The 81,173-nt window shown below is 70.0% G+C and carries 70 protein-coding genes and 2 pseudogenes (1 of these 72 running past the window's edge); 43 read left to right on the top strand and 29 right to left on the bottom strand.

Annotation, left to right across the window (positions count from 1 at the left end):
• Positions 1-202: 202 nt before the first annotated feature.
• Positions 203-1,162, top strand: coding sequence for a TAXI family TRAP transporter solute-binding subunit (locus tag ACFQGL_RS13100; RefSeq protein ID WP_377510645.1), 960 nt, complete (start codon positions 203-205; stop codon positions 1,160-1,162).
• A 38-nt stretch (positions 1,163-1,200) separates the two neighbouring features.
• On the opposite strand, the gene ACFQGL_RS13095 is transcribed toward ACFQGL_RS13100, so the two are convergent.
• Positions 1,201-2,682, bottom strand: coding sequence for a sensor histidine kinase (locus ACFQGL_RS13095; RefSeq protein WP_377510642.1), 1,482 nt, complete (start codon positions 2,680-2,682; stop codon positions 1,201-1,203).
• Positions 2,683-2,688: 6 nt separating this feature from the next.
• Positions 2,689-3,372: a response regulator transcription factor gene (locus ACFQGL_RS13090; RefSeq protein ID WP_377510639.1), complete on the bottom strand. Its 684-nt coding sequence runs from the start codon at positions 3,370-3,372 to the stop codon at positions 2,689-2,691.
• Positions 3,373-3,545: 173 nt separating this feature from the next.
• Between ACFQGL_RS13090 and ACFQGL_RS13085 the strand changes: the two genes are divergently transcribed.
• The 3 genes from ACFQGL_RS13085 to ACFQGL_RS13075 are packed head-to-tail and all read left to right on the top strand — an operon-like array spanning position 3,546 to position 6,557.
• The gene (locus ACFQGL_RS13085) at positions 3,546-4,568 is read left to right on the top strand and encodes a tripartite tricarboxylate transporter substrate-binding protein (protein ID WP_377510636.1); all 1,023 of its coding nucleotides are present in this window, start codon (positions 3,546-3,548) and stop codon (positions 4,566-4,568) included.
• A 4-nt stretch (positions 4,569-4,572) separates the two neighbouring features.
• Positions 4,573-5,031: a tripartite tricarboxylate transporter TctB family protein gene (locus ACFQGL_RS13080; protein ID WP_377510633.1), complete on the top strand. Its 459-nt coding sequence runs from the start codon at positions 4,573-4,575 to the stop codon at positions 5,029-5,031.
• Between the two features lie 20 nt (positions 5,032-5,051).
• A complete protein-coding gene (locus tag ACFQGL_RS13075; protein WP_377510630.1) occupies positions 5,052-6,557 on the top strand; it encodes a tripartite tricarboxylate transporter permease in 1,506 nt (501 codons plus the stop codon).
• Positions 6,558-6,587: 30 nt separating this feature from the next.
• Here ACFQGL_RS13075 and ACFQGL_RS13070 read toward each other — a convergent pair whose 3' ends face one another.
• Both ACFQGL_RS13070 and ACFQGL_RS13065 read right to left on the bottom strand, forming a co-directional pair.
• Positions 6,588-7,247 carry an MSMEG_1061 family FMN-dependent PPOX-type flavoprotein gene (locus ACFQGL_RS13070; RefSeq protein ID WP_377510627.1) on the bottom strand — a complete coding sequence of 220 codons (660 nt, stop codon included), beginning with the start codon at positions 7,245-7,247 and terminating at the stop codon, positions 6,588-6,590.
• A 197-nt stretch (positions 7,248-7,444) separates the two neighbouring features.
• The gene (locus ACFQGL_RS13065; protein WP_377510624.1) at positions 7,445-8,032 is read right to left on the bottom strand and encodes a TetR/AcrR family transcriptional regulator; all 588 of its coding nucleotides are present in this window, start codon (positions 8,030-8,032) and stop codon (positions 7,445-7,447) included.
• Positions 8,033-8,109: 77 nt separating this feature from the next.
• On the opposite strand from ACFQGL_RS13065, the pseudogene ACFQGL_RS13060 reads away from it, so the two are divergent.
• The 4 genes and pseudogenes from ACFQGL_RS13060 to ACFQGL_RS13045 form a co-directional block, all read left to right on the top strand.
• A pseudogene (locus tag ACFQGL_RS13060) lies at positions 8,110-8,565 on the top strand (GNAT family N-acetyltransferase); the annotation flags it as partial.
• Positions 8,566-8,669: 104 nt separating this feature from the next.
• Positions 8,670-9,254 (top strand): hypothetical protein, encoded by a 585-nt coding sequence (locus ACFQGL_RS13055; protein WP_377510621.1) that lies wholly within the window; start codon positions 8,670-8,672, stop codon positions 9,252-9,254.
• Between the two features lie 611 nt (positions 9,255-9,865).
• Positions 9,866-12,049: a DUF4132 domain-containing protein gene (locus ACFQGL_RS13050; RefSeq protein WP_377510618.1), complete on the top strand. Its 2,184-nt coding sequence runs from the start codon at positions 9,866-9,868 to the stop codon at positions 12,047-12,049.
• A 115-nt stretch (positions 12,050-12,164) separates the two neighbouring features.
• Entirely contained in the window at positions 12,165-15,503 is a 3,339-nt protein-coding gene (locus ACFQGL_RS13045; protein WP_377510615.1) for a S8 family peptidase, read from the top strand.
• Between the two features lie 43 nt (positions 15,504-15,546).
• Here the strand turns inward: ACFQGL_RS13045 and ACFQGL_RS13040 are convergent, their stop codons facing one another.
• From ACFQGL_RS13040 to ACFQGL_RS13030, 3 genes are all read right to left on the bottom strand, one after another.
• Entirely contained in the window at positions 15,547-18,408 is a 2,862-nt protein-coding gene (locus ACFQGL_RS13040) for an AfsR/SARP family transcriptional regulator (RefSeq protein ID WP_377510612.1), read from the bottom strand.
• A gap of 112 nt (positions 18,409-18,520) precedes the next feature.
• Entirely contained in the window at positions 18,521-19,045 is a 525-nt protein-coding gene (locus ACFQGL_RS13035) for a sigma-70 family RNA polymerase sigma factor (RefSeq protein WP_377510610.1), read from the bottom strand.
• A gap of 113 nt (positions 19,046-19,158) precedes the next feature.
• Positions 19,159-21,975 carry an AfsR/SARP family transcriptional regulator gene (locus ACFQGL_RS13030; protein ID WP_377510607.1) on the bottom strand — a complete coding sequence of 939 codons (2,817 nt, stop codon included), beginning with the start codon at positions 21,973-21,975 and terminating at the stop codon, positions 19,159-19,161.
• Between the two features lie 187 nt (positions 21,976-22,162).
• Here ACFQGL_RS13030 and ACFQGL_RS13025 point away from each other — a divergent pair, with 187 nt between their 5' ends.
• Positions 22,163-23,053, top strand: a complete 891-nt coding sequence (locus ACFQGL_RS13025) for an alpha/beta hydrolase (RefSeq protein WP_377510604.1) — start codon at positions 22,163-22,165, stop codon at positions 23,051-23,053.
• A gap of 195 nt (positions 23,054-23,248) precedes the next feature.
• Here ACFQGL_RS13025 and ACFQGL_RS13020 read toward each other — a convergent pair whose 3' ends face one another.
• Positions 23,249-24,004 (bottom strand): helix-turn-helix domain-containing protein, encoded by a 756-nt coding sequence (locus tag ACFQGL_RS13020; RefSeq protein ID WP_377510601.1) that lies wholly within the window; start codon positions 24,002-24,004, stop codon positions 23,249-23,251.
• A 239-nt stretch (positions 24,005-24,243) separates the two neighbouring features.
• Here ACFQGL_RS13020 and ACFQGL_RS13015 point away from each other — a divergent pair, with 239 nt between their 5' ends.
• Both ACFQGL_RS13015 and ACFQGL_RS13010 read left to right on the top strand, forming a co-directional pair.
• Complete coding sequence (locus tag ACFQGL_RS13015) at positions 24,244-24,909, top strand: DUF4097 family beta strand repeat-containing protein (RefSeq protein WP_377510598.1); 666 nt, start codon at positions 24,244-24,246, stop codon at positions 24,907-24,909.
• Between the two features lie 56 nt (positions 24,910-24,965).
• Positions 24,966-25,781 (top strand): alpha/beta fold hydrolase, encoded by an 816-nt coding sequence (locus ACFQGL_RS13010; protein WP_377510595.1) that lies wholly within the window; start codon positions 24,966-24,968, stop codon positions 25,779-25,781.
• A 74-nt stretch (positions 25,782-25,855) separates the two neighbouring features.
• Here the strand turns inward: ACFQGL_RS13010 and ACFQGL_RS13005 are convergent, their stop codons facing one another.
• The 3 genes from ACFQGL_RS13005 to ACFQGL_RS12995 form a co-directional block, all read right to left on the bottom strand.
• On the bottom strand, positions 25,856-27,406 hold the full coding sequence (locus ACFQGL_RS13005; RefSeq protein WP_377510592.1) for a ricin-type beta-trefoil lectin domain protein: 1,551 nt from the start codon (positions 27,404-27,406) through the stop codon (positions 25,856-25,858).
• A 188-nt stretch (positions 27,407-27,594) separates the two neighbouring features.
• Complete coding sequence (locus ACFQGL_RS13000; RefSeq protein ID WP_377510589.1) at positions 27,595-30,738, bottom strand: GH92 family glycosyl hydrolase; 3,144 nt, start codon at positions 30,736-30,738, stop codon at positions 27,595-27,597.
• Between the two features lie 200 nt (positions 30,739-30,938).
• Complete coding sequence (locus ACFQGL_RS12995) at positions 30,939-31,349, bottom strand: hypothetical protein (protein WP_377510586.1); 411 nt, start codon at positions 31,347-31,349, stop codon at positions 30,939-30,941.
• Positions 31,350-31,556: 207 nt separating this feature from the next.
• Between ACFQGL_RS12995 and ACFQGL_RS12990 the strand changes: the two genes are divergently transcribed.
• Positions 31,557-32,174, top strand: coding sequence for a dihydrofolate reductase family protein (locus tag ACFQGL_RS12990; protein ID WP_377510583.1), 618 nt, complete (start codon positions 31,557-31,559; stop codon positions 32,172-32,174).
• Between the two features lie 92 nt (positions 32,175-32,266).
• On the opposite strand, the gene ACFQGL_RS12985 is transcribed toward ACFQGL_RS12990, so the two are convergent.
• Positions 32,267-33,160 (bottom strand): SGNH/GDSL hydrolase family protein, encoded by an 894-nt coding sequence (locus ACFQGL_RS12985; protein WP_377510580.1) that lies wholly within the window; start codon positions 33,158-33,160, stop codon positions 32,267-32,269.
• A 363-nt stretch (positions 33,161-33,523) separates the two neighbouring features.
• On the opposite strand from ACFQGL_RS12985, the gene ACFQGL_RS12980 reads away from it, so the two are divergent.
• Genes ACFQGL_RS12980 through ACFQGL_RS12965 form a run of 4 tightly spaced genes read left to right on the top strand, consistent with a single transcriptional unit; the run spans position 33,524 to position 35,667 of the window.
• Positions 33,524-33,847, top strand: a complete 324-nt coding sequence (locus ACFQGL_RS12980) for a hypothetical protein (protein WP_377510577.1) — start codon at positions 33,524-33,526, stop codon at positions 33,845-33,847.
• Between the two features lie 10 nt (positions 33,848-33,857).
• Complete coding sequence (locus ACFQGL_RS12975) at positions 33,858-34,559, top strand: WXG100 family type VII secretion target (RefSeq protein ID WP_377510574.1); 702 nt, start codon at positions 33,858-33,860, stop codon at positions 34,557-34,559.
• A 10-nt stretch (positions 34,560-34,569) separates the two neighbouring features.
• Positions 34,570-35,187: a hypothetical protein gene (locus tag ACFQGL_RS12970; RefSeq protein ID WP_377510571.1), complete on the top strand. Its 618-nt coding sequence runs from the start codon at positions 34,570-34,572 to the stop codon at positions 35,185-35,187.
• Positions 35,188-35,220: 33 nt separating this feature from the next.
• Positions 35,221-35,667, top strand: coding sequence for a hypothetical protein (locus ACFQGL_RS12965; RefSeq protein ID WP_377510569.1), 447 nt, complete (start codon positions 35,221-35,223; stop codon positions 35,665-35,667).
• 11 nt (positions 35,668-35,678) lie between these two features.
• Here the strand turns inward: ACFQGL_RS12965 and ACFQGL_RS12960 are convergent, their stop codons facing one another.
• A complete protein-coding gene (locus tag ACFQGL_RS12960) occupies positions 35,679-36,938 on the bottom strand; it encodes a glycoside hydrolase domain-containing protein (protein WP_377510566.1) in 1,260 nt (419 codons plus the stop codon).
• 225 nt (positions 36,939-37,163) lie between these two features.
• Between ACFQGL_RS12960 and ACFQGL_RS12955 the strand changes: the two genes are divergently transcribed.
• Entirely contained in the window at positions 37,164-38,519 is a 1,356-nt protein-coding gene (locus tag ACFQGL_RS12955) for an FAD-dependent oxidoreductase (RefSeq protein ID WP_377510563.1), read from the top strand.
• A 33-nt stretch (positions 38,520-38,552) separates the two neighbouring features.
• Here the strand turns inward: ACFQGL_RS12955 and ACFQGL_RS12950 are convergent, their stop codons facing one another.
• Together ACFQGL_RS12950 and sodN are read right to left on the bottom strand one after the other, a co-directional pair.
• Entirely contained in the window at positions 38,553-39,863 is a 1,311-nt protein-coding gene (locus tag ACFQGL_RS12950; protein WP_377510560.1) for a radical SAM protein, read from the bottom strand.
• A gap of 57 nt (positions 39,864-39,920) precedes the next feature.
• Entirely contained in the window at positions 39,921-40,325 is a 405-nt protein-coding gene (gene sodN / locus ACFQGL_RS12945) for a superoxide dismutase, Ni (protein ID WP_377510557.1), read from the bottom strand.
• A gap of 226 nt (positions 40,326-40,551) precedes the next feature.
• On the opposite strand from sodN, the gene ACFQGL_RS12940 reads away from it, so the two are divergent.
• The 3 genes from ACFQGL_RS12940 to ACFQGL_RS12930 all read left to right on the top strand — a co-directional run bounded on the left by ACFQGL_RS12940 (position 40,552) and on the right by ACFQGL_RS12930 (position 46,250).
• On the top strand, positions 40,552-42,963 hold the full coding sequence (locus tag ACFQGL_RS12940; RefSeq protein ID WP_377510554.1) for a glycoside hydrolase family 95 protein: 2,412 nt from the start codon (positions 40,552-40,554) through the stop codon (positions 42,961-42,963).
• A 275-nt stretch (positions 42,964-43,238) separates the two neighbouring features.
• Positions 43,239-45,911, top strand: a complete 2,673-nt coding sequence (locus ACFQGL_RS12935; protein WP_377510551.1) for a right-handed parallel beta-helix repeat-containing protein — start codon at positions 43,239-43,241, stop codon at positions 45,909-45,911.
• A gap of 12 nt (positions 45,912-45,923) precedes the next feature.
• Positions 45,924-46,250, top strand: a complete 327-nt coding sequence (locus tag ACFQGL_RS12930) for an L-rhamnose mutarotase (protein WP_377510549.1) — start codon at positions 45,924-45,926, stop codon at positions 46,248-46,250.
• A gap of 96 nt (positions 46,251-46,346) precedes the next feature.
• Here the strand turns inward: ACFQGL_RS12930 and ACFQGL_RS12925 are convergent, their stop codons facing one another.
• Positions 46,347-47,147, bottom strand: coding sequence for an enoyl-CoA hydratase/isomerase family protein (locus ACFQGL_RS12925; RefSeq protein WP_377510546.1), 801 nt, complete (start codon positions 47,145-47,147; stop codon positions 46,347-46,349).
• Between the two features lie 119 nt (positions 47,148-47,266).
• Here ACFQGL_RS12925 and ACFQGL_RS12920 point away from each other — a divergent pair, with 119 nt between their 5' ends.
• Genes ACFQGL_RS12920 through ACFQGL_RS12895 form a run of 6 tightly spaced genes read left to right on the top strand, consistent with a single transcriptional unit; the run spans position 47,267 to position 53,639 of the window.
• Entirely contained in the window at positions 47,267-48,157 is an 891-nt protein-coding gene (locus ACFQGL_RS12920; RefSeq protein WP_377510543.1) for a fumarylacetoacetate hydrolase family protein, read from the top strand.
• The gene (locus tag ACFQGL_RS12915; protein WP_377510540.1) at positions 48,154-49,569 is read left to right on the top strand and encodes an aldehyde dehydrogenase (NADP(+)); all 1,416 of its coding nucleotides are present in this window, start codon (positions 48,154-48,156) and stop codon (positions 49,567-49,569) included. Before ACFQGL_RS12920 ends, ACFQGL_RS12915 begins: the two co-directional genes overlap by 4 nt.
• Positions 49,570-49,571: 2 nt before the next feature.
• Positions 49,572-50,753 carry a CaiB/BaiF CoA transferase family protein gene (locus tag ACFQGL_RS12910; RefSeq protein WP_377510537.1) on the top strand — a complete coding sequence of 394 codons (1,182 nt, stop codon included), beginning with the start codon at positions 49,572-49,574 and terminating at the stop codon, positions 50,751-50,753.
• Complete coding sequence (locus ACFQGL_RS12905) at positions 50,750-51,850, top strand: hypothetical protein (protein ID WP_377510534.1); 1,101 nt, start codon at positions 50,750-50,752, stop codon at positions 51,848-51,850. Before ACFQGL_RS12910 ends, ACFQGL_RS12905 begins: the two co-directional genes overlap by 4 nt.
• Positions 51,832-52,569 (top strand): SDR family NAD(P)-dependent oxidoreductase, encoded by a 738-nt coding sequence (locus ACFQGL_RS12900; RefSeq protein WP_377510531.1) that lies wholly within the window; start codon positions 51,832-51,834, stop codon positions 52,567-52,569. The genes ACFQGL_RS12905 and ACFQGL_RS12900 overlap by 19 nt, the downstream gene beginning before the upstream one ends.
• A complete protein-coding gene (locus tag ACFQGL_RS12895; protein WP_377510528.1) occupies positions 52,566-53,639 on the top strand; it encodes an aldose 1-epimerase family protein in 1,074 nt (357 codons plus the stop codon). Before ACFQGL_RS12900 ends, ACFQGL_RS12895 begins: the two co-directional genes overlap by 4 nt.
• Here the strand turns inward: ACFQGL_RS12895 and ACFQGL_RS12890 are convergent.
• On the bottom strand, positions 53,636-54,409 hold the full coding sequence (locus tag ACFQGL_RS12890; RefSeq protein WP_377510525.1) for a FadR/GntR family transcriptional regulator: 774 nt from the start codon (positions 54,407-54,409) through the stop codon (positions 53,636-53,638). The genes ACFQGL_RS12895 and ACFQGL_RS12890 overlap by 4 nt on opposite strands.
• Positions 54,410-54,712: 303 nt before the next feature.
• Here ACFQGL_RS12890 and ACFQGL_RS12885 point away from each other — a divergent pair, with 303 nt between their 5' ends.
• From ACFQGL_RS12885 to ACFQGL_RS12820, 14 genes are all read left to right on the top strand, one after another.
• Positions 54,713-55,729, top strand: a complete 1,017-nt coding sequence (locus tag ACFQGL_RS12885; protein WP_377510523.1) for a zinc-dependent alcohol dehydrogenase — start codon at positions 54,713-54,715, stop codon at positions 55,727-55,729.
• A complete protein-coding gene (locus ACFQGL_RS12880; RefSeq protein WP_377510520.1) occupies positions 55,726-56,478 on the top strand; it encodes an SDR family oxidoreductase in 753 nt (250 codons plus the stop codon). The genes ACFQGL_RS12885 and ACFQGL_RS12880 overlap by 4 nt, the downstream gene beginning before the upstream one ends.
• Positions 56,479-56,603: 125 nt before the next feature.
• Positions 56,604-57,812 (top strand): mandelate racemase/muconate lactonizing enzyme family protein, encoded by a 1,209-nt coding sequence (locus tag ACFQGL_RS12875; protein ID WP_377510517.1) that lies wholly within the window; start codon positions 56,604-56,606, stop codon positions 57,810-57,812.
• Positions 57,796-58,647: an amidohydrolase family protein gene (locus tag ACFQGL_RS12870; protein ID WP_377510514.1), complete on the top strand. Its 852-nt coding sequence runs from the start codon at positions 57,796-57,798 to the stop codon at positions 58,645-58,647. Before ACFQGL_RS12875 ends, ACFQGL_RS12870 begins: the two co-directional genes overlap by 17 nt.
• Positions 58,644-59,597, top strand: coding sequence for an aldo/keto reductase (locus ACFQGL_RS12865; RefSeq protein ID WP_377510511.1), 954 nt, complete (start codon positions 58,644-58,646; stop codon positions 59,595-59,597). The genes ACFQGL_RS12870 and ACFQGL_RS12865 overlap by 4 nt, the downstream gene beginning before the upstream one ends.
• 40 nt (positions 59,598-59,637) lie before the next feature.
• Positions 59,638-60,489, top strand: a complete 852-nt coding sequence (locus ACFQGL_RS12860) for a fumarylacetoacetate hydrolase family protein (RefSeq protein ID WP_377510508.1) — start codon at positions 59,638-59,640, stop codon at positions 60,487-60,489.
• Positions 60,489-61,244, top strand: coding sequence for an SDR family NAD(P)-dependent oxidoreductase (locus ACFQGL_RS12855; protein WP_377510505.1), 756 nt, complete (start codon positions 60,489-60,491; stop codon positions 61,242-61,244). The genes ACFQGL_RS12860 and ACFQGL_RS12855 overlap by 1 nt, the downstream gene beginning before the upstream one ends.
• A 44-nt stretch (positions 61,245-61,288) precedes the next feature.
• Positions 61,289-62,275: a hydroxyacid dehydrogenase gene (locus ACFQGL_RS12850; RefSeq protein ID WP_377510502.1), complete on the top strand. Its 987-nt coding sequence runs from the start codon at positions 61,289-61,291 to the stop codon at positions 62,273-62,275.
• A gap of 27 nt (positions 62,276-62,302) precedes the next feature.
• Positions 62,303-62,977, top strand: coding sequence for a ThuA domain-containing protein (locus ACFQGL_RS12845; RefSeq protein ID WP_377510499.1), 675 nt, complete (start codon positions 62,303-62,305; stop codon positions 62,975-62,977).
• 12 nt (positions 62,978-62,989) lie between these two features.
• Positions 62,990-64,438: a hypothetical protein gene (locus ACFQGL_RS12840; protein ID WP_377510496.1), complete on the top strand. Its 1,449-nt coding sequence runs from the start codon at positions 62,990-62,992 to the stop codon at positions 64,436-64,438.
• Positions 64,439-64,673: 235 nt separating this feature from the next.
• The gene (locus ACFQGL_RS12835) at positions 64,674-65,933 is read left to right on the top strand and encodes an ABC transporter substrate-binding protein (RefSeq protein ID WP_377510493.1); all 1,260 of its coding nucleotides are present in this window, start codon (positions 64,674-64,676) and stop codon (positions 65,931-65,933) included.
• A 43-nt stretch (positions 65,934-65,976) separates the two neighbouring features.
• Entirely contained in the window at positions 65,977-66,858 is an 882-nt protein-coding gene (locus tag ACFQGL_RS12830; RefSeq protein WP_377510490.1) for a carbohydrate ABC transporter permease, read from the top strand.
• Positions 66,859-66,893: 35 nt separating this feature from the next.
• Entirely contained in the window at positions 66,894-67,691 is a 798-nt protein-coding gene (locus tag ACFQGL_RS12825) for a carbohydrate ABC transporter permease (RefSeq protein WP_377510487.1), read from the top strand.
• Between the two features lie 189 nt (positions 67,692-67,880).
• Complete coding sequence (locus ACFQGL_RS12820; protein WP_377510484.1) at positions 67,881-70,061, top strand: MMPL family transporter; 2,181 nt, start codon at positions 67,881-67,883, stop codon at positions 70,059-70,061.
• A gap of 124 nt (positions 70,062-70,185) precedes the next feature.
• Here the strand turns inward: ACFQGL_RS12820 and ACFQGL_RS12815 are convergent, their stop codons facing one another.
• The 3 genes from ACFQGL_RS12815 to ACFQGL_RS12805 all read right to left on the bottom strand — a co-directional run bounded on the left by ACFQGL_RS12815 (position 70,186) and on the right by ACFQGL_RS12805 (position 73,258).
• Positions 70,186-70,812, bottom strand: coding sequence for a TetR/AcrR family transcriptional regulator (locus ACFQGL_RS12815; protein WP_377510481.1), 627 nt, complete (start codon positions 70,810-70,812; stop codon positions 70,186-70,188).
• A gap of 166 nt (positions 70,813-70,978) precedes the next feature.
• Entirely contained in the window at positions 70,979-72,472 is a 1,494-nt protein-coding gene (locus ACFQGL_RS12810) for an MFS transporter (RefSeq protein ID WP_377510478.1), read from the bottom strand.
• A 21-nt stretch (positions 72,473-72,493) separates the two neighbouring features.
• On the bottom strand, positions 72,494-73,258 hold the full coding sequence (locus ACFQGL_RS12805) for an SDR family NAD(P)-dependent oxidoreductase (RefSeq protein WP_377510475.1): 765 nt from the start codon (positions 73,256-73,258) through the stop codon (positions 72,494-72,496).
• Positions 73,259-73,519: 261 nt separating this feature from the next.
• Between ACFQGL_RS12805 and ACFQGL_RS12800 the strand changes: the two genes are divergently transcribed.
• Positions 73,520-73,684 carry a hypothetical protein gene (locus tag ACFQGL_RS12800; protein WP_377510472.1) on the top strand — a complete coding sequence of 55 codons (165 nt, stop codon included), beginning with the start codon at positions 73,520-73,522 and terminating at the stop codon, positions 73,682-73,684.
• A gap of 134 nt (positions 73,685-73,818) precedes the next feature.
• The gene (locus tag ACFQGL_RS12795; protein ID WP_377510469.1) at positions 73,819-74,238 is read left to right on the top strand and encodes a hypothetical protein; all 420 of its coding nucleotides are present in this window, start codon (positions 73,819-73,821) and stop codon (positions 74,236-74,238) included.
• Between the two features lie 23 nt (positions 74,239-74,261).
• Here ACFQGL_RS12795 and ACFQGL_RS12790 read toward each other — a convergent pair.
• The 7 genes and pseudogenes from ACFQGL_RS12790 to ACFQGL_RS12760 form a co-directional block, all read right to left on the bottom strand.
• A pseudogene (locus ACFQGL_RS12790) lies at positions 74,262-74,468 on the bottom strand (response regulator transcription factor); the annotation flags it as partial.
• A gap of 141 nt (positions 74,469-74,609) precedes the next feature.
• The gene (locus ACFQGL_RS12785; protein WP_377510466.1) at positions 74,610-75,323 is read right to left on the bottom strand and encodes a cation efflux transmembrane domain-containing protein; all 714 of its coding nucleotides are present in this window, start codon (positions 75,321-75,323) and stop codon (positions 74,610-74,612) included.
• Positions 75,323-75,667, bottom strand: coding sequence for an ArsR/SmtB family transcription factor (locus ACFQGL_RS12780; RefSeq protein WP_377510463.1), 345 nt, complete (start codon positions 75,665-75,667; stop codon positions 75,323-75,325). The genes ACFQGL_RS12785 and ACFQGL_RS12780 overlap by 1 nt, the downstream gene beginning before the upstream one ends.
• 40 nt (positions 75,668-75,707) lie before the next feature.
• The gene (locus tag ACFQGL_RS12775; protein ID WP_377510460.1) at positions 75,708-76,115 is read right to left on the bottom strand and encodes an arsenate reductase ArsC; all 408 of its coding nucleotides are present in this window, start codon (positions 76,113-76,115) and stop codon (positions 75,708-75,710) included.
• Positions 76,116-76,133: 18 nt separating this feature from the next.
• The gene (gene arsB, locus ACFQGL_RS12770) at positions 76,134-77,210 is read right to left on the bottom strand and encodes an ACR3 family arsenite efflux transporter (RefSeq protein WP_377510457.1); all 1,077 of its coding nucleotides are present in this window, start codon (positions 77,208-77,210) and stop codon (positions 76,134-76,136) included.
• Positions 77,207-77,881, bottom strand: a complete 675-nt coding sequence (locus ACFQGL_RS12765; protein WP_465263525.1) for an arsenate reductase/protein-tyrosine-phosphatase family protein — start codon at positions 77,879-77,881, stop codon at positions 77,207-77,209. The genes arsB and ACFQGL_RS12765 overlap by 4 nt, the downstream gene beginning before the upstream one ends.
• An 80-nt stretch (positions 77,882-77,961) precedes the next feature.
• Positions 77,962-78,933, bottom strand: coding sequence for a hypothetical protein (locus ACFQGL_RS12760; protein ID WP_377510451.1), 972 nt, complete (start codon positions 78,931-78,933; stop codon positions 77,962-77,964).
• A 256-nt stretch (positions 78,934-79,189) separates the two neighbouring features.
• Here ACFQGL_RS12760 and ACFQGL_RS12755 point away from each other — a divergent pair, with 256 nt between their 5' ends.
• Positions 79,190-80,188, top strand: a complete 999-nt coding sequence (locus tag ACFQGL_RS12755) for a dioxygenase family protein (RefSeq protein ID WP_377510448.1) — start codon at positions 79,190-79,192, stop codon at positions 80,186-80,188.
• 29 nt (positions 80,189-80,217) lie between these two features.
• Here the strand turns inward: ACFQGL_RS12755 and ACFQGL_RS12750 are convergent, their stop codons facing one another.
• Positions 80,218-80,928 (bottom strand): carbonic anhydrase, encoded by a 711-nt coding sequence (locus ACFQGL_RS12750; protein ID WP_377510445.1) that lies wholly within the window; start codon positions 80,926-80,928, stop codon positions 80,218-80,220.
• Positions 80,929-81,069: 141 nt separating this feature from the next.
• Positions 81,070-81,173 carry the 3' portion of an SDR family NAD(P)-dependent oxidoreductase gene (locus tag ACFQGL_RS12745; RefSeq protein ID WP_377510442.1) on the bottom strand. The gene runs 694 nt beyond the window's last position, so the window shows 104 of its 798 coding nt (coding positions 695-798); its start codon lies beyond the right edge, outside the window — the gene reads right to left on this strand; it ends in the stop codon at positions 81,070-81,072.

Below are 81,173 nucleotides of genomic sequence, written 5' to 3'. Positions count from 1 at the left end.
TCGCTACTTATCGATCACCGCCACGCCGAAACTTCCTCACCCTCGGCATCCACAGCCGACTTCGACACAGGCCCTAGCCACCCGCCGATTCGAGCGTCGCGACCCGGCCGGCCGGCCCACTTTCGGGCCGGCCGGCCTCAGGGTCACCCCACCGTGCACTGATGTCAACGGCTGCTGACGTCGTCGTCCGTATCATCTGCGCATGGGGCTGAACGTGGGGCCACGAATCAGCCGGCGGGCGGTGCTCCTAGCGGCCGGCGGGCTCCTCGTCGGTTGCTCCCAGCGGCCCGAGGCCGACAAGGTCCACCTGCGACTGGCCACCGGGCCGGCGGGTGCGGTCTATCGGCGGATCGGCGGCGCGCTGGCCAAGCACATCTCCGAGCACGTGCCGGGCGCCTCGGTGACCACCGTGCCCAGCGGGGCGTCCACCGACAACATCCGGATGCTGCGGGCCGGCGAGGTGCACCTGGGGCTGACAAGCCTGGACGCGCTGATCAGGACCGACGGCAGCGGGCCCGAGGGGCTCTCGGCGGTCTGCCGGCTCTACGACAGCCACCTGCATCTCGTGGTGCTGGCCGACTCGGCGATCGACGAGTTCCGGGACCTTGAGGGCAGGCGCGTATCGCTCGGCGCCCGCGACTCGGGCACCGAGTTCACGTCGCTGCGGGCTCTGAAGCTCGGCCCGGTCCAGGCCGACGGTCGGTTCCTCAGCCAGGCCGAGTCGGCGGCGACACTGCGCGCGGGCACCATCGACGCGATGTTCTCCCTGACCGGCGTCCCGACACCGGCCATCACGGAGCTGGCGCAGCGGCACCCCATCCGGCTGATCCCGTTGGCCGCACAGGCGGATGCGCTCCTCACGGCCTACCCCGGTCCCTACGCCCCGGCCATGATCGCCGCGACCGCGTACGCCGGCGTCCCGGCGACCCGCACCGTCGCTGTGCCGAACGTGCTGCTCGTACGCAACGACCTCCCCGACGACCTGGTCTACGCGATCACCGACACGATCTTCACGCACACCGGCTCGATCGCCTCCGACAGCCGCGGCGACGCCGAAGCCGTTCCCGAGGCGTGGCAGATCAACGTGCGTACCGGAATCTCGACCGCGTCCATTCCGCTCCACCCGGGTGCGGCCGCCTGGTTCCGCGACCGCAAGCGCTGACCCTGAGGAAGCGACAGGCTGACGACCGGACCGGGTCCTCAGACCGGCGACCGCGGCGGGACGCCGGATGACGACGCCACCCCCGGGACGGCCGGCAGCGCGATCACCGCGGCGAACCCGTGCCCGGACCCGTCCGGACGTGGCAGGCCATCCTCCAGCCGCAGCTCGCCACCGGCCCCCCGGACCAGGTCCGCGCAGATCGCCAGTCCCAGGCCGGTCCCGGACACGTTCTGGTGCCGCGGCGACCGCCAGAAACGCCGCAGCGCCTGGGCCCGCTCGGAGACGTCGATCCCACGGCCGTCGTCCCGGACCATGATCGTGACCACGCCCTCGGCCGCCGAGCCGTCACCGGGTCCGGCGCCAGTGGCACCGGGGGCGACTCGGGCGGTCACCTCCACCTCCTGCGCGTCGGACAGCCGCAACGCGTTGCTGATCAGCTCGTCCAGGATGCTGCCCAGCCCGCCCGGGGGCTCCAGCAACCGCAGCCCCGGTGGCACGTCGACCGCCAGTGTCTGCCCCGCCGTCGCCGTCAACGCCCGCCACCGGTCCACCCGGGTCGCCAGCACCTCGTCGAGGTCCACCGGCGACGCGGTCCGCATGCTCTCCATCCGTGCACTGGCCTGTAGCGAGTTCAGCAGTCGCTGCATCGCCTTCAGCTCGTCGACCGCCACGTCGTACACCTGCCGGCCGTCGCCCTGCGGCCGTAGGTGCATCTCGAGGCTCTCCACCGCGAGCCGCAGGCTGGTCAACGGGTTGCGCAACTGGTGCGACGCGTCGGACACGAACGCCCGCTGTCGCTGCACGGCGTTCTCCACGGCGTCCATCATCGTGTTGAACGACTGTGCCAGCCGCCGCAGCTCAACAGGGCCGGCCTCGGCGTCGGCGCGGATCGTCAGGTCACCCTCGGAGATCCGCGAGGTCGCCGCGTCCAGCTTCCGCACCGGCCGCAGCACCCACGCCGACACCGGCCAGGCGACGGCCGCCAGCGCGATCAATGGCAGCAGTCCGAGGCCGGCGAGCCGGGCCCAGCGTACGAGGATTCGTTCGCGCGTCCTCGACAGGTCGGAGATCGTCACGACCGCGCCGACGACCGCGCTGTCCCGGCCCACCGGCTCGGCCACGACCAGCGCCGAATCGTCCCACGGCGCCCACGCGCCGGACGGTTCGGACCGGGCCCCGGCCAGCGCCGCGGTGACGATCCGGGGCAACGCCGGCTCGTCGCGCGCCGCCTCCTGGTAGGCATCGACCGATCCGAGCAGCACCCGGCCCGACGTGTCGATCACCGCGACCGGAATGCCGTACAGCCGGTGGTAGCGCGCCAACTCCTGGTGCAGCGCCTCGGTCCGCCCGGTCGACAACGCGGTCTCGGCCAGCGAGGCGAACCGGCCGACGTCATTGAGCCGGTCGACGTACGTCTCCTGCATCTCACGCTCGGCCACCGTGACGCTGAGCGGCAGCCCGAGCGCCGCGACGAGCAGCACCGCGAGCGGCACCAGGACGACGAGCAGGCGGCGGTGCACGGCAGGTCAGCCGATCAGCTCCGGCTGGTCGGCCAGGAGCCGATAGCCGACCCCGTGGATCGTACGGATGAGCACGGCCGGCCCGAGCTTGTGCCGCAACGCCGCGATGTGGGTGTCCAGGGTGCGACTGGAGGACTCCCAGGTCGCGCCCCAGATCTGGTCGAGGATGACGTCGCGGCTCACCACGTTCGGTGCCCGTCGGGCCAGCAGCAGGAGCAGCTCGAACTCCTTGCGCGTCAACGTCAGCGGCACGTCGCCGACGGCGACCTCCCGGGTGCCCACACCGATCCGCATCGGGCCGAGGACGAGCGGCTCGTCCGGGTGGCTCAGCGCACGGGCCACCCGGGTACGCCGCAGAACCGCGTCGATCCGGGCCATCAACTCCGGGATGCCGAACGGCTTCACGATGTAGTCGTCGGCGCCGGCGCGCAGGCCACGAACCCTCTCGTGCTCCTCGGATCGCGCTGTCACGGCGATGACGGCCGTCTCCGGACGGTCCCGCAGCCTGCGGATCACGTCGAGCCCGTCGCCGTCGGGCAGACCAAGGTCGACCAGGACCACATCGGACGGCGCGGCCCGCACGGCCTCCGCGGCGGTGGCGATGCGGTGGACCTCGAAGCCCGCCTGGGCGAGGACGGTCACCAGACCGCGTGCCACGCGGTCGTCGTCCTCGATGACGGTGATCCGCATACCGGCGAATTCTACGCCGGATCGATGACCGTAATGGTCCGCCAGTTCTTTGGATTCCTCTGACATCCGACACGTTCCTTGGGATTTCTCTGACACCATCCGCGTCCCTGCCAGCCGAGACTGAGGCGCGCGCTCGCCGACGAATGCGCACGCGCCGACGAGGAGGCCGCGATATGGGAACGACCATCAGGTACGGGGCCGCCACGCGGATGATCGCCGCGATCGGCCTCGTCTCGCTCGTCGCCGCCTGCTCCGGTGACGGTGGTGCCACCGGTGGAGGCGACGCCGCCGGCTATCCGGACCAGAACATCACGTTCGTCGTGCCGTTCAGCGCGGGCGGCCCGACGGACACGGTCACCCGCATGATCGCCGAACCGATGGCCGCCAAACTCGGCGCCAAGATCGTCGTCCAGAACGTCGAGGGCGCGGGCGGCACGGTCGGCGCCGGCGAGGTCGCGCGAGCCGAACCCGACGGCTACACCGTGCTCATGCACCACATCGGCATGTCCACGGCCCCGGCCCTCTATCAGAAGCTGGGCTACAAGCCGCTCGACGACTTCGAGACGGTCGGGCTCGTCACCGAGGTGCCGATGACGGTCGTCGCCCGCAAGGACTTCGCACCGGCCACACTCCAGGACCTCGTCACCTACGTGAAGGCCAACTCCAAGAAGGTCACGCTCGCCAACGCCGGCATCGGCGCCGCGTCCCACCTCTGCGGCCTGCTGTTCCAGAGCGCCGCCGGTGTCAAGCTCCAAGAAGTTCCGTACCAGGGCACCGGCCCCGCGCTGACCGACCTCGTCGGCGGCCAGGTCGACTTCATGTGTGACCAGACGACCAACACTAGCGGCCAGATCTCCGCGGGCAAGGTGAAGGCGTACGCGGTCACCACCCCGGAGCGGGTGAAGAGCCTGCCCGACCTTCCCACCACGGCCGAGGCCGGGCTTCCCCAGCTCCAGGTCAGCGTGTGGCACGGTCTCTACGTCCCGGCCGACACACCGCAGGAGATCGTGCAGAAGCTGTCCGAGGCGCTGAAGGTGGCACTGGCCGACCAGGGCGTCATCGACCAGATGGCCAAGCTCGGCACCGCGCCGGTCCCGGCCGACGCTGCGACCCCGCAGGCGCACCGGACCAAGCTCGAAGAGCAACTCGGCACCTGGGCAAAGGTCATCGCCGACGCCGGGGTCAAGGCATCCTGAGGTGTTGCGTCACCGGTCCTTCCCGGACGTCCTCGCCGGGGGAGTCTTCGTTCTGATCGGGGGCGCGTTCGTGGTGGGAGCGCTCGGCTACGAGCTGGGCACCCCACTACGAATGGGCCCCGGCGCCTTCCCGCTGCTGGTCGGCGCGACGGTGGCCGCCCTGGGTCTGGCGATCGTCATCAAGGGCCTGATCGCCGGCGAGGTGATCTCGTTCGGGACGATTCCCTGGCGCGCCGTCGCCGCCATCGCGCTCGCGGTCCTGTTCTTCGGATTCACCGTCCGACGCCTCGGATTCGTGCCGACGTCGGCGGTGACCGCCCTGCTCACCACACTGGCCAGCTCGCGCGTACGGCTGCTCACGGCGGTGGCCGTGGCGGCCGGGCTGACCGTGGCCAGCACCCTCATCTTCGTCGTCGGGCTTCAGCTGCGGATCCCGCTCTGGGGCCCCTGGCTCGGCGTCTGACGCGGCTGCCGGACTGACGCATGGAACTCCTCGACAACCTCGCGCTGGGCTTCTCGACCGCCTTCCTGGTCCAGAACGTCCTCTACTGCTTCGTCGGCGTGCTGCTCGGAACGGCCGTTGGCGTGCTGCCCGGCATCGGGCCGACGGCGACCGTGGCGATGCTGCTACCCATCACCTTCAACTTCGAGCCGGTGACCGCGCTGATCATGCTGGCCGGCATCTACTACGGCGCACAGTACGGCGGCTCGACCACCGCCATCCTGATCAACCTGCCCGGCGAGTCGTCGGCGGCGGTCACCGCACTGGACGGCCACGAGATGGCCCGGCAGGGCCGGGCCGGCCCGGCGCTCGCCGCCGCGGCGGTCGGGTCCTTCATCGCGGGTACGGTGGCCACCGTCGTGCTGGCCGTCGCGGCACCACCGTTGGCCAGCGTCGCGTTGAAGTTCGGCCCGGCCGAATACTTCGCACTGGTGCTGTTCGGGCTCATCGTCTCGATCGCGCTGGCGCGCGGCACGGCGCTCAAGGCACTGGCGATGATCGCGCTCGGCGTCCTGCTCGGCACGGTCGGCCAGGACATCTACACCGGCACACCCCGGTTCGTTTTCGACCAGCGCGAGCTGTACGGCGGCATCGACTTCGTGTCGGTCGCGGTCGGCATGTTCGGGGTGGCCGAGATCCTGCGGAACCTGGAGAACGAGCAGACCCGTACGGCGGTCATCAGCAAGGTGACGAACCTCTGGCCGACCCGTGCGGACCGGCGCCGTACCGTCGGCCCGATCCTGCGGGGCACCGGCCTCGGCGCCGCGCTCGGCGTCCTGCCCGGTGGTGGCCACGTCCTGGCCTCGTTCACCTCGTACGCCGTCGAGAAGCGGATCTCCAAGCGGCCACAGGAGTTCGGGCGCGGAGCGATCGAGGGCGTGGCCGGCCCCGAGTCAGCCAACAACGCAGCCGCGCAGACGTCGTTCATCCCACTGCTCACCCTGGGACTGCCCGCCCACCCGGTGATGGCACTGATGGTCGGCGCGTTCATCGTGCACGGCATCACCCCCGGCCCGAAGGTCATCGACGACGAACCGGCGCTGTTCTGGGGCCTGATCGCGTCGATGTGGATCGGCAACGTGCTACTCCTGCTGCTGAACCTGCCGCTCATCGGGCTCTGGGTACGCATGCTGCGCATCCCGTACCAGGTGTTGTTCCCGATGATCATCCTGTTCGCCGCGATCGGCACGTACTCCCTGGCATTCAACGCGTTCGACGTCTACGCCATCGCGTTCTTCGGAATCCTGGGCTATCTCCTGATCAAGTGCGGCTGCGAGCCCGCGCCCCTGCTGCTCGGCTTCGTCCTCGGCCCCCTGCTCGAGGAGAACCTACGGCGGGCGCTCATCATCTCCCGCGGCGACCCGTCGGTCTTCCTGACCCGACCGATCTCCGCAGTTCTCCTGGCGCTGGCCGTGGCGGCGCTCGTCTTCGCCATCCTCCCGACGATCCGCAAGCGCCGCGAGATGGTGTTCGCCGAGGAGGAGTAGGAACCGGACGTTGCACCACCGTGCGGCCCGTCACTCGTACCGGTACCGCAGCGCGTCCGCCTCCCTCTGCTCGATGTCAGCGATCGTCAGCTCCGGCATCCGCAGCTGGGCCAGCGTCACCTCGGCCGAGGTCGGCTGGGCTTCCGCCGGCAGCCACTGCTCCGGCTTCCACGCCCCGCCGCGCAGCAGCGCCTTGGGGCAGTGCGGGTAGACCTCCTCGATCCCCAGCACCAGCGCACTGGCCGGCGGCTTGCCCACGGCGGTCAGCTGGGACAGCAGCTCGGGACGAGTGGAGACGCAGGCCCGGCCGTTCACCCTCAGCGTCGTGGTGCGGCCCGGGATGACGACCAGCAACGCCGCCCGCCCAGTGGCGATGACGTTCTGCAGGGTGTCCAGACGCTTGTTGCCGGTCGCGTCCGGTATCGCCACCGTCCGCGCGTCCAGGACCGCGACGAACCCGGCGGGGCCGCCGCGCGGGGAGACGTCACAGTTGCCCTCAGCGTCCACGCTGGCGACCAGGACCAGCGACGAACACCCGATCAGCCGCCGGGTCTGCTCGGTGAGTTCGGTCATCTGCTTGCGCACAGCGGCGTCACCGGGGAGTTCGTACGCCCGGCGCAGCGTCTCCTGGTCGGGCACGGCGTCGACAAGCAGCGAGTCGAAGGCGCTGGTGGCAAGGGATGGCGTCATATCGCCGACCCTAATGGACCGCCGTGATCCAGACCCCCGCCTGCCAGAACCTTCGCGCAATTTGCGACGCAGTGTTCGATCGGCATGGTGAGGCGGTGCCGAACCTGGTACGGCAGCCGCCGTTCAGGATCTTGCTGGTCCGGTGGGGTGGACGCGAGACGCCCACCGTTCAATCGTTGTCCGTTGTGGACACAACGTCAGAAGCGGCCGAGGCCATAGGCCACCAGGGCGGCGTCGAGCATGCGTTCCTGCTGATCCGCCGGGTAGGCAGCGGGATCCGCGGCGGCGAGAGCCGCGACACCCTCGGTCATTGCGATCAGCCCCAGGGCGACCGCGCCGACCCGGTCGACCGGCCAGTCCGGGGCGGCCGCGGCAACCAAGCGCTCGGCCCGTTGCCGCCAGGCTCGGTTGTTGCGGCGGTGCATGCCGATTAGTTCGGCGTCCGCCACCGCCGCAGCCAGGAAGCCCAACCAGACGATGCTCCAGTTGGTCGTCTCCGGATCGGTCGCCATGCCCTGGCGGAGGACCGCGTGCAGTGCTGCCCGCGGCGAGGTGGCCGCGGCCTCGAGTGCCTCAACCCGCTGCCGGGTGGTGTCGTGCAGCAGTTGCCGGGCGTGCAGCAGCAGCGCTCGACGGTTCGGGAAGCGGTGCATAACCAGGCCCGTCGTGCAGCCGGCCGCCGCGGCGACCGCGCGTACTGTCAGCTTTTCCAGGCCCTGCTGCGCGAGCACGTCCCAGACCGCGCGCGACAGTGCCTCGCCCTGGGCCGTTCGGTCTGCAGGCATTGTCACGACTCTCACCTCTTCATGGTCGTAACGAATGTTACCGTAACGCTTGTTACGGAGTACTGGTGAGGAGCGGCATGACCTGGATCATCACGCAGCGGCCGTGGACCGACCCGGTGGGCGAGGCGTTACGTGTGGCACAGAAGGCCGAGCTCGACCTCCGCTACGGTACCGACGACCATGAGCCCGGCACGCCGCCGACGGCCGAGAACATCGACCTGTTCCTGGTCGCGGTCGAGGAAGCCACCGGCCAACCGCTCGGCTGCGCCGCGCTGCGCCGCCTCGACCCGGTCACCGTCGAGGTGAAGCGGATGTACGTGGTACCGAAGAGCCGCGGCTCGGGGGTGGCGATCGACTTGCTTCGGGGGCTGGAGGAGGCCGCACAGGAGCGCGGTTGGACGACCATCCGGCTGGAGACCGGCTCGGCCCAGCCGGACGCGATGCGCTTCTATGAGCGCGAGGGCTACCGCGAGATCCCGCTGTTCGGCGCGTACGTGGGCTCCGACAACTCGGTCTGCTACGAACGCGTCCTCCCTGACGGAGCACCTGGCCTCGGCCCACAGCGCGGCTCCGATCACGCGGTGGCCGCCCCTGCATCCACCGGCCCTGACTCAGATCCCCAAAGACGGCTGCCGTAGTGGACTTCTACGCTGCCGAAGACGATTGGCCCGCGGTGCTTCGAACCGTGTTCGACTTGGGCCTTTTCCGCGTCTTCGAGTCTGACTCGCGACCCGACAGTGAGCTGCGCGAGTTCCGAACCATCGACGAGGTTGCTCCTGGCCGCCATGGGCGGCATCTCATGCTGCTGGTCGTGGGCGCCGGCCCCGAACCTGTGGTGCGACGCATCGACTTCGCGCCGGGAATCTCCGACGCCACCCATCGATACGAATGTCGGGGCTGGGGCCTTATCCAACTGGACTACGGCGGGCTCTTCGGAGCACAGGAACTACGCTGGACCCACACCAACCACAACAGCGAGAAACGCGCGTTGACCTGGGCGCCGACCCTACCCGAACTCGGTGATCCCGCCGCGTGGGATTGGCCGGCCGTCACCAGCGCTTCCAGCAAGTTGAATCGGGCGATTCGCCGGATGGCCGTCAACAAGATCGGCTCGCATCCGGTGCTGCCGCACGCCGCACAGGTCATGACGGCGGCGAACCTGCGATACGAATACGGAACAGGGGTCCACGCGACACCGTTGTTCGGCATGCTGCAGCCCTAGGGCATGTTTCATAAGAACTGGCCGGCCTGCGGCGGGCCCGGACGACGACCGGCGGCGTTGCGGTTTCGTCCGGATACAACACCGGTATCCGGACGAAACCGCGCCTTGCCGGATCGCCGCCCGGACTCCGCCTCGGCTCGACCGCCCTTATGAGACATGCCCTAGCAGGGTCGACGGCGAACACCCCGCGCTGACACCGTTCGTCGGCCTAATGCCCGCCCAGGGGTGGAGCCACGGGGACTCGAACCCCTGACCTTCTGAGCGAAACAGATGCCCTACCAACTGCGCCACCCACTGTGGAGTTGAGAGAGTGCGACGCTTCCGCACCTCGACGGCAGGTATCTCGGCTTCGAATCGGACACCGATCCGGCCCGGCTGCCGGACGCCTGGCCCGAACCGACCCGGAGCAGACTGCGCGCCGTCAAGGCCACGTACGACCCGAGCAACGTCTCCAACCGCAACGTCCCCATCCCACCGGCGGACAGCGCCGACGGTGCAGAAGGGGAACGCGGCAAGATGGACACATGTCGGTGACGCAGATGATGGTGCACGCAGTGGTGTCCGGTGCGGAACACCTCGATCGGCTGACCGCCCTGGTCGGTGAGTGAATCGTGGTGCAGATACCCGAGATGTTCGCCGACGAGGTCCGTCACCAGCGAGCCACCCTGTCGGGGATGGTCGATCAGGCCGCGGCCCTGGCGAAGGCCGGTGACCTGGCAGGTCTGCGGGCCCACGCCAGGCAGATCCGTCGTGCGGTGGATGCCGGCAACAGCATCGACCGCACCGGCGAGCATCTGGGCTCGAACATCGGTGACATCTACGCCGCGCTGGACGGCATCTACGACGGGGCGTTTCCCGTACCGAATCCCGACGATCCGGCAGACGTCCTGGACACCCCGTGGCCGACCGTCAGCCGTGCGGCCCTGCTCGCCCGCATCGTGGACCATCCGGGCTGGCCGGAGCCACCGCTCGAATCGGTGGCCGACCGGGCGATCAATGCCGACGACGTCCACCTGCTGCGGCTGCTGGTCCGCACTCCGCTGGGCCGCGCACGTCGGGAGACCGTGGTGCGGGTCCTGGACGCTCTGCACGAGCTGGGGGCGCTCGATGTCGAGGTCATCGAGCAGGCGTTCACCGACGACGAATACCTGGGGAACGCCATCGTCGAACGGCCCCCGGCGGACGGCGCCGCCGGGTCGAGGCCGCACGCCTGCACGCCGGCCGTACGCGACTACTTCGACGAACTGGCCTGGCGTTTGACCTCGACAACCGAACCAGACTGGGCCGCGTTACCCGAGGTGCTGGTGCCACGTGGCCTGCGGTTCGTGCTTCGGGCCGTCGAACGGCCAACGGATCGCCGGATGGCCGAGCGCCTCGGCGCGGCCGAGCTGACCGATGACGAGCGGACGGCGCTGGTGGAACACCTGCGCGAGCGGCCGGCCGAGGAGCAGCGGTACGCCTTCGACCTGCGGCTGCCGGCGGGTGACGCCGAGGTGTTGCTGCCGCTGCTCGGGCTGCCCGGCGCGGCGCCGTTGCTGCGGCTGGTGCAGGCGACCCCCACAACCGAGGCGGTACGGCAGGACCGGAACAGCATCCTCGCCGCCGTACGGCAGGCCGGTGTCGACGGTGCGCGCCTGCTCTTGCAGCTCTGCCCGAACGAGATCGTCTCCGCCGCTCTGGGCTGGAACCGCGCGGCCGTCGCCAAACGCGTCAAGCACAACGCGCTGGCGGGCATCGCCGCCTTCGGCCTGCTGCCGCTGGCCGACGGGGAGACGGTGCTCGACCGTTATCTGACGTTGCGGGAGGTGGCGAAGCGGGGCTCGAAGTTGGGTCCGAACCGTAGGCACAGCCACGCCGCCGCCGTCGCCGTCGCCCTCGACCATCTCGCCCAGGTGACCGCCTTCCCGGACGCCGAGCGCCTGGAGTGGGACTGCGAGGCCCGCGTCGCCAGTGCGGCGCCCGACGACTGGCACACCGGCGACTACACCGTCGCGCTGCGGCTGTCCGAGGCCGAGCCGCTCATCACGATCAGCAAGGCGGGGAGGCAGCTGGCGTCGGTGCCTGCTGCCGTACGCGCCGACCCACGGTACCCCGAGTTCCGCGAACATCAGGAGCGGCTGCGCGACCAGGCCCGTCGGATGCGTACCGGGCTGATTGAACGACTCGTCGCCACCGGCGGCACCCTCACGCCCGACGAGCTCGCTCGCCTGCGGGGCCTGCCGGCCGGGGCGGCGATGCTCCCCGCGTTGATCTGGCAGGACCGGGCGGGCACGGTCGCCCTGCTCGACCAGGTCGATCTCGACGGTCCGGTCACGGTGGTGCACCCGTCGCTGCTGCACGAGCGGGGCCTGCTCGCCCACTGGCAGGAGAAGATGGTCCAGGACGGGATCCAACAACCCGTGCAGCAGGTCTTCCGGGAGCTGTATCTGATGACCTCGGCCGAACGCGAGGCTGTCGACGTGTCCCGACGGTTCGCCGGCCACACGGTCGACGGCAAGGTGGCGGGTCAGCTGCTGTCCGGGCGCGGCTGGTCGACCCACGGCCAGTACCAGGAACACCAGGCGACCCGACCCGCCAACACCGAGGTCACCGCCGCGCTGGTCTGCGACCTCCCCGGCCACTTCGGCGGGGGAGAGGTGGTCCTCGGCGAGCTGCGGTTCCTGAGAGCCGGCTCGGTGGTACCCCTGGCCGAGGTGCCGTCGGTGGCGTTCTCCGAGGTCATGCGGGATCTGGACCTCGTCGTGTCGGTGGCCGGGAGCGCGCGGGGTTCGGTACACCGCACCGTCGACGCCTAGACGAGAACCGCGAGTACGGCGGTCAGTGAAGTGATCCAGGTCACTCGGGGTGAACTTTCACCGGCCAGCCACGTCCGGTACACCGGACAGCTCTCGCGTTCAGCTAGGGAGAATGATGCGATCAGTTCGCAAGATGTCGGCGCTGGCACTGCTGGTGCTGGGCGTCTCGGCGGTGGCTCCGGGCGGTTTACCGGCCTCGGCCCAGCCGCGCGCCGCGAAGCCGGCGACAACACCCACGGTCGCCGCCAAACCCCAGACGGTCACCCTGGTCACCGGCGACACCGTCCACGTCAGCACGGTGGACGGCCAGACGGCGGTGAACGTCGTGCCGGGCAAGGGACGGGAGAAGATTCCGTTCATCACCCACAGTGCGGGCAAGGACGTGCGGGTCATCCCCGCCGACGCCGTCGGCCTGCTCAACCGGGGCAAGCTCGACTCTCGGCTCTTCGACATCTCGACGCTGGTCGCCTTCGGTTACGACGACACCCGGGCCACCCTGCCGCTCATCGTCCAGCACGGCGGCGCCGCCCCCGCCGGCCTCGCCGGTGCCCGGACCACCCGGGCGCTCACCGGGGCGAGCGCCGTCGCGGAGAACCGCTCGGACGCGGTCTCCTTCTGGAACAGCATCACGTCCGCCACGAAGGGCACCGAGCGGCAACTGCGGTCCGGGTTCGACAAGATCTGGCTCGACGGTCTGCGTCGCCCCACCCTCGACGTCAGCGTCCCGCTGACCGGTGCACCGGAGGCCTGGCAGGCCGGCTGGACGGGAGCGGGGGTGAAGGTCGGCGTGATCGACACCGGCGTCGACCAGACTCACCCCGACCTGGTCGACCGCGTCGCCGCCGCGGCGAACTTCACCGCCGACCCCGACACCTTCGACCGGGTCGGCCACGGCACGCACGTCGCCTCCACCATCGCTGGCACCGCGGCCGCGTCCGAGGGCCGGTACAAGGGCATGGCTCCCGGCGCGTCCCTCTACAGTGCCAAGGTCTGCGTCGAGGAGGGCTGCCCGGAATCGGCGATCCTGGCCGGCATGACCTGGGTGGCGCAGCAGGGCGTCAAGGTCGCCAACATGAGCCTCGGCGGCCCGGACAGCCCGGAGACGGACCCGATCGAGGCGGCCCTGGCCGACCTCACCCACCGCTACGGCGTGCTCTTCGTGGTCGCCGCGGGCAACAGCGGCGAGGGCGGCGAGTCCACCATCAACTCGCCCGGCAGCGTGGCCGAGGCGCTGACCGTGGGCGCCGTGACCAAGACGGGTGAGCTGGCCGAGTTCTCGAGCCGGGGTCCGCGCTCGGGCGACGCCGGCATCAAGCCGGACGTCACCGCGCCCGGCGTCGGCATCGTCGCCGCTCGCAGCTCGACCTCCGAGCTGTGGCCGGCCGAGAACCCGCAGTACACCAGCTTGAACGGCACCTCGATGGCGACGCCGCACGTGGCCGGCGCGGCGGCGCTGCTGACCCAGCAGCACCCGGACTGGACGCCCGAGCGGATCAAGTCCACGCTGATGGCCGCCGCGAAGCCGAACGCTGCCGTCGGAGTCTACGAGCAGGGCGCGGGCTTCCTCGACGTCGCCCGGGCGACCCGGCAGTCGGTCACGGCCAGCCCGGTCAGCGCCGCCTTCGAGCGGAGCAGCGCCGCGCAGACCCGCACCATCACGTACGCCAACGGCGGCTCCACCGCCGTGACCCTGGCTCTCGCCCTCGACGCCAAGGACGCCGACGGTGCCCCGGGGCCGGCCGGCCTGTTCAGCCTCAGCGCCTCCTCGGTGACGATTCCGGCCGGCGGTACCGCCTCCGTCGTCGTCACGGTGCAGGCCGGTGCCAGCCTGCCGGACCGCTACGTCGGCGGCGAGCTGACCGCCACCGGCGGCGGCACGCAGGTGCAGACCCCGATCGCGCTCGACATCGTCCGACACCAGCTGGCCCTCAAGCTCATCGGGCCGGACGGCGGGGCGCCCACGCCCGAGCAGGGCTGGGTGACCGTTCTGACCGACCTGGACCGGCAGACCCTCCTGGTGCTCGACGATCCGACGGCTACCACGTACCGCGTCCGCGCGGGCCGCTACCTGGTCCAGACGTACATGGAGAGCGGCGACCCGAACGTCCCGCAGATCACGTCGCTGGTGCGTCCGAGCCTCGACCTGACCCGGGACCAGGCGCTCACCATGGACACCCGCCTGGCCGAGCCGATCGCGGTGTCGGTGCCGAACCCGAAGGCCACCGCGGTCTTCCAGGATTCGGGCTGGACGATCCGGACCGAGCAGCCGCAGATCTGGGGCAGCAACGACCCGTACGGCACGCTGATGAACATCCCCTTCGAGTACGTGCGGACCGCGCAGATCGGAGCTGGCAAGACGCCCGGCTTCGTCTCGTACGTCACCGGAATGTGGGGGCAGGTCGCCCAGGACGGCAGCCTGCACAACAGCCCGTACGTCTACCGGGTCTATCTCTACGAGCCGGAGAAGATGATGACCGGGCTGACCCGCAAGCTGCGCGCGGGCGACTTCGCCACGGTCCGCTCGCGGATCAGCGCGGACGTGGCCGACGTGCCGGTGTCGCGACTCGCGGTGGCGCACGCGCCGGGCAACTCGCCGATCAGCCGGTCGACCGACGGGCGGCAGACCCCGCCGAGCTTCACCTACGACGTGCCGAACACCATCACCGAGTACTACAACCAGGACAAGAAGGCCGTGTGGCAGTCGGCCTCTGCCCAGCAGGGGTACACCTACTACCAGTCGCCGTGGAGCAGCTTCAAGCCTGGGCGTACGTACACGGTGGCGTGGGCCAACGGCGTGATCGGCCCGGTCTTCCCGGAGCCGAACTTCGGCCAGCAGTACTCCACCCGCTACTGGGGCGACACGATCGGCGGGCCGGGGCCGCTGCACGGCGACGGTGCCGGACACATGGGCTTCCGGCACGTCGTCGGCGGCAGCGTGCAGGTGAACCTGTATCGCAACGGAGTCAAGATCGGCGACGCGGACCAGGCTCCGTGGACGTGGGACGTGCCGGCAGCCAAGGGTGACTACCGGCTGACGGCCACCTTCCGCAGCGACCCGGCGTTCACCCTGTCCACCGTGGTCGACGCGGAGTGGACCTTCAAGTCCGGCCACGTGGGCGACGGGGAGCTGGTCAAGCTGCCGATGACGTCGATCCGGTACACCCCGGAGCTCGACCTGGACAACCGGGCTCCGGCGGCTCGGCTGTTCGCGATCCCGGTCTCGCTCGACCGTCAGGTCGGGGCGGCACCGGGTCGGACCAGGACCTTGACCGTCGAGGCGTCCTTCGACGACGGCAAGACCTGGCGGAAGCTGACCGTGCAGCGTCTTGGCGAGAAGGGGGTCGCCTGGGTGCACAACCCGACCGGCCACGGTTTCGTCTCGCTGCGCGGCGCCGCGACGGACACCAGCGGTAACACGGTCAAGCAGACCGTCATCCGCGCCTACCGGTACTGACGGCCGGTTCCCGGACGCGGCGCCCACCGGCGCCTCGTCCGGGTCACCGGTGCCAGTGCAACCGTTCGCGGATCCGCCGAACCATCGGCGAGTCCGTGCCGTCGAGCTCGGCGAGGGCCTCGTTCCAGGCCCGCCCGGCCAGGGCCGGGTCGCCGTTGGCCGAGTGGAAGTCGCCGATGGAGACCAGCACTTCAGCGATGTGGTGGGTGGCCCGGACGGCACGGAAGGTGTCGATCGCCTGCTGCCACGTCGTCATCGCGTGCGGCAGGTCGTTGATCATCGAGTACGTGTGCGCCAGCCAGGCCTGGGTCGTGCCCACCCCGTGCAGGTCGCCGAGGATCTCGAACTGCCGCCGCGCCTCGACGAACATGCCCAACGCCTCCAGGTGCCGACCGAGCCAGCCCGTCGCCCGCGCGATGGCCAGCAGGGCGGTGGTGGCGCCCCGTACGTTGCCCTCGGCGCTCAGCAGCGTCCGCGCGGCCTCGGCATGCCCGATCGCCTCGTGGTAGCGCCGCTGCTCCAGCCGGATCTCGGCCATGTTGTTCTCCACATGGCCCTGCTCGGTACGCCGGCCCAGCCGGTCGAAGAGCGTCCGGGCACGCCGCAGGTGCGACAGACCACGGTCCAGATCGGCCAGGAAATAGCAGGCACCGGCGAGGCTACGGTGCAGCAGCGCCTGGGCGGCGGGGTCGTCACCGGTCGCGCCGAGGCTGGTACCCACCACCGCCGCCCACTGCTTGAACTGCGCGGTGTCCTGGAAGTAGTTCTGCAGGGCCAACGCGATCTGCCAGGTCGTGTCGGGCTGGCCGCGTTCCCCGGCCCGCGCCACGATGTCGGTCAGCACCCGCTGCTCGGCGGCGAACCAGGCCATCGCGTCGGCCCGGCCGGTGAAGCTGCGCCCGACGACCCCGTGCGAGGACGGCTCCGGCTCCGGCAGCGGCACCTGCGGCAGCAGAGGCAGCTGCGCCGCGTACGCACTGAGCCGGTAGAAGTCGTGGACCCGTTCGATGGCGGCGTCCCGCTCGGCGTCGTCGTCGTGTTCCTCCCCGAGCTCCACCGCGTAGGCGCGCAGCAGATCATGCATTCGCCACCGGCCGTCGCCGGGCTGGACCATCAGCTGCGCCCCGAGTTCGGCGAGCAGGCCGCGAGCGGAGCGCAGCGACAACCCACCCAGGGCGGCGGTGGCTTCCGCGCTCAACTCTCCGTTCGGGTGCAACGGCAGCAGCCGGAAGAGCCGGGCCGCCCCCGGAGTCAGAGCCCGGTAGGACCAGGAGAAGATCGCCTCCAGATCCGCGTGTGCGTCCCCGAAGCCGGCCAGCCGACCGTCGGCCTCGGCCAGCTCACCGGCGACCGCGGGCAGGCTGAGCCCCGGCCGGCCGACGCTGCGGGTGGCGACCAGCGCCAGCGCCAACGGCAGCCGGCCACATCGTCTGATGATCTCGTCGACGGCGGCCGGGGCGGCGGCCGTCGCGTCGCCGAGCCGGCGGGTGAGCAACTCGCGGGCCTCGGCGTCGGTCAGCAGGTCGAGGTGCAACGGATGCGCGCCGGCCGGTCCGGCCACGCCGGTGATCCGGCGGCGGCTGGTGGCGATGACGAGGCTGCCGCCAGCGCCGGGCAGCAGGTGCCGGATCTGGTCCCAGTCGCGGCAGTTGTCGAGCAGGATCAGCATCCGGCGCTCGGCCAGGATGCTGCGGTACAGGCCGGCCTGGGCGTGCAGCTCGGCCGGGATGGCGGCGGGAGCGACCCCGAGCGACCACAGGAAGCCGCGTAGCGCCTCCGCCGGTGTCAGCACCGAATCGTCGTTGTCGAAACCGCGCAGGTCGGCGTGCAACTGCCCGTCCGGATAGCGGGCGGCCAACCGGTGGGCCAGGTGCACCGCGAAGGTGGTTTTCCCGACGCCGGGCATGCCGTCGATGACCAGCGTGGTGGTCCGGTGTTCTCCGGCCAGCAGCTCGTGCGCGGCGGCCACGACGTCGCGGCGGCCGGTGAAGTAGGGGTGGTCGGCCGGCAACTGGGTCGGCGGCGCGGCCCGGCTCGGCTGCGACAACTCCAGCGCGCCCGGCGGCCACGATCCGGCCTCCGTACCGTTGGACGGCGCTCCGGGCCGAGTGCGTGCCGGGCCGCGCCGTGACCGGGAGCCGTCGTGGTCGAGGAGGCTGTCCCGCGCCGCGCGGAGGTCAGCGCCGGGCGCGATGCCGAGTTCGTCGGCGAGCCGATGCTCGATGTCGGCATAGGCCGCGAGGGCCTCGGCCCGCCGACCGTCCGCGGCGAGCGCGAGCAGCAGCCGCGACTGTAGCGCCTCGTCCAGCGGCTCGTACTCGGCGGCCAGCCTGATCGCGGGCAGCACCAGGTGCACGCACCCGGCCCGTAGGGCGGCGTCGGTCGCCGCCCGGACGGCCGCGAACCGCTCTCCGTCGACGGCGACGAACTCCGGATGAATCCGGCCGCCGGCCTGCAGACCGGCGGCGCAACGGTCGCGCCACAGCGCCAGGGCCTCGCGGTAGAACTCGACGGCCGGCTCGCCGGAGCTGCCCTCGGCCTCGGCGACCAGGCGCCGGAATCGCAGCAGGTCGAGCGACTCCCCGTCGACGCGCAGCCGGTACTCGGCGCCGTCGCGGATCAGCACCGAGCCGCTTTCCCGGGTCGCCAGACCCGGCTCGAAGCGCCGCCGGAGAATCCCGACGTGCCGGTGCACCACGTTGTTCGCGCTGGGTGGAGGGTCGGACTCCCACAGCAGGTCGACGAGTTCGGTGACGCTGACCGCGCTTCCGGCACGGACGAGCAGCATCGTCAGGATCAGTCGCTGCTGCCGGGTGCCCAGGTCGATCTCGGACTGGCCGCGCCAGGCCCGCACCGGGCCGAGGACGGCGAAAGAGAGCACGCTGGTCATCGTGATGCGATCCATGGGGGCTGGTTTGCCGCGATCGCCGTAGCTTGGCAGGGTCTGCACCACGACGCCGGTGCGCGTCATGGCAATGTGATCCTCGGCTCAGTGTGGCCGTTCGAGTTGCCCCTGCTCAGGCCGCCTCAAGGCCGGTACGCAGAGCGCGCAGCGCGTAGTGGGTCCGGGATTTCACCGTGCCGATCGGCAAGCCCAGCCGGCCCGCGACCTCTTCCGGTGACCGCCCCACCAGATAGACCTCGGACAGCAGACTGCGCTGCGCCGCGCTCAGCCGGTCGAGCGCGTGCCGGATGGCGTACGACGCCAGCGCGCTGCCGGTGGTGTCGTCACCGGAGGGAATCCAGGTCATGTCGACCAGATGCACCTCGTCCGGACGGCCCTGGCGCAGCCGGACGCCGTCGATGACGAGCCGCCGGGCGACGGTGCAGAGCCACCGGCGGGCGGCATCGGGCTCGGCGGGCACCGAGTCGAGGTGCCGCCAGGCCCGCAGCATCGTCTCCTGGAGCAGATCCTCGGCGGTCTGCCGCTGGCCGTGGGTCAGCACAAGGAGGAGACGCAGCACGGCACGGGCGTGGCCGGCATGCAGCGCGGTCAGGCGCTCGGCGCGACCGGCCGGTGATTCGTCGGATGCCCGGAGCACGGTTTACCCCCATGGACAGGAGTATCGGTGGGTGCGGCACGAGCCTAGGGACGATCGATGTGATTGGACTGACGTGTGAGTGCGAATCGAGTGCCGTCGCCGATCGCGGTCGCTCACGGACCCGACGTGACCGCCGCGAGCAGGCCGGCCAGCCGCTGTCCGGTACGGCTCTGCGCGTACGGGATGAGGGCCACCGCCTCCTGCCACGCCCGTACCGCGTCGTCCTGCTCGCCGGCGGCGGCGAGGGCGTCGCCGAGCATCGCCAACACCTCCGCGGCCGGCGCCGGCGCGGAGGCCTCCTGGTACGCGGCGGCCGCCTCGCGCCAGCAGGCGACCGCCGTGCCGAGCTCGTGGCGAGCGAGTCGGGCCTGGCCGAGCACCTCCCACGCCTCGGCGACGCCCAGCCGGTACTGCGCCTCGCGCGACAGCGCCATCGCCTGTTCGGCGCAGTGCACGGCCTCGTCCGCCCGGCCCAGCGCGGCGTTGCTGGCGGCCATGATGACCAAAGCGTCCGCGAGCAGCTTGTCGTCTCCGACCTCCCGGGCCGGCCCCAGCGCCGTGGAGAGCGTCCGGACGACCTCCTCGTGTCGCCCCTGAGCGCCGAGGATCATCACTCGGTTGATCCTGGCCCGGGTCAGCTCGCCGGGCAGACCGACCCGGGCGAGCAGCTCGAGCGCCCGGTCGAGATGAGCGATCGCGGTCTCGTGCTCGTGCCGGAAGTAGGCGGCTCCGGCCAGGCTGCGGTGCATCCTGGCCTGCCCGACCAGGTCGTCGGCGGCCCGTGCGGCGTCGAGGGCCACCTCGCCGGTGGTCGTCCAATCGGCCCACCGGCCACTGCGGTCGAAGAAGTGCTGCATCCCCAGGGCGAGCTGCCAGGCCTCGGTGTGCCGACCGCGCCGGGCGGCTCGACCGACCAGCGCGATCAGTACCGGACGTTCGGCGGCGAACCAACGCATGGCGTCGTCGTGGCCGGTGAAGCGCAGCGGTGTCTCGCCCGGCCCCGGCTCGATCATCGGGTGGTACTCGGAGGTCAGCAGCCGCCGGTCCGCCTGATAGCTGGTGGCCAGGTAGAAGTGCAGGCAGCGTAGTTCGGCAGCGGCGCGTACGGCCGGGCTGTCGTGCTCCTCGCCCAGCTCGGTGGCGTACGTCAGCAGCAGGTCGTGGGTGCGGTAGCGGCCTGACCGGTCCTCGCTGACCAGGTGGGCGCGGCTCAGCTCGCCGATCAGCGCCCGACCGGTGCGCAGCGGCACGCCGGCCAGACCCGCCGCCCCGGCGATCGAGATGTCGGGGCCCGGGTGAATCGGTAGCAGCCGGAAGAGGCGGGCCGCCGGGGCGGAGAGTGTCCGGTAGGACCAGGAGAAGACGGCACGCAGGCCGGTCTGCGGGTCGTCGCCGTCGAACCCGTCCAAGCTGCCGGGCAGGTTGGTGAGCTCGGCGACGACCTGCGCCAGTGGCGTTCGCGGCAGGCTCGCCGCGCGGGCGGCCACCACGGTGAGCGCGAGCGGTAGCCGCCCGCAGCCGGCGATGATGGCATCGACCGCGGCCAGGTCCGCAGCGCTGCGGTCGGTGCCGAGCAGCCGTAGGAACGTCGCGCGAGCCTCCTCGACGCTCGGCGGGCCGACCGGCAGCGGGTGGGCACCGGCCGTGGTCAGCAGGGTGTTGAGTCGGCTGCGGCTGGTGACGATCACCAAGCAGCCCGTACCGCCCGGCAGCAGGTGCCGGATCTGCTCGGCGTCCCGGCAGTTGTCGAGCACGATCAGCAGGCGCCGGCCGGCGAGGCTGCTGCGGTACATGCCCGCCAGGGCGTGCAGCTCGGCGGGGATGCCGTCCTGGGGCACCCCGAGCGAGCCGAGGAAGCCACGCAGCGCCTCGGCAGGGCTCATCGCCGAATCCCGTCCGTCGTACCCGCGCAGGTCGACGTAGAGCTGCCCGTCCGGGTAACCGGCGGCGAACTCGTGCGCGAGGTGCACGGCCAGGGAGGTCTTGCCGATCCCGGGCATCCCGTCGATCGCGAGCACCGTCGGCCCGCCCGTGCGCGCCACCATCGCACGGGCCTCGGCGAGCAGGTCGTCCCGGCCGGTGAAGAAGGGCAGGTCCGGCGGCAGCTGCGCGGGCCGGGGGAGCGGCGGCGGCGATGCGGTACGCGCCGGCGGGGTGCGCTGGTGCAGCAGCCGGTCGTACGCCTCGCGCAGCTCCTCGCCGGGATCGATGCCCAGCTCCTCGGCGAGCCGGCGGCGCACCACCCGGTACATCTCGACAGCTTCCGCCTGGCGGCCGTCGGCGGCCAGGGCCAGAAGCAGTCGGCTCTGCAGTGACTCGTCGAGCGGGTGCTGCTCGGCGGCCTGCCGCAACGGCACCAGCACCGCGCCGAGCCGGCCGCAGCGCTCGGCGGCGTCGGCGGCCTCGCGCACGGCCTGGGCGCGTTCGGCCTCCACGGCGAGGAACGCGGGATGCAGGCGGGAGGCCGGTTCCAGGCCCGCGGCGCACCGACCGCGCCACAGTCGCAGCCCGTCGAGGGAGTGCCGCAGCGCCGACTCCGGGTCGCCGTCCTGCAGACTCCGGCTGGCCAGCCGGCTCAGCGACCGGAACTTCAGCAGGTCGAGGGATTCCTCGTCAGCGTGCAGCCGATAGCCGGAGAGCTCCCGGAGGATGTACCGCCCCGCCGACCGGGTCGGCAGGCCGGGCTCGAACAGCCGCCGGAGCACCCCGACGTGTCGGTGCACGACGTTCGCGGCGCTGGCCGGGGAATCCTCGTTCCAGAGCAGATCGACCAGCTCGGTCAGGGACACCGGTGAACCGGCCCGGGCCAGCAGCATCGCGAGCACCAGGCGCTGTTGGCGGGCGCCCAGATTCAGCTCCGCGCCGGCGCGGACGACCCGGACCGAGCCCAGCACCGAGAAGCCCACTGTCTCGCCCGCCTGCACCTGCACGCCGGCAACGGTAACGGCCGGTCCGCCGCCGGAGCTCGCGACCACCGGTTCAGCGTGGTCTGGGCTACGCCCCGGCCGGTTGGCCGCTACGCAGGAGTACGGCACCTGGGTCGCCGAATGGCACTTTGTGCCCGACGGCGGTCCCGCGCAGCCAGATCGAGGTCCCCGACGATGCGACACTTCCTCCGTGGCGATCCCCAACCTGACGGAACTCCGTGAGCAGATTCGCGCTCGCAATGGGGAGCGGCCCACGGGGCCCGAGTTGTCACTCGTGGAGGACCTCCCGGGGCCCGGAGGGCTCGCGTTGCGCCGGTACGGGCACGGCGAGAGGCGCCCGGTGCTGGTGTTCGTGCACGGAGGGGCGTGGGTGCTCGGCGATCTTGATTCACACGATCGCACCTGCCGGCGCATCGCCGCCGCCTGCGGAGTCGAGGTGCTCGCGGTGGACTATCGGCTCGCACCCGAGCATCCGTGCCCGACCGGCATCGACGACGTCGCCGCGGTGCTGCGTTGGGCGCGGCCGTGGGCGGTTGCGGGCGACAGCGCGGGCGGCTACCTGGCGACGCTGGCGTGCCTGCGGCTGCGTGACGCGGGCGAGCCCGTCCCGGCCGCGCAGATACTGTTGTGCCCCAACACCGACCTGACGCTCGGACAGCCCAGCGTCCAGGAGAAGGGCACCGGTTACGGGCTCGACGCGGAATTCCTGGCCTGGGCGGTCGAGCAGTGGGCGCCCGACCAGGAGCAGCGGCTCGATCCCATGGTGAGCCCGATCCTGGTTCCCGACCTCCGGGGTCTGCCGCGGACCGTGCTCGTCACCGCCGAGCACGACGCGCTGCGGGACGAGGGCGAGGTCTACGCCAAGCGCCTGGCCGAGGCGGGAGTCTCGGTGACCTATCGGTGCGAGCCGGGACTGGTCCACGGGTTCATCCAGGGCATGGACCTGACGTCACCCGAGGCGGCGTCCGCTCACGAGCGTGTGTTCGCCGACATCCGCGCGCTGGTCGACGAGATTCCCCAACCGGACACCGTGGACGGACCGACGAGTGGCGAGCCCGTACGGTCGGACGACGAAGATTAAGGTTTCCTCAAGGTCTCGGCACTGCCATCCGCGTTCCACTGATCCCGTGACAGTTTGATCTGAGCAACGAGTGAGTCTGCATCGCCATTATCTGGCGCCGGCTCGTCCGCCGGTGGTCGCCCACCTGACGGGTCCGGCGCCATGGCCCGGCAGCAACGCGGTGCCGGCTTACGACGCCACGCCATCCGCAGCCGGCTACCCGTGGTCCGGACCTGGCTGGGCTGTGCCGATCGAGGTCGCCTCCGGTTTGGTGTGGAGCACGGCCCGGGCCTGTTCGGCGGCGCGGGTGATGCTCTCGCTCATGAAGTCGAGGAAGCGGGCGATGTTCTCCAGGCGATTGGCGGCGGGAGTGTGTGGGCCGAGGATGGCGACGCCCTGGCGGGCGGTTTCGACGAGTTGGTCGTTGGCCCGGGCGCTGGCGATCGTCGCCTGGTAGAAGAGTTCGTTGTCGACGACGTAGCGGTCACGGCGGCGCTCGTCGCGTTCGCGGCGGACGAGGCTCTGGCTCTCCAGGAAGGCGATCGCCTTGGAGATGGACGCCGGGCTGACCTGGAGGTGCTGGGCGAGTTGGGACGCGGTGAGGCTGCCGGAGTCGTCGGTGAACAGGCAGGTCAGCACCCGGGCCGACATCTTGTTCAGGCCCGAGGCCATGAGGACGGTGGTGAACGTCTCCTCGTACTCGGCCATGGCCTCGGCGTCGCGTCCGTGTGGCTGGGGGGCTGACTCCACCCCTCGGGTGGAGGTGGGCCTGCGCCGGTGGGCACGGCGCTCGGTCGCGCGGTGGGCCAGGTCGGCGCGGTAGGCGGTCGGACCGCCGTTGCGCAGCACCTCGCGAGTGATCGTCGAGGTCGGACGGTCGAGGCGCCGGGCGATCTCGGCGTAGGGGAGGCTGTCGGCCAGCCCCAGCGCGATCTGCTGGCGTTCCTGCTGGGTGAGCCTGCCTCCCGGCATCGCGATCTCCTCGTGGTCCTGCGCGACTGGTCCCTGATCGTCCTCACTATAGCGTTCACTTCTGAACCATTGCAATGATCCCGCCTGCCTCTGTTGCGTTAGCTTCACGCTTGTTGCAACAGTTTCGGTGCCTTCACCTGGGCATATGCACCGCGAGTGCAACGTAGTTGTTGCCATGTTCTGGAAAGCAACGTAGCGTTTCCGTTGTCAGAAACACTGAACGAGCACGGGAGAGCATGATGCAGAAGTTCGACACCCCCACCCCGATCTCCGCCGTCCTGGACATCCCCGCCGGACGTATCCAGTTCATCGCCGCCGACCGCGCCGACACCACCGTCGAGGTCCGGCCCGCCGACGCCTCCAAGAGCCGCGACATCAAGGCCGCTGAGCAGACCACCATCACCTACGCCGACGGCGTGCTGCGGATCAGCGCGTCGACCGCCAGCAACAAGCTCATCGGACCCACCGGGTCCCTGGAGGTCACCGTCCAACTGCCCGCCGACTCGCGCGTCGAGGCCAAGGCCGCCAGCGCGGAGCTGCGCGGCGTCGGACGCCTCGGCGACGTCGCCTTCGAAGGCGCGTACCGCCAGATCAAGATCGACGAGGCCGGGAGCGTCCGCCTCACCGCGATCGACGGCGACGTCGAGGTCGGTCGGCTCAACGGCCCCGCGGAGATCAGCACCGCACGGGGTGACATCCGGATCCTCGAAGCCCACCGCGGCACGGTCGTGCTCAGCACCGAGTCCGGCGACATCTCGGTCGCCGCTACCGCTGGCGTGTCGGCGGCCCTCGACGCCGGCACCGGCCACGGCCGCATCAGCAACTCCCTCAAGAACAGTGGCGTCGTCGAACTCGACATCCGCGCCACCACCTCCCACGGCGACATCACCGCCCGCAGCCTCTGAAGAAGCAGTACCAGAACCGTCCCGCCCGGCAGCAAGAACACGACCAGGAGTGGAACATGACGAAGAACAGCACTGCCTCGACGAGTTCGACGTGGACCGGCAAGGTGCCGGTCGACGACACGGCCCTGGCCGTGACCGACACCGGTGGTCCCGGTATCCCCGTGGTCTACCTCAACGGCCAGTTCGCCACCCAGGGCTACTGGCGACGGGTCATCGCCGACCTGGGGACGGGGTGGCGGCACATCACCTACGACGAGCGGGCTCGCGGCAGATCGGAGCGCTCGGCGGACTATTCCTTCGAGGTCGCCGTCCGGGATGTCGACGCCGTCCTGGCGGCCCGGGGCGTGCAGCGGGCGCTGCTGGTCGGCTGGTCCTACGGAGCCGTCGTCGGGGCGCACTGGGCCAGCCGCAACCCGGAGCGTGCCCTGGGCGCGGTCCTGGTGGACGGCGCGTTCCCGTACGACTGGCTCGACGACGCCATGGAGCAGCGGATCCGGAAGCTGTTCCGGCGGATGAGCTGGTTCCTGCCGCTGCTACGCCCGACCGGTCTGGCTCCGCGGATGACCGCCGAACAGCAGGCCGACAGCAACATCGAGCTCGGCCGGCTCTCCCGCGAGCGCGAGCTGGGCCCGGTGCTGGACAGCATCACGGTCCCGGTGCGGTACGTGGTCGCCTCGGGCACGTCCTTCGGCAGCAAGGGCGACGAGCAGGAGAGGATCCGCACCAGCCTCGACGCGGTGACCGCCCGCAACCCGAACATCCAGATCGCCGCCAAGGTCGCCAGCAACCACGGTGCGCTCCTCAAGAAGGACTTTGCGGCCATCACCAAGGCCGTACGCGAGATCGCCGCGCTCGACGACGGCGGGCGCTGACCTCATGACCAGCGGACGAGGGCGGTGGGTCGCACCCCCACCGCCCTCGCGCGGACCTGTGGCGCACGGCCTCCTCAGCCGGCGCGCCACTTCTGGTTGGCGGTGCCGGCGCAATCCCAGATGATCAGCCGGGCGCCGTCGTTGCCGTTCCAGCCGTCGATGTCGACGCACTTGTTGGCCTGCGGATTGACCAGGTCGCCGGCCGCCGAGAGGACGAACTGCTGGGCACCCGTGCCGTTGCAGGACCAGAGCTGGACCACCGTTCCGCTGGCGGTGGACCCGCCGGCGACGTCCATGCACTTGTTGTTCTGGGTGCGCAGCGCGCCGCCCGTGAACGTCCACGCCTGGGCGGCGGTTCCATTGCATCCCCAGGTCTGCAGCGGTACGCCGTCGGAGAAGTTGGACGAGGGCACGTCGATGCACTTGTTGTTCCAGTTGCTGATCAAGCGGGTGCTCCCACCACCGCCGCCGGTGGTGACCAGGCTGAGACCGTACGTGCTGAGGATCTCGTTGACCGGCTGGAACCACATGGTGGCACCGGAGCTGCAGTTGCCGGACCCGCCCGAGGTCACCCCCTGGGCCTGGTTGCCCGAGATCCACGAGCCGCCGGAGTCTCCGGGCTCGGCGCACGCGTTGCTGCGGCTCAGGCCGGAGACGGCACCCTGGGCGTAGTTGATCGTCTCGTTGCGGCCCAGAATCGTGCCGCAGCGCCAGCCGGTCGTACGGCCCGACCGGCAGACCGAGCTGCCGATCGCGGCGTCCTGCGAGCCCGCCACCGTCACGTTGCCGCCGGAGTAGTTGTTGACCCACGGCTGTGGGGTCCACGAGGCGTTGGTGCGGATCCACGAGTAGTCGTTTCCGGGGAAGGACGAGCCGGCGAAGCTGCCCTGTGCGACGTTGTTGTAGCCGAGCGTCGGGCTGCCGGTGCCGCCGCAGTGTCCGGCGCTGACGAACCCGCCGACAACCGCGAAGCCGACGGAGCAGAGCGTGTTGCCGTTGATGACGTACTGGTCGCCGCCACGGATGTCGTACAGCGGCCGGGGAGCTTCGGGGGTCTCGACGACGGTGACGGCGTCGGCGGCGACACCACTGTCGCGGGCGAACGACCGGGCCGCCTGCTCGCCACCGGGCCGTACCGTCACGACGACGCGGTTGGTCGGGACGTCGACGTACCAGCCGTGGACGCTCCGACCGGCTGTGGCGCCGCGCCGGTCGAGCGCCGTGAGTGTGGCGTTGAGCTGCCTCTCGCTGTGCGAGACCACCGTGCCGTCGGCGCCCTCGACGCGTACCACGTGGAGAGCGGACGTGTCGGTGACCGCGACGGTCAGGCGGTTGCCGCCCGGCGGGATCCAGGCGCCGGCGAAGGCCGTGCCGAGCCGTTCGCGGAGCCGCCTCTCGACGGCGGGCGCGGCCGCCTCGACCCGCACCCGCCGGTCGATCTGGGCGTCGGTGAGGTGCAGATCCCGCCGCATGGCGGCGACCATCCCGGGATCCATGTCCCGGCCGGGTGCTGCGGCCGGAGTGGTCGGAGGCGGCCCCGGGGCGGCGTGGCCGACGGTCGGTGTGAGACCGAGTACGGCGAGCACCACGGCGGCCACGCCGAGCGTCTTCGATGAACGGTTCATGGTGAGTCCTTCCAGCTCCCGGCCGCGTGTCGACAGCGGAGCGGCGGTGGTGGAGGAGGTGCCGGGACGGGGGAGAGAGCGCTCTCTCGTCATTCGAGTCTGGCCCGTACGTAGACGTGTGTCAATCTCCTGCGGTGGTTGGCAGGGTTCGGGCGGCCGTCCGGGCTCCGACGGCCGCCCGAACCGCGTCAGCTGCCGTAGACCTCCAGCTCGAAGACGCGGGCCGCCTGGTCGGTGGTCTGCGTCGGGGTGAGGACGTTCAGTCGCAGGTACCTGCCGCTGGCCGTCAGCTGATGGGTGCTGACGTTGGCGGTGTTGCCCCGCACCTGCGCCACGGTCGTCCAGGCAGAGCCGTCCGGCGACACCTGCAGGTCGAAGTCCCGCGTGTTCCAGGCGCTGTCCTCACCGCCGGCCCCGGCGTGGCGCACGGTGACGGACCCGATGGTGTGGCTGGCGCCCAGGTCGACCCGGAGGAACTTGGTGCCACCCAGCGAGCACCACTTGTCGGAGACGCCGCCGGACGTGCTGCCGTTGACGGCCTTCTCCGGTCCTTCGGTGCTCGCGCACTGGGAGTCGGCGGTGGCCGGCCGGTTGAGCGCCAGGTTGGTCGGGCCGCTGCCCCCGTACACCTCGAACTCGTCGATCCGCGCCGCGCCGTTCCCGTCGTTGGCGGGTGTGGTGACGTTGAGGCGGACGTAGCGGGCCGACACCGTCGAGATCGGATGGTACGTGCGGCTGGCGCGGTTGCCGGAGACGGTCGTCCGGGTGGTCCAGGTGCTGGCGTCGGTGCTGGTCTGGATGGTGAACGCGCCGGTGTTCCAGGCGGTGTTCTCGCCACCGAGGCCGGCGTGTTTCACGACGAAGGACCCGACGTTCTGGTTGGAACCCAGGTCGACCTGGAGAACCTTGGTGCCGGCCGCGAGGGAGCACCACTTGCTGGTGCTGCCGAGCTTGCTGTCGAAGGCCTTCTCCGGGCCCTCGGTCGCACCGCACGGTGCGGATCCGGTGGCTGGCTTGCCGGCGGCCAGGTTGGCGCCCAGTTCGGGCGCGGCGGGCGGCGGGGTGGACCCGTCGGTGAACGACGGGGGTACGTTGGCCGGGTTGGTGCCCCAGGACGACGGCGAACCGCCCATGCTGTACGACAGGGTGGCCCCGCCCGCGATGTCGCCGTACCGCAGCCAGGTGCGCTGCGTGGCCGTGCCGTTGACCGACAGGCTCTGCACGTACTGCGCGGATGGTCCGGCGTTGGTGCCGTTGATCTGGACGTCACCGCTCGGCCGGTCGACGAGGATCGACGGGAAGAGCGGGCCGTGCAGCGCGAGCGTGTCCGCTCCCGGGGTGGGCGGATACATGCCCAGCGCCGCCCAGACGTACCAGGCTGAGGTGGCGCCGAGGTCGTCGTTGCCGGGCAGGCCGCCGGCGCCGGTGGTGAACGACTCGTTCATCACCCGTCGAACCGCCGCACTGGTGCCGGCCGGGGCCGCCGCGAAGTGGTACGCCCATGGCACGCCGTGCTCCGGCTCGTTGCCGATGTAGAAGTACGGCTGCGACTGGCCGCCGTTCGTCTGGGTGAAGTGGTGGTCCAACCGCTGGATGGCGGTCTGCCGGCCGCCCATCAGGTTGATCAGGCCGGCGAAGTTGTACGGGATCATCCAGGTGTACTGCGCCGCGTTGCCCTCGACGTAGCCGGACTGGTTGGCCGGGTCGAGTGGCCAGGGCCAGGTGCCGTCGGCGTTGCGCCGGTGGACGTAGCTCGACTCGGTGTTGAAGACGTTGCGCCACCACTGGGCGCGCGTCATGTGGGTGTTGTACTTCGCGGTGTCGCCCAGGGCCCGGGCGAACTGGGCGACGGCGAAGTCGCTCGCCGAGTACTCCAACGAGTCGGACGGGTCACCGTCGATGTACTGCCGCTGCACGTAGCCGCTCTGCCGACCACGGATCGGGTTGCCCTGGGTGGTGCCACCGTTGGAGCTCTTCTCCATCAGGGCGAGAGCGGCCGCGGTGTCGAAGTCACGGGCGCCGAACTGGTAGAGGCTGTCGACGACGATCGGACCGGGATCGCCGGTCATCACGAACGCCTCGTTGGTGTTGTGCGACCACTTGGGCAGCAGGCCGCCCTGCTGGCCGTCGAGCACCATCGACTTTGCGATGTCCGAGGCCTCCACCGGCGCGATGAACGCGATCAGCGCCGACCACGATCGGTAGATGTCCCACCCGGAGTAGTTCTGGTACACGGGATGGCTGGCGGTGTGGATGGCGTTGTCGAAGCCGCGGTACTGCCCGTTGACGTCGTTGGAAACGTTGGGGTTGATCAGGACGCGGTAGAGCGCGGTGTAGAACTTCTGCAGGTCGGCGACGGACCCACCGGTGGCCTGCACGCGGTTGAGGATCGCGTTCCACTGCGCGTCGGCGTTGGTCCGTACCGTGGTGAACCCGAAGCCGGACTGCTCGCTGGCGAGGTTGGCCTGGGCGCCCGCCTGGCTGACGAACGAAATGCCGATCTTGACCTGTACGACCGGGTTGCTGGACGTGTCGAAGGTCAGATAGCCGCCGGAGTTGGTGCCGCTGGTGGTGGAGGAACCAGCGCTCACGGTGCCGCCGAGCCAGGTGCCGACGCCGGTGGGGGCGCGGTCGAACTCCATCCGGTAGAAGATCTGGTACGTCCTGCTGTTGCCACAGAAGCCACCGCCGGTGACGCTTCCGGTCACCGTGGAGCCGCTGATCGCGACCGAGCCGTTCCGGCTGCCGGTCGCGCTGCGACTGGTGTTGATCAGCACGCGTGCCGCGTTGGTCGACGGGTAGGTCAGGCGCAGGGCTGCCGTACGCGTGGTGGCCGACGCCTCGACCTTGGTGTTGCCGTAGTTGCTGAGCACCGCCTGGTAGAAGCCGGGACGGGCCTGTTCCTGGCTCTTGTCCTGGGTGGCGCGGTAGGACGTCCAGGAAGTGCCCGGTGAGGCGCCGATCGCGCCGGTGATCGGCAGGATGCCGAGGTCCTCGTTGTTGGAGCAGCCCGCGCCGTTGAAATGGGTGAGGCTGAACTCCTCGATCTGGTTGTCACCGAACCGGTAGCCCGAAGGTGCCGCGGTTGGCGTGTCCGGGCTGAGCTGGACCATGCCGAAGGGCTGCACCGGTCCGGGAACGGTACTGCCGCCGGCGCCGCCCGGGACGGGGTTGGGAGCGTTGCTGTCGTCGGTGCCGATGAACGGGTTCACGTACCCGGTGAGGCTCAGGGGTGCGGCCGTGGCGGGTGCGGCGACCGCGATGAGCAGGGACGTGCCGGTGAGGGCGGTGGCCAGCAGGCTGAGCAGACGGGACGGGCCTGGTCGGAGCATGGCGGGGTTCCTCCTTCGGAGGCGCGCGCGGGGGGTGGCTCCTGACATCGTTGTCATCGAACGATGTCGACTGATGTCTAGCCCTCGAAAAGACGCCTGTCAATGCGTCGTTCGGTGCTGGTCTCCGGTACGCCGGGCTTCTTCGAACTCAAGCGCGGTCGGACCGGCAGCCCGCGGGTCGACTGACCGGCCCGGGTCCTCTATGCCACCTCGCCGCCGGCGTCCAGAACGCGGGCGAGCGCTCGTTGACCGCCCTGGAGAATTTCTGGCGCGTGCACCTGGAGGGCCTGCGCGACGCGTCCGAGGCGGCGCTGCAGCACACCGCGCGTCGGGCTCCGAGGAAGTCTTCGGAGCCCGGGAAAGTCGGGGATCAGCTGTTCGACACGCATGGGACGTGCTCCGGCGACCTGCACCCACACCACGAGCTCACGTTCCAACCAGTCCGCCTGGACGGTGATGGTGACCGTCGCGTTGGCCACGACGACGTCAGCGCCTCTCTCCCATTCCAGGCGCGCCGCACCCACTCGAAAGCCATACCTGTCCAGGACCGCGAATGCCGTGACGGTCGCATTCCAGAGCCGCCGGCCTTGGTAGTTGCCGACATCAGCCATGTCTCTCATCGTGTCGAAGCCCCGCCACCGTGGCCGCCGGACCGCGCTGCCCCGAAATGTCACACCCCGGTGCGAACGTGCGGACGGCAGCGCGACGAGCGCGAAACGCCGAACTGTCCGTGCGTACGGACCGGTGGCTGGCCGACGAGTCTGGGATGATGCGCCGGTCTATCCACCGACACCACCCGACTCGAAGGGATCACCGCGATGGCGAAGGTCATTTCGACGCTGTTCATCTCGGCCGATGGTGTGGCCGAGATCGACCCCGACTGGCACTTCCCGTACTTCGACGAGAACATGGGTCGCGCCGTCACCGAAGACTATGAGACCGCCGACGTCCTGCTCATCGGCCGCGAGACGTACGACAGCTTCGCCGGAGCCTGGCCCGACCGTGAGGCCGCGGGTGGGGAGGACGCACCGTTCGCCAAGCAACTCGGGGACATGCGCAAGGTCGTCGCCTCGCGCCAGCCGCTGGAGTTCTCCTGGCGCAACTCCGAGCTGATCGAGGGTGATCTCGTCGGTGCGGTCACCGCGCTCAAGGCCGATGCCGGCGTCCGGGGCATCCTCATCCCCGGGTCGATCTCCGTGGTGCAGCAACTGCTCGCCGCGGGGCTGGTCGACGAGCTGCGCCTGCTGGTGCATCCGGTAGCGGCGCGCAAGGGCCGCAAGCTGTTCGACGAGGGCGACACGGCGTACCACCTGAAGGTGACGGCCACCGAGGCGTTCCCGACGGGCGTGCTCCGCGTGATCTACGCGCCCAGCGCGGCACCGGGCCAGGTCGGCTACGACGACGTGAAGGGCCAGGTTCCCGGCACGAACGCCTAGCGGACCGTCGGCGGTCCCGGGGCGCTCTCGGAAGCGTCGAGCTGGCTCCGCCGCGCCGCGGCGGAGCCAGCTCGGGCCAGTGTGAAGTCTGGTCAGCTGTTCAGCGTGGCCAGCAGAGCCGTGGCCATGCCCTGTTCGCCACGGGCGTTCGGGTGGAACGGGGCGGCCGAGTTCTGCGGCACCAGTCCCTCGACCCACCGCGTGCCGCTGCTCTTGCACGCGTCGCGCCCGATGGACGGGGTGTAGACGTCCGCGTAGGTGGCGCCGTTCGCCGCCGCGGTGCGCGCCAGTGTCGCGTTCAGCGACTTCTCGATGGTCCGCAGATATGGCACGTCCTGGTAGGCGATCGGGACCACGGGCCAGCAGCCGTAGCCGGTGTCCGGGAGGATCGCCGGGTATCCGAGCACCACGATCCGTGCGCCCGGCGCGGCCTGGCGGACCGCCTGTAGCACGGCGGTGACCTTCGGCGCGGCGGCGGCGATCCTGGCCTGCAACTGGTCGGTCCCTCCGGCGGTGTACCGGTCCTTGCACGGCGATCCGAGCGGGCTGCTGAGGCTCGCCTCCGCGCAGTCGCCGATGATGCCGGAGAACCCGATGTCGTTGCCGCCGATCTGCACCGTCACCAGCGCCGTGTTCGACGTGACCGCGCTGAGCTGCGGTGGCACCGCGATGCCCAGGGTTCCGCTGCCGGGATAGAGGATGTCGTCGGTGGTGGCCCCCGAGCAGCTCACGTCGACGAACGGCGACGAGCCGGCCGACGCTGCGACCAGGGACGGGTAGTTGCGGTTGGAGCGTAGGCAGTTCAGGTCGACCTGGGTGGGGATCAGCGGACCAGCCGTGTACGAGTCACCCAGCGCGACGTAGCGTCCGGCCGGCACGGCGGCGTTCGCGGGTGTGGTGACGGTGAGCAGCACGCCGACGGTCGCCGCGGCGAGAGCAGCCAACCGGGTGGCTGCCCGCAGGAGCGGCAGGCGGGGACGGGTCATGGCGCCTCCCAGACGGGATCATGGTGGTGGTGGTGCCGAGATTCTGTCGGCACCGACGCCAGGCGTCAATATAGATGGCACTCATTCTTTGCTGGTCGGGGCTGTGGATCGGGGCTGCTCGGGGCGAGCTCGAAGCAGGGCCTCGGTCGCCACTCTGGCGGCGCGGCTCGCGGTGCAACCTCCGGGGCAGTCCGGTGGCGGAGGGCTGCGGTAGCCTTCCCGGGCGCCAAGGTCATCGCGACGAGCGGCGCGTCGGTCTGGACAGGAGGGTCGTGGACGCGGGTTTCCTACGGGGTCCACGCCAGCGGGTCGACCCAGCGCGAGGCGGGCCGGACGACCAGCCACGGCAGTGGTGGTGAGGTCGTGGCAGACGGTCTGCGGGTCGACACCGACGAGATCCGCGCGCACGCGCGCAAGATCGAGGCGTTGCGGGAGCAGTTCGACGCGATCAAAGCCGCCAGCGCGCACATCAAGCAGGACGATCGGGCGTACGGGCTGCTGTGCGGGTGGATCGCCGGGATCCTGGAGGGCAGACACACCCGCCAGGACGAGCTGATCGCGTACGTCGAGGAGAACCTCTGGCTGGTCGTCGACGGCCTGTACCGCACCGGTGAGGCCTACGACGCCGTCGAGGGCGACAACAACGCCATGATGGGCAAGCTGGGCAACCAGTTGGATCCGGGGTGAGTGGGGGGCAATGACCGACGGCTCACTGATCGCGGACGTCGTGTCGAGCCGCAGGGCCTGGACCGGCTCGTCGATGGGCGAGGGCATCCAGGGAATGGTCGACGCCATCCACAGCAGAGGCTGGGTCGACGACCTGCTGGCCGGCGCCGGCCTCGGCGTGGAGGTCGCCGCAACCGTGATGGACCCGTTCAGCGCGCTGCTGGCCAACGGGCTCGGCTGGGCGATGGAATACTTCGAGCCGTTACGGCAGATGCTCGACGAGTTGACCGGCATGCCCGACGTCGTCGCCTCACACGCGGCCACCTGGAACAACATGGCCGAGGCGCTGTACCGGATGGCGGACGACCTGCGGGCGGCACTCGGTTCGGACATGCCGAGCTGGCAGGGTCAGGCCTCCGACGCCTATCACAGCCTGATGGCCAACAACTTCGACGCGTTGGGCGGGCTCGGCACCATCTCGGTCGCGATGGCGGAGGCCACGCGGGCGGCCGGAGACCTGGTGACGTTCACCCGCGAAATCGTGCGCGACCTCATCGCCGACCTGGTCGCGCGCGTCATCGTGTGGGCGGTCGAGGCGATCTTCGTCGTCACGATCCCGGTGATCGCGACGCAGATCGCGGCAGCCGTGGTCAAGTGGGCCGGGCGGATCGTGACCTTCATCGGCGCATTGATCATGAGCCTCACCAACCTCACCCGGCTGTTGAACGGTTAGGGCGAGGGCGATGGCCAAACCACCCGGGACGCCGAAACCCCACGGCGACACCGACAGCTCTGGTTCGCCTCGGCGGGTCCCCTCCGGCGACGCCCAGAGCCTTTCCCACGCACAGGACATCACCGGGCAGGCCGCCAATTTGGGCCGCCCGCCCTCGCAGCGTGCCCTACCGCCGGGCAGCACCAGCCGCACGCTCAGCCAGATACGCAATACCAAGGACAAGAGAAAGCGGTGGCAACGCGCTGAGGAGTACGTCCGCGAAATGTACGGCGGCGGTTCCGAATCGCATTATCCGGTGGCGACCAACTCGGATCCCGATTTCCCGGTGAGCACGACCGGCGGGCGGAAGGTGGACGTGCCCGTCGAGTCGAACGGCCGCACCGTTGCGGTCGAGGTAAAGATGTACCAGCAGTACCGAACGGTCGAGGTCGCACCGGGGCAAAATGTGACACACCAGGTCGAGGTGCCGCTCAGTTCCCATATCAGGGAGCAGATCAACAAGGATGTCGCGCTCCGCAGATCGGATCCGAACTACGATCCGCGCTGGGCATTTCTCAACGCCGGGCCGTCACAGGAGCTGCGGGACTATCTGGCCAAGGCTGGTATTATTTTCCTCGAATATCATTAAGTGAATGACGGGAACGCAATGAGTGGCAATGGTTTGGCTGAAGCGCGGGACGAACTGCCGACGTGGGCGAGTGAATCGCATCAGAACTTCGAGGAGTTCGCCAAGGAGTTGAACGCCCCCGCGCAGGCGCTCGCCGGCGACCCGTTCGCGCTGGTGCCGTACCTGCAGGCATACCTGTCCGAGCTCCCGCTCAGCCAGTTCGAACAGGACGACTGGGTCACGCTGCACACCGACCTCGCGTCGTTCCTCGCGGAGTTCATGATCAGGAATCACGCGGCGAGCTGGGTCGTCCGGGAGGCCCCGAACTCGCCCCGGGGTTTCCGGTACGTGCTCGCGGTCGACCAGCCCGTGGCCGGCGCCGGTGTCGTCGACCCCTTCGAGGTTGTGGCGACTGAGATCCGCGCGCTGCCCATCGAGGTCACCCGCATGATCGCCAACGCGGAGTTGACCGCCGGCGTCACCCGTCGATACGACCAGTAGCGCGAACGAGTTCAGACCCGGGTGATCCGCACGGCGTCGGCGACCACCAACCCGGTGCCACCGGTCCAGCGGCTCACACCGACCGTGTTGCCCGTGCCCGCCGCCAGGGTGAACACGCCGATCGAGACCCACCGGCCACCGTTGATCCGCTGGTTGACGGACACGGGCCGGTTCCCGGTGGTGGTCGCCACGAGATATGGCGTCTGGTCGTTGTAGCCGGCGTCGGCCGGGTACCACACCGAGATCTCGTAGCTTCCACTCGCCGGAATGGTTGACCGGAACCAGGCGACGTCACTGGACGACACCGGACTGCTGAACCGGTAGTCGGTGCCGAACCGTTGACCGGAGTAGGCCGACGTGCCCCAGCCGGTGCTCGCCGTGAACCCGCCCGCGGTGTTGTTGTCGATGGTCGTGCTCCACTGCTGCGGCGGGGTCTGCGCCAATCGCACGTCGAGGTAGTTGCGGTCGATGTTCATCGTCACCCCGCCCCACGTCTCGGTGACGTTGCCGGCGTACTGGTGCAGGCGTTGCTGGTTCGCGTAGTGGGCGTCGGCGCAGTAACTTCCGGCCTGGGTGTCGGCCACCCCGTTCCACCAGGCGATCCAGATCTGGTCGAGTCGGGTGTAGCTCGGATTGTCGTACGCGTCGCAGACGTCCTTGATGCCGGACGAACCGCTGGAGTACATCCCGGCGAGATAGCCGCGTACGTGCAGTTGCTCGACCCAGCCGGACAGGAACGACAGCACGGCGGCTCGGCAGGACGCGCTCGACGGGTACTGCTCGATGTCGTTGTAGATGGTGCTCGCGCTACCGATGCCCAGTGCCTGGGCGGCACTCGCGGCGCTGTTCGCGGCGGAGACGCCCTGCGACCGGGCGGTGCTGGGGTCGGCGGACATCTTCGGCGTACGGGTGCCGCACGGCGCCTGGTATCCCAACTCGATGGGGAGCAGCCGCCACCCGTTGCTGGTCTGGTTGGCCACCCAGGTCGCGGTGAGGTTGGGTTGGGCGCAGGAGCGGCTGCCGCCGCTGATGTAGATGCCGATCGCGCCGTAGGGCGAGCTGGCCCGCCACGCGTTCATCGCCGCCTGCGACGGGGCGGTGCAGGTGTCGAACCCCCGGCCGGTGAAGGTGCCGGGTTGTGGGCCGATGGCCACCGGCGTCATCGCGGTCGAGGCTCGCGGGGGTGGCGCGGCCGCGGCGATCGAGTCCGCCGGTGCCACCAGAGCTGCGGCGACGGTGAGACCCGCCAGCCATCCGACACGGTTTCTCATCGCGGCCTCCGGTTGAAGAAAACTTTTCCGGTGAACGGGCGGCACGAAGGATTTCTAGCATGAATTGATGATCAGCAATAGGGGTGCGGCTCGCGGTGGTCGGTGGCTCCGGTGGCCTGTGACCAGGGTCGCTGGATCTTGCATTGACCTGAAGTTAGGTTGAGGTTCTAGCGTGTGGTGCGTGAGTGCGTCGCCGAGCGGCGCCAAGGAGCAGAGGAACACGCCATGGATCGCCCTGTGCGGGTCGCCATCGTCGGTGCCGGGCCGGCCGGCATCTACGCCGCCGACATCCTCACCAAGGCCGCCGAGGCGGCCACGGTGGACATCTTCGACCGGCTGCCGACGCCGTACGGTCTGATCCGGTACGGCGTGGCACCCGACCATCCGCGGATCAAGGAGATCGTCACCGCGCTGCACCAGGTGCTGGACAACCCCCGGATCCGGTTCATCGGCAACGTCGACTACGGCATGGACGTGAAGCCGGAGGAGCTCGACCCGTTCTACGACGCGACCGTCATCGCCACCGGCGCCGACCGGGACCGCGACCTGAGCGTCCCCGGGGTCGGCCTGCCCGGTAGCTTCGGCGCCGCCGACTTCGTCTCCTGGTACGACGGGCACCCCGACGCCCCGCGCGACTGGCCGATGACCGCCTCCAGGGTGGCCGTCATCGGAGCGGGAAACGTCGCGGTGGACGTCGCCCGGATCCTCGCGAAGACCGCCGACGAACTGCTCGAGACCGACATCCCGGACAACGTCCATCGGCGGCTCCTGACCAGCCCGGTGACCGACGTGCACGTGTTCTCCCGGCGCGGCCCCGGGCAGGTCAAGTTCACCCCGCAGGAACTCCGGGAACTCGACGAGTCGCCGAACGTGGAGGTCGTCGTCCATCCCGAGGGCATGGAGTTCGACGAGGCGAGCCTGGCCACGATCCGTGCCCGACGGTCGGTCAAGATGTGCGTGGACATCCTGCAGAACTGGGTGGCGCGCGAGCCTCGCGGTCGTACCCGCCGCCTGCACCTGCACTTCCTACAGGCGCCGGTGGCGATCCTGGGCGCGGACCGGGTGACGGGCCTGCGCACCGAGACGCAGCAACTGACCGGCGACGGCTGGGTACGCGGCACCGGCGAGTTCACCGACTGGGACGTACAGGCGGTCTACCGCGCGATCGGCTATCTCAGCCGTCCGATCGCGGACCTGCCGTTCGACCCCGCGACGGGGACCATCCCGCACGCCGCCGGCCGGGTGTTGGACCTCGACGGCAACCAGATCCCCGGGCGGTACGTGACGGGCTGGATCAAGCGCGGCCCGGTCGGCCTGATCGGCCACACGAAGAAGGACGCGAACGAGACGATCACCAGCCTGCTGGCCGACCTGCACACCCTGCCAGCCGCCACCCACCCCGACCCGGCCGACGTGCTCACCTACCTCGGTCGCCGGAACCTCGATCACACCACCTGGGCGGGCTGGCAGAGGTTGGACCGACACGAGGTCGACCTTGGCCGCCCGCAGGGTCGCAAGCGGGTCAAGGTCGTACCTCGCGACGAAATGATCGAGATCAGCAACCCGCGGAGCGCGCGGTAGACCAGACGCATGTTCCGTGCGGGGCGTACGCCCTCACGAGTCGGCGGAGGGCAGCGTGTCCATGAAGGAACTGACCGAGAACACGGCCCGGCCGGGTCCGGCCGGGCCGTAGCCGGGCGGGCTGGACAGGCCGTGGGCATCCATGGTCGCCCGGTAGACCTCGAGCAGGCGCACGTGGTATTCCAGCGGCGCACCCTGCGGGTTGGCCCGGCCGAGTGGAGTGGTGGGCTCCGGGCACCAGGTGGTGAACCGTGGCGTGATCCCTCGCGACATGAAGTAGTCGAGCCCCTCGGCGGTGGAGTCGATCGCCTCGTTCACGCTGGTGAAGCCGTGTGGGGCGGCCATCTCGACGCCCGCCACGAAGTTGGGGATCACGTTGCGCGGGCCGAACACCTCGGCGGAGTCGAGGATGCGGCGGTGCCATTCCTCCCGGCCGACGTACCGCTCCTTGCCCGGGCAGTACAACTCGAACAGCCGCTTGTCCCACACCTCGTAGTTGGGGTGGTAGATGCGGATTCCGTAGTCGTGGAACCGTTGCACGTCGGCCCGGGGTAGGGCCTGCGCGACGACCTTGCCGATCCACCGTCCGGGGAACCGTTCCTCGATCGCCTGCGCGTACTGACCGTAGAAGTCGGCCTCGGCCAGCCCGCCGACGTGCGAGGTGATGCTGCCACCGGTGAGGGTGTACGCCCGCGAAGCCCGGTCGGTGTCGTGCCGATCGATGATCTCCAGGGCCTCCAGCACCTCGTCGACGGGCTTGACCCCGGTGTAGGGGCGGCCGGCCTTCTTGTGCTGCCGCCAGTTGTGGTTGATGTCGCAGTACTGGCACTCCTCCTTGGCGCCGAAGTACTGACAGACCCGGAACGCGGTCAGGTAGATGAGGTAGCCCCACTGGATCGTCGGGGCAACCTCCATCACCGACTTTCCGTTGGCCAGGGTGTGGCGGTAGTAGGCCGGCATCGGAGGTAGCCCGACATCGGCGATCGGTCGGCCGTCCAGGAACAGGCGCAGCAGCCCGTCGCTGTCGGCTCGGACGCGGTACGGCGAGTCGGGGTTGGTGCGGACCGAGACCACCGTGCGGCGCAGCCCGTACGGGCCGCCGGTGAGCACGATCTCCTCCGGCGGCCGGCGCAGCGCGGCCGTCCCCAGCTCCGGCAGCGTCCGGTGGTCGAAGGAGAAGATGAAGTACGACTTCGGCTTGATGTCGCCGTTCTCGTTGTCGGTCAGTGCCGCGTCGTCGAAGGCGAGCCCGCCGCGCAGCAGGTCCTCCTTGATGACCGCCTCTCGCGGCACCTGCGGGAGGCGGCTCATCAGGTCTTCGACGAGGTCGGTGCGCAACTCCATACGGTCCTTTCGAACGGGCGCGGAACCGGGTGGCAGGAGCCACCCGGTTCCGACGGATCAGCTCTGCTTGGTCTCCCAGAAGATTGTCGAGATCTCCTCGATCTTCGCCAGGAGCTGCTCCGCGACGGCCGGGTCCGCGCTTCCCTTCGCGCCGCCGGCGCCGGCCAGCTTGGTGGCCTCGTTGAAGAGGCCGTGCAGCTGCGGGTACTTCTCGAAGTGCGGTGCCTTGAAGTAGTCGGTCCACAGCACCCAGAGGTGGTGCTTGACCAGTTCGGCGCGCTGCTCCTTGATGATCAGCGATCGAGTCCGGAACTCGGGGTCGTCGCTGGCCTGGTACTTCTCGGAGATCGCCTTGATCGACTCGGCCTCGATGCGGGCCTGCGCCGGGTCATAGACGCCGCAGGGCAGATCGCAGTGTGCGCTCACGGTGGTGCGCGGACGCAGAAGGCGTGGCAGGTGCATCAGAACCCTTCCGACAACAGTGCTGAAGTTGATCAACAAGAACGATAGAACCTCAACCGCACTTCATGTCAACCCTGCCGTCAACGGCTCGCCCCGCGAGGGCTATCTCGTTAAACATCATATGTGTTACGTTCGCAACCAAGCTGGGTAGCGCTGCCCGCCACAGTCGACGACCGATATCGAACTCGGGAGATGATCAATGGCAATCAGCCGTAGACAGATGCTGATGGGGGCGATGGTCGCTGCCGTCGCGGGTGGCCTGGCCGACTTCGCCCGTCCTGCCCTCGCGGACGGCGGCGGCGCGGACGACGAGTCGGCCCGTCTGTGGTATTCGGCGCCGGCGAGCCGGTGGCTGGAGGCGCTGCCGATCGGCAACGGCCGTCTCGGGGCGATGGTCTTCGGCGGGGTGGACCAGGAACTGCTGCAGTTGAACGAGGAGACGATCACCGCCGGTGGTCCGCACAACCCGGTGAACCCCGCGGCGCGGGACGCGCTGCCCACGGTGCGGCAACTGATCTTCGAGGGCCGGTACGACGAGGCCCAGCAACTCGCCCGGGACAGCGTCGTGTCCGACTACTACGAGATGTGCTACCAGCCGCTGGGCAACCTGCGGATCTCCTCCGGCGACGGCGGCGAGGTCGCCGACTACGTCCGCGAACTGGACCTCGGCCGAGCCGTCGCGACGACCCGCCTCCGTCGCGCCGACGTCACCTTCACCCGCGAATCGTTCGTGTCCCCCGTGCACCAGGCGATCGTCCTGCGCTACACCGCCGATCACCCGGGCGAGCTGGACCTCGACGTCGCGCTGGACGGGCCGCCCCCGGTGGGCAAACCCCCGTGGGCGGCCGCGCCGACGGTCTCACCGACCTGGTCGACCACCGTCGACGCGAGCGGCGACCTCGTCCTCACCGGAAACCCGTCGCCCCTGTTCGGCGTCGACGCGGCGATCCGCTTCGTGAGCCGGGTCCGGCTGCTGACCACCGGGGGCGTGCGGACCCGGACCGCGGACTCGATCTCGGTGCGCGGCGCGGACGAGGCGGTTCTGCTCGTGACGGCGGCGACCAACTACCCGGTGGACCGTCCGTCGGGTCCAGGACCGGACGCGCTGGCGCTGACCCGGATCACGCGGGCCGCCGCGGTCCCCTACCGACGGCTGCTCGCCGACCACGTCCGGGCGCACCGCGAGCTGTACGGCCGCGTCTCGATCGACCTCGGCACCAGTGCGGCGGCCAGCCTGCCCACCGACCAGCGGGTGAAGGAGTCGGCCACCCTGGACGACCCGGCGTTCGCCGCGCTCTACTTCCAGTACGGCCGCTACCTGCTCATCTCGAGCTCGCGGGAGGGCAGCCAGGCCGCGAACCTGCAGGGCATCTGGAACGATCGCGTCGCGCCACCCTGGCAGAGCAACTACACGTTGAACATCAACACCGAGATGAACTACTGGCTGGCCGAGCCGACGGCGCTGGCGGAATGCGTCGAACCGCTCGTGGGCCTGGTCCGTGGCCTTGCCGAGAGCGGCGCCCGGACGGCGAGAGAGATGTACGGAGCCCGCGGCTGGGTGGCGCACCACAACTCGGACCTGTGGCGGGGGACCGCCGCGTACGACGGCCCGCAGGGCATCTGGCCGATGGGCGGTGCCTGGCTCTGCCTGCACCTGTGGGACCGGTACGACTACGGTCGGGACCGGGCCTACCTCGCGGACGTCTATCCGTTGCTGCGGGGGGCCTGTGAGTTCTTCCTCGACACGCTGGTCTCGCATCCCCAGCACGGCTGGCTGGTGACCAATCCGTCGAACTCGCCGGAGAACAGCCACCACAGCGGGCAGATGCTCTGTGCGGGGCCGGCGATGGACACGCAGATTCTGCGCGACCTCTTCACCAACACGGCTCGTGCCGCGCAGATCCTGCACACCGACGGCGATCTGCGCCGCCGGCTCGCGGAGGCTGGTGAGCGGCTGGCGCCGCACCAGATCGGCAGCGCCGGCCAGTTGCAGGAGTGGCTTGAGGACTGGGACACGACGGCACCGGAGCCCGCGCACCGGCATGTCTCGCACCTGTACGCCGTCTATCCGAGCGGCCAGATCGACGTCCACCGGACGCCCGCCCTGGCGGCGGCGGCCCGGCGCTCGCTGGAGTTGCGGGGCGAGGGCGTCAACGACGATGGCTGGGCCGTCGCGCTCCGCGCGATCCTCTGGGCGCGTCTCGGCGATGCGGAGCGGGCGCACCAGACGCTTCGGCTGCTGTTCGCGCCGAAGCGCCACAACCCGAACGTCCTCAACGGCACGACCTATTACCAGATCGACGCGAACCTCGGCGGGCCCACGGCGGTCGTCGAGATGCTCCTGCAAAGTGTCGGTGACGAGGTGCGTCTTCTCCCGGCGCTGCCGGCGGCGTGGGCGCAGGGGTCCGTCCGTGGTCTACGGGCGCGCGGTGGCTTCGTCGTGGACGCGGCGTGGCGCGCCGGGCGGCTGGATACGGCGACGCTGACGTCGCGGTTCGGCAACCGGGCGCGGGTACGGACACCCGGCCCGGTCTCCGTCACGTCACACGCCAGGGCTCGGGCGGTCAGCCACCCGGAGCCGAACGTCGTCGAGTTCGACACCGTGCCCAACGCCGTCTACCGGCTGGAGCTGAGGTAACCACCACCACTGTGGAGCATTTCGGATAGGTGCGCCGCAGCGGCGGCGGACTGCGGGCGGTGGCGTTGGACGTCACCGCCCGCAACGCATCGATCACCCCGGCTCTACGGCGTTTCTCCGAGGTTACGAGCCCGTTGCCACGCGCGCCGTCATACGTCAGTATTCATACATCACATGTTTCGTCGCCGAGTGGCGGCGCCTGGAACCAGGTGTTCCGCGCCCTGACCTCGGGTCGTCTGACGGCGAGGCTCCGAACGAGCGGAGAGGTGAAGATCATGTTAAGAGGATGGCCCGGCAGAGGCATTCTGGCCTCGATGCTGGTGATCGGCTCCATGACGGCAACGCAGTCGGCGTCGGCCGCGGCCGCCGCACCGGGTCAGCACGGCAAATCCGCACCCGGGCCCGTCGTCTACGTGGCGACCACCGGCGACGACGCGAACCCCGGCACCAAGGCGGCCCCGCTCCGCACGATCGCCGCGGCGCGGGATGCGCTCGCGGGGCACACCACGTCCAAGCGGCGGGGAACGGTGTGGATCCGTGGCGGCGAGTACGCGCTCGCCGACACGATCGCCCTCTCCGGCGCGAAGAACTCGTGGGTCACGTACGCGGCGTACGCCGGCGAGAAGGTCAAGCTCACCGGCTCGCACGAGCTGCCGGCGGCCGGCTGGAAGAAGCTGAGCGAGTTGTCGGCGCAGGAGTTGGCCGAACCGCGGTTCTCGTCGAACGCCCGGCTCGGCTCGGAAACCCGTGCGGGCGCGTGGGTCTACGACCTCGGCGCCGCCGGAATCGACCCCGGCGCCCTGTACAAGAACGGGTTCAACTGGCAGCAGCAGCCGTTCGCGCCCGAGCTGGTCGTGGACGGAAGCACCCAGACCCTGGCCGAGTATCCGAACGGGAAGTCGTGCGCCAGCGGGGACGCGAGCTGCTACCTGTACGGGGACGGCAGCAAGTGGCGGGTGGACGGGCCCCGCGACCTGATGCAGCCGGACGTGGACGCGCGGTTCGGCCTGCAGAACGACTGGCAGTGGAACGGGACGACGCCGCGGGCGCAGTTCGAGGACAAGAAGCAGCAGCTTCCCGACCCGGCCGACCGGAACACCTGGTCCCAGGCCGAGATGTGGAAGATGACGCCCTCGATCTACGAGGTCGGCGGGCGGGCGCTGGAGGGCAACCGCTACCAGGGGTGGGCGCCCGAGACGGTGCCGGTCGTGCACGACTGGGGCACGCGCGGCTCGGGCAGCTACTCGTCGCTGCCGATCCAGGCCGATCCCGAGTGGATCGAGACGATCGACAACACCAGGTACGAGACCGAGGGGTGGCTCTCCGGATACCTGGGCAACAACTACGCCGTCGACATGGTCCGGATGTTGTCGTGGAGCGGCACCAAGCTCTACACCAAGTACCCGGCGATGTACGTCCCGCAGAACGGCTACACGATGGTCAAGGCCCTCAACGTGCTGTCTGAGATGGACGCGCCCGGCGAGTACTACCTCGACCGCTACAACGACAACGACGTGCTCTACTACCTGCCGGCCGGCGGCTCGGTCGAGGGCAAGCAGATCACCCTGACGACGTTCGACCGGAACTTCTTCCGGCTGGAGGGCACGACCGGCGTGCAGCTGCGCGGGCTGGCCATGGCGGACTCGCTCGCGAACGGCGTCCAACTGCTCGACGCGAACGACACCCTGATCGACGGCGTGGAGATCTCCAACGTCAGCATGGACGCGATCCGAATCGGCACGCCCACCGAGACGATCACCGCACTGCCGGACTACGAGACCGTCCGGGGTGGCCACGGCAACGTGGTCCGGAACTCGTACCTGCACGACCTCGGAGGCGGCGGCGTGCTGCTCGGTGGCGGCAACCGAAGCACACTCGAACGGGGCGACAACGTCGCGCGCAACAACGAGATCGCGCGGTTCTCCAAGCTCGCGACCTACACGCCGGCCGGATACCTCTACGGCGTCGGGAACACCTTCGAGTACAACTACGTGCACGACGCGCCGCACATGGCTGTCCAGATCATGGGCAACGACATGAAGGTCAACCACAACTACTTCTACGACCTGGTGAAGAACGCCGGCGACCAGGGCGTGGTCTACACCGGGCGGGACTACACCTTTCTCGGCAACGAGGTCGCCTACAACCTGTTCGACAAGATCGGCGGCAACAACGACGCCTTCTACATGGACGACGGTGTGTCGGGCATGCGCTTTCACCACAACGTGGTGAAGGACGCGCACTCCGGTGTCTTCTTCCAGTCCGGGCACAGCAACAAGGCCAACGACAACGTCTTCATCGACGTCGCCCAGACCGGGCACGACATGATGTACCACCGCAACGGCGAGAAGGGTCTGCCGGTCCCCAACGCCTGGGTCGTGCAGAGCCGCTACAACGCCTTCCTGGACGTCCGCGAGGGCGAGAAGTACAGCGCCACGCCCGAGCATGTGGCCACCTGGGTCCGGCACTACACGAGCGGTCGGTACAAGTACTCGGACGGCACTCCGATCGTCTATCCGGAGATCAACGACTGGTACGTTCCCCGCGTGCGGAGCACGGGGGTGGACTGCCAGGCGGCGGACTACGCGACGGAGGCCACCAACGGTTGCGACCGGGCCACCGTCTGGGACAACGCCAACTCGCTGTACGTGCCGGCCCGCATCGAGATCGACCATTCGGTGATCGTCGGCGGTGGCGAGTTCAAGACCAGCCCCGTCACGTTCGGCAATCCGACCTCGACCTTCCAGTTGTCCCGGTGGAGTGACAAGATCAATACCAACCTGGTGAAGCCGGCCTCGGTCGAGGACGCGGGGTTGGACATGGGGACGCTGAAGTTCTCCTCGTCCGGCGCGGTCGCGCAGGCCTTCGGCAAGGAGTGGGTGAAGACGTGGAACCGGCTGGTGTCGCGCGACGGCATCGGCCGGCCGGCTGGCCCGGCTGCGGGCTGAGAGGTGGCGGGTGTGGACCGACGCGGTCTGGTGGTGAACGTTCGGCCCGAGCGGCGCGAGGAGTACCTCGCCCTGCACCGGGCGGTGTGGCCCCGGGTGGAGCAGACCCTGCGCGAGGCGCACGTCACGAACTACACGATCTTCGCGATCGATGACACCCTCATCGCCTACTACGAGTACCTCGGCTCGGACCACGACGCCGATATGGCACGGATCGCCGAGGACCCGGTGACCCGGGAGTGGTGGACCCACACTGACCCGTGTCAGACGCCGTTCGGCGGCGACGGGACGCGGGACGGCGGCTGGCGCGAGGCCGCCGAGGTCTGGCACCTCGACTGACCCCGTACCCGAGTCGCGGGGTCGCGTGGCAGTACGCCGCGCGGCCCCGCGACACGGACTGCCGGGCGCGTCGCTCGGCCCGGCGGTCGCCGTAGTTCAGCGCCGGCGAAAGCTCGGCGGACGCCGTTCGGCGAATGCCCGCCGGCCTTCGGCGGCGTCGGCGGTGGCGAAGCAGATCGTCTGCAGGTCTCGCTCGTACTCCAGCGCCTGGTCCTCCGACATGCTGGTGGCGGCGCGGAGGTTGATCTTCGCGGTCTCGACCGCGATCGGTGCGCGCGCGGCGATCGTGGTGGCGAGTTCACGAGCCCGGGGGAGCAGGCCGTCGGGCGGAAGCACCTCCGAGACCAGGTGCCACCGCAGCGCCTGCTCGGCGTCGATCGGGTCGCCGGTCATCAGCATCTGCGCCGCGTTGCTCGGCCCGGCCGCCCGGGCGAGGAAGGCCGACATGCCCCCGCCGCCGATCCAGCCGAGCTTCACCTCGGGTGCGCCGAAGCTCGCGGTGCTCGCGGAGAGGCGGATGTCGCAGCTCAGTGCCGTTTCGAGGCCGCCGCCGAGGGCGTAGCCGTTGATCGCGGCCAGGGACGGCTTGCGCAGCCGTCGCAGTGCGTCGCAGTAGTCGATCCGGTTGCGGAAGTCCCAGGGCGTCGCGTACCCGTCGAGCGCCCTGATGTCCGACCCGACGCTGAACGCCCGGTCGCCCGCACCGGTCAGCACGACGGCTCGTACCTCGTCGTCGCCGTTGCACGCCTCGACCGCGCTGACCAGGTCGCGGGCCATGGTGGGCGTGACGGCGTTGAGCTTGGCCGGTCGGTCGAGCGTGATCATGGCGATCCGCGCCTCGCGGTCGACCTCGAAGCGCACTCGGCCGTCCGACTCGGCGGGGACAGGGGTGGTCATCGGCTTCTCCTCGCGGGGGTGTGGATCCCGTTCGACCGGGTCGGACGAACGCCTTGACTATATGAATATGACGTCATACGTTTCAAGCGTCCGTGCTCGGCCACCAGAGGGAGAAGTCGGTGCAGATCGTCAGAGCCACCGTCGCGGGAGGCGAGCCCGACCGCGCCGCCGTGCGGACCGAACGCGGCCTGCACCTGCTCCCCAGCGCACTGCACGAGCTGCTTGCCCTGCCGGCGAGCGAGCTCCGCCAGATCGTCGAGGCCGCCGCGGCCGCGGATCCGGTGCCGACGCCCGCCACTGTCGCCCTGCGGGCGCCCGTCAGTGGGCTCACCGAGGTCTGGGCCGCCGGGGTGACCTACGAACGTTCGCGTACCGCCCGGATGGCCGAGAGCGAGCGTGAGGCGGACATCTACGACCGCGTGTACGACGCCGAGCGACCCGAGCTGTTCTTCAAGGCGGCGTCCTGGCGCGTCGTCGGCCCGGGCGGGGCCGTCAGCATCCGGTCGGACTCCGCGGTCAACGTCCCCGAACCCGAACTCGCCGTCGTCGTCAACCGGCACGGCGAGATCGTCGGCTACACGATCTGCGACGACGTGAGCTCGCGCAGCATCGAGGGGGAGAACCCGCTCTACCTGCCGCAGGCGAAGACCTACCTCGGTGCCTGCGCCGTCGGGCCGGGGATCACTCCGGCGTGGGAGGTGCCCGAACCGTACGCGCTGCCGATCCACCTCTCGATCGAGCGGGGCGGCGAGGTCGTCTGGAGCGGCGCGGCGAGCACCGCGCAGCTGCACCGGAAACTGCCCACGCTCGTCGAGTTCCTGTTCCGCGCCGACGAGTTCCCGCACGGTGTCGTGCTCGCCACCGGCACCAGCCTGGTGCCCGACCTTCCGTTCACCCTGCGGGAGGGCGACACCGTCGCCATCGAGATCACCGGTCTGGGCGTACTCACCAATTCGGTCGTCGTGGGCAAGGCCGGCGTGGCCGCGCTCGTCGCGGAGGTGGCCCGATGACCACGGCGTACGTCGAAACCACGAGCGACGAGGTCGCCCGCATCTGTGCGGCCGGCGCGGCGGCCGCGCCCGGCTGGGCGGCAACCCACCGCGAGGACCGCGCCGGTCTGCTCGAAGTGGCGGCGTCGGCCCTCGAATCCCGGGGACCGGAGATCGTCGCGGCCGCCCACGCCGAGACGGCACTCGGTACCCCGCGCCTTACCGGGGAGCTGAAGCGCACCTGTTTCCAGCTGCGCTTCTTCGCTCAGGTGCTGCGCGAAGGCTCGTACCTTGAGGCCACCATCGACCACGCCGACGACTCGCCGATGGGCCCCCGGCCGGATCTGCGCCGGATGCTCGTGCCGATCGGGCCGGTCGCGGTCTTCGGCGCCAGCAACTTCCCCCTGGCGTTCTCGGTGCCGGGCGGCGACACCGTGTCCGCGCTCGCCGCCGGCTGCCCGGTGATCGTCAAGGCCCACGAAGCCCATCCGGCCACGTCCCAGCTCTGCTTCGACGTGCTGAGCGAGGTGCTGCCCGAGGACGTCCTCGGTCTGGTGACGGGTCGCCTGGCCGGTGTCGACCTGGTCCGCGACCCGCATGTCCGGGCGGTCGGCTTCACCGGGTCCACCGCCGGCGGTCGTGCCCTCGCCGACCTCGCCGCCGCCCGGCCCGATCCGATCCCGTTCTATGGCGAACTCGGCAGCGTGAACGCCTTCGTGGTGACACCCGCCGCGGCCGCGGCTCGCGCCACCGAGATCGGCACCGAACTCGCCGGCTCGTTCACGCTGGGCGCCGGCCAGTTCTGCACCAGGCCGGGCCTCGCGTTGGTGCCGACCGGCCGGTACGGCGACACGCTGCGCGACGCGTTGGTCGGGGCCGCGGATGGCCGCACGTTCACCATGCTCACCGACGGCATCCGCCGCTCCTACGCCGAAGCGGTCGGCCGGGACGAGCCGCAGGGCTCGGTCACGCCGACGATCGTCGAGCTGCCGGCGGCCGACCTGCCCGAGAACGCCTTCGACGAGGTCTTCGGTCCCTACGTCATCGTGGTCCGCTACGCCGGCACCGCCGAACTCGACGCCGTCGTGCGTCGGCTGCCCGGCGCGCTCACCGCGACGGTGCACGGCGAGGACGACGACGACCTCGCGGTCGAGCTCGCCCGTACGCTGCCCGCCCGGGTCGGCCGGCTGGTGTGGAACGGCTACCCGACCGGAGTGTCGGTGGGCTGGGCCCAGCAGCACGGCGGCCCCTGGCCCGGTACCAACACCCTGCACACGTCCGTGGGCGCCACCGCGATCCGCCGCTTCCTGCGCCCGGTCGCCTGGCAGTCAGCCCCGTACGCCGTCCTGCCCGCGGAGCTGCGGGACGACTACGACCGTATTCCGCGTCGTGTCGACGGCACTCTCCGTCTTCCCTCCGAGAACCAGAGGTAGCCGTGTCCGTACTGGGTGGATATCGCGTGCTGGACCTGTCGATCGCGATGGCCGGGCCACTGGCCGCCATGCGCCTCGGCGACCTGGGCGCGGACGTGGTCAAGATCGAACCTGTCACGGGGGAGTGGCAGCGTCACACCTCGGCGGGCGGCGCGGTGGGCAACGAGGTCAACGCGTCGTTCCTGTCGCTCAACCGCAACAAGCGCAGCCTCGCCGTCGACCTCAAGAGTGAGGCGGGGCGTGCGCTGGTGCTGCGGCTGGCCGCCGAGGCCGACGTCGTGCTGCAGAACTACCGACCGGGCGTCGCGGCCCGGCTCGGCATGGACTACGAGTCGATCCGCGCGATCAATCCCGAGATCGTCTACGTCTCCATCAGCGGCTACGGCGAATCCGGCCCGTACACCCACCGGCCCGGCCAGGACCTGCTGTTGCAGAGCCTCAGTGGCGCTCTCTACAGCGCCGGCCGCAGCGAGGACCCGCCCCAGGCCGGCCCCTACTTCGTGGCCGACGCGATCACCGCGTACTCGGCCTTCGAGGGCGTGTTGGCCGCGCTGTTGCATCGCGAGCGTACGGGCGTGGGCCAGAAGGTCGAGGTCAACATGCTCGACGCGATGATCGCGATGCAGATGCAGGAGCTGTCGGTGCGTACGGTCGGTGGCGTCCGACAGTCCCGTGGGCACGAGATCCACGCGCACTCCTACATCCGCGCGCCGTACGGGATCTTCCCCACCAGCGACGGGTACGTCGCGCTGGCGTTCGCCGATCTCTCGGTGCTCGGCGAGGTCTTCGGTGACCCCGAGCTCGGCCGGTGGGACGCCGAGCGGGACGGCTTTCGGCACCGCGACGCCATCTCCGCGGCGGTGGGGCGGCACCTGCGTACCAACACCACGGCGTTCTGGCTCGAGTGTCTCGGCGGCCGGGGCGTCTGGGTCGGTCCGGTGAACTCCTACGACGAAGTGCTGGACGACCCGCAGGTCCGGCACAACGGCAGCTTCGTCACCTACGACCACCCGACCGAGGGCAGCGTCACCACGCCGGGCTTCGCGTTCCGCCTGACCGCGACGCCCCCGGCCGTCGAGCGCGGCGCCCCGACGGCCGGACAGCACACCGCCGAACTCCTCGGGGAGCTCGGGCTCACCGAGGACCAGATCGACGCGCTTCTGCAGGACAAGGTCGTCGCGTGACCCTCACCGGGATGACCTGGGACCATCCGCGCGCGTGGCTCGGGCTGGAGGCGTTCGAGGCCAGCGGCGTAGCTCCGCTGGTGGCGTGGGACCGGCAGCCGCTGTCGGCGTTCGAGGCGTACCCGATCGCCCGGCTCGCCGAGACCCACGACTTCATGGTCGTCGACCACCCGGGGCTCGGTGCCGCGGTCCGCGCCGGGGCGCTGGTGGCCTTCGAGGACCTGGTGGATCCGGCGCTCGTGGACCAGTGGCTGCGCAGCGCCGTCGGCGCCAGCGGCGCGAGCTACGAGGTCGGTGGCCGCACCTGGGCCGTGCCGATCGACGCCGCCGCGCAGGTTTCGGTCCGCCGTCCCGACGCCGGCGTGCCGGTCGTACGACGGTGGGAGGACGTGCCGGCGGTCGCCGCCGAGCATCCCGTGGCGCTCTGCCTGGCCGGACCGCACGCCGGTCTGACGCTGCTGGCGATGTGCTCGGGTGTCGCGTCGGAGCACCTGCTCGACCCGGCGACCGCGACCGACGCCGTCGACCTGCTGCGTGCGGTGTTCAGGATCGCCGACCGGGAACTGTCGTTGCTGGACCCGATCGGCATCCATGACGGCCTCGCCGACGGCTCGGGCGCGACCTGGTGCCCGCTGGCCTACGGCTACGTCACCTACGCCGACCGCCTGGCCTGGTCGGACGCGCCGAGTTGGCGCGGCGATCACCCGCTGAGCGTGCTCGGCGGCACCGGTCTCGCCGTCGCCGCCCGGTCGGCCGGCGACCCCGAGGTCCGCGCCTGGGTGCACGCGTTCCTCGACGAGCGGGTGCAGACCGGGCTGGTGCCGCGGGCCGGCGGCCAGCCCGCGCACCGTGCGGTGTGGACCGGGACCAGGCCGTTCTACGCCGACACGGTCGCGACCCTCGACGCAGCGTGGGTTCGACCCCGCGTCCCGGGCTGGATCCCGCTCCAGGACGAGCTCTCGGAGCTGGTCCGGGAGGCCATTGTCGAGGACCGGGACGCGGCGGCGGCGGTCGACAAGGTCAACGCGGCCTACGCGGACCTGCTGCGGGTAGCCCACCACGAGAAAGGAGAGCGGTCATGGGTGTTGCCGTCGTAACCGGCGCGGGCGGGTCGCTCGGCCACGCGATCGCGCAGCGGCTGGCGCACGACGGGCAGCGGCTGGCCATCACCGATGTCGCCGAGCACACGCTGAAGGAGACCGTCGACGCGCTCGGCGGCGACGTGTTCGCACGGGTCGTGGACCTGCGCGACGCGGACGCGCTGGCGGCGTTCTTCACCGACGCCCGCCGCGAGGTCGGCCCGGTGACCGCGCTGGTCAACAACGCCGCGATCTATCCGACCGTGCCGTTCCTCGAGATGGAACTCGCCGACTACGAGTCGGTCCACGCGGTGAACCAACGGGGCTACTGGCTGTGCGCGCAGCTCGCCGGCCGGCAGATGGTCGAGGCCGGGACCGACGAGGACCGCTCGATCGTCAACATCGCCTCGATCACCATGCACGGAGGCTGGGAGAAGCTGGCGGCCTACGTCACCACCAAGGGTGGTGCGGTCGCGCTGACGCGGGCGCTCGCGCGCGAACTCGGACCGCGCGGCATCCGCGTCAACGCGGTCTCGCCCGGTGCGTTCAAGACCGCCGCCGAGGAGATCTACGACGACCCGGAGGCGTACAGCGCCATGGTCGTCGAGCGGCAGGCGCTCAAGCGTCGGGGTACGCCCGCCGAACTCGCCGCAGTCGTGTCGTTCCTGACCGGTCCGGACGCCGCCTTCGTCACCGGTCAGACCCTCGAAGTCAACGGCGGCTGGGTGATGGCATGAGCGAGCAGACGCACCGCACTCCGACCCGTCGCGATCTCGCGCGCCACACCGGCGACATCCGCGCCTACGGTGGGGTGCGCGCCGTGGTGCTCGACGACGGCGTCGAGCGCGGCATCCGTGTGCTGGAGTTCAGCACGGGCGGTGGCCTCTATTTCGAGGTTCTCGTCGATCGTGCGATGGACATCGGCGTGGCCGAGTTCGACGGCGTGTCCGTCGGCTGGCGTTCGCGTACCGGCTTTCGGCACCCCGGGCTGCACGAGTACGCCGACGAGGAGGGCCTGTCCTGGCTGCGCAGCATGTCCGGGCTGGTCGTCACCGGCGGGCTCGACCACACGCTGTTCGGCGGTGACGTCGACGCCACCCACTATCGGTACCCGCCCAAGCAGACGGTGCGTCACGGTCTGCACGGTCGGGTCGCCAACATCCCCGCGCGGTTGACCGGCTACGGCGAGCAGTGGGTGAGCGACGACCGCTGCGTGCTCTGGGCCGAGGGTGAGGTGGTGCAGGCCACCAACTTTGGTGAGCACCTGGTGCTGCGCCGTCGTATCGAGGCCGACCTGGGCGGCACCGAGATCCGGCTGACCGACCGGGTGACCAACGCCGGGTTCGATCCGACACCGCACATGTTCCTCTACCACGTCAACGTCGGCTGGCCGTTCCTCGACGAGGGCACCCGCTTCGTCGCCGACGTCGAGGAGACGGTGTGGCAGACCGAGAGTGTGGACGAGCAGGGCGTCGACCACCGGACGTTCCACGCGCCGCTGCCCGGCTTTGTCGAGCAGGTCTACGAGCACCGACTCCGCGCCGACGAGAAGGGGCGGCACCGGGTCGGCCTGGTCAACGACGTACGCGCGATGGCGTTCGAGCTCGACGTCGACGCGTCCGCGTTCCCGTGCTTCTTCCAGTGGCTGAACCTGCGTGAGGGCGGCTGGGCGGTCGGGCTGGAGCCGTCCACCCACCACGTCGCGGGCGACGCCGCCGCGCGCGCGGACGGCAGCATGATCTGGCTCGAACACGGCGAGGAGCGCCGCTACGAGTCGGTGTTCCGCTTCGGCCGGACCGGGCGCTAGGAGTGCTTGGGCTGCTTCCCGGCATGGTCCGGGAGCCGGCGACGACGCCACGAGTCGAGGATGTGCCCGTTCATGGCGTCCTGCGCGCGGACGGCGTCCTGACCGGTGATGGCGGCGTGGATGGCCTCGTGTTCGTGCAGGGTGATGGCGAACGCGTCGGGCGTGTCCACGCCGTGGTAGCGCCAGCTCTCCAGGGCACGCTCCATCAGGATGCGGGCGATGCTCTCCGCGAGCCGGTTGCCGGAGATGTCCATCACGACCCCGTGGAACTCCAGGTCCGCGGTGCGGAAGGCCGCCTGGTCGTCGACCGTCTCGCGCATTCGCTGCAGGGCGCGGTCGAGCCGCTCCAGCTCGGCGTCGGTACGCGCGCGCGCCGCCTCGGCGGCCATGACCGACTCCAGTTGGGCCCGGACGACGCTGAGCTCGTCGAGGATGCCCAGGGTCTCGTCGTGCTTGATCAGCGAGGTCAGCACCACCCGGTCCAGGAGGTTCCAGGACGTCATGGAGCGGACCTGGGTGCCGCGGCCCCGCGCGATGGTGACGAGGCCCTTCTCCTCGACCCGCTTGACCGACTCGCGGATAACCGTCCGGCTCACGCCGAACTGTTCGCTGAGCGGCCCCTCGGGCGGCAGCGACTCGCCGGGCCGCAGCTTGCCGGAGACGACGGCGTCGACGAGGTCTTCCACGACGGCGACGCCGAGCATTGGGGCAGGGGGGCGCTTCTCGGCCAACACCATCCTGGGGGCACCCTCGTCGCGTTCACGCGCCATCCCCGAAGTGTAGGACCTCATACCCCACCCCACTGTGCTCTGCCGCTCGTGGCGGAACCTCCATCGACCCAACATCAGACATCATACGTTATGCTTCCCGGTATCCCCGCCGGACACGCCTGCCTCCGCCTCGGACTGCACGGGGAGGCACGCGCCCTCGGCAGTTCTCGTCGTGTCACCTCGGCACCGCCCGTCGTCGGTGCCCGGCCGACCCGGCCACTCTTCTCGGCCGCCGCGGCGTGACCGTGCCCGGCCGTGGGCCGGGAGCCACTGCTGATCCACCGAACGAAAGCGAGTTCAGGAATGCTGAGCGCGTCCTACGTCGGGAACCGCACCTTCGACGTCGGCGAGACCGATGCCGCGCGGCCCGGCCGAGGCCAGGTGCAGATCGCCGTCGCCTACGCCGGCATCTGCGGGACCGACCTGCACATCTTCCACGGCGACATGGACGCCCGGGTACGCGCGCCAGCGGTCATCGGTCACGAGATGTCCGGCACCGTGGCCGCGCTCGGTGACGGCGTCAGCGGCTGGTCGGTCGGCGACCCGGTGACGGTGATGCCGCTGGAGTGGGACGACACCTGCCCCGCGTGTCGCGCCGGCCACCGGCACATCTGCCAGAACCTGGTCTTCGTCGGCATCGACTCACCGGGTGCGCTCCAGGGTCGCTGGAACGTGCGCGCCGACCTGCTCGTCCCGCTCCCCGAAGGGCTGTCCCTCCAACACGCCGCGCTGGTCGAGCCGGTCGCTGTCGCCGTGCACGACGTACGTCGCTCCGGGCTGGCCGCCGGGGACCGTACCGTCGTCCTCGGAGGCGGACCGATCGGCGTGCTGATCGCGGTCGTCGCGCGTGAGGCCGGTGCCGAGGTGCTGCTCGCCGAGCCTGACGAGCGCCGCCGTGCGACCGCTGCCGAGCTCGGTTTCCGTACCGCCGACCCGGGCGACCTGGTCGAACTGGTGCAGGAGTGGACCGGCGGGGCCGGTGCCGACGTGGCCTTCGAGGTGTCCGGCGCCGCGCCGGCGGTGCTCGCGGCGACGGACGTCGTCCGGGTCCGCGGCACGGTCGTCGTCGTGGCGATCCACCCACAGCCCCGGCCGATGAACCTGCAGCGGGTGTTCTGGCGGGAGCTGACGATCCTCGGCGCCCGCGTGTACGAGCGCGCCGACTTCGAGCGGGCCGTCGAGCTGCTCGCCGCCGGCGTCGTCCCCGCCGACGCCGTGATCACCACGGTGGTGCCGCTCACCGAGGTCGCGGACGCGTTCGCGACTCTGGAGTCCGGGCGAGCCATGAAGATTCTGGTCGACTGTGGAGGTGCCCCGTGAGTGGCTTCGACCTGACCGGGAAGCTCGCCGTCGTCACCGGCGCCCGGCGCGGCATCGGGCTCGCCATGGCCGTCGCGCTCGCCGAGGCAGGCGCGGACGTCGTCGGCGTCAGCGCCCAGCTCGAGGCGCGTAGCGAGGTCGGTGACCGGGTCGCGGCGACCGGTCGTACGTTCGAGGGCCGTCGCTGCGACTTCGCCGACCGGCAGGCCGTCCTCGCCCTCGGCGCGGAGCTCGCCGAGCGGCGGCCCGACATCCTGCTCAACAACGCCGGCACCATCCGCCGTCAGCCGGCTGCCGAGCACGCCCTGGATCTGTGGGACGAGGTGCTCGCGGTGAACCTCTCCGCGCAGTTCGCGTTCACCCAGCTCATTGCCCGACCGATGCTCGAACGTGGATCGGGCAAGGTGGTCTTCACCGCCTCGCTGCTGAGCTTTCAGGGCGGGGTCAACGTCCCGGGGTACGCCGCGTCCAAGTCCGGGATCGCCGGCCTCACCCGCGCACTCGCCAACGAGTGGGCACCCCGCGGCGTGAACGTCAACGCGATCGCGCCCGGATACATCGCCACCGACAACACGCAGGCGCTGCGGGACGATCCGGAGCGCCGCCGCTCGATCCTCGAACGCATTCCGGCGGGCCGTTGGGGAGCGGCCGCCGATCTCGCCGGGGCCACGGTGTTCCTGTGCGGCCCGGCCTCGGACTACGTGCACGGCGTGGTGCTCCCGGTCGACGGCGGCTGGCTGGGCCGATGATCCAGGCCCGACCGGTCCGTGGCACTTCACATCAGACGTCATACCTTTTAGGATGAGCTGGCGATGCCAACAGGAGAACTGATGTTGAGGGTCTTCCCGAGAATCGGTGGGAGCGGAGGTGCCACATGCGTATCACGGGCTACCGCACGCTGAGCACGCTGCACCGGTGGAACCGACCGATCGGCGATGTCAACGGGTACGTCGAGTCCGGCGTGACGAGCATTCCGCTCGTACTGGTCGACACCGACGACGGGCTGACCGGCGTGGGGCTCGGCAACCACGACCGGCTGGGGTCGGTGTTCCCGGCGCTGCTCGGTGAGGACCCCCGTGCCGTCACCGCGCTCTACGACCGGATGCTGGCCTGGGCCTTCAAGACCGGTCACGGTGGCGCGACATTCGGCGCGATCGGCGCCCTCGACATGGCCCTGTGGGACCTCAAGGCGAAGGCCGCCGATCAGCCGCTGTGGCGGATGCTCGGGGCCCGCGACCGGGTCGTGCCGGGCTACGCCTCCAGCCTCGACGGGCCGCTCGACGACGACGAGCTGATCCGGGTGCAGACCGCGTTCGCCGAACGCGGCTTCCGCGCCGTCAAGCTGAAGGGCGGCCTCGACCTCGACGGCGACCTGCGTCGGCTCGCGCTGCTGCGGGACGTCTACACGTCGACGACGGGCAGCGTGCCGCGTCTCATGCTCGACGCGAACGAGTCGTGGTCCCGCAAGGAGGCCGTCGCCTACGTCCACCGGCTCGAACAGCAGATCGATCTGGCCTGGATCGAGGAGCCGGTGCGCCGGTGGGACGTCGACGGCCACGCGATGATCAGTCGGGCGGTCCGCGCCGCGGTCGCCACCGGCGAGAACCTCACCGGCCTGGAGCAGTTCCGCCCGCTGATCCAGGCCGGCGCCGTCGACGTGCTGCAGACCGGGAGTGTCTGGGGCATCACCCACTTCCTGCGGGTGGCCGCGCTGGCCCATGCGTTCGACCTGCCGGTCAGCCCGGTCGGCTACAACGCGAACCCACTCGCGCACGCCGCGGCCAGCATCCCGAACCATCTCGCCATCGAGGTGCAGGACCTGACGTTCCCGGTCGGCCTCACCGTCGACCAGGAGATCGTGGACGGATCGCTGCTCCTCGGTGACTCACCCGGGCTGGGGTACGACGTCGACGAGGCGGCGATCGCCGCGTTGGCCGACTCCATGAACTGGGGTGGTGCGGCCGGTCCGCACGTACGCCCGGACCGGGCCGGCAAGCGGCTGCTGGCCCCCGAGCCGCACCTCTTCGCGTCCACGTCGAGCGCCGTCGACCCGACCCAGGATGGCCATGTCCATCCGCATTGACGCCCACCACCACGTCTGGGACCTGACCCGCCGGCCCCAGCCGTGGACCGAGGAGCTGCCGGCGTTGCGGCGATCCTTCGGCTTCGACGAGCTCGCACCCGAGCTGCGTAGGACGGAGATCGCGGGCACCGTCGTGGTGCACACTGTCGCGAGCCTCGCGGAGACCCACGAACTGCTGGCGCTCGCGGAGCGCGAAGAGCTCGTCCGTGGCGTCGTCGGATGGTTCGACCTTGAAGCGCTCGACCTCCCCGACGTCCTCGCCGCGGCCCGATGCCTTCCCGGTGGTCGGCATCTGGTCGGTGCCCGTCACCAGTTGCAGTCAGAGCCGGACCAGGACTGGCTGGACCGGCCGGACGTCCGCCGTGGACTCCAGGAACTCGCCCAGCACGGTCTCGTCTATGACCTCGTGGTCGCACCCGGGCAGTTGCCGCTGGTGACCCGCGTCGTGGCCGACCTGCCGGACGTCTCGTTCGTACTCGACCACGCCGGCAAGCCGGCGATCGTGCACGGTGACACCGAGGGCTGGGCCAGCGACATCGCCGCGCTGGCCCGGCTCGACAACGTCGCGGTCAAGCTCTCCGGCCTCGTCACCGAGGCGTCCTGGACGTCGTGGACCCCGGACGACCTGCGGCCGGTGGCCGACACGGTGCTCACGGCCTTCGGCGCCGACCGGGTCATGTTCGGGTCGGACTGGCCGGTCTGCCTGCTCGCCGAGGCGCCCTACGACCGGGTGGTGACCACCTTCGAGGAGCTGATCGCGGTGTTGGACCCGACCGAGCGCGATCTCGTCTGGGGCGGCACCGCCCAGCGTGTCTACGGGCTGGAGGTCGCGTGAGGTCCCGCATCCTCGACCGGACCGGAGTCGCCGTCACCGAACTCGGCTTCGGCGGGGCCTCCCTCGGCAACCTCTACAAGGCGACCGAGGACGCCGTCGGTCAAGCAGCCGTCGCCGCGGCCTACGCGGCCGGCATCCGCTACTTCGACACCGCGCCACACTACGGCCTCGGCCTGTCCGAGCGGCGCCTCGGCCGGGCGCTGGCCGGCCTGCCACGTGCGGATTACGTCGTGTCGACCAAGGTCGGCCGTGCCCTCGACCGCAATCCCCACCCGACCGGCTCGGACCTCGCCACCGGTGGTTTCGACGTACCCGACGATCTGGTTCGCCGCTGGGACTTCTCCGCCGGTGGCGTGCGGCGCAGCCTGGCCGCGAGCCGTGAGCGACTCGGGTTGGAGCACATCGACATCGTCTACGTCCACGACCCCGACCACCACGTCGACCAGGCGATCGCCGAGGCGATCCCCGCCCTGGTGGAGCTGCGCGACCAGGGGGTGATCGGCGCGGTCGGCGTCGGTATGAACCAGTGGCAGGCACCGCTGCGGATGGTCCAGGAGACCGACCTCGACGTGGTGATGCTGGCCGGGCGGTGGACGTTGCTGGACCGTACCGGCCAGCGGCTCCTCGACGCCTGCGCCGCACGAGGCGTGTCGGTCGTCGCGGCCGCACCGTTCAACTCGGGCCTGCTCGCCCGGCCACGGCCCACCGCCGACGCGATGTACGACTACCAGCGGACCCCGGATGATCTGCTGCGTCGGGTCAACGTGCTCGCCGACACCTGCGAGCGCTGGGGCGCGACCCTCCCCGACGCCGCGGTCCAGTTTCCGCTGCGCCATCGGGCCGTCGCCGCCGTCGTCGCCGGTTTGCGGAGCCCCACCCAGGTCTCCCAACTCGTCGCCCGCCACCACGCGGCCCTACCCGAGGCGGCCTGGGCCGAACTCGACTCCTGACACCGACCCACCGTTCGTCGAACCATCAGAAGGAGACGCCTTGCGGCTCGCACGCCTCGGACCCTCGGGCGCGGAGGTCCCCACCGTCGTCGTCGACGGCACCTACCTGGACCTGCGTCCGATCACCGACGACATCGGCCCGGCCTTTCTCGCCTCCAACGGCATCGAACGCGTCGCCGCGGCCGTGGCCGCCGACTCGCTCCAACCGCTTGCCGGCGCAGCGGACCTCCGGATCGGCGCACCGATCTCCCGTCCCGGCAAGATTGTCTGCATCGGGCTCAACTACCGCGACCACGCGGCCGAGACCGGTGCCGCGATCCCGACCGAACCAGTCGTGTTCATGAAGGATCCCTGCACGGTCGTCGGCCCCTTCGACACCGTGTTGATTCCGCGCCGGTCCGCCAAGACCGACTGGGAGGTCGAACTCGGCGTTGTCATCGGCCGTGCGGCGCGCTACCTCGAAACACCGGCGGACGCCCTCGCCTGCGTCGCGGGTTACCTGGTCTCGCACGACGTGTCCGAGCGTGAGTTCCAGCTTGAGCGCGGCGGCCAGTGGGACAAGGGCAAGAGCTGCGAGACCTTCAACCCGGTTGGTCCCGAGCTCGTGACCGCCGACGAGGTCGGCGATCCACAGGACCTCCGGCTGAACCTCTCGGTCAACGGGGTGCGGCGCCAGGACGGCACCACCGCCGACATGGTCTTCCCCGTCGACCACGTGATCTGGTACCTCAGCCAGTTCATGGTCCTGCAACCCGGTGACCTCATCAACACCGGGACCCCGGCCGGCGTCGCGATGGGCCTGGCCGGCCAGCCCTACCTGCGCGCGGGTGACGTGGTCGAGCTCGGGATCACCGGCCTCGGCACCGCCCGGCAGCCGATCGGACAGGCGTGATGGGCGAGTTCAGCGGTCTTGTCGCCGCGGTCACCGGGGGAGCCGCCGGCATCGGCCTCGCGACCGCCGAGCTGTTGGCCGAGCGAGGTTGCCGCGTGGTGGCACTCGACCTTGCGCCCGGCGACGTGCCGACCGGGATCACCGGCGCCTTCTGCGACGTCACCGACCGTGCCTCCGTACGCGCGGCGCTGGCGATGATCCAGGAGACCGAGGGCGGCCTCGACATCCTGGTCAACAACGCGGGTATCAGCGCGGTGGGCACCGTGGAGCAGAACGGCGACGACGAGTGGCACCGGGTGCTCGACGTGAACGTGGTGGGGATGGCCCGAGCGACCGCAGAGGCGCTCCCGATGCTGCGCGCGTCCGAGCACGCGGCCGTCGTCAACGTCTGCTCCATCGCCGCCCTCAACGGCCTGTCCCAGCGGGCGCTCTACAGCGCGAGCAAGGGTGCGGTGCTGGCGCTGACCTTCGCGATGGCGACCGACCACATCCGTGACGGAATCCGGGTCAACTGCGTGTCCCCGGGCACCGTACACACCGGATTCGTCGACCGGATGCTGCAGAAGTTCGACGACCCGGTGGCCGAGAAGGCGGCGCTGGATGCCCGCCAGGCGACCGGCCGCATGGTCGCCCCGGAGGAGGTCGCAGCGGCGATCGCCTATCTCGCCAGCCCGCTGGCGGTCTCGACGACCGGCACCGCGCTCGACGTCGATGGCGGCGTGACGCATCTGCGGGTGCGTCCGACCAGGTCGTAGAGTCTGTCCGCCGCCGGCTTGTTGCCTGCTCCGAAAGGAACCACGTGCGTCCGCCCGCTGTGTTCGTCATGCGCCCCGCGTCGCTCGTCCGGCAGATCTTCGACGCAGAGGCGACCGCGGAGTTGGCCGAGATGCTCGACATCGACCCGGAGCACACCATCACCGACCTGGCGAGTGCCGAGTCACGGCTGCGGCTGCGGCGCGCCGAGGTCGTCATCGGTGGCTGGGGCGCCGAGCCGATCAGCACCGAACTGGCCGCCAGCGTGCGGGCGGTCATCTACGCCGGGGGCGTCGCCGCCACCTGTCTCGACCGGCCAGCGGACTTCGCGGCCAGGGGCGTCGTGGCCGCGAACGCCCGCAGCGCCAATGCCGTCCCGGTCGCCGAGTACGCCCTCGCCATGATCCTGCTGGCCAACAAGCAGACCTTCGCGGCGGAACGTGCCTACCGCGGGACCCGGCAGGCGCCCGACCGGGCGACGCAGCTGACCGACGTCGGCAACTATCGGCGGACGGTGGGCATCGTCGGTGCCGGTCTCATCGCCACCGAGCTGATCGGCAGGCTACGGGGGTTCGACCTCGACGTCATCGTCTTCGATCCGCTCCTGACCGCCGACCGTGCCGCGAGGCTCGGCGTACGCAGGGGCTCGCTGCGGGAGGTGATGGCGACCAGCGACGTGGTCTCCCTGCACCAGGCGGTGACGCCGGAGACGGTCGGGCAGATCGACGCGCACCTGCTCGGCCTGATGCGCGACGGCGCGACGCTGCTGAACACCGCCCGTGGCGCCGTGGTCGACCAGCAGGCGCTCGTGGCCGAGCTGCGGACCGGCCGTATCCACGCGGTCCTGGACGTCACCGAGCCAGAGCCGCTGCCGGCGGACTCCGAGTTGTGGCAGGTGCCCAACCTCGTGCTGACGCCACACATCGCCGGGTCGATGGGCAACGAGCTGCACCGCATCGGGGCGAGCGTCGTCGCCGAGGTCCGTCGGTTCGTCGCGGGCGAGCCGTTCGAACACCCCGAGAAGCTCGGCTGAGAGCGGTGCCGGAAGGGAGGACGACACATGAGCGAACGGAACGCGCTGATCGTACGCGGGGGCTGGGAGGGCCACGATCCCGTCGGGTGTACGGAGGTCTTCCTACCGTTCCTGCGGCGGAGCGGCTTCGCCGTGACCATCAGCGAGGATCTGAGCGTCTACGAGGACGTCCAACTCCTTGAACGGCAGGACCTCATCGTGCACAGCTGGTCCGGCGGCACGTTGACCGCCGGGCAGGAGCAGCACCTCGTCGACGCCGTCGAGGCGGGCGTGGGCTTCGCCGGTTGGCATGGCGGCGTCATCGGGACGAACGTCGCGAACGCCCGCTACCTGCGAATGGTCGGCGGCCGGTTCCTCTGGCACCCCGACGGTCTGCAGCGCTACACGGTGAATGTCGTACCCGACCCGCCGCGCGACGCGGCCATCGTCGCCGGCCTCACCGACTTCGCGGTGGAGACCGAGCAGTACTGGGTCCTCGCCGACGACTACAACACGGTCCTGGCGACCACCCGGTTCGACCTCGACAGCGGGGCGCCCTGGGACCGGCCGGTCGACATGCCCGTGACCTGGACCAGACGCTGGGCCCGTGGCCGGGTGTTCGTCTGCGTGCTCGGCCACCGCGTCGCCGATCTCAAGGTGCCCGAGACGACAACCATGATCGAGCGCGGCCTGCTCTGGGCCGCCCGTCGCGACCCACGATAGGAAGCGGTAACAGTGGTAACCAACGAACGGACGAACCCCGACGTCTCCGCGCTCGCGCGGTGGATGCGGACCTGGATCTCCGACCAGGGGGCGATCCACGGGTTCCACAACCACAGCGTCTGGGGGACCAACCCGTTCACCTTCCTCGACTTCACCAGTGGCCATGCCGCCTTCTCGGCACCGGCGCTGATCGCGTACGCGCGGGCGCTGGCGCGACGCCCCGACGACCGTGGGCTCGAGCTGTGGCGTCGGGCCATGGGGTACCAGTCGCAGGCGGTGCAGCCCGATGGCCAGTACAAGCACATCGGCTTCCAGGTGGGGGAGTCGGCCACCACCGGTCTGATCCACAACGTCGTCGGATCGTTGGGCCTGCTCGGCGCGCTGCAGCACGCCGGCCACCTGCTGCCCGAGGCGATGGTCGGGGACATCCTGACGACCGTGCGTCGCAACCTCGACGCCTGCGAGCGGTACGGGGGAGGCCGCCCGGGTGAGGAGGGCACCTGCAACCAGGAGTACGCGCGAGTCTGGGTCAAGCTGCTCTATTCACAGCTGTCCGGCGACGCGACCTACGTGGACCAGATCGTCGACGACCTCGACACGCTGATCGCCCTGCACCATCACCGTGGCGTACCCGACGAGGAGTGCGTCGCCACCTTCCGCACGGCCCAGGACAAGAACAAGGGTGGGATCCTCGAACCGACCGAGTACTACGGCTTGATGATCGCGCCCCTGGTCCTGGCCTACCGCACCTACGGCCACGGGCGCTTCCTCGACGAGGCCAGGAGGATCTGCCGGCACGTCACCCGTTCGGCCTGGACCGATGCCGACGGCATGACCCGCTTTCACCGATACTGGTTCGTCAACGACCGCCGGGCGGTCAAGACCGATACGCCGATGCTGATCGCCGGTATGGGGTTGACCCTGTACGGGATGGACCAGGTCCTCGCCGAGGGCCACGACCCCGAGTTGGCCGACTTCGTCCAGCGGTGCCTGCGTACGTACGCCCACTATCAGACGCCCGCCGGCTACTTCGCGTCCGCCACCGGCTGGCACAACGAGGCGGACGTCGCGCCGAGCACCGCCTGGCACGCCCACGACATGCTCTTCCTGGTCGACCACCTGGAGACCCCGGAGACGTTCTGGGACGAGGTCTTCGCTGACCGCCCCACCCTGTCGGTCCTGCTGAGCGACCGTGCCTTCTGGGTGGAGGACGACGTGCGCTGGGCGATCCTGAGCCCGCTCACCGCCGGTGATCTCAGCATCTACGGCCGCAAGGACCGGGACACCTTCGCCCGGTCGTTCTTCGCCTGGACCGACCGGGAGCCGCTGCCGGCCGAACTGGAGTTCCCGGACGCGCCGATGTTCTTCGTCGGCAACGACGGGATCTACCGGGTCGACGACGTGCGTCGGCCGGTCGACGTCGCCGTGCTGGGTCGGTTGGGCTACCTCGGCGACATCTGATTACCCAGGCATGTCATCTCGACATAACACCTCGGTAACAAGGCCTTGCGGCCCAAGGTCGGCGCAGACATAAGATGTATGACATATGAAGACCATGGTGGTCCGACACGTTCAACCACTGCTGGTGGAGTGAGACCTCCAGCTCGTTCCGCACAAGAGTCGGCGCGGGCAGTCCCATGGGCCGGGCTCATGGCGTCATCGGCGATACCCCCCTGCTGAAGGCAACGGAGCTGTCATGTCACTTTCAACGAAAAGGCGGGCGTTGCTCGCCCTCGCGCTGGGCGCCGTACCCCTTCTCGCGATCGGCGGGTGCGCACAGGGCGGCGACACGGGCGGGGCACCGAGCACCGTCCGCATGCTCGTGAACATCACCGACAACCTCACCCCCGAATACTGGGACGCGCTCGTCAAGCCGTTCGAGGAGCAGAGCGGGCTCGACGTCAAGATCGAGGCGCCGACCGGCAAGGACGTGGCGAGCACCTTCCCCACCCTGCTCGCGGCCGGCACCGCCCCGGACGTCGTCCAGTCGATCACGCCGCAGACCGACACCGCTCCGGAGCTGGTCGATCTGTCCGGAGAAGACTGGGCCAAGGACACGCCGTTGGTGGACAAGTACGCGATCGACGGCAAGCGACTCGTGGCCGGTGCGGGCATGCAGGCGCAGTCGCTCGTCTTCTACAACAAGAAGGCGTTCCAGGCCGCCGGCATCACCGAGACCCCGAAGTACTGGGACCAGTTCGAGGTCAGCCTCGGCAAGCTCAAGACCGCCGGTTACATACCGCTGCAGACCGGCGGGCAGTGGCTCACCGGCCTCCAGGTGCAGCAGCTCTGGCACCCGACGTTGAACACGCAGCATCCAGACTGGGTGCAGTCCCTGGCGAAGGGCGACCTCGCACTGGGCGATGCCTATGAGCCGATCCTCAAGCGGTACGCCGACTGGATCCACGCCGGATACATCAACAAGTCGGACGTCGGCCTGGACTCGTCGGGCGCGGACGCCAACTTCATCGCGGGCAAGGTCGGCTTCTACACGGGCGGCTCCTGGTTCGCCTCCTCGCTGAAGAAGACCGGCAACCTGCCGTTCGAGGTGGGGGTCTTCTCGCCGCCGGTGGAGAGCGGGCAGGCCTATCCCGGTCCGCAGGGTGCCACGCTCGGCGCGCCGTACAGCATCTGGAAGGGGGCCAAGAACCTCGACGGGGCAAAGGCCCTCGTCAAGTACCTCGTCACGGACAAGAAGGCCATCCAGACGCAGCTGGATGCCGACGGGATCTTCCGCGCCGGCTTCACGACCTCGGTCACCGGTGTCGGTGCGGGTATCCAGGGGATCGTCGACGCGGCCCCGGGGCTCGTACTGCCCGCCAACAACGATGTGCGGATGCCGGTCACCGGGTTCAACCAGGAGTTCACGACGGTCGCCCAGAAGGTCTACAGCGGTACGAGCTCGGGCGACGCCGCGAAATCGCTCAACCAGTGGTTCAAGGACAACCGCAGGTGATCAGGTGACCAGCAGGACATCGCGGCCGCGGGGGTGGCGTGACGTGCTCGTGAAGGCGAGCATGCTCACCCCCGCAGCCGCCATCTACGTGCTCATGCTCGTCGTTCCCGCCGGCTTCGCGGTCTACTACTCGTTCACTCGGTGGAACGGGATGACCTCGCCCAACCAACCCGGTCCCACCTGGGTCGGGCTCGCGAACTACGAGCAGTTGTTCCGCAGCGAGGCGGTGCGAGACACCCTGCTGACGACGGGACTCATCGCCGGCGTCGGCGCCGTGCTGGTGAACGTGGCCGCGCTGGGTCTCGCGGTGCTGCTGCAGAAGAACACCCGGACGAACGTCTTCGCTCGGGTGGTCGCGTTCTACCCGCACGTCCTCGCGGTACTCGTCGTCGGATACCTGTGGCAGGCACTGCTCGGCCCGCAGGGGGCCGTCAACAACGTGATCAGCAAGCTCGGCGCGTCGCCGCTGCCGTTCCTCTCCGACCCGACGTGGGCGCTGTGGACGATGATCTTCGTTATCGTCTGGGGTCTGCTCGGCGTCCAGTTGGTGCTCTACCTCGCCGGTCTGCAGGCCATTCCGCGGGAGTTGCTGGAGGCGGCGCGCATCGACGGCGCGACCCGGTGGCAGGTGTTCCGATCGGTCACCTGGCCGGGGCTCGCGCCGAGCGCGACGGTAGCGATGATCACGTCGCTCATCACGCTGCTGAAGACTTACGACATCGTCGTCTCGTTCACCGGCGGGGGCCCGGGGGGCGCGACTCGGACCCTGGCGTACAACGTCTTGTTCATCGAATTCACCGAGAACCGGCGGGTCGGCCAAGCCTGCGCTCAGGCCCTGCTGCTGATGCTGATCGCGGCCGCGCTGTCGTTCACCGTGCTGCGGCTACGCCGTCGCGCCGAAGAGGGAGCGGAGTCCGTCGGATGAGAACACGTCGGCGGGGGGTCCTTCGCAACACATTCGTGATCTTCTACGCGATCGTGATGCTGGTCCCCATGTACCTCCTGGTGATCAACTCGTTCAAGAGCCAGGCGGACATCCTGACCAACCCCTTGACGATCGACCTGTCGAAGGCGACGACGAGGCACCTCGTCGATGCGTGGAACAGCCCGAGCTTCTCGATCCCCAGGGGGTACGGGACGACGATCGGGCTACTTCTCGCGGTCAACGCGGTCGCCATCCTGAGCTCCGTCACCGGCGCGTACGTTCTCGCCCGGACACCGACGGTCCTCTTCCGGGCCATCCTGCTCTTCTTCGTGGCCGGCATGTTCATCCCGACGCAGGTCGTCCTGGTGCCGACCATCTTCGTCCTCAAGGCCCTGGGCCTGATGGGTACGCTGCCGGGGCTGATCCTGTTCCAGGCGGCGACGATGATCCCGTTCACGCTCTTCGTCTTCACCGGATACATCAGGATGTTGCCGAAGGCGCTGGACGAGGCGGCCTCCGTCGACGGTGCGGGCCACTACTACATCCTGTGGCGGATCATCTTCCCGCTGATGAAGCCGATCGTCGCCACCGTGTTCGTCCTCAACTCCCTCTCGGCCTGGAACGACTTCGCGAGCCCGCAGATGATCCTCGGCCCGGGGAGCCAGTTCTACACGGTGACGACCGGCGTGTACGCCGCCGTGGGCCAGTACTCGGCGGACTATACGAGGATCTATCCCACGCTGCTGCTCGCCGTCATCCCGATCCTGCTCATCTTCGTCTTCATGCAGCGTTTCGTCATGAGCGGCCTCGCGGCCGGCGCGGTGAAGGGCTAGGGGGCCGAATAGCTAGTGGTGTCACGCTGAGCCAACCCTGTTGCGGCCTGAGCCAACTGGTGCCATTATGGCACCACGGGACCGGGGTGTGCGTCGAGAACCTGTGCGCGGGACCTCGACACCAGGTCTCCGGCAAGGGCTCAGCCCACGGCGGCCGCGGCAGTTGGACATCGTTGACAGGAGCTCCACATGTTCGCCAGATTCGGACGAGCCATCGTCCTCAATCCATGGAAAGTGATCGCGGTATGGCTCGTACTGCTCGTCGGCTCGTTCTTCGCACCCTCGCTGGCTGACCAGGTCAGTACCGATCAGGCCAGCTTCCTGCCCTCCAGCTACGAGTCGGTGCAGGCGCAGCAGTTGGCGGAGCGCGCGTTCGGTCAGGGCGACGGGGCGACCGCGACCATCGTCGTCAAACGCGTCGACGGCCAACCCCTGGGCGTCGCCGACACCGATCGGGTCGGGCAACTCGCCCAGACACTGCAGGGCGCCGGCATCGACCGGGTCGGCACCGCGGTCACCGGGCCGCAGGCCGTCTCGCCGAACAAGTTGGTGCAGCTCGTCAACATCGCGCTGACCGGCTCGCCCGCCGACCCGGCGCTCGGTGACGCCGTCGTGTCGATCCGCGACCGGACCCAGTCCACCCTGGACGGTTCCGGTCTGTCGTACGCGGTGACCGGAGACGTCGCTCTCCTCGTGGACAACCAGGACGCCTTCGACACCGCGCTGCTGGTCGTCAGCATCGTGACGCTGGCACTGGTCGTCGGTCTCCTCCTGCTCATCTACCGCAGCCCGGTCGCGGCCTTCCTGCCGGTCGTGGTCGTCGGTGTCGTGTCGGCCGTGTCGAGCGCGGTCATCACGTTGTTCGTCAAGGCGTTCGGCATGCAGGTGGACCAGTCGCTGCTGACCATCCTCACCGTGGTGCTCTACGGCGTCGGCACCGACTACATCGTCTTCCTGCTGTTCCGCTACCGCGAGCGGCTACGCGCCGGTGACGCGTCGAAGGACGCGCTCGCCACGGCGGTCAGCCGGGTCGGTGAGGTCATCGCGTCGGCTGCCGCGGCGATCGTGATCGCGTTCGGCGCGCTCCTGCTCGCGGTGTTCGGTGGCTTCCGGAGTCTCGGCCCGGGCCTTGCCATCGGAGTGGTCGTCATGGCGATCGCCGCGGTCACGCTGGTGCCGGCCATCGTCTCGCTCATCGGCCCCAAGGTGTTCTGGCCATCGAAATCGTGGCAGCGCACTCCTCGGGGCAGCGTCTTCCAGCGCCTCGGCGGGTTCACCGGACGTCGACCGGCCGTGGTCGCACTCGCTGCTGGCGGAGTCATGGTCGTGCTGGCGCTGGGTGTCTTCGGGCTCAAGGTCGACTACGACCAGGTCGCCCAACTTCCGGCCAACACGGAGTCGGCACGTGCCCTGAACGACCTCAAGGCGGGGTTCCCGGCCGGGGCACTCAACCCGACCACCGTCTACGTACGCGCGGACAACGGCCAGCGTCTCGACCCGGCGGTACTCGGTGGCTTCGCGCAGTCACTGACCCAGGTGCCCGGGGTCGGAAGCCTGATGCCCGGCCCTGACGGCAGCCCCGCCACCATCAGCTCGGACGGCACCATCGCCCAGATCAACCTGCTGCTGGACACCAGCCCGTACTCGACGGCGGCGCTCGAACTGGCCGGTGACGACCTGCGGCAGGTGGCCCACGACCGGGCGCCGGCCGGGACGACCGCGCTGGTCGGCGGCGTCAGCTCGGTCTTCGCCGACATCCGCCACGCGAACAACCGCGACCTGTGGGTGATCTTTCCGGTGGCCGGAGTGCTGATCGCGGTGATCCTGGGGCTGCTCCTTCGCAGCCTCGTCGCCCCGGTCTACCTCATGATCGCGGTCGGCCTCGGATTCATGGCGACGCTCGGCGCGACCGTCCTGGCCTTCCAAGGCATCGGCGGACGTTCCGGCCTGTCGTTCTCGTTGCCGATCATCCTGTACCTGTTCGTGGTCGCGATCGGCACCGACTACAACATCCTCATGATCGCTCGGCTCCGCGAGGAGGCGCGGGCCGGCAACGATCCCCGCACCGCCGCCGCGTTGGCGATTCAGCACGCCGGTCCGTCGGTGGCTGCCGCCGGTCTGATCCTCGCCGGCACGTTCACGTCGATGCTGTTCGCGGGGGTGTCGTTCCTGACCGAGATGGGCTTCGCGGTCTCGGTGGGAATCGTGCTGTCCGCGTTCATCATGTCCCTCCTGCTCGTCCCCGGAGTCACCGCACTGCTCGGCCACACGGCCTGGTGGCCGGGGCACGGCGACGCCACCCGCGTGGACCCGTCGGCACCGCCGACCTCGGCCAGCGAGGCGGAGTCCGAGGCCGCACCGGCCCACTGAACGATCACGACACGCGGTGGGCGGGGCGACTGCTCCGCCCACCGCGATCCGCGCCCGTGCCTGTAGCCGGTCGCCCAGTTCGCATTCTGGAGCATCTTGCGGTCCGGCCCGGTGATCTACGTCCTCACGCCCGGCGGACCTGCGGCGGGTCGCCCTGCAGTGGAATTCGCCCGGGGGCGCGCATCCCGTCGAGCAGGATCGTGATGACTCGACGCCACCCCTCGGGCCCCGCGTCGACGCCCAGGCAGTGGTCGGTGTCCAGAGCCGCGCGCGAGCAGAGCAGGATGTCCTGCCAGGTCACGTCCGCACGCAGGTAACCCGCGGCGCTCGCCCGCTCGGTCAGCTGGATGACGGCATCCTGCAGTGCGGCGGTCCGTTGTGCGAGTTCGGGCGTCGGCGGCCTCTCGCACGCCGCGGTGACCTCGGCCAGGCCGCGGCTGTCCCGGTGAGCTCCGGCGAGCTCCATCACGAACTCCGCGAGCCCGTCCCAGGGATCCGTGCGCTGCATGCACGCCTGTGCGGTCTCGCCCAGCTCGTCGTAGAGGCCGAGCACCGCGTTGTCGAGCAGCGCCTCCTTGGTGCCGAAGCGCCGGTACAACGTGCCGACTCCGACGCCCGCCGCGTTCGCGATGTCCAGGGCGGAGACCTCCAGCCCACGGGAGGCGATCGCTTCCCGTGTCGCAATGATCAATTGGCGTCGGTTGTGCCGTGCGTCCGCGCGGACGCCGGGCGAAGGGTCCAGGTCAGGCATCCCCAAAGCGTACCGCAATCGGACGCGACCCGTCCGATTACGGTATCCGTGGCCATGGTCGGCCGGTCCGGCCGGTGGTACGCGCGGATGCGTCAGTTCCCGGCCCCAAAGAGAACCGGGAACTGACGTGGCGGCGCGGCCTGCGCGTCCGCGGATGGGCGGCAGTTCAGTGCACTGGCACCGGGACGGCGTCACGAGCGCCGTCGTCCGCCGCCGAGGTCGGCAGGTGCTTCGGGGCACCGGCGTTCACCAGGATCGCGGAGACCAGTGCCGCGGCCACGACAAAGGCGGTGGCCAGCCAGTACGCGGCCGAGTAGCCGTGCATCAGCGCCTGGTTCCGGACCTGGATGGTGGCCGCCGTACCGCCGTGGGTGACCACGTAGGAGGCGGCCGAGCTGGTCGCCACGGTGTTCAGCAGCGCGACGCCGATCGAACCACCGACCTGCTGCGACGAACTGATCGTCGCGGAGGCCACACCGACGTCCTTCGGATCGACGCCGTGGGTCGACATGCTCATCGCGGGCGTGAACGCGGTGCCGATGCCGATCCCGATCACCGCCTCGGCGATCGCGATCTCCAGGAAGCCGCTGTCGGCGTCGAGCAGGGCGAGCAGTACGAGCCCGACCGCGCCGACGAGGTAGCCGCCGACCATGATCGGCCGCGGAGCGATCCGGTGCGCGAGCCGCGCGCCGACCTGCGTGGCCCCGAATGCCTGGAGCACCGCCATCGGCATGAACGCCAGGCCGGCCATCACTGGCGACCATCCCTTGACCTGCTGGAAGTAGTAGCTCAGGAGGAGGAACATCCCGAACATGCTGACCAGGGCGAAGGCCACCGACAGGTACGCGGCCGCCCGGTTGCGTTCGTTCAGGACCCGCAGCGGCAGGAGCGGGGCGCGTACCCGCGACTCCACCACGACGAAGGCCGCCAGCAGCAGTACGCCGACGACGAAGGATCCGATGGTCAGCGGCGCCGACCAGCCGTGGCTCTCGGCGGCGCTGAACCCGTAGACCAGACCGACGAAACCGAGGCTGGCCAACAGGACACCGGGAATGTCGAGCCGGGAACGGTGCCGCTCACCGTTGTCGTGCACGGTCGCCATGGCGCCCAAGATGCCGATGACCGCGATGGGAACCAGGATGAACATCGCGAAACGCCAGTTCAGGTACTCGGTGAGCAGGCCGCCGGCGATCAGGCCGACGGCGCCACCGGCGATCGAGACCGCGGCGAACACGCCGAAGGCCTTCGCCCGTTCCCGCGGCTGCGTGAACGACAGGGAGAGCAACGAGAGTGCGGCCGGAGCGAGCAGGGCTGCGAAGACTCCCTGCAGGGCACGAGCGATGAGCAGCATCCCGCCGTTGACCGCTACGCCGCCGATCGCCGAGGCGATCGCGAAACCCGCCAGGGCGAACAGGAAGACGCGCTTGCGTCCCACCATGTCGCCGACTCGGCCACCGACCAGCAGGAGACCCCCGAAGGCCAGGCCGTAGGCGGTCACCACCCACTGGCGGCTCCCGTCGGTGAAGTGCAGCGCCTGCTGGGCCGAGGGGAGGGCGATGTTCATGACGGCGCCGTCGAGCACGACCATCAGTTGGGCGATGGAGATGAACAGCAGGGCTTTCCAGCGCTGGGAATCCGGCGCGATATGTCGAGTAGACATCGATGTTCCTTTCAAGAGTCGTCAGGCGGCGGTCAGGCCGCCGTCGATCGCGAGTGCCGCGCCGGTGATGAACGGGGCCTCGTCGCTCAGGAGGAAGGCCGCGAGCGCCGCGACCTCGTCGGGTCGCCCGATCCGTCCCACGGGGTGCATCGCGTTGCCGATCGCGAGGGCCTCCTCCGGGTTCGGGCCCATGTTGCGGCGCAGCAGCGGGGTGTCGATGCCGCCGGTGACGAGCGCGTTGATCCGTACGCCGGTGGCGGCCACCTCGAGCGCGGCCGAACGGGTGAGCCCGACGACGCCGTGCTTGGCGGCGCTGTAGGAGGCCAGGCTGGCCGCACCGGTGACGCCGGCGGTGGAGGCGTTGTTCACGATCGATCCGCCGCCGGAGGCCTGCAACGCGGGGATCTGGTACTTCAGCCCGAAGAAGACGCTGTCGAGGTTGAGTGCGATCTCGGCGCCCCACGCGTCGTGGTCGATCTCGGTGATCGGGCCGAGTGCCGTGGCGGCGCCCACGTTGTTGAACACCCCGTCGAGCCGGCCGTAGTGGTCGACCGCTCGCCGCACCAGCTTCTCGATCTCGGCCCCGACCGTCACATCGGTCGGCACGAAGATCGCATCATGGCCGGCGGAGCGCAGCTCGGCGGCGAATGCGGTGCCGGCTTCCTTGCCGCGGGCCGCCAGGACGACCTTCGCACCCTCGGCGGCGACCCGTTCTGCGAGGGCACGCCCCATGCCGGAGGTGGCACCGGTGACCAGAATGACCTTGTTCGCGAAACGCGTGGACATGGTTGATCCTTGTCTTCATTGCTCGAATGGGTATTGCATTGATTGGTGCGAAAGGCGCGCACGGTTTCAGCGGTACGCGTGGGGCTGCCTTCCGTGCCTTCCAGGGGCCCCGCTCGGGCAACCCGAAGTGGGACGACCATCGTCCGCTTCAGCGAAGTTAGCCCTAGGGGACGGGGGTCGTCCACTTATCCCGGCGGTCGGCGGCGTGACCCTGACCATGCTCTGGCCAGGAACAAAAGAGGCTCAGCCACCAGCCGGGACGTGCGCGACCCACGTCGAGCGCAGCCCGGCGCGCGCGGCGCCGCCGACCTCAAGGCCTGGTGCCAGAGCCAGCTGGCCAAGCTTGAGGCGTACGTGGTCGAGCATCTGGAGGACATGCCCGAGATACGCGACTGGTCGCTGGTCGGCCGGGCACAGCGGATTTGAGCGACGTCAAGATTCACTCAAGATGGGATCGACGCCTCGACGTCGACGGATGTGCCGATCAGGATCCACAGGTGAAAGAGGACCGAAGCCGCCCAACCGCGGCCTTGGCCGACCCACTATGAACGGGAGTCCTGATGCGTGGAGCTCGTCGCGGAGCACTCGCCATCGCTGCGTTGGTTGGTGTGGCATCGACCCTCCTGACGCCTACCGCAGCGTCCGCCGCCTATTACGGCGACGAGACCAACTACACCGCAATCTCCAGCGGGCCGACCGGAGATTACGTCTGCGTCGATCACACCGGCGTCACCGTCTGCTTGAAGCCGAATGGCGACGAGCTCTACGTCCGGGACATCCGGGCGGACGGGTACGCGGCGGTGCTCGAATGGAATCTGCAGTCCGGCAGGTGGGGCTCCTGCGTCAACAACCTGGGTTCGGGCAACTGGGGGCTCTGCAACAAGGACTTCCCGGAATCCGATCGCATCTATTTCAACGGTGCGCGCTACAACAGTGGCAATCTCGTCGACCGTGGCTGGGAGCAGGTGTGGCACACCTGAGTCCTGTGGGCCTGGCGTCGGTGTCAGCGGTTGCGCGGGGCCACCAGGTCGGATTCGTAGGCCAGGACCACTAGTTGAGCGCGGTCGCGGGCGTGGAGCTTGGCCATTGCCCGGTTGATGTGGGTCTTGGCGGCAAGCGGGCTGATCACCAGGCGTTCGGCGATCTGATCGTTGGACAGGCCCTGTGCCACCAGCGCGACGGTCTCGCGTTCGCGGGTGGTCAGTTCGCCGAACCCCGCGCCGGCCGGACGGCATGACCGACACCGAGCTCGCCGAGTTGTTCGCGGAACTCCGGGGCGTCCTTGCCCGGCGCGGCTACCTCCTTGAGCGCTGACCGTCACAGGCGTCAGGCAACCCTCCTGACAGCACAGCTAGTCGACGGTGCAGCACCCGTCGGCGCAACGGTCGGTGTCGCTACCGGACCCAGTGGTATCGGTCAGCGCCGCTGCCGGAGTGCAGCAGGTGTCGCCACGCCAGGCTTCGCGGCCTTCCTTGACCGCGACGGCGGCGATCACCAGTGCGGCGGCCGGGTCGGCCCACCACCAGCCGAACAGCGAGTTGACCGCCAGGCCGACGAGGAGAACGGCGGACAGGTAGGTGCACAGCAGGGTCTGTTTGGAGTCGGCGACCGCGGAGGCGGAGCCGAGTTCGCGGCCGGCGCGGCGCTGTGCGGCGGACAGGACCGGCATCACCGCCAGCGACACGGCCGCGAGCAGCAGGCCGATCGTCGAGTGCTCAGCGCGGTCGGTGCCGAGCAGCGCGCGCACGGACTCGATGCTGACGTAGCCGGCGAGGGCGAAGAACGACAGGGCGATGATGCGCAGCGCGGCGCGTTCGCGGCGTTCGTGGTCCGGGCCCGAGAACTGCCACGCCACCGCCGCGGCCGAGGCGACCTCGATGATCGAGTCGAGGCCGAAGCCGATCAGCGCGGTCGACGAGGCGATCGTCCCGGCGGTGATCGCGACGATCGCCTCGACGACGTTGTAGGTGATGGTCGCGGCCACGAACAGCCGTACCCGGCGGATCAGGATCGCGCGACGGGCCGGCGGCGGAATCGCGGTCGGCGAGCTGGGCGGTGGATTCATCAGCAGCAGCCATCGGTCTCGGCGGCCGGGCAGGCGGCCGGGTCGACCGCCAGGACGAGGCCGAGCAGATCTCCCAGCGCGTGCGCGAGGCGTGCGTCGGCGAGTTCGTAGCGTGAGCGGCGTCCCTCGGGTGCGGCGACGACCAGGCCGCAGCCACGCAGACACGCCAGGTGGTTGGACAGGTTCTGCCTGCTGGTGCCCAGCAGTTCGGCGAGGTCGGCCGGGTAGCCCGGGCCGTCCCGCAGCGCGAGCAGGAGGCGGGCCCGGACCGGATCGGACAGGGCGTGACCGAAGCGGGCCAGGACCTGGCCGTGCGTGAGCGTCTCCACCGCCTGACAGTACATCAGATGCTGAATAAACGCTCCGCTGAACTGATTCTGCGGGTCAAGCGAGCGGGCCGAGGTCGGTGAGCAGTTTCTCGACCCGGGTACGGATGTCGTCGCGGATGGGGCGTACCGCGTCGACGTCCTTGCCGGCCGGGTCGTCGAGCTTCCAGTCCTCGTAGCGCTTGCCGGGGAAGACCGGGCAGGTGTCGCCGCAGCCCATGGTCACGATGACGTCGGACGACTCGGCGGTGGCGTACTCCAGGAGTCTTGGGGTCTGGTTGGTGATGTCGATGCCGACCTCGCGCATGGCGGCGACGGCGGCGGGGTTGAGCGTCTCGGCGGGGGCGGAGCCGGCGGAGCGGACCTCGACAGCGTCGCCGGCGAGGTGGCGCAGCCAGCCGGCGGCCATCTGGGAGCGGCCGGCGTTGTGGACGCAGACGAACAGGACGGCGGGCTTGTCGCTCATTCGTGAGTGCCTTCCGGGCTACGCGGCTACGGGGTGCGTGGGGGTGAAGAGCCGGCGGCGGGCCCAGAGGGAGACGTAGACCAGCCCGACGAGGACCGGTACCTCGATCAGCGGACCGACGACACCCGCGAGAGCCTGGCCGGAGGTGACGCCGAAGGTGCCGATCGCGACGGCGATGGCGAGTTCGAAGTTGTTGCCGGCGGCGGTGAAGGCCAGGGTGGTGGTGCGTTCGTAGCCGAGGTCGATGGCCCGCCCGAGGGCGTAGGAGCCGGCCCAGAGGAGCGCGAAGTACACCAGCAGGGGCAGGGCGATGCGGACGACGTCCAGGGGTCGGCTGGTGATGGCGTCGCCCTGGAGGGCGAACAGGATCACGATGGTGAACAGCAAGCCGTAGAGGGCGGCGGGGCCGATCCTCGGCAGGAGGCGGGACTCGTACCAGTAGCGGCCTCTGATGCGTTCGCCGAAACGCCGGGTGAGGTAGCCGGCGAGCAGGGGGAGACCGAGGAAGATGAGTACGTTGCGGGCGATGTCCCAGGCCGAGACGGTCAGCTCGGCGCCGGAGAGTCCGAGCCAGCCGGGCAGCACGGCTAGGTAGAACCAGCCGAGCAGGCCGAAGGCGAGGACCTGGAAGACCGAGTTGAGTGCGACCAGGACGGCGGCGGCTTCCCGGTCGCCGCGGGCGAGGTCGTTCCAGATGATCACCATGGCGATGCAGCGGGCCAGGCCGACGATGATCAGGCCGGTCCGGTACGCCGGCTGATCGGCCAGGAAGATCCAGGCCAGGGCGAACATCACGGCCGGGCCGACGAGCCAGTTGAGGATCAGCGACGAGATCAGTAGTCGCCGGTCGCGGGTGACGGTGTCGAGCCGGTCGTAGCGGACCTTTGCCAGCACCGGGTACATCATGATCAGCAGGCCGGCGGCGATCGGTAGGGAGATCCCGCCGACCTGCACCGCGTCCAGCGTGCTGTCGAGTCCGGGGACGAGGCGGCCGAGCAGCAGCCCGACGATCATGGCCAGCCCGATCCAGACCGGCAGGAACTGGTCGAGCCGGGAGAGGCGGCCGACGACAGCGCTTTCGTCCTGGTGGCTCACCGGTCCTCCGAACTCATCGCGGGGGTGATGACGGGGGCTACGCGCTCGACGCGGGCGGCGAGGTCGGCGAACGCGGCCTCGAACGCGTCGTCGGTGTCGAGGCGCACCGGATCGGGCACCGACCAGTGCAGCCGAGGACGACCCGGCCCGGTGAGTTCCTCGTGAGCGTTGTCGCAGACCGCGATGAGCAGATCGTCGTCGCGCACGACATCGGCGACGTGGGACGTGGCTGTCGGGTCCAGCGCCAGCCCGTGCCGGTTGGCCACGGCCACCGCGCGCGGGTGGACCCGGCCGGCGGGGTTCGTCCCGGCGGAGGCCGCGCGGGTGTGCGTGCGATCGGCCCAGAGGGCGGCGGCGAGCTGTGAACGGGCGGAGTTGTGGGTGCAGACGAACACCACCCGGCCCATTTCGCCCGGCGGTGCCGGGGCCAGTGTGGCGAGGGCGTCGGGCCTCAGCCGCAGGTAGGTGCGGCGGCGGTCGCCCTCGGAGCGGCTACGCACGACCAGACCCGCGTCGGTGAGGACCTTGACGTGGTGGGCGACCAGGTTCGTCGGCATGCCCAGGTCGTGGGCGATCTCGCCGGGGGATGCGTCGCCCAGGGTGAGGGCGTCCACGATCGCCAGGCGCGCCGGGTCGCCGAGCGCGGCATGGATCCGGGCGCGGTCACGCAAGGTAGAAGGCTCAGTGTTCATTGACTCAATGCTCACTGAGCTTCTGCGGAGCTGTCAAGCCGCAGGGGCGGCGGCAGCGGCTACTTTTCGAGCAGTGCGATGAGCGCGTCGTTGGCCTGGGCCAGGGTCGGCGGGCCGTACACCGGGGTGGTCAGGACCCGGCGGCAGCGGTCGAGCTCGACATAGACCACGTCGCCCCCCGTGACGTCGGCGGCTTGCAGCACGGCGAACCGCTCCGCAACGGCCGAGCAGCGCGTGGCTGGCAGCAGTGCCGCGAAGGCCCGTTCGATGGCTGCGCGCCGCTGCCGTGGCAGGACTGATCCGTACTCGAAGGTCCCGGTCGGTTGGGCTGTCTGCTGCTCCTGTGCTGGCACGCGGAACACACATACTCGCAGCGGTGCGGGGGACGGAATCGACACCCGGCCCGATCGCGGAGGGGCCGTCGGATCCCTGGTTTCGGCCGCGATCACGTCCGACCAGTCCTGCTGGCACCCGGAGGCGGCGGCCCCGGCGGATTTCAGCTGCCGTACGACCTTCTCCGACACGGTGGTCAGCCGCAGCCCCCGTACCGCGTTCGACACCTCGGCGCGCGGTTTGCCGCAGCCGGTCACCGGTAGGCCCGGCCGGACCCATCGGTTCTGTCTGTCGAGCAGCAGGAGGTTCGGCACCCAGGGCATCTCCAGGGTGCAGAGGTCGGGGGTGGGCGTCAGATCGGGCAGGCGCAGCGCGGCGAGGAGCGCGGTCAAGTCGGTGGCCCGCCCCTCGGTGAGGACCAGGTCCTCGCGGCCGTCGGCGCGCTTCTTGGTCTCGAGTTGGCAGTGGACGGCGGTCGCGGCCGCGAAGTCGATGCCCAGGCGAGGAGCGGTAAGGGCTTCCGGTGGGGGAACGGAGAATTCCATCGGCGCGTCGACCGCACAGGAGGTCCATCCGGACCGGACCTTAGGCGTGCCAGTGGTCGCGGTGCGCGGCTGCGCCGTCTCCTGCCTGCCCAGCGGTTCCTCGGCCACTGGCCGGATACCTCCGCAGGCGGCGAGTCCGGTCAGGACGGCCACGGCGGAGACCCATCTGACGATTACTCGCATAACGCTCCTTGGTCATGTGATGCCCCCAATCCGGACATCACTTGGACGGCGTCGTCCCGGCCTCGGTTCCCCAACCGACTCGTCGTGTGCGATCGGGTGAGTGGGAAGGCTTCGCCGGGGCACCCGCACAACACAGCGGATCCACAACTTCCGTACAGCCCACCCATCGGACTCCCGCCCAGAGTGGGGTCAATCGGAAGGCAGGGCTCGACGAGCGGAGGACCGGGTGCGGGAGAAGCGCGGCACGAGGCGGACATCGACCTACGAGGGACGTGCGCTGGCCAGGCCGGATGAGGAGATCGTCGATCAGGGTCTGGGTTTCGATCTGGGGACGTTGCTGGGCCGCCGGCAGCTGCTGCGGGCCCTCGGCCTCGGGGCCGCGACGCTCGGTCTCGCCGCGTGCGGAGACGCCTCGGACGGGCGCCCGTCGGCGTCGTCGTCCACCGGGTCCGGTGCGGTCGCGAGTGGGGAGATCCCCGACGAGACCGCTGGACCGTACCCGGGTGACGGCTCGAACGGGCCGGACGTCCTGGAACAGAGTGGAGTGGTGCGCAGCGACATCCGGTCGAGTTTCGGGGATGCCGATGGCACGGCGGAGGGCGTGCCGATGACCATCGAGTTGACGATCCGGGACCTGGCCAACGGCGGTCGGGCGTTCGCGGGTACGGCGATCTACGTCTGGCACTGCGACCGCGCCGGCCGGTACTCGATGTATTCGGACGGCGTCACCGACCAGAACTACCTGCGGGGTGTCCAGATCGCCGACGCCGCCGGCAAGGTGCGCTTCACCAGCATCTTCCCGGCCTGCTACGCCGGGAGGTGGCCGCACGTCCACTTCGAGGTCTACCCCGACCAGGCCAGCAGCACCGACGCGAGCAGGGCCATCGCGACCTCGCAGGTCGCGCTACCCAAGCAGACCTGCGACACGGTGTACGCCCAGAGCGGTTACGAAGCCTCGGTCGCCAACCTCGCCGAGGTCTCCCTGGGGAACGACAACGTCTTCGGCGATGACGACGGCGCCAGTCAGCTCGGCGTCGTCACCGGGGACGTCGCCAGCGGCTACACCGTTACGCTCACGGTCGGTGTCGACACGGCCACCACTCCGACCGCGGGGCAAATCCCCGGTGCCGGCGCACCGCCCGGCGTTCCCGGTGGGCCGGGTGGCACCCCGTCGAGCGGGCGTCCACCCAACGGCCCGCGTCCAACCGCCGCACCGACGACGTAGGCGTCGCCGGCCGGCGGATGGGGCGGCTGTCAGGCCACCAGCGAGACCTGGCCGTTGTCCAGGTCGTACCGGGCACCAACCACCTGCAACGTGCCCTGCCCCACCCGCTCGGCGATGATCGTGCTGCGTTCGGCGAGGGCCCGCACCTGGGCCGCGATGTTGGCGCGGACCGCGTTCTCCACCGGGTCGCCGGGCTGGCTCAGCACCGGCTCGATGACCGGGCGCAGGCTGTCCACGATCGTGCCGATGTGCCCCGGTGCCGAACCACCGCTGCGGATGGCGTCGATGGTGGCGGTGATCGCGCCGCAGCGCTCGTGCCCGAGGACGACGATCAGCAGGCTGCCGAACTCCTCCACGGCGAACTCGACGCTGCCCAGCAGCAGGTCGTCGACGATGTTTCCGGCGACCCGGTTGTCGAACAGGTCACCCAGCCCCTGGTCGAACAGCACCTCGGGGGCCACCCGGGAGTCCGCGCAGCCGACGGTGATGGCGAACGGGTGCTGCCCGGCGGCGAGCCGGTGCAGGTCGGTCAGGCCCTGGTGCGGGTGTCGGCCGTGACCGGTGGTGAACCGTCGGTTGCCGGCGCGCAGCCGGCGCAGCGCCTCGGCCGGCGTGTCGACCGTCTCGTCGGCCGTCGCCGCGGCGGCTGTGGACGGACTGGCCGCAGCCGCACCGAGCGCGACAGCGGCGGCGCCACCGGCGGTGAGCAGCGAACGACGGGACAGCTGGGAACGTGCCACGATGATCTCCCGGGAAGTGAGGCAACCTGCCTACTTCCTACCAGCTGCACCGTCCACGATGGTGGTTGGGCGGGCACCGACCTACGCCACGTTTCGTGGCACAGGTCGGTACGGGGAGCCCGGGCTTCGCGTTCGGTTGGGTCAGTTGCGGTAGCGGTCGGCCGGGACCGAGCGGGACAGGTTCGGGATCATCGCCTGGCGGGCGGTCTCGAACGCGTTCCAGTCGGCGATGTCCGGCAGGGACA

Origin of the sequence: Micromonospora vulcania (genome assembly GCF_042658605.1) — a bacterium.
Lineage (GTDB): Bacteria > Actinomycetota > Actinomycetes > Mycobacteriales > Micromonosporaceae > Micromonospora > Micromonospora vulcania.
The sequence above is the reverse complement of the archived record's forward strand: the minus strand, read 5'-3'. Positions and strand labels throughout refer to the sequence as shown.

Excerpts from the sequence above, each read along its gene's own strand:
- ACFQGL_RS13100 (WP_377510645.1), top strand. The coding sequence starts at position 203 with ATGGGGCTGAACGTGGGGCCACGAATCAGCCGGCGGGCGGTGCTCCTA.
- ACFQGL_RS13090 (WP_377510639.1), bottom strand. The coding sequence starts at position 3,372 with ATGCGGATCACCGTCATCGAGGACGACGACCGCGTGGCACGCGGTCTG.
- ACFQGL_RS13085 (WP_377510636.1), top strand. The coding sequence starts at position 3,546 with ATGGGAACGACCATCAGGTACGGGGCCGCCACGCGGATGATCGCCGCG.
- ACFQGL_RS13075 (WP_377510630.1), top strand. The coding sequence starts at position 5,052 with ATGGAACTCCTCGACAACCTCGCGCTGGGCTTCTCGACCGCCTTCCTG.
- ACFQGL_RS13070 (WP_377510627.1), bottom strand. The coding sequence starts at position 7,247 with ATGACGCCATCCCTTGCCACCAGCGCCTTCGACTCGCTGCTTGTCGAC.
- ACFQGL_RS13065 (WP_377510624.1), bottom strand. The coding sequence starts at position 8,032 with ATGCCTGCAGACCGAACGGCCCAGGGCGAGGCACTGTCGCGCGCGGTC.
- ACFQGL_RS13045 (WP_377510615.1), top strand. The coding sequence starts at position 12,165 with ATGCGATCAGTTCGCAAGATGTCGGCGCTGGCACTGCTGGTGCTGGGC.
- ACFQGL_RS13040 (WP_377510612.1), bottom strand. The coding sequence starts at position 18,408 with ATGGATCGCATCACGATGACCAGCGTGCTCTCTTTCGCCGTCCTCGGC.
- ACFQGL_RS13020 (WP_377510601.1), bottom strand. The coding sequence starts at position 24,004 with ATGCCGGGAGGCAGGCTCACCCAGCAGGAACGCCAGCAGATCGCGCTG.
- ACFQGL_RS13015 (WP_377510598.1), top strand. The coding sequence starts at position 24,244 with ATGCAGAAGTTCGACACCCCCACCCCGATCTCCGCCGTCCTGGACATC.
- ACFQGL_RS13010 (WP_377510595.1), top strand. The coding sequence starts at position 24,966 with ATGACGAAGAACAGCACTGCCTCGACGAGTTCGACGTGGACCGGCAAG.
- ACFQGL_RS13005 (WP_377510592.1), bottom strand. The coding sequence starts at position 27,406 with ATGAACCGTTCATCGAAGACGCTCGGCGTGGCCGCCGTGGTGCTCGCC.
- ACFQGL_RS13000 (WP_377510589.1), bottom strand. The coding sequence starts at position 30,738 with ATGCTCCGACCAGGCCCGTCCCGTCTGCTCAGCCTGCTGGCCACCGCC.
- ACFQGL_RS12995 (WP_377510586.1), bottom strand. The coding sequence starts at position 31,349 with ATGGCTGATGTCGGCAACTACCAAGGCCGGCGGCTCTGGAATGCGACC.
- ACFQGL_RS12990 (WP_377510583.1), top strand. The coding sequence starts at position 31,557 with ATGGCGAAGGTCATTTCGACGCTGTTCATCTCGGCCGATGGTGTGGCC.
- ACFQGL_RS12985 (WP_377510580.1), bottom strand. The coding sequence starts at position 33,160 with ATGACCCGTCCCCGCCTGCCGCTCCTGCGGGCAGCCACCCGGTTGGCT.
- ACFQGL_RS12975 (WP_377510574.1), top strand. The coding sequence starts at position 33,858 with ATGACCGACGGCTCACTGATCGCGGACGTCGTGTCGAGCCGCAGGGCC.
- ACFQGL_RS12970 (WP_377510571.1), top strand. The coding sequence starts at position 34,570 with ATGGCCAAACCACCCGGGACGCCGAAACCCCACGGCGACACCGACAGC.
- ACFQGL_RS12960 (WP_377510566.1), bottom strand. The coding sequence starts at position 36,938 with ATGAGAAACCGTGTCGGATGGCTGGCGGGTCTCACCGTCGCCGCAGCT.
- ACFQGL_RS12955 (WP_377510563.1), top strand. The coding sequence starts at position 37,164 with ATGGATCGCCCTGTGCGGGTCGCCATCGTCGGTGCCGGGCCGGCCGGC.
- ACFQGL_RS12950 (WP_377510560.1), bottom strand. The coding sequence starts at position 39,863 with ATGGAGTTGCGCACCGACCTCGTCGAAGACCTGATGAGCCGCCTCCCG.
- sodN (WP_377510557.1), bottom strand. The coding sequence starts at position 40,325 with ATGCACCTGCCACGCCTTCTGCGTCCGCGCACCACCGTGAGCGCACAC.
- ACFQGL_RS12940 (WP_377510554.1), top strand. The coding sequence starts at position 40,552 with ATGGGGGCGATGGTCGCTGCCGTCGCGGGTGGCCTGGCCGACTTCGCC.
- ACFQGL_RS12935 (WP_377510551.1), top strand. The coding sequence starts at position 43,239 with ATGTTAAGAGGATGGCCCGGCAGAGGCATTCTGGCCTCGATGCTGGTG.
- ACFQGL_RS12925 (WP_377510546.1), bottom strand. The coding sequence starts at position 47,147 with ATGACCACCCCTGTCCCCGCCGAGTCGGACGGCCGAGTGCGCTTCGAG.
- ACFQGL_RS12915 (WP_377510540.1), top strand. The coding sequence starts at position 48,154 with ATGACCACGGCGTACGTCGAAACCACGAGCGACGAGGTCGCCCGCATC.
- ACFQGL_RS12900 (WP_377510531.1), top strand. The coding sequence starts at position 51,832 with ATGGGTGTTGCCGTCGTAACCGGCGCGGGCGGGTCGCTCGGCCACGCG.
- ACFQGL_RS12895 (WP_377510528.1), top strand. The coding sequence starts at position 52,566 with ATGAGCGAGCAGACGCACCGCACTCCGACCCGTCGCGATCTCGCGCGC.
- ACFQGL_RS12890 (WP_377510525.1), bottom strand. The coding sequence starts at position 54,409 with ATGGCGCGTGAACGCGACGAGGGTGCCCCCAGGATGGTGTTGGCCGAG.
- ACFQGL_RS12885 (WP_377510523.1), top strand. The coding sequence starts at position 54,713 with ATGCTGAGCGCGTCCTACGTCGGGAACCGCACCTTCGACGTCGGCGAG.
- ACFQGL_RS12875 (WP_377510517.1), top strand. The coding sequence starts at position 56,604 with ATGCGTATCACGGGCTACCGCACGCTGAGCACGCTGCACCGGTGGAAC.
- ACFQGL_RS12870 (WP_377510514.1), top strand. The coding sequence starts at position 57,796 with ATGTCCATCCGCATTGACGCCCACCACCACGTCTGGGACCTGACCCGC.
- ACFQGL_RS12855 (WP_377510505.1), top strand. The coding sequence starts at position 60,489 with ATGGGCGAGTTCAGCGGTCTTGTCGCCGCGGTCACCGGGGGAGCCGCC.
- ACFQGL_RS12845 (WP_377510499.1), top strand. The coding sequence starts at position 62,303 with ATGAGCGAACGGAACGCGCTGATCGTACGCGGGGGCTGGGAGGGCCAC.
- ACFQGL_RS12835 (WP_377510493.1), top strand. The coding sequence starts at position 64,674 with ATGTCACTTTCAACGAAAAGGCGGGCGTTGCTCGCCCTCGCGCTGGGC.
- ACFQGL_RS12820 (WP_377510484.1), top strand. The coding sequence starts at position 67,881 with ATGTTCGCCAGATTCGGACGAGCCATCGTCCTCAATCCATGGAAAGTG.
- ACFQGL_RS12815 (WP_377510481.1), bottom strand. The coding sequence starts at position 70,812 with ATGCCTGACCTGGACCCTTCGCCCGGCGTCCGCGCGGACGCACGGCAC.
- ACFQGL_RS12810 (WP_377510478.1), bottom strand. The coding sequence starts at position 72,472 with ATGTCTACTCGACATATCGCGCCGGATTCCCAGCGCTGGAAAGCCCTG.
- ACFQGL_RS12805 (WP_377510475.1), bottom strand. The coding sequence starts at position 73,258 with ATGTCCACGCGTTTCGCGAACAAGGTCATTCTGGTCACCGGTGCCACC.
- ACFQGL_RS12795 (WP_377510469.1), top strand. The coding sequence starts at position 73,819 with ATGCGTGGAGCTCGTCGCGGAGCACTCGCCATCGCTGCGTTGGTTGGT.
- ACFQGL_RS12785 (WP_377510466.1), bottom strand. The coding sequence starts at position 75,323 with ATGAATCCACCGCCCAGCTCGCCGACCGCGATTCCGCCGCCGGCCCGT.
- ACFQGL_RS12780 (WP_377510463.1), bottom strand. The coding sequence starts at position 75,667 with ATGTACTGTCAGGCGGTGGAGACGCTCACGCACGGCCAGGTCCTGGCC.
- ACFQGL_RS12775 (WP_377510460.1), bottom strand. The coding sequence starts at position 76,115 with ATGAGCGACAAGCCCGCCGTCCTGTTCGTCTGCGTCCACAACGCCGGC.